Annotated in this window: 109 protein-coding genes, 1 tRNA gene, 1 other RNA gene and 4 riboswitches (2 of these 115 running past the window's edge); of the genes, 64 read left to right on the top strand and 47 right to left on the bottom strand. The window is 73.4% G+C overall.

From position 1 onward, the window contains the following. From E7Z53_RS20725 to tgt, 4 genes are all read left to right on the top strand, one after another. A protein-coding gene (locus E7Z53_RS20725; RefSeq protein WP_017833902.1) for a DUF418 domain-containing protein crosses the window boundary here: on the top strand, positions 1 to 1,159 show its 3' portion. It extends 95 nt beyond the left edge of the window; 1,159 of the gene's 1,254 nt are visible here — the last part of the coding sequence; its start codon lies beyond the left edge, outside the window; it ends in the stop codon at positions 1,157 to 1,159. A gap of 42 nt (positions 1,160 to 1,201) precedes the next feature. Continuing rightward, complete coding sequence (locus E7Z53_RS05675) at positions 1,202 to 2,515, top strand: glycoside hydrolase family 76 protein (RefSeq protein WP_176337362.1); 1,314 nt, start codon at positions 1,202 to 1,204, stop codon at positions 2,513 to 2,515. Between the two features lie 62 nt (positions 2,516 to 2,577). Then, the gene (locus E7Z53_RS05670; protein WP_017833900.1) at positions 2,578 to 3,120 is read left to right on the top strand and encodes an NUDIX hydrolase family protein; all 543 of its coding nucleotides are present in this window, start codon (positions 2,578 to 2,580) and stop codon (positions 3,118 to 3,120) included. A gap of 66 nt (positions 3,121 to 3,186) precedes the next feature. Then, positions 3,187 to 4,488: a tRNA guanosine(34) transglycosylase Tgt gene (gene tgt, locus E7Z53_RS05665; RefSeq protein WP_172604389.1), complete on the top strand. Its 1,302-nt coding sequence runs from the start codon at positions 3,187 to 3,189 to the stop codon at positions 4,486 to 4,488. Here tgt and E7Z53_RS05660 read toward each other — a convergent pair. From E7Z53_RS05660 to E7Z53_RS05650, 3 genes are all read right to left on the bottom strand, one after another. Beyond that, complete coding sequence (locus E7Z53_RS05660; RefSeq protein WP_035927799.1) at positions 4,470 to 4,937, bottom strand: universal stress protein; 468 nt, start codon at positions 4,935 to 4,937, stop codon at positions 4,470 to 4,472. The two genes, tgt and E7Z53_RS05660, sit on opposite strands and share 19 nt — an antisense overlap. 138 nt (positions 4,938 to 5,075) lie before the next feature. Continuing rightward, positions 5,076 to 5,567, bottom strand: coding sequence for a universal stress protein (locus E7Z53_RS05655; protein WP_095651286.1), 492 nt, complete (start codon positions 5,565 to 5,567; stop codon positions 5,076 to 5,078). Between the two features lie 67 nt (positions 5,568 to 5,634). Continuing rightward, a complete protein-coding gene (locus tag E7Z53_RS05650; protein WP_035927806.1) occupies positions 5,635 to 6,060 on the bottom strand; it encodes an Lrp/AsnC family transcriptional regulator in 426 nt (141 codons plus the stop codon). Between the two features lie 161 nt (positions 6,061 to 6,221). Here E7Z53_RS05650 and E7Z53_RS05645 point away from each other — a divergent pair, with 161 nt between their 5' ends. Further along, positions 6,222 to 6,413 carry a hypothetical protein gene (locus E7Z53_RS05645; protein WP_017833895.1) on the top strand — a complete coding sequence of 64 codons (192 nt, stop codon included), beginning with the start codon at positions 6,222 to 6,224 and terminating at the stop codon, positions 6,411 to 6,413. 212 nt (positions 6,414 to 6,625) lie between these two features. Continuing rightward, on the top strand, positions 6,626 to 8,179 hold the full coding sequence (locus tag E7Z53_RS05640; protein ID WP_043739146.1) for an alanine/glycine:cation symporter family protein: 1,554 nt from the start codon (positions 6,626 to 6,628) through the stop codon (positions 8,177 to 8,179). Positions 8,180 to 8,288: 109 nt separating this feature from the next. Here E7Z53_RS05640 and E7Z53_RS05635 read toward each other — a convergent pair whose 3' ends face one another. Then, on the bottom strand, positions 8,289 to 9,011 hold the full coding sequence (locus tag E7Z53_RS05635) for a TVP38/TMEM64 family protein (protein WP_160291643.1): 723 nt from the start codon (positions 9,009 to 9,011) through the stop codon (positions 8,289 to 8,291). Between the two features lie 61 nt (positions 9,012 to 9,072). On the opposite strand from E7Z53_RS05635, the gene E7Z53_RS05630 reads away from it, so the two are divergent. Together E7Z53_RS05630 and E7Z53_RS05625 are read left to right on the top strand one after the other, a co-directional pair. Then, on the top strand, positions 9,073 to 9,546 hold the full coding sequence (locus E7Z53_RS05630) for an SRPBCC family protein (protein WP_017833892.1): 474 nt from the start codon (positions 9,073 to 9,075) through the stop codon (positions 9,544 to 9,546). Positions 9,547 to 9,589: 43 nt separating this feature from the next. Then, entirely contained in the window at positions 9,590 to 10,399 is an 810-nt protein-coding gene (locus E7Z53_RS05625) for an MBL fold metallo-hydrolase (protein ID WP_035927815.1), read from the top strand. Here the strand turns inward: E7Z53_RS05625 and E7Z53_RS05620 are convergent. Beyond that, on the bottom strand, positions 10,384 to 11,043 hold the full coding sequence (locus tag E7Z53_RS05620; RefSeq protein ID WP_176337361.1) for a DUF4126 domain-containing protein: 660 nt from the start codon (positions 11,041 to 11,043) through the stop codon (positions 10,384 to 10,386). The two genes, E7Z53_RS05625 and E7Z53_RS05620, sit on opposite strands and share 16 nt — an antisense overlap. A 53-nt stretch (positions 11,044 to 11,096) precedes the next feature. Continuing rightward, entirely contained in the window at positions 11,097 to 11,807 is a 711-nt protein-coding gene (locus tag E7Z53_RS05615) for a queuosine precursor transporter (RefSeq protein ID WP_109221741.1), read from the bottom strand. 226 nt (positions 11,808 to 12,033) lie between these two features. Between E7Z53_RS05615 and E7Z53_RS05610 the strand changes: the two genes are divergently transcribed. Further along, positions 12,034 to 12,891, top strand: a complete 858-nt coding sequence (locus E7Z53_RS05610; RefSeq protein ID WP_017833888.1) for a hydroxymethylpyrimidine/phosphomethylpyrimidine kinase — start codon at positions 12,034 to 12,036, stop codon at positions 12,889 to 12,891. Between the two features lie 206 nt (positions 12,892 to 13,097). Then, positions 13,098 to 13,766: a TetR/AcrR family transcriptional regulator gene (locus E7Z53_RS05605; RefSeq protein ID WP_017833887.1), complete on the top strand. Its 669-nt coding sequence runs from the start codon at positions 13,098 to 13,100 to the stop codon at positions 13,764 to 13,766. Here E7Z53_RS05605 and E7Z53_RS05600 read toward each other — a convergent pair. Beyond that, positions 13,750 to 14,100, bottom strand: a complete 351-nt coding sequence (locus tag E7Z53_RS05600) for a type II toxin-antitoxin system VapB family antitoxin (protein WP_017833886.1) — start codon at positions 14,098 to 14,100, stop codon at positions 13,750 to 13,752. The genes E7Z53_RS05605 and E7Z53_RS05600 overlap by 17 nt on opposite strands. Positions 14,101 to 14,168: 68 nt before the next feature. Further along, on the bottom strand, positions 14,169 to 15,515 hold the full coding sequence (locus E7Z53_RS05595) for a hypothetical protein (RefSeq protein ID WP_176337360.1): 1,347 nt from the start codon (positions 15,513 to 15,515) through the stop codon (positions 14,169 to 14,171). A 202-nt stretch (positions 15,516 to 15,717) separates the two neighbouring features. On the opposite strand from E7Z53_RS05595, the gene E7Z53_RS05590 reads away from it, so the two are divergent. Further along, on the top strand, positions 15,718 to 16,503 hold the full coding sequence (locus E7Z53_RS05590; RefSeq protein WP_176337359.1) for a hypothetical protein: 786 nt from the start codon (positions 15,718 to 15,720) through the stop codon (positions 16,501 to 16,503). Positions 16,504 to 16,643: 140 nt separating this feature from the next. Here E7Z53_RS05590 and E7Z53_RS05585 read toward each other — a convergent pair. Then, a tRNA-Ser gene (locus E7Z53_RS05585) sits at positions 16,644 to 16,728 on the bottom strand. Between the two features lie 132 nt (positions 16,729 to 16,860). Here E7Z53_RS05585 and ffs point away from each other — a divergent pair. The 6 genes from ffs (at position 16,861) to E7Z53_RS05555 (ending at position 23,540) form a co-directional block, all read left to right on the top strand. After that, positions 16,861 to 16,957, top strand: an RNA gene (ffs, locus tag E7Z53_RS05580) — signal recognition particle sRNA small type. Between the two features lie 75 nt (positions 16,958 to 17,032). Beyond that, a complete protein-coding gene (locus E7Z53_RS05575) occupies positions 17,033 to 20,113 on the top strand; it encodes a DNA polymerase III subunit gamma and tau (protein ID WP_176337358.1) in 3,081 nt (1,026 codons plus the stop codon). A gap of 91 nt (positions 20,114 to 20,204) precedes the next feature. Beyond that, a complete protein-coding gene (gene recR / locus E7Z53_RS05570) occupies positions 20,205 to 20,801 on the top strand; it encodes a recombination mediator RecR (RefSeq protein ID WP_017833883.1) in 597 nt (198 codons plus the stop codon). 96 nt (positions 20,802 to 20,897) lie between these two features. Further along, positions 20,898 to 22,184 carry an aspartate kinase gene (locus tag E7Z53_RS05565; RefSeq protein WP_017833882.1) on the top strand — a complete coding sequence of 429 codons (1,287 nt, stop codon included), beginning with the start codon at positions 20,898 to 20,900 and terminating at the stop codon, positions 22,182 to 22,184. A 46-nt stretch (positions 22,185 to 22,230) separates the two neighbouring features. Next, positions 22,231 to 23,166 carry a 3-methyladenine DNA glycosylase gene (locus E7Z53_RS05560; RefSeq protein ID WP_109242954.1) on the top strand — a complete coding sequence of 312 codons (936 nt, stop codon included), beginning with the start codon at positions 22,231 to 22,233 and terminating at the stop codon, positions 23,164 to 23,166. After that, a complete protein-coding gene (locus tag E7Z53_RS05555) occupies positions 23,163 to 23,540 on the top strand; it encodes a Rieske 2Fe-2S domain-containing protein (RefSeq protein WP_176337357.1) in 378 nt (125 codons plus the stop codon). Before E7Z53_RS05560 ends, E7Z53_RS05555 begins: the two co-directional genes overlap by 4 nt. Positions 23,541 to 23,547: 7 nt before the next feature. On the opposite strand, the gene E7Z53_RS20970 is transcribed toward E7Z53_RS05555, so the two are convergent. Together E7Z53_RS20970 and E7Z53_RS05545 are read right to left on the bottom strand one after the other, a co-directional pair. Then, on the bottom strand, positions 23,548 to 24,162 hold the full coding sequence (locus E7Z53_RS20970; protein WP_419720421.1) for a helix-turn-helix domain-containing protein: 615 nt from the start codon (positions 24,160 to 24,162) through the stop codon (positions 23,548 to 23,550). Next, complete coding sequence (locus E7Z53_RS05545) at positions 24,159 to 24,707, bottom strand: hypothetical protein (RefSeq protein WP_176337356.1); 549 nt, start codon at positions 24,705 to 24,707, stop codon at positions 24,159 to 24,161. The genes E7Z53_RS20970 and E7Z53_RS05545 overlap by 4 nt, the downstream gene beginning before the upstream one ends. 188 nt (positions 24,708 to 24,895) lie before the next feature. Between E7Z53_RS05545 and purS the strand changes: the two genes are divergently transcribed. The 5 genes from purS to cls all read left to right on the top strand — a co-directional run bounded on the left by purS (position 24,896) and on the right by cls (position 30,408). Next, positions 24,896 to 25,159: a phosphoribosylformylglycinamidine synthase subunit PurS gene (purS, locus tag E7Z53_RS05540; RefSeq protein ID WP_031283211.1), complete on the top strand. Its 264-nt coding sequence runs from the start codon at positions 24,896 to 24,898 to the stop codon at positions 25,157 to 25,159. A gap of 2 nt (positions 25,160 to 25,161) precedes the next feature. Continuing rightward, complete coding sequence (gene purQ / locus E7Z53_RS05535; protein ID WP_095651875.1) at positions 25,162 to 25,956, top strand: phosphoribosylformylglycinamidine synthase subunit PurQ; 795 nt, start codon at positions 25,162 to 25,164, stop codon at positions 25,954 to 25,956. A gap of 17 nt (positions 25,957 to 25,973) precedes the next feature. Further along, a complete protein-coding gene (gene purL, locus E7Z53_RS05530) occupies positions 25,974 to 28,271 on the top strand; it encodes a phosphoribosylformylglycinamidine synthase subunit PurL (protein ID WP_176337355.1) in 2,298 nt (765 codons plus the stop codon). A gap of 93 nt (positions 28,272 to 28,364) precedes the next feature. Beyond that, positions 28,365 to 28,883: a GNAT family N-acetyltransferase gene (locus E7Z53_RS05525; RefSeq protein WP_017833874.1), complete on the top strand. Its 519-nt coding sequence runs from the start codon at positions 28,365 to 28,367 to the stop codon at positions 28,881 to 28,883. Positions 28,884 to 28,914: 31 nt separating this feature from the next. Continuing rightward, positions 28,915 to 30,408 (top strand): cardiolipin synthase, encoded by a 1,494-nt coding sequence (cls, locus tag E7Z53_RS05520; protein WP_176337354.1) that lies wholly within the window; start codon positions 28,915 to 28,917, stop codon positions 30,406 to 30,408. Positions 30,409 to 30,424: 16 nt separating this feature from the next. Here the strand turns inward: cls and E7Z53_RS05515 are convergent, their stop codons facing one another. The 4 genes from E7Z53_RS05515 to E7Z53_RS05500 form a co-directional block, all read right to left on the bottom strand. Beyond that, complete coding sequence (locus E7Z53_RS05515) at positions 30,425 to 31,258, bottom strand: anti-sigma factor (protein ID WP_176337353.1); 834 nt, start codon at positions 31,256 to 31,258, stop codon at positions 30,425 to 30,427. Next, positions 31,242 to 31,805, bottom strand: coding sequence for an RNA polymerase sigma factor (locus E7Z53_RS05510; RefSeq protein ID WP_035927855.1), 564 nt, complete (start codon positions 31,803 to 31,805; stop codon positions 31,242 to 31,244). The genes E7Z53_RS05515 and E7Z53_RS05510 overlap by 17 nt, the downstream gene beginning before the upstream one ends. Before the next feature lie 129 nt (positions 31,806 to 31,934). Beyond that, positions 31,935 to 32,621, bottom strand: coding sequence for a class F sortase (locus tag E7Z53_RS05505; RefSeq protein WP_052132985.1), 687 nt, complete (start codon positions 32,619 to 32,621; stop codon positions 31,935 to 31,937). Positions 32,622 to 32,722: 101 nt separating this feature from the next. Beyond that, on the bottom strand, positions 32,723 to 33,541 hold the full coding sequence (locus tag E7Z53_RS05500) for a DUF4397 domain-containing protein (protein ID WP_035927860.1): 819 nt from the start codon (positions 33,539 to 33,541) through the stop codon (positions 32,723 to 32,725). 81 nt (positions 33,542 to 33,622) lie between these two features. Here E7Z53_RS05500 and E7Z53_RS05495 point away from each other — a divergent pair, with 81 nt between their 5' ends. Continuing rightward, a complete protein-coding gene (locus E7Z53_RS05495) occupies positions 33,623 to 34,006 on the top strand; it encodes an SDR family oxidoreductase (RefSeq protein ID WP_081615795.1) in 384 nt (127 codons plus the stop codon). Between the two features lie 39 nt (positions 34,007 to 34,045). Here the strand turns inward: E7Z53_RS05495 and E7Z53_RS05490 are convergent, their stop codons facing one another. Continuing rightward, positions 34,046 to 34,264 carry a hypothetical protein gene (locus tag E7Z53_RS05490; RefSeq protein WP_017833866.1) on the bottom strand — a complete coding sequence of 73 codons (219 nt, stop codon included), beginning with the start codon at positions 34,262 to 34,264 and terminating at the stop codon, positions 34,046 to 34,048. Between the two features lie 160 nt (positions 34,265 to 34,424). Here E7Z53_RS05490 and E7Z53_RS05485 point away from each other — a divergent pair, with 160 nt between their 5' ends. After that, entirely contained in the window at positions 34,425 to 35,555 is a 1,131-nt protein-coding gene (locus tag E7Z53_RS05485) for a baeRF2 domain-containing protein (protein ID WP_035927864.1), read from the top strand. 93 nt (positions 35,556 to 35,648) lie between these two features. Here E7Z53_RS05485 and E7Z53_RS05480 read toward each other — a convergent pair whose 3' ends face one another. From E7Z53_RS05480 to E7Z53_RS05470, 3 genes are all read right to left on the bottom strand, one after another. Next, positions 35,649 to 37,067 carry an LLM class flavin-dependent oxidoreductase gene (locus E7Z53_RS05480; RefSeq protein WP_017833864.1) on the bottom strand — a complete coding sequence of 473 codons (1,419 nt, stop codon included), beginning with the start codon at positions 37,065 to 37,067 and terminating at the stop codon, positions 35,649 to 35,651. Positions 37,068 to 37,145: 78 nt separating this feature from the next. Continuing rightward, positions 37,146 to 37,260: riboswitch (SAM riboswitch) on the bottom strand. Positions 37,261 to 37,402: 142 nt separating this feature from the next. Further along, positions 37,403 to 37,867, bottom strand: coding sequence for a CoA-binding protein (locus E7Z53_RS05475; protein WP_017833863.1), 465 nt, complete (start codon positions 37,865 to 37,867; stop codon positions 37,403 to 37,405). Positions 37,868 to 37,952: 85 nt separating this feature from the next. Beyond that, positions 37,953 to 38,630, bottom strand: a complete 678-nt coding sequence (locus E7Z53_RS05470; RefSeq protein ID WP_017833862.1) for a maleylpyruvate isomerase N-terminal domain-containing protein — start codon at positions 38,628 to 38,630, stop codon at positions 37,953 to 37,955. Positions 38,631 to 38,737: 107 nt separating this feature from the next. Then, positions 38,738 to 38,842: riboswitch (SAM riboswitch) on the top strand. Between the two features lie 5 nt (positions 38,843 to 38,847). On the opposite strand from E7Z53_RS05470, the gene E7Z53_RS05465 reads away from it, so the two are divergent. From E7Z53_RS05465 to E7Z53_RS05435, 8 genes are all read left to right on the top strand, one after another. Continuing rightward, positions 38,848 to 39,681 (top strand): ABC transporter ATP-binding protein, encoded by an 834-nt coding sequence (locus E7Z53_RS05465; protein WP_017833861.1) that lies wholly within the window; start codon positions 38,848 to 38,850, stop codon positions 39,679 to 39,681. Positions 39,682 to 39,776: 95 nt separating this feature from the next. Further along, a complete protein-coding gene (locus tag E7Z53_RS05460; RefSeq protein WP_017833860.1) occupies positions 39,777 to 40,820 on the top strand; it encodes an aliphatic sulfonate ABC transporter substrate-binding protein in 1,044 nt (347 codons plus the stop codon). Continuing rightward, a complete protein-coding gene (locus E7Z53_RS05455; RefSeq protein WP_035927869.1) occupies positions 40,817 to 41,638 on the top strand; it encodes an ABC transporter permease in 822 nt (273 codons plus the stop codon). Before E7Z53_RS05460 ends, E7Z53_RS05455 begins: the two co-directional genes overlap by 4 nt. 59 nt (positions 41,639 to 41,697) lie before the next feature. After that, a complete protein-coding gene (locus E7Z53_RS05450; protein ID WP_035927873.1) occupies positions 41,698 to 43,824 on the top strand; it encodes an AMP-binding protein in 2,127 nt (708 codons plus the stop codon). Positions 43,825 to 44,062: 238 nt separating this feature from the next. After that, entirely contained in the window at positions 44,063 to 44,821 is a 759-nt protein-coding gene (locus E7Z53_RS05445) for a succinate dehydrogenase (RefSeq protein ID WP_217905470.1), read from the top strand. Between the two features lie 5 nt (positions 44,822 to 44,826). Then, positions 44,827 to 44,949 carry a hypothetical protein gene (locus E7Z53_RS20190; RefSeq protein ID WP_017833856.1) on the top strand — a complete coding sequence of 41 codons (123 nt, stop codon included), beginning with the start codon at positions 44,827 to 44,829 and terminating at the stop codon, positions 44,947 to 44,949. Further along, entirely contained in the window at positions 44,946 to 45,668 is a 723-nt protein-coding gene (locus tag E7Z53_RS05440; protein ID WP_017833855.1) for a 2Fe-2S iron-sulfur cluster-binding protein, read from the top strand. The genes E7Z53_RS20190 and E7Z53_RS05440 overlap by 4 nt, the downstream gene beginning before the upstream one ends. 79 nt (positions 45,669 to 45,747) lie before the next feature. Next, a complete protein-coding gene (locus E7Z53_RS05435; RefSeq protein ID WP_176337352.1) occupies positions 45,748 to 47,367 on the top strand; it encodes an SLC13 family permease in 1,620 nt (539 codons plus the stop codon). A 69-nt stretch (positions 47,368 to 47,436) separates the two neighbouring features. On the opposite strand, the gene E7Z53_RS05430 is transcribed toward E7Z53_RS05435, so the two are convergent. Further along, positions 47,437 to 48,504 carry a tartrate dehydrogenase gene (locus E7Z53_RS05430; protein ID WP_176337351.1) on the bottom strand — a complete coding sequence of 356 codons (1,068 nt, stop codon included), beginning with the start codon at positions 48,502 to 48,504 and terminating at the stop codon, positions 47,437 to 47,439. A gap of 333 nt (positions 48,505 to 48,837) precedes the next feature. Here E7Z53_RS05430 and E7Z53_RS05425 point away from each other — a divergent pair, with 333 nt between their 5' ends. Further along, positions 48,838 to 50,244: an O-acetylhomoserine aminocarboxypropyltransferase/cysteine synthase family protein gene (locus E7Z53_RS05425; protein ID WP_035927888.1), complete on the top strand. Its 1,407-nt coding sequence runs from the start codon at positions 48,838 to 48,840 to the stop codon at positions 50,242 to 50,244. Then, positions 50,241 to 50,735, top strand: coding sequence for a CoA-binding protein (locus E7Z53_RS05420; RefSeq protein WP_017833126.1), 495 nt, complete (start codon positions 50,241 to 50,243; stop codon positions 50,733 to 50,735). Before E7Z53_RS05425 ends, E7Z53_RS05420 begins: the two co-directional genes overlap by 4 nt. A gap of 66 nt (positions 50,736 to 50,801) precedes the next feature. Here the strand turns inward: E7Z53_RS05420 and E7Z53_RS05415 are convergent, their stop codons facing one another. From E7Z53_RS05415 to ilvD, 3 genes are all read right to left on the bottom strand, one after another. Beyond that, a complete protein-coding gene (locus E7Z53_RS05415) occupies positions 50,802 to 51,323 on the bottom strand; it encodes an OsmC family protein (protein WP_206539742.1) in 522 nt (173 codons plus the stop codon). Between the two features lie 71 nt (positions 51,324 to 51,394). Further along, positions 51,395 to 52,879 carry an alanine/glycine:cation symporter family protein gene (locus E7Z53_RS05410; protein WP_017833124.1) on the bottom strand — a complete coding sequence of 495 codons (1,485 nt, stop codon included), beginning with the start codon at positions 52,877 to 52,879 and terminating at the stop codon, positions 51,395 to 51,397. 157 nt (positions 52,880 to 53,036) lie between these two features. Further along, positions 53,037 to 54,869 carry a dihydroxy-acid dehydratase gene (gene ilvD, locus E7Z53_RS05405; RefSeq protein WP_176337350.1) on the bottom strand — a complete coding sequence of 611 codons (1,833 nt, stop codon included), beginning with the start codon at positions 54,867 to 54,869 and terminating at the stop codon, positions 53,037 to 53,039. Between the two features lie 217 nt (positions 54,870 to 55,086). On the opposite strand from ilvD, the gene E7Z53_RS05400 reads away from it, so the two are divergent. Further along, a complete protein-coding gene (locus tag E7Z53_RS05400; RefSeq protein WP_035927901.1) occupies positions 55,087 to 56,613 on the top strand; it encodes a gluconokinase in 1,527 nt (508 codons plus the stop codon). A gap of 212 nt (positions 56,614 to 56,825) precedes the next feature. Then, on the top strand, positions 56,826 to 57,119 hold the full coding sequence (locus E7Z53_RS05395) for a hypothetical protein (RefSeq protein WP_052132987.1): 294 nt from the start codon (positions 56,826 to 56,828) through the stop codon (positions 57,117 to 57,119). Between the two features lie 69 nt (positions 57,120 to 57,188). Here E7Z53_RS05395 and E7Z53_RS05390 read toward each other — a convergent pair whose 3' ends face one another. The 4 genes from E7Z53_RS05390 to E7Z53_RS05375 form a co-directional block, all read right to left on the bottom strand. Then, on the bottom strand, positions 57,189 to 58,556 hold the full coding sequence (locus tag E7Z53_RS05390) for a short-chain fatty acid transporter (RefSeq protein WP_176337349.1): 1,368 nt from the start codon (positions 58,554 to 58,556) through the stop codon (positions 57,189 to 57,191). Between the two features lie 116 nt (positions 58,557 to 58,672). Next, complete coding sequence (gene fahA / locus E7Z53_RS05385) at positions 58,673 to 59,893, bottom strand: fumarylacetoacetase (RefSeq protein ID WP_176337348.1); 1,221 nt, start codon at positions 59,891 to 59,893, stop codon at positions 58,673 to 58,675. Positions 59,894 to 59,978: 85 nt separating this feature from the next. Then, the gene (locus tag E7Z53_RS05380) at positions 59,979 to 60,851 is read right to left on the bottom strand and encodes a hypothetical protein (RefSeq protein ID WP_167590878.1); all 873 of its coding nucleotides are present in this window, start codon (positions 60,849 to 60,851) and stop codon (positions 59,979 to 59,981) included. After that, positions 60,848 to 62,074, bottom strand: coding sequence for a homogentisate 1,2-dioxygenase (locus E7Z53_RS05375; protein ID WP_176337347.1), 1,227 nt, complete (start codon positions 62,072 to 62,074; stop codon positions 60,848 to 60,850). The genes E7Z53_RS05380 and E7Z53_RS05375 overlap by 4 nt, the downstream gene beginning before the upstream one ends. A 97-nt stretch (positions 62,075 to 62,171) precedes the next feature. Between E7Z53_RS05375 and E7Z53_RS05370 the strand changes: the two genes are divergently transcribed. From E7Z53_RS05370 to E7Z53_RS05360, 3 genes are all read left to right on the top strand, one after another. Further along, entirely contained in the window at positions 62,172 to 62,759 is a 588-nt protein-coding gene (locus E7Z53_RS05370) for a MarR family winged helix-turn-helix transcriptional regulator (RefSeq protein WP_176337346.1), read from the top strand. A gap of 247 nt (positions 62,760 to 63,006) precedes the next feature. Then, positions 63,007 to 63,453: a type IV toxin-antitoxin system AbiEi family antitoxin domain-containing protein gene (locus tag E7Z53_RS20720; protein WP_176337345.1), complete on the top strand. Its 447-nt coding sequence runs from the start codon at positions 63,007 to 63,009 to the stop codon at positions 63,451 to 63,453. After that, positions 63,372 to 63,800: a hypothetical protein gene (locus E7Z53_RS05360; protein WP_176337246.1), complete on the top strand. Its 429-nt coding sequence runs from the start codon at positions 63,372 to 63,374 to the stop codon at positions 63,798 to 63,800. Before E7Z53_RS20720 ends, E7Z53_RS05360 begins: the two co-directional genes overlap by 82 nt. Positions 63,801 to 63,873: 73 nt before the next feature. Here the strand turns inward: E7Z53_RS05360 and E7Z53_RS05355 are convergent, their stop codons facing one another. Genes E7Z53_RS05355 through E7Z53_RS05345 form a run of 3 tightly spaced genes read right to left on the bottom strand, consistent with a single transcriptional unit; the run spans position 63,874 to position 66,496 of the window. After that, the gene (locus E7Z53_RS05355; RefSeq protein WP_176337344.1) at positions 63,874 to 65,064 is read right to left on the bottom strand and encodes an acetyl-CoA C-acetyltransferase; all 1,191 of its coding nucleotides are present in this window, start codon (positions 65,062 to 65,064) and stop codon (positions 63,874 to 63,876) included. Continuing rightward, on the bottom strand, positions 65,061 to 65,762 hold the full coding sequence (locus tag E7Z53_RS05350; RefSeq protein WP_115163072.1) for a CoA transferase subunit B: 702 nt from the start codon (positions 65,760 to 65,762) through the stop codon (positions 65,061 to 65,063). Before E7Z53_RS05350 ends, E7Z53_RS05355 begins: the two co-directional genes overlap by 4 nt. Beyond that, complete coding sequence (locus tag E7Z53_RS05345; protein ID WP_017833113.1) at positions 65,759 to 66,496, bottom strand: CoA transferase subunit A; 738 nt, start codon at positions 66,494 to 66,496, stop codon at positions 65,759 to 65,761. The genes E7Z53_RS05350 and E7Z53_RS05345 overlap by 4 nt, the downstream gene beginning before the upstream one ends. Before the next feature lie 142 nt (positions 66,497 to 66,638). Here E7Z53_RS05345 and E7Z53_RS05340 point away from each other — a divergent pair, with 142 nt between their 5' ends. Beyond that, a complete protein-coding gene (locus E7Z53_RS05340) occupies positions 66,639 to 67,418 on the top strand; it encodes an IclR family transcriptional regulator (RefSeq protein WP_035927930.1) in 780 nt (259 codons plus the stop codon). Positions 67,419 to 67,434: 16 nt separating this feature from the next. Here E7Z53_RS05340 and E7Z53_RS05335 read toward each other — a convergent pair whose 3' ends face one another. Beyond that, positions 67,435 to 68,199, bottom strand: a complete 765-nt coding sequence (locus E7Z53_RS05335; protein ID WP_035927934.1) for a 3-hydroxybutyrate dehydrogenase — start codon at positions 68,197 to 68,199, stop codon at positions 67,435 to 67,437. Positions 68,200 to 68,391: 192 nt separating this feature from the next. After that, a riboswitch (SAM riboswitch) is annotated at positions 68,392 to 68,495 on the top strand. A 13-nt stretch (positions 68,496 to 68,508) separates the two neighbouring features. Here E7Z53_RS05335 and E7Z53_RS05330 point away from each other — a divergent pair. From E7Z53_RS05330 to E7Z53_RS05315, 4 genes are all read left to right on the top strand, one after another. Continuing rightward, complete coding sequence (locus E7Z53_RS05330; RefSeq protein WP_017833110.1) at positions 68,509 to 69,711, top strand: cobalamin-independent methionine synthase II family protein; 1,203 nt, start codon at positions 68,509 to 68,511, stop codon at positions 69,709 to 69,711. A 40-nt stretch (positions 69,712 to 69,751) separates the two neighbouring features. Then, entirely contained in the window at positions 69,752 to 70,969 is a 1,218-nt protein-coding gene (locus tag E7Z53_RS05325) for a cobalamin-independent methionine synthase II family protein (protein WP_017833109.1), read from the top strand. Between the two features lie 246 nt (positions 70,970 to 71,215). Beyond that, positions 71,216 to 72,625, top strand: a complete 1,410-nt coding sequence (locus E7Z53_RS05320) for an MFS transporter (protein WP_176337343.1) — start codon at positions 71,216 to 71,218, stop codon at positions 72,623 to 72,625. Positions 72,626 to 72,762: 137 nt separating this feature from the next. Then, positions 72,763 to 74,427 carry a thiamine pyrophosphate-binding protein gene (locus E7Z53_RS05315; protein WP_176337342.1) on the top strand — a complete coding sequence of 555 codons (1,665 nt, stop codon included), beginning with the start codon at positions 72,763 to 72,765 and terminating at the stop codon, positions 74,425 to 74,427. A gap of 49 nt (positions 74,428 to 74,476) precedes the next feature. Here E7Z53_RS05315 and E7Z53_RS05310 read toward each other — a convergent pair whose 3' ends face one another. After that, positions 74,477 to 75,280: an alpha/beta fold hydrolase gene (locus E7Z53_RS05310; protein WP_109221906.1), complete on the bottom strand. Its 804-nt coding sequence runs from the start codon at positions 75,278 to 75,280 to the stop codon at positions 74,477 to 74,479. A gap of 86 nt (positions 75,281 to 75,366) precedes the next feature. Here E7Z53_RS05310 and E7Z53_RS05305 point away from each other — a divergent pair, with 86 nt between their 5' ends. Beyond that, positions 75,367 to 76,680: a condensation domain-containing protein gene (locus tag E7Z53_RS05305; RefSeq protein WP_176337341.1), complete on the top strand. Its 1,314-nt coding sequence runs from the start codon at positions 75,367 to 75,369 to the stop codon at positions 76,678 to 76,680. 103 nt (positions 76,681 to 76,783) lie between these two features. Beyond that, entirely contained in the window at positions 76,784 to 77,056 is a 273-nt protein-coding gene (locus E7Z53_RS05300; RefSeq protein ID WP_052132991.1) for a hypothetical protein, read from the top strand. A gap of 24 nt (positions 77,057 to 77,080) precedes the next feature. Here the strand turns inward: E7Z53_RS05300 and E7Z53_RS05295 are convergent, their stop codons facing one another. From E7Z53_RS05295 to E7Z53_RS05285, 3 genes are all read right to left on the bottom strand, one after another. Beyond that, a complete protein-coding gene (locus E7Z53_RS05295) occupies positions 77,081 to 77,461 on the bottom strand; it encodes a DUF1622 domain-containing protein (protein ID WP_035927946.1) in 381 nt (126 codons plus the stop codon). Between the two features lie 78 nt (positions 77,462 to 77,539). Then, positions 77,540 to 79,249, bottom strand: a complete 1,710-nt coding sequence (locus tag E7Z53_RS05290) for an FAD-dependent monooxygenase (protein ID WP_176337340.1) — start codon at positions 79,247 to 79,249, stop codon at positions 77,540 to 77,542. A gap of 43 nt (positions 79,250 to 79,292) precedes the next feature. Beyond that, entirely contained in the window at positions 79,293 to 80,261 is a 969-nt protein-coding gene (locus E7Z53_RS05285) for an MBL fold metallo-hydrolase (RefSeq protein ID WP_017833101.1), read from the bottom strand. A gap of 229 nt (positions 80,262 to 80,490) precedes the next feature. Here E7Z53_RS05285 and E7Z53_RS05280 point away from each other — a divergent pair, with 229 nt between their 5' ends. From E7Z53_RS05280 to E7Z53_RS05265, 4 genes are all read left to right on the top strand, one after another. Beyond that, a complete protein-coding gene (locus tag E7Z53_RS05280) occupies positions 80,491 to 81,699 on the top strand; it encodes a thiolase family protein (protein ID WP_176337339.1) in 1,209 nt (402 codons plus the stop codon). After that, positions 81,699 to 82,484: an enoyl-CoA hydratase/isomerase family protein gene (locus E7Z53_RS05275; RefSeq protein WP_115163076.1), complete on the top strand. Its 786-nt coding sequence runs from the start codon at positions 81,699 to 81,701 to the stop codon at positions 82,482 to 82,484. The genes E7Z53_RS05280 and E7Z53_RS05275 overlap by 1 nt, the downstream gene beginning before the upstream one ends. A 13-nt stretch (positions 82,485 to 82,497) precedes the next feature. Continuing rightward, positions 82,498 to 83,367 (top strand): 3-hydroxyacyl-CoA dehydrogenase family protein, encoded by an 870-nt coding sequence (locus E7Z53_RS05270; RefSeq protein WP_115163077.1) that lies wholly within the window; start codon positions 82,498 to 82,500, stop codon positions 83,365 to 83,367. Positions 83,368 to 83,446: 79 nt separating this feature from the next. Continuing rightward, on the top strand, positions 83,447 to 84,157 hold the full coding sequence (locus tag E7Z53_RS05265; RefSeq protein ID WP_095649812.1) for a tyrosine-protein phosphatase: 711 nt from the start codon (positions 83,447 to 83,449) through the stop codon (positions 84,155 to 84,157). Between the two features lie 59 nt (positions 84,158 to 84,216). On the opposite strand, the gene E7Z53_RS05260 is transcribed toward E7Z53_RS05265, so the two are convergent. Continuing rightward, positions 84,217 to 84,654: a hotdog fold thioesterase gene (locus tag E7Z53_RS05260; RefSeq protein ID WP_176337338.1), complete on the bottom strand. Its 438-nt coding sequence runs from the start codon at positions 84,652 to 84,654 to the stop codon at positions 84,217 to 84,219. Positions 84,655 to 84,757: 103 nt separating this feature from the next. Here E7Z53_RS05260 and paaZ point away from each other — a divergent pair, with 103 nt between their 5' ends. Next, positions 84,758 to 86,902, top strand: coding sequence for a phenylacetic acid degradation bifunctional protein PaaZ (paaZ, locus tag E7Z53_RS05255; RefSeq protein ID WP_440941480.1), 2,145 nt, complete (start codon positions 84,758 to 84,760; stop codon positions 86,900 to 86,902). A 145-nt stretch (positions 86,903 to 87,047) separates the two neighbouring features. On the opposite strand, the gene E7Z53_RS05250 is transcribed toward paaZ, so the two are convergent. The 3 genes from E7Z53_RS05250 to E7Z53_RS05240 all read right to left on the bottom strand — a co-directional run bounded on the left by E7Z53_RS05250 (position 87,048) and on the right by E7Z53_RS05240 (position 89,637). Beyond that, positions 87,048 to 87,671, bottom strand: coding sequence for a TetR/AcrR family transcriptional regulator (locus E7Z53_RS05250; protein WP_109221762.1), 624 nt, complete (start codon positions 87,669 to 87,671; stop codon positions 87,048 to 87,050). A 105-nt stretch (positions 87,672 to 87,776) separates the two neighbouring features. Further along, complete coding sequence (locus E7Z53_RS05245; RefSeq protein WP_176337336.1) at positions 87,777 to 89,120, bottom strand: phenylacetate--CoA ligase family protein; 1,344 nt, start codon at positions 89,118 to 89,120, stop codon at positions 87,777 to 87,779. A 1-nt stretch (position 89,121) separates the two neighbouring features. Further along, positions 89,122 to 89,637 (bottom strand): hotdog fold thioesterase, encoded by a 516-nt coding sequence (locus tag E7Z53_RS05240; RefSeq protein ID WP_126350413.1) that lies wholly within the window; start codon positions 89,635 to 89,637, stop codon positions 89,122 to 89,124. Between the two features lie 212 nt (positions 89,638 to 89,849). Between E7Z53_RS05240 and paaA the strand changes: the two genes are divergently transcribed. The 7 genes from paaA (at position 89,850) to E7Z53_RS05205 (ending at position 96,694) form a co-directional block, all read left to right on the top strand. After that, positions 89,850 to 90,866 (top strand): 1,2-phenylacetyl-CoA epoxidase subunit PaaA, encoded by a 1,017-nt coding sequence (gene paaA / locus E7Z53_RS05235; RefSeq protein WP_017833091.1) that lies wholly within the window; start codon positions 89,850 to 89,852, stop codon positions 90,864 to 90,866. A gap of 2 nt (positions 90,867 to 90,868) precedes the next feature. Continuing rightward, a complete protein-coding gene (gene paaB / locus E7Z53_RS05230; protein ID WP_126350414.1) occupies positions 90,869 to 91,186 on the top strand; it encodes a 1,2-phenylacetyl-CoA epoxidase subunit PaaB in 318 nt (105 codons plus the stop codon). Then, positions 91,183 to 92,010 (top strand): 1,2-phenylacetyl-CoA epoxidase subunit PaaC, encoded by an 828-nt coding sequence (paaC, locus tag E7Z53_RS05225; RefSeq protein WP_017833089.1) that lies wholly within the window; start codon positions 91,183 to 91,185, stop codon positions 92,008 to 92,010. The genes paaB and paaC overlap by 4 nt, the downstream gene beginning before the upstream one ends. A 7-nt stretch (positions 92,011 to 92,017) precedes the next feature. Further along, positions 92,018 to 92,563, top strand: coding sequence for a 1,2-phenylacetyl-CoA epoxidase subunit PaaD (gene paaD, locus E7Z53_RS05220; RefSeq protein ID WP_017833088.1), 546 nt, complete (start codon positions 92,018 to 92,020; stop codon positions 92,561 to 92,563). Then, positions 92,563 to 93,723 (top strand): 1,2-phenylacetyl-CoA epoxidase subunit PaaE, encoded by a 1,161-nt coding sequence (paaE, locus tag E7Z53_RS05215; RefSeq protein ID WP_176337335.1) that lies wholly within the window; start codon positions 92,563 to 92,565, stop codon positions 93,721 to 93,723. Before paaD ends, paaE begins: the two co-directional genes overlap by 1 nt. Positions 93,724 to 93,810: 87 nt before the next feature. Continuing rightward, entirely contained in the window at positions 93,811 to 94,587 is a 777-nt protein-coding gene (locus E7Z53_RS05210; protein WP_095649814.1) for an enoyl-CoA hydratase/isomerase family protein, read from the top strand. Positions 94,588 to 94,711: 124 nt separating this feature from the next. Then, positions 94,712 to 96,694: a M13 family metallopeptidase gene (locus tag E7Z53_RS05205; RefSeq protein WP_176337334.1), complete on the top strand. Its 1,983-nt coding sequence runs from the start codon at positions 94,712 to 94,714 to the stop codon at positions 96,692 to 96,694. A gap of 31 nt (positions 96,695 to 96,725) precedes the next feature. On the opposite strand, the gene E7Z53_RS05200 is transcribed toward E7Z53_RS05205, so the two are convergent. Together E7Z53_RS05200 and E7Z53_RS05195 are read right to left on the bottom strand one after the other, a co-directional pair. Continuing rightward, the gene (locus E7Z53_RS05200; protein ID WP_176337333.1) at positions 96,726 to 97,136 is read right to left on the bottom strand and encodes a DUF4190 domain-containing protein; all 411 of its coding nucleotides are present in this window, start codon (positions 97,134 to 97,136) and stop codon (positions 96,726 to 96,728) included. A 65-nt stretch (positions 97,137 to 97,201) separates the two neighbouring features. Then, a complete protein-coding gene (locus E7Z53_RS05195; RefSeq protein WP_176337332.1) occupies positions 97,202 to 98,008 on the bottom strand; it encodes a carbon-nitrogen hydrolase family protein in 807 nt (268 codons plus the stop codon). Positions 98,009 to 98,171: 163 nt separating this feature from the next. On the opposite strand from E7Z53_RS05195, the gene E7Z53_RS05190 reads away from it, so the two are divergent. Then, on the top strand, positions 98,172 to 98,558 hold the full coding sequence (locus tag E7Z53_RS05190; RefSeq protein ID WP_095649816.1) for a YidH family protein: 387 nt from the start codon (positions 98,172 to 98,174) through the stop codon (positions 98,556 to 98,558). Position 98,559: 1 nt separating this feature from the next. Then, on the top strand, positions 98,560 to 98,928 hold the full coding sequence (locus E7Z53_RS05185) for a DUF202 domain-containing protein (RefSeq protein ID WP_035927992.1): 369 nt from the start codon (positions 98,560 to 98,562) through the stop codon (positions 98,926 to 98,928). A gap of 55 nt (positions 98,929 to 98,983) precedes the next feature. Here the strand turns inward: E7Z53_RS05185 and E7Z53_RS05180 are convergent, their stop codons facing one another. Continuing rightward, on the bottom strand, positions 98,984 to 100,270 hold the full coding sequence (locus E7Z53_RS05180) for an adenylosuccinate synthase (protein WP_031282833.1): 1,287 nt from the start codon (positions 100,268 to 100,270) through the stop codon (positions 98,984 to 98,986). 235 nt (positions 100,271 to 100,505) lie between these two features. Here E7Z53_RS05180 and E7Z53_RS05175 point away from each other — a divergent pair, with 235 nt between their 5' ends. Beyond that, positions 100,506 to 101,915 (top strand): amino acid permease, encoded by a 1,410-nt coding sequence (locus tag E7Z53_RS05175; protein ID WP_176337331.1) that lies wholly within the window; start codon positions 100,506 to 100,508, stop codon positions 101,913 to 101,915. Between the two features lie 82 nt (positions 101,916 to 101,997). Here E7Z53_RS05175 and E7Z53_RS05170 read toward each other — a convergent pair whose 3' ends face one another. From E7Z53_RS05170 to E7Z53_RS05160, 3 genes are read right to left on the bottom strand one after another with little or no spacing between them, the layout of a single operon-like run. Further along, positions 101,998 to 102,414, bottom strand: coding sequence for a VOC family protein (locus E7Z53_RS05170; RefSeq protein WP_017833078.1), 417 nt, complete (start codon positions 102,412 to 102,414; stop codon positions 101,998 to 102,000). Positions 102,415 to 102,416: 2 nt separating this feature from the next. Further along, entirely contained in the window at positions 102,417 to 102,914 is a 498-nt protein-coding gene (locus tag E7Z53_RS05165; RefSeq protein ID WP_017833077.1) for an SRPBCC family protein, read from the bottom strand. Between the two features lie 3 nt (positions 102,915 to 102,917). Continuing rightward, positions 102,918 to 103,271, bottom strand: a complete 354-nt coding sequence (locus E7Z53_RS05160) for an ArsR/SmtB family transcription factor (protein WP_017833076.1) — start codon at positions 103,269 to 103,271, stop codon at positions 102,918 to 102,920. A 251-nt stretch (positions 103,272 to 103,522) separates the two neighbouring features. After that, a riboswitch (SAM riboswitch) is annotated at positions 103,523 to 103,629 on the top strand. A 70-nt stretch (positions 103,630 to 103,699) separates the two neighbouring features. On the opposite strand from E7Z53_RS05160, the gene E7Z53_RS05155 reads away from it, so the two are divergent. Together E7Z53_RS05155 and metE are read left to right on the top strand one after the other, a co-directional pair. Next, complete coding sequence (locus E7Z53_RS05155) at positions 103,700 to 104,626, top strand: methylenetetrahydrofolate reductase (RefSeq protein ID WP_035928003.1); 927 nt, start codon at positions 103,700 to 103,702, stop codon at positions 104,624 to 104,626. Between the two features lie 56 nt (positions 104,627 to 104,682). Then, a complete protein-coding gene (gene metE / locus E7Z53_RS05150; RefSeq protein ID WP_035928007.1) occupies positions 104,683 to 107,088 on the top strand; it encodes a 5-methyltetrahydropteroyltriglutamate--homocysteine S-methyltransferase in 2,406 nt (801 codons plus the stop codon). Between the two features lie 73 nt (positions 107,089 to 107,161). On the opposite strand, the gene E7Z53_RS05145 is transcribed toward metE, so the two are convergent. Next, positions 107,162 to 109,096, bottom strand: a complete 1,935-nt coding sequence (locus tag E7Z53_RS05145) for an ABC transporter ATP-binding protein (protein ID WP_255219440.1) — start codon at positions 109,094 to 109,096, stop codon at positions 107,162 to 107,164. 73 nt (positions 109,097 to 109,169) lie between these two features. Between E7Z53_RS05145 and E7Z53_RS05140 the strand changes: the two genes are divergently transcribed. Then, the gene (locus E7Z53_RS05140; protein ID WP_176337330.1) at positions 109,170 to 109,670 is read left to right on the top strand and encodes a MarR family winged helix-turn-helix transcriptional regulator; all 501 of its coding nucleotides are present in this window, start codon (positions 109,170 to 109,172) and stop codon (positions 109,668 to 109,670) included. A 25-nt stretch (positions 109,671 to 109,695) separates the two neighbouring features. On the opposite strand, the gene ald is transcribed toward E7Z53_RS05140, so the two are convergent. Then, positions 109,696 to 110,264: the 3' portion of an alanine dehydrogenase gene (gene ald, locus E7Z53_RS05135; protein ID WP_095649823.1), read on the bottom strand. Its footprint extends 526 nt past the window's final position; 569 of the gene's 1,095 nt are visible here — the last part of the coding sequence; the start codon falls outside the window, past its right edge; its stop codon occupies positions 109,696 to 109,698.

Here is a 110,264-nt window from a genome sequence, read left to right as displayed (position 1 = left end):
CACCGTCTGGATCTGGGCTGCCGGGCCCACGGACGGTCCCCGGGACCGGACGCTGGGCACCGGTGCGGGCACCGCGGCGTGGACGGCGGACGACGTCGCCAACATGGCCATGTCGATGCTCGTGGACGGCCGCGGCTTCCCCCTGTTCTCGTTCCTGGTCGGCTACGGCGTGGGCCAGATCGCCGCGCGGGAGGCCGCCCGCGGCACGCCGCCGCCCCTGGCGCGCCGGCTGCTGCTGCGCCGCTACGGGTGGCTGCTCCTCATCGGGGCCCTGCACGCGTGCCTGCTCTTCCCCGGGGACATCATCACCGCCTACGCGTTCGGCGGGCTCTTCCTCGCCGTGCTGATCGCCGAGAGCACGCGCACCCTCGTGATCCTCTCCGCCCTCGGCTCGGTGCTCATGGTGCTCTACGGTGCGGCGAGCTGGTCCGTGCGGACACCCGGCACGCCGCCCTTCCCCAGCCTGGTGGCGGACTCGATCCCGGAGCGGCTGGTCCTCGGGCTCGTGGAGGGGCTCGGGGTGGTGTCCTTCGCCCCGCTCCAGCTGCTCGGCCTGCTGCCCATGCTGCTGCTCGGGCTGGCCCTGAGCCGGTACCGCGTGCTCGAGGACCCCGGGCCCCGCCGCGGCCGGCTGCTGGTCACGGCCCTGGTCTGCATCGGGCTCGGGCTGCTCACGGGCGTGGGCACCGGACTCCTGACCACGGACCGGCTCGAGCCCTCGCCGACCGCCGGGTCCGTGCTCACCGGCCTGGACGCGGTGACCGGCGCCGCGCAGGGCATCGGCTACGCGCTGCTCGTGGCGCTGGTCTGCGACCGCGTGCTGGGCCCCCGGGCCGCGGCCCTCCGGGCGCGCGAGCATCCCGCGCTGTGGTCGCTGCAGGCCCTCGGCCGCCGGTCGATGAGCGGCTATCTCGCCCAGTCCGTGCTGTTCACCGTGCTGCTGCCCCCGTTCGCACTGGGGCTCGGCCGCTCTCTGACGCCCACCGCCGCGCTGCTACTCGGCTCCGCCGTGTGGCTGGTCACGCTGCTCGGCGCGGCCCTGCTGGAGCGGCGCGGCCTCCCCGGACCGGCCGAGACCCTGCACCGGCGGCTCTTCCTCGGCCCCGGCGGGAACCGCGCCGAGGACCGCGGCGGGCCGCCGGCCCCGGCGAGCGCCTAGGCTCGGCACCAGCACCCCTCCCCCGCCAGCACAGGAGTTCCCATGCCCCCGACGACCGGAGCGGGCGCCGCGCCCACCGCGGCGACCCCCGAGCCCACCGCACACCTCACGCCCACCGAGCACCCCGGCGCCGCCGCACCGGGCGCCGCGGCCGCGCTGCGTGCCGACAAGGCCGCCCACTCGGTCCGAGAGCTGTTCGCCGGACGGGCGCTGGGGGTGCCCGGCACGCTGCTCGGCGCCCCGGCGCACCCGCGTCCCACGTCCCCGAAGGCCCCGTGGCACTACTGGTGGCAGGCGCACCTGCTCGACGCCCTCGTGGACGCCGGGCTGCGGCACCTGGACGACCCGGCGCGGGCCCGGCGGTTCCGCCGGGAGGGGCACCGCCTGCTGCGGGGCATCACCCTGCGCAGCGGCGGCCGGGTGACCCACAACTCCTACTACGACGACATGGCGTGGCTGCTGCTGGCCGTGGGCCGTCTCGCCGAGCTGGACCGCGCCCTGACCGGCCGGCCGGACGTCGCGTGCCTGGACGCGGGCAGCGCCCTGCTCGCCCGGCTCGAACGGGGCCACACCGGGGACCTCGGGGGCGGGGTCTTCTGGAACACCCGCCACGACGTCAAGAACACGGCGTCCTCCGCGCCCACGGCCCTCGGCTTCGTGCGCACGCACCGCCGGGAACAGGCCGGCGCGGTGCTCGACTGGCTGCGGGCCACCCTCTGGGACCCGGAACGGAAGGTCTTCCACGACGGTCTGCAGCTGGTCGCCGCCGGGTCCGGCACCGAGGTGACGCGCCGGGACGAGAGGCTGTTCAGCTACAACTCCGGGCCGGTGCTCGGTCTGCTCCTCGAGCTCGCGGACGCCCCGGGCACGGGCGAGCAGGACCGGGCGGACCTGCTGCGCACGGCCGCCGACGTGGTGGCGGGCGCCGCGCAGGAGTACGGCCGCGACCTGGACGGACGCCCCGTCCTGCGCACCCACGGCGGCGGGGACGGCGGCCTGTTCAGCGGGATCCTGGCCCGCTACCTCTCCGATGCCGCCCTGCACCCGGGACTGCCCGCCGCGGCGCGCCGCACCGCGGCCGCGCTCGTGACCGGCACCGCCGACGCCCTGTGGGCCGGCCGGCGGGAGTTCGATCCCGCGGTGGACTTCAACGCGCCCCCCACCGCACCGGCGGCCGCCGGCGAGACGGTCGCGATCTTCTCCCCGGACCCGGCGCGGCACGCCGACGAGTCGCAGCGCCCCGGCGTGCCGGTCGAGCTGTCCACACAGGTGCAGGCGTGGACGGTCCTGGAGGCCGCCGCCCGGCTGGCCCGCCCGGGAGCGGTCCCCGGGGACACCGGCTCCGCTGAGCGCTGAACCGGCCGCCCCGGGCGGTGCGGGCCGTGGCCCCGCCCGGGGTCTTGGGATAGAACAGCAGTATGAACTTCCTCCGCACCCCCGATCCGAACCCCGGTTGGCTCAACGAGGACGACCTGCAGGAGGCCCGGCGCCGCCTGCCGATGGTCTACGTGCAGGCCCTGCCGGTCCGGCTCGATCCGCTGGGCTACCTCTCCGAGATCGGGCTGCTGCTGCAGGCGACCCCCGAGGGGAAGATGATGTACACCTTCGTCTCCGGCCGGGTGCTGTACCGGGAGACCATCCGGGCCGCGCTGCTGCGCCATCTGGAGAAGGACCTGGGGGCCATGGCGTTCCCGCAGCTGCCGGTCTCCACCACGCCCTTCGCCGTGGCCGAGTTCTTCCCCTCGCCGTCCGAGACGGGGCTCACCGACGACCGGCAGCACGCGGTGGCGCTGAGTTACATCGTGCCGGTGCGCGGGGAGTGCAGCCCCCGCCAGGACGCCCTGCAGCTGTCCTGGATGAGCCCCGAGGAGGCGCTCAGCCCCGAGGTGCAGGCGGAGTTCGCGGGCGGTCGCGGAGACCTGGTGCGCCAGGCCGTGGCCCACGCCGGCTGGGGCCGCTGAGCGGCGTCACCGGCGCACGGGCGCTCGCCGTCACCCGCCCCCGGGGCGGTGACGCACAATGGACGGGTGCCCGCTCCAGAAGAGACCCTGCTCCCCGCCGCCGCCCGCTCCGACTTCGGCTTCGCGGTGGAGCACCGGCTCGCCGAGACCGCCACGATCGCCGGCGGGCGCCTCGAGGCCAACGGCGGCCCGTTCCTGGGCCGCACCGGGACCATCACCACCCCGCACGGGACGATCCGCACCCCGGCGTTCGTCCCCGTCGGCACCGCCGCCACCGTCAAGGCGGTGCTGCCCGAGTCCATGGCGGAGCTCGGCGCGCAGGCCCTGCTCGCCAACGCCTACCACCTGTACCTCCAGCCCGGCGCGGACGTCCTGGACGCCGCGGGCGGGCTCGGGGCATTTATGAACTGGTCCGGCCCCACCTTCACGGACTCCGGGGGCTTCCAGGTCATGTCCCTGGGCTCGGGGTTCCGGAAGGTCATCGACATGTCCACGGTCGCGGCCTCGGCGGCGGGGGACGACGACGTCGCGACCGGCAAGGAGCGCATGGCGCGGGTCGACGACGACGGGGTCACGTTCACGTCCCACATCAACGGGGACGTCCACCGCTTCACCCCGGAGATCTCCATGCAGGTGCAGCACCGGCTGGGCGCGGACATCATGTTCGCGTTCGACGAGCTGACCACGCTGCACAACTCCCGCGGCTACCAGGAGACGTCCCTCGAGCGGACCCGCCGGTGGGCGCTGCGGTGCGTCGCCGAGCACGCCCGGCTCACCGAGGAGCGCGCCGACCGGCCCTACCAGGCCCTGTTCGGCGTGATCCAGGGCGCCCAGTACGAGGACCTGCGCCGGAAGGCGTGCCGGGACCTGGGCGCGATGGACTTCGACGGGTTCGGCATCGGCGGGGCCCTCGAGAAGGAGAACCTCGGCACGATCGTGCGCTGGTGCAACGAGGAGCTGCCTGAGGACCGGCCACGGCACCTGCTGGGGATCTCGGAGCCGGACGACATCTTCACGGCTCTCGAGAACGGCGCGGACACCTTCGACTGCGTCTCCCCCACCCGGGTGGCCCGCACCGGGGCCGTGTACGCCCCGGACGGACGCTTCACCGTCAGCAACGCCCGCTTCCGCACGGACCTCGCCCCGATCGACAGCGGCTGCGACTGCTACACGTGCGCCCACTACACCCGGGCGTACCTGCACCACCTGTTCAAGGCCAAGGAGCGCCTGTCCGCGACGCTCACGTCGATCCACAACGAGCGGTTCGTCGTGCGCATGGTGGACGGCGCCCGCGAGGCCATGGCCGACGGGACGTACTTCGAGTACCGGGACGAGGTCCTGGGCCGCTACTACGCGGGACGTTCCTGAGCCGGCCCCTCCGCCTCGGGGTGCTCGTGGATCACGAGCACCGGGCACTTCGCGTGGGCGACGCACGCGGCGCTGACGGAGCCCAGCAGCAGCCCGCGGAACCCGCCGTGGCCCCGGCGCCCGACGACGAGCATCGTGGCGTCCTCGCTCTCGTGCACCAGGACCTTCGACGGGTGGCCGAACACCACGGAGGTGGTGAGCCCGGCCGGCACGTCGTCGCCGAAGGCCTCCCGCACCGCCTGGTCCACCTGCTTCTGGGTGACCTCGTCGAAGTTGTCGCTGCCCAGCGGGACGTACCCGGCGTACTCGGGCGGGTAGTCCCACGCCCCGACCGCCCTGATGCCCGCGCCGAAGGACGGCGCGATCCGCGCCGCCCAGCGCAGCGCCTCGACGGACTGCTGGGAGCCGTCGACCCCGACGACGATCGCTGCTGCGGTTCCGTTGCTCATGCCGAATCCTTCGCTCACGTGATCACGCTGACGTGATCAGTATCACAGAGGCCGCGGCGCCGCGCGCACGATCGCGGGAGCATGTTGTGGGGACACGGCGGACGAGTCCCTCCGGTCCCGGGCGGGACGGGCGGCGCCTCAGCCGGCGGGCCCGGCCCCCTGCGCCTGCCCGGAGTCCTCCGCCCGCCCGGCATCGACCGTCTCGTCGGGGAGGACGAGCACCGGGCACGGGGCGTGGGCGACGCACGCGGAGCTCGTCGACCCCATCAGCAGCCCTTTGAAGCCGCCGTGGCCCCGGCGTCCCACGACCAGCAGCTCGGCCCCCTCGCAGTGGCGCATCAGCACCTTGGACGGGTGGCCGAACTCCACCACGGTGCTGAGCCCGGCCGGCACGTCCGCCCCGAACGCCTCCTGGACGGCACGCTCCACCCGCTCCCGGGCGAGCTCGTCGAACCGGTCGTCCTTGAAGTGGACGAAGCCGACGTACTCGGGCGGGTTCTCCCACGCCCCCACCACCTTGACGGTCGCCCCGTACGCGGGCGCGAGACGCGCGCCCCAGCGCAGCGCCTCCACGGACTGGGGGGATCCGTCGACCCCGACGACGACGACTGCTTCCGCTGCGTTCTCCATGACCGGTCCTCCGATGCGGTGACGAGGGTGCTGTGTGGCCAGTATTCCAGAGCCCGGCGGGCCGCGCTCAGAGGTGCGAGAGGATGACCGAGCTCCTCGTGTGGTTGATGCCCTTCCACTCCCTGATCCGGACCATGACGTCCTCCAGGTGGGTGGTGTTCTCGGCCCGGATGAGGAAGATGCCGTCCGCCTCGCCGGTCACCGTGTAGGCCGCGGTCACCTCGGCGATCTCGGCGGCCATGGTGCGCATCATCGACGGCGAGAGCCCGCCGTCGCAGTGCAGCTCCACGAACGCCTGGATGTTCCACCCCATGACCGACGGGTCGAGCTCCGCCGTGAAGCGCTTGATGGCCCCGGTCTGCTGCAGGACGTCGACCCGCCGCTTCACCGCGGGGGCCGACAGACCCACCTTCTGGCCGATGGCCGCGTAGCTCTCCCGGCTGTCCTGGACCAAGGACGCAACGATCTGCTGGTCAATCTCGTCAAGACGCAACGATTCACCTCTCTGGTGAGGGTTATCACATTGATTGATTCACTATCGGCCCGTTAGACTTCAGATGTCAACCGAGGCGTCGCTGCTCGCCGGACCACCCGGCCGCACGCCCTCGGACCCCAGGACCTCCTCGCACCACCCACAGAAAGTTGCCTGCTGCCATGGCTCTCCTCCTCGTCTTCGGCCTCCCCGCCCTCCTCTTCACCGCCATCGGCCGGGCTGCGGCACCGTCCCGCGCCACCTCGGTGGGCGGCGCCCTCCGCAGCGCCGGCAGCGACCTGGCCCGCGGCCTGCGCGTGTGCGCCATGACCGCCCCCCAGTTCCTGGCCGGCGGGACCCGCGCCGGTCGCTGACCCTGCGCCGGCGGCGTCAACGGTGACGCCGCCCCGGCACCGCCTACGGCCCGGCCACCGCGCGACGAGACGTCCTCGCGCGGAGGCCGGGCCGCTGCGTGTTAATTCTTTGTTGCCACGGCAAGATGGCTCTTTCGGCGACAAGCGTGTCTGTTGCCAACGGGCTGTCCACAGGGTGTAGTGGTGAGATGCAGATCACGCAGGCGTTACCCATGACTACCGTCACCGACGACGTCGGGTGGCTCGCAGCGATCGACAACGCCATCAACACCGCGTTCGCTCCGATCACCGAGGTCTTCTCGACCATCGTCTTCTACCCCATCACCATCGCGGGGGTGAGCTTCCCGTTCGTCGTGGCCTGGCTCATCGCGGCCGGCGTGATCTTCACGATCTACTTCGGGTTCATCCAGTTCCGCGGTCTGAAGGTCGCCGCCGACGTGGTGCGGGGCAAGTTCTCGACCAAGGACGACCCCGGCGAGGTGCCGCACTTCCAGGCCCTGACCTCCGCCCTGTCGGGGACCGTGGGACTGGGCAACATCGCCGGCGTCGGCGCGGCCATGGCCCTCGGCGGCCCCGGCGCGACGTTCTGGATGATCTGCGCCGGCCTGCTCGGCATGGCGACCAAGTTCGCCGAGTGCACCCTGGGCGTGAAGTACCGCGAGGTCCACGAGGACGGCACGGTCAGCGGCGGGCCCTTCCGCTACCTGCCCATCGCCTTCAGCAAGTTCGGCCGCATCCCCGCCAAGATCCTCACCGGCGTCTTCGCCGTGGCGATCCTGTTCTTCGGTGCGGCCGGCGGCAACATGTTCCAGGCCAACCAGACCTTCGCCCAGGTGCAGAACGTCACCGGCGGCGCCGACGGCTTCCTCGGCAGCGCCGGGGCGGCCCTGATCTTCGGCATCGTCCTCGCCCTGTTCGTGGGCCTGGTCATCATCGGCGGCATCAAGTCGATCGGCGCCACCACCAGCCGGCTCGTGCCGGCCATGGGCGCCGTCTACGTCACCGCCTGCCTGATCGTCATCCTCGCCAACCTCGACCACGTGCCGGGCGCGATCGCCGCGATCATCGACGGCGCGTTCTCCCCCGAGGGCATGGCCGGCGGCGTCCTGGGCGTCATGATCGTGGGCTTCCAGCGTGCCGCGTTCTCCAACGAGGCCGGTCTCGGCTCCGCCGCGATCGCCCACTCCGCCGTCAAGACCCGCCGCCCCGTGAGCGAGGGCTTCGTGGCCCTGTTCGAGCCGCTCGTCGACACCGTGCTGATCTGCACCATGACGGCCCTGGCCATCATCATCGCCGGCGCGCCGAGCCTGCAGGCCGGCATCGACCAGGTGCAGGCCGGCGGGGGCGCCCCCGACGGCGTCATCCTCACCTCGGACGCCTTCGCGACGGTCATCCCCTGGTTCCCGATCGTGCTGGCCGTCGCGGTGGTCCTGTTCGCCTTCTCCACCCTGATCACCTGGTTCTACTACGGGCTCAAGGCGTGGGAGTACCTGTTCGGGCGCAGCCGGCTCAGCGACAACATCTTCCGCGGCATCTACCTGTTCTTCACGATCGCGGGCTGCGTCCTGACCTTCAGCGAGGTCATCAGCTTCGCGGACGCGGCGCTGTTCGTCTGCGGGTTCGTGAACCTGCTGGGCGTCTACCTGCTGCTGCCCGTCATCAAGCGGGACATGAAGGAGTACCTCGCCGACCGCAGGAGCGGCAAGCTCCACCTCCTCGGCAACGAGCCGACCGACGGGTCCACCGCGGTCCGGCCCCAGGTCTAGGCCCGGGGACCGCACGGCCGCACCGGCCGGTCACCCCGAACGGCGTCCGCCCGGTCCTCGCCCCGAGGACCGGGCGTCGCCGTGCCGTGGACCCGCGGCGCGGCCGAGCCTAGTCGGCGCTCCCCACGCCGTCGGCCTCGGGGGCGCGCTCGGACTCGCCGCGGGAGCGCCGCCAGGCGAGCACGCCCACGACCACCACGACCGCCCAGGAGGCGGCGACCGCCGCGAGGGCCGGCCACGACGGCCGGGACGTGAAGGCCCCCACGGCGGCGAAGCTCACCTGGCCCGGCATCCCGCCGAGCAGGGTGGCGCCGAGGTAGTCGCGCTGCGGGATGCGCACGAGGCCCGCACCGTAGCTGAGGGTCCAGTTGGGCAGGACGGGCCGGAGCACGAGCACCGTGAGGAAGCCCTTGCCGACGAGCTTGCGCTCCACCAGCTCGACCCGGTTGCCCGCGAGCCGGTACAGGGCGTCGCGGCCGAGGAACCGCGCGAGCCAGTACCCCAGCCAGGCTCCCGCCGTGGTGGCCAGGACGCCGACCACGCTGCCCTGGGCCATGCCGAAGAGGAATCCCCCGGACACGGCCATGATCGTCACCGGGACCGGCGTGGCCGCCACGAGGACGAAGACCGCGGCGAAGACGACGGGCCCCCACGCACCGAAGCCCTCGACGAAGACCCGGACCTGCTCCACGGTGGGCAGCTCGTGGCCGATGAGGTACCAGACCGCCACGGCCAGCAGCAGCAGGAGCGCACCGCCCTTGAGCGCGGTGACCCAGGCCGGCCGCGTGCCGGGCTCGCGGGGCCCCGGCTCCGGCGCGGATTCGGTGCTCACGTGCGCCACTGTACCGACCGCCGCGCCCGGGGGCCGAGAGCGACCGGGGACAATGGGGGGCATGGACGTCACCGATCTGGACCCCGCGGAGGTCTTCTCCGTCTCCCACGCCCTCGCGCACCCCCCGGCCGCGGTCTTCGCCGCCTTCACGGAGCCGGACCGGCTCGCCGCCTGGTTCGGTCCGCCGGGCTGGAGCGTGCCCCGGGAGTCGGTGCTGCTCGAGGTCAGGCCCGGGGGCCGGCAGCGCTTCCGCATGGTCCACGACACCGACCCCGCCCAGGTGGCACCGGTGCACGGCACCTATCTGCGGGTCGAGCGGGACGCCCTGCTCGAGGGCCGCGAGGCGCTGCCCGGACCGGACGGCCGGCCCACCGCCGGCCACGTGCTGACGCGCACCGAGTTCGTCCCCACCCAGGAGGGGGGCACCCTGCTGGTGCTCACACAGGGGCCGCTGCCCCCCGCGGTGCACCCCGGGGCGGCTGCAGCGTGGCGCGGCTCCTTCGCCCGGCTCGAGGCCCTGCTGGCCGCGGGGTGAGCCGGGGCGCCGGTTCCCCGCCGGGCTCGGATAGTCTGCCCGCATGACCCAGGACGCCGGCACCCGCACCACCGCTCTGACCCGGCGGCTGACCGCCCCCAACCCGGGCCCCATGACCCTGGACGGCACCAACTCGTGGCTGGTCGGGGCGCCGGGGCAGCAGGACGTCGTCGTCGTGGACCCGGGGCCGGCCGACCGCGGACACCTCGCCGCCCTGGCCGCGGCGGGGCGGACCGTCCTGACGCTGATCACGCACCGCCACGCGGACCACACCGAGGCCGTCGACGACTTCCACGCGCTCACCGGCGCGCCCGTGCGCGCCGTCCTGCCGCAGTTCTGCCGCGACGCCGGACCGCTGCTCGACCGCGAGACGATCGAGGCCGCCGGGTGCCGCATCCGGGTGCTGCACACCCCCGGGCACACCTCCGACTCCGTGAGCTTCCACCTGCCCGACGACACCCCGGTCGCGGGCGCGGCCACCGCCGCCGCGGGGCGCACCTCGGGCTCGGTGCTCACGGGCGACACGGTCCTGGGGCGGGGGACCACGATGCTCGACCACCCGGACGGGAGCCTGGGCGACTACCTGCGCTCCCTGCAGCGCCTGGCGGTGCTGGGCGACGCCCTGGTCCTCCCGGCGCACGGGGACGTGCGGGAGGACGTGGAGGCGGTGTGCGAGGAGCTGCTCGAGCACCGGATGGAGCGTCTCGGCGAGGTCCGGGAGGCCCTGCGGGCCCTGGGCCGCGCCGCGACGCTCGAGGCCATCACGGCGCGGATCTACGCCGACGTCCCGGAGCACGTGCTGCCCGCCGCCCGGAGCTCGGTGGGCGCGCAGCTGGCCTATCTCGGCTTCTGAGCCGTGCCGGCGGCGCCCGGCCGGCCGGGGTCCGTCCCCGGCCGGCGGCGGCGCCGGAGCCCGCGGTAGAGGAAGAACAGCAGGACGGCGACGGCGGCCAGCAGCACGAGGACGAGCAGCGGCAGGAGGACGGCCACGAGGGACAGCGTGAGCGCGGAGACGTCCTCCACGGTCGAGACCACGGGCGCCGCGGCCCCGGCGCTCAGGGTGTTGACGGCCGGCCGCGAGACCGTCTTGGTCACGTGCACCACCAGGGCGATCACCGCCCCGGTGGCCACGGGGATCCAGGCGTGCGAGGAGAGGAACGCCTCCGGGTCCGTGACGGTCGCCGTCTGCCCGCCGAGGTCGATCCCGGCGATCTGGGCGGTGGCCGAGGAGCCGAAGACGATGCCCCCGGCGGTCGGGCGCACGAAGGTCTGCAGCAGGTCGTTGAAGGAGTCCACGACCGGGACCTTGTCCGCCACCACCTCCACGGCCAGCAGCACGGCCAGGACCGTCAGGACCCCCCCGTTCGACAGCCAGGCGAAGCCCGGGCCGAGGTCGACGACCTCGGTCCAGCGGTCCAGCAGGCCCAGCACCACGAGCGGGATGTAGGCGTTCAGTCCCGCCGAGGCCGCGAGTCCGGTGCCCGTGAGGAGATCCATGCGCTCATCGTAGGCCCGTGCACCGCCCCGGCCGGGCGGGGCGCCCGGGCCCGTCAGCGCTGGGGTGCGAGGGCCGCCCCCGGGACGGCGGTCTCGCCGTAGGTCGGCTCCCGGCGCTTGAGCCAGCCGATCACGGCGTAGGTCACCGGCATGACCAGCACCTCGACCAGGACCTTGTACACGTAGCCCACCACCACGTAGTTGAGGAAGTCGGCCGCGGTGGTGATGCCGATGACCGGGGCCGCGACGGTGCAGAAGATCACGGTGTCCACGAGCTCGCCCACGAGCGTCGAGCCGATGAGCCGGGCCCACAGGTGCTTCTCCCGCGTGCGCGCCTTGATCCGGACCATCACGAACGCGTTCAGCAGCTGCCCCGCGAGATAGCCCAGCAGGGAGCCGGCCACGATGAGCGGGACGGGGCCGAGCACGGACTCGAAGGCCGCCTGGCCCTCGTAGAACTCCGCCGGGGGCAGAGCGATGACCAGCCAGAACACGACCGAGGAGAACAGTCCCGCGGCGAAGGACGTGACGATGGCGCGGCGCGCGGCCCGGAAGCCGTAGACCTCCGCCACGACGTCGCCCAGGACGTAGGCGAGGGGGAAGAGGAAGAAGCCTCCGTCGGTGATGACGGGGCCGAACGCGACGCCCTTGGTCGCGGCGACGTTGGAGAGCACCAGGACCACGCAGTACGCCGCGACCACCAGGTCGAAGTACGTGCGGGGACGGCGGGCGAACCCGGCGGGGGCAGGAGCGGAGGAGGACACGGTCGGTCACCAATCTGTCGTGACGCGGCGCCGGCCCGCGCGGGGCGGACGCCGAGGGTCGATCTGTGCGGTGTGCTGGACGGACCCGGGGCGCCCGCCTGCCACCCGGGAGCCCCTTTCCGGCCGCCGCGGGCCCCTGCGGGGACCGCGTGCCGGCCGGAGACCGTCCGACAGTCTAGCCCCGGCGGTTGGCCCCGGCACCGCGCGGGGGCGCAGAATGGCTCCCATGACCGACACCAGCACCGTTCCCACGCCCGCCGCGGCGGGCCCCGCCGACCAGCCGTCCGTCGCCCTGACGATCGCCGGCTCCGAGGCCACCGGCGGCGCCGGCGCGCAGGCGGACCTCAAGACCTTCCAGGAGCTCGGGGTCTTCGGCTCCCTCGCGCTGACCTGCATCGTGTCCTTCGACCCGTCCGCCGACTGGGGCCACCGCCTGTTCCCCGTGCCGCAGGACGTCCTGCGCGAGCAGCTCGAGGCGATCACGGCCGCCCACGCGCTCGACGCCGTGAAGATCGGCATGCTGGGCAGCCCCGAGACCATCGCCACCACCGCCGAGGTGCTCACCGCGCTGGCCCCGCGTCACCTCGTCCTGGACCCGGTCCTCATCTGCAAGGGCCAGGAGCCCGGCGCGGCCCTGGACACGGACGAGGCGCTGAAGGCGAAGATCCTGCCGCTGGCCACGTTCGTGACCCCGAACCACTTCGAGTCCCTCTCCCTGGCCGGCATGGACGAGATCAGCACGGTCGAGGACCTCGAGGAGGCCGCCCGGCGGATCCACGAGACGTCCGGCGCCGTGGTCCTCGCCAAGGGCGGGGTCCGCCTCGCGGGCCCCGACGCCGTCGACGTCTTCTACGACGGGACCACCCTCGAGGTGCTCTCCGAGCCCAAGGTCGGCGAGGTCCCGGTGGCCGGGGCCGGCTGCACGCTGGCCGCCGCGGTCGCCGCGGAGCTGGCGAAGGGGGCCGCGCCCCTCGAGGCGGCCCGCACCGCGAAGGCCTTCGTCTCCGCCGGCATCCGGCGCCGGATCACCTCGCGCGCCCCGTTCGACTCCCTCTGGCAGGGCGGCTCGGCCGCCGAACGGTGAGCGGGCGGCGGGCCCGGCCGCCGGATCGGCACCCGGGCCCGCCGTGCCTCACCCCGCCCGTGCTGGGGGTTTCCTGGACGTTTCCCCAGACTGTCTGCGCGAAGGAGTCCGAACGCGGGAAACGGTGGTGTCATAGTCAGACACACCGTCACCAAGGCCCAGAAAAGTGTGCATAATTTGGTGACACGGACAGATAAGGTGTCATCATGCCTCGTATTTCTGCGGCCACCAACGCCGCGCAGCGGGAGAACACCAAACGAGCGATCCTCGACTCCTTCGGCCAGCTGCTCTACCAGCAGGGCCTCACCGGTCTGACCATGACGCACGTGGCCAAGAACGCCGGCGTGGGCCGCACCGCGGTCTACAACTACTTCGCGGACATGGGCGAGCTCCTCGTGGCCTACGCCCTGGACGAGACCGAGCGGTTCATGACCGACCTGCGCCGCGACCTCGAGGGCGTCGCCAACCCGGTCGACCGGCTCGCCGTCTACATCCGCGCCCAGATCGAGGACCTCACCCGGCGCCACCTGCCCCCGGGCCCCACCATGCGCACCGTCCTCTCCCCGGAGGACTACCAGAAGCTGGGCGAGCACGTGGGCGAGCTGCAGGGCCTGCTGGCCGCGATCCTGCGGGACGCGATCGGCCGGGCCTACCTGCCGGAGGGCGACATCTCGGAGCTCGCCGCCCTGGTCCACGGGTCCCTGACCGCCGCGGCGGACCGCGGCCAGAACTCCGACCAGGACCGGGCGGCGCGGGAGCAGCACATCCGCTCCACCGTCCGCTTCATCCAGCAGGGCCTGGGGGCGCAGTTCGACGCCGGGGGCCACCCCGTGCCGCTCGCGTCCGAGCGGCCACCCCTCAGCGCGGCGTCCTGACCGCGCCCCGCTCGCTCCCCGCCCGCGTGCCCGGCGCCGGGGCGAGCTCCAGCACGCGCGCGTGCAGCACGGTGCGGTGGTGCAGCGCGGTGCGCAGGGCCCGGTGCAGCCCGTCCTCCAGGTAGAGGTCGCCTCCCCACCGCACCACGTGCGGGAAGAGGTCGCCGTAGAAGGTGGAGTCCGCGTCCAGCAGGGTCGCCAGGTCCAGGGTGGTCTTCGTGGTGACCAGCTCGTCCAGCCGGACCTGCCGCGGCGCGATGCCGGACCAGTCGGTCGGCGTGACGAGGCCGTGGTCCGGGTACGGGCGGGAGTCGCCCACGGCCTTGAAGATCATGCGTTCATCCTAGGGGCGGGCCCCGCAGGAGGCACCTGCGGGGCCCGCCGGCCGGCGCCTGCCCGGGGTCAGCCGCGGGTCACGGTGACGGCCCGGGTGGTGGCGTTCCACTCGATCCGCCCACCGGTGTAGTTCTGGGCCGCGCCGCCCGGGGTGCTGTACTCGTCGGTGGTCGGATAGCCCAGGCCCCGCTCGTGGCCCAGCGCCGCCCACTTCCGGCCGATGGCCCCGTACTCCTTGACCGCCCTCGAGCCGGTGCGCGCGGACCACAGGATCTTGGTCCGCTTCCCGGACGCGTCGAAGAGCTGGTAGGCGCCGCCGTCGGCGGCACGCTGCTCGTCGGTCCGCGGCGGGCCGTAGCTGCCCGCGTAGCCGCCGGCCGCGAACTTCCGGCCGATGGACCCGCCGTAGTCGACCACCCGGGTCCCGGTGGTCGCGGACCAGTAGAGGGCCTTGTCCCGTCCGTCGGCGCCGGCGAAGCGCTGGTAGACGGAGCCGTGCCCGGAGGCGTACTCCGCGCTGACCGGGGTGGCCCACGCGGTGCCGCCCAGCGCCGCCCACGTGCGCCCGATCGCACCGGTGAGCTGGTAGCCGTCGACCACGTCGTTGCCCGTCGGCGCGACGGTCTCGGGCCTCGGGGCGGCTCCGGCGTAGAGGCGGTCGACGTCGTCGCCGACCAGGTCGGCCAGGTCGTAGTTGGTGTGGTGCAGCCCGGGCATCACCACGCGGTCGGCCTTCGTGAACCCGGCCTTCTGGTACGCGGCGGCGCCCTTGCCGGCCGCTTCCAGCGCGGACCAGGTGGACGGCTGGGTGGCGCCGTAGCTGTCGAGGGAGCCGACGTACCAGGTCGGGTCCGTGGCCCGGAGCGCGGCGTCGGGAGTGCTCTCGAGCCTGCCGTTGTAGACGCCGCCGCCGCCGATGAGGGTCGACCCGCCGCCGCGGATCCAGCCGGCCCGGTCGGAGAGCACCTCGGTGGAGATGAACTCGGCGCCGCCGGAGTACCCGGCCAGGTGGATGCGGGTCGCGTCGACGCGCTGCTCGGCGACGACCTTGGCCGCCAGGGCGCGGAACCAGTCCCCGACCGCCTCGCTGTTGGAGGTCCAGGACCGGTTGGCCGGGGCGACCGGCACCACGAGGATCATGTTCCGGGCCGCGGCCCGGGCGGCCATACTCTTGAGCATCGACGTGGTGGGGCGCTGGGCGTAGTACTGTCCGTCGCCGTCGAAGTAGAAGACCACGCCCACGGTCTTCGAGCGGTCCACCCCGGCGTCGTAGAGGTGGTACTGCGAGGAGATGCCGGCGGCGGTGTGGACCGTGTTGGTCGTCGAGGCGTGGGCCGGGGCGGCCGCGCCGGCCATCGTCCCGGCGAGCATCGCGCCGGCCAGCAGAGCGGCGGGCAGAGCGGTCGAGGGCATGGGGAATGAAGGCAGCTTCATGAGGACCTCTTGGGGGGAGAGAGGACGGGGGGCGCGCAGCCGGGGGGCAGCTGCGAGTGCGGCGGAACAGCCCGTTCCGCCACATCAGCAGGGTATTGCATTAGTGAACGCAGGGAACGGAACGACGTAAAGTTACGGTGTGCTCCTGTCCCGCCCGCTTCCCCCCGGAGAGACCGCCCCCATGACCCTTCGCCCCCTGGCGCTGGCCGCCCTGCTCCTGCTCGCCCCCGTGCCGGGAGCGGCCCACGCCGCCGAGACCGCGCTACCCCCCGCGACGGGCGCGGACTCCCCCGCCGGAGTTCCGTCCCCCGCGCCCCCGTCCGACGACGAGCCGGCCGACCCCCGACCGGGAACCGGTCCCGCCGAGGCCCCCGACACCACGCCCGAGCCCGGCGGCGCCCCCGCCCCGGAGCCCGGCGGCACGGCGCCGGGCGCGCGCCCCTCCCCCGCTCCCGGGGGGCACGCGGCACCGGAGCCCGGCGGAGTCCGCGCCGAGGACGGCCGTGCCGGAGACGCCCGCGCAGAGGACGGCGGCGCGGGGAACGACCGTGCAGGAGGTGACCGCGCAGGGGATGCCCGCCCGGAGGCGGCCCCCGGCACGCCCTCGGGTGCGGACTCGAACCCCGGCTCGGACCCGGACCCGGACCGGGACCCGGACCCGGGGGAGCTCTCCGCCCTGGAGCGCGCCTCCTTCGTCGGGCCCGGCCCCGCCGTGGCCCACCGTCCCGGCTCCGGAGCGCTGGTCCGGGACGGGGCCGCGCTGCGGGCGCAGGTCCTGGCGGGGCAGCAGCAGGTGACGCCCGGGACGCTCACGCGCATCTCGGTGGGTACCGTGACCCGGGTTCCCGCGCAGGACGCGACCGGGGACTCCTCCACCGCGTGGTGGGTCGGTGGGCTCGCGGCACTGGGCGCCGCGGCGGCCGGCGGCGTCGTCGCCCGCGGCTCCCGCGCGCGCCGCCCGCACTGAGGGGCGGCCGCCGGGGCGCCGCGGCGGCCGGAGCCGCGGGCCGGCGACCCTCGGGCCGGTGGGCCGCGAGCCGGCGGAGGAACGAGAAAGAGCCCCGCACCGGGATGAACGTCTCCGGTACGGGGCTCTTGCTGCAAGTGCGGAGGATGGGGGATTTGAACCCCCGAGGGCGTGAACCCAACACGCGTTCCAGGCGTGCGCCATAGGCCGCTAGGCGAATCCTCCAGGCACGCACGACCGGCGGCCTGACGGTGCCGGAACATGCGGGGTCCAGCATAACCGAACCGCCGGGCAATGCCGAATCCACGGCGCCGGGGCCGGGTTTCGACCCGGCCCGCCGCATCCGCTAGACTTGTCGACAGCCCCTCGCGTGGCGTCATCCTGTTGAACTCCCCCAGGACCGGAAGGTAGCAAGGGTAAATGGGCTCTGGCGGGTGCGCGAGGGGTCTTCTCGTCCCCGCGGCGGCCCGCGTCCCCAGCGCCGATCCGCCCGGCCCGCCTGTCGGATTCCGTCGCTAAGGTGTCATCTGTGACTACCGCCCTGTACCGCCGCTACCGCCCGGAGACCTTCGAGGACGTCATCGGTCAGGAGCACGTGACCGAGCCGCTGATGACGGCGCTGCGCAAGGACAGGGTCAGCCACGCCTACCTCTTCTCCGGCCCGCGCGGCTGCGGCAAGACCACCTCCGCCCGCATCCTGGCCCGCTGCCTCAACTGCGCGGAGGGCCCCACCGCCACCCCGTGCGGCCGCTGCGACAGCTGCCGCGACCTGGCCCGGGACGGCGCCGGCTCCCTCGACGTGATCGAGATGGACGCGGCCAGCCACGGCGGCGTGGACCACGCCCGCGACCTGCGGGAGCGCGCCACGTTCGCGCCCGTCCGGGACCGGTACAAGATCTTCATCATCGACGAGGCGCACATGGTCACGCGCGAGGGCTTCAACGCCCTGCTCAAGATCGTCGAGGAGCCGCCGGAGCACATCAAGTTCATCTTCGCGACCACCGAGCCGAGCAAGGTGCTCACCACCATCCGGTCCCGCACCCACCACTACCCCTTCCGGCTGGTCCCCACCGAGCCGCTCATGCACTACCTGGAGCAGCTCTGCGCCGAGGAGCACGTGCAGGTGGCCCCGGGGGTGCTCTCCCTCGTGGTCCGCGCGGGCGCCGGATCCGTCCGCGACACCCTCTCCGTGCTCGACCAGCTCATGGCCGGCTCCGACGAGCAGGGCATCGGCTACGACCTCGCCGTGGCCCTGCTGGGCTACACGCACGGCGCCCTGCTCGACGACGTGGTCGACGCCTTCGCGTCCGGGGACGGCACCACGGTGTTCCGCGCGGTGGACCGGGTGGTGCAGACGGGCCAGGACCCGCGCCGCTTCGTGGAGGACCTGCTCGAGCGGTTCCGAGACCTGATCATCGTCAACGCGGTCCCGGAGTCCGCGGGCAACATCCTGCACGGCATGCCCCAGGACCAGATCGCCCGGCTGCGCAACCAGGCGTCCCAGCTCGGAGCGGCGGAGCTCTCCCGCGCCGCCGACATCACGAACACGGCCCTCACCGAGATGACGGGGGCCACCTCGCCCCAGCTGCACCTCGAGCTGCTGTGCGCGCGCATCCTCCTGCCGTCCTCGGAGGACACCACGCGCGGCGTCACGGCCCGCGTCGACCGGCTGGAACGGCGCCTGAGCATCGGGCGGGGCGCCGCCGCGGCCGGTCCGGACGAGACCCCCGACGCCCCCGCGGCCTCCCCCGCGGCCTCCTCCTCCGCGCCGACCGCGCCGGCGGGTCCGGGCGCCCCGCCCGGGGGCCGGAGCCACTCGCAGCCCGCCTCGCAGTCTGCCCCGGCGCCGGAGCGACCGGCACCGCCCGCGCCCGGCGGGGACGCGCAGCAGGCGGTCCCGGCGGTCCCGCGGGGGACGGATCCGCGCGAGCGGACCGCCCAGGGCGCTGGACAGGGCTTTGGACAGGAACCCGGGCACGCCGCGGCGGCTCCCGAGCGCCCGTCCGCCCGGGAGGACAGCGGACCGGAGCGGCCCACCGGACGGGAGGCGCCCGCCGCAGCGGAGCGTCCTGACGCGCCGCGGCAGGACGCCGCGGCGCAGGCGCCCCGCCAGGACACGCCCCGGGCGGGCGAGCAGGGCGGCAACGAGATCGACCTGCTGCGGGCCTCCTGGCCGGAGATCGTCAACGCCCTCGCGGACATCCGCCGCGTCGCGTGGTTCACGGTCCAGCGCGGCACCCCGCAGTCCTTCGACGGCAAGGTGCTGCGCATCATGTTCGACGCCGAGGGCGACCTCATGAACTTCCCGCGCTTCGAGGACGACCTGCGGCAGGCGGTCCAGCAGATCCTCGGCATCGACTGCCGTGCGGAGGCCGTCCCGCCGGGCGGCGGCGGGCACGGCCGGGGCGGTGGCGGCGGCGGAGCCCCGCGCGGCCCGGAGCCGTCGACGCGCCCGCCCGGGCGCCCGGCCGAACCGGGGCCCGGGACCGACGGGGAGCGCCCCGAGCGGCGCGCCCCCGAGGACCGGTCCCGGGGCGGCCAGGACCGGCCGGGCGCACCGCGCGGCCGGGAGCAGCAGCCGACCCCGCCCCGGGCCGCGAGCACGCCCCCGGACGGCGCACCGGGCACCGCGACGGACTCCGCGCCGGAGCCGCCCGCGGGCGCGCCGTCCCCGGACGGGGACGGCGGCGGCCAGGACCCCTGGGACGCCCACGGCCGACCCGCCACGGACGCGCCGGCGGAGTGGACCGACCCCGCCTGGGCCCAGGAGCCCGTGCACAGCTGGTCCGTGGCCGCCATTCCCCAGGGCGGCGCCCCGGCCGGGCCCCCGGCCGCACCCGCACCCCGGGCTCCGGCGCAGCCCGAGGCCCGGCCGCCGGGACCGGCCCGGACGGCGGAGGACCCCGCCGGCGCCCAGCCCGCCGACCGGCCGGCACCGCAGCCCGGGACGCAGCCCGGAGCACCGTCCGACCCCGGTCGGACCGGGCGCCCGGGCCCCGCCTTCCCCGGCGAGGCCCCGGGGGCACGGGACCGGGACGTCCCCCCGTCGGACGACGACGTCCCGCCGCCCGAGGAGCCCCCGTACCCGGACGAGCCCCCCTACCCCGACGACCTGGACGCGGCGCCCCCGGAGCAGTGGCGGCCCGCGGCCCCCGCACGGCAGAGCCCTGCGTCCGCTCCCCGTTCCGGGGGCGGACCCGGCAACCGGTCGACCGGCAGCGCCACGCCCCCCACCGCCCACCCGGCCGCCCGCCCGGAGGATCCCCGGACCGCGACGGGCGCCTCTGCCCCGGCTCCGACGGCGAACCCGGCGGCCCCAGCGGCCCCGGCCGCCCCGCAGCAGGACGCCCCGTCGGCGGCACCGGCCGGCGCCGACCGGAACGCACGGCTGAGCTTCCGGGAGCGCCACGCCGCGGCCATCGCCGCGGGGCGCAAGGCACCCGCCTCCGCCGCGGCCCCGCAGGACAGCGGCGTAGAATGGGACGACTCCTTCGTGCCCAGCTCGGACGACGAGGCGCTCGAGGACTCCACCCTCTACGGCCGCGCCGCGGTCGAGCGGATCCTCGGGGGGATGCTGATCGAGGAGCGGGACCTCCACACCGGGGAGTGAGCCGGGACCGCCCCGCGCACCGGCACCCCGGTGACGTCGTGGCCGAGGACGATCAGGAGGGCCGTGCACCGGCCCGGAAATCGAGGGAAACGTGTACGAAGGCGCTGTTCAGGATCTGATCGACGAGCTGGGCCGGTTGCCCGGCGTCGGGCCGAAGTCCGCGCAGCGGATCGCGTTCCACCTCCTCGACGCCGACAAGGAGGACGTCCGGCGGCTGGCCGACGCCATGACGGCGGTCAAGGACAAGGTGAAGTTCTGCCGGATCTGCGGGAACGTGTCCGAGCTGGACGAGTGCGCCATCTGCCGCGACGCCCGCCGGGACGACAGCGTCATCTGCGTGGTCGAGGAGTCGAAGGACGTCATGGCCATCGAGCGCACCCGCAGCTTCCGCGGCCGGTACCACGTCCTGGGCGGGGCGATCAGCCCCATCCAGGGCATCGGCCCCGACCAGCTGCGCATCCGGGAGCTCATGACGCGGCTCTCCGGGGACACCGTGCAGGAGGTCGTGCTCGCCACCGACCCGAACCTGGAGGGCGAGGCCACCGCCACCTACCTCTCCCGCATGCTCAAGACCCTCGGGATCCGCGTGACCCGCCTGGCCTCCGGGCTGCCCGTGGGCGGCGATCTCGAGTACGCCGACGAGGTGACCCTCGGCCGCGCGTTCGAGGGCCGGACGGTCGTCGCCTGACGCACTCGCGTAGGATGTCCTGGTGCCCTGCCGCGGGGAGCGGGCGCACGGCCCGGCCCAGACCGCCGGCCGCCCTCGAGCACAGGAGTTGAACCCATGAGCCTGATCGTGCAGAAGTTCGGTGGATCCTCCGTCGCGGACGCCGACGGCATCCGCCGCGTTGCACGGCGGATCGTCGAGACGCGCAACAGGGGCCACGACGTCGTCGTCGTCGTCTCCGCGATGGGCGACACCACGGACGAGCTCCTGGACCTCGCCCACGAGGTCACCCGCAAGCCCCCGGCCCGCGAGCTCGACATGCTGCTCACCGCCGGCGAGCGGATCTCCATGGCGCTGCTGGCCATGGCGGTGTCCGGGATGGGCGCTCCCGCCCAGTCCTTCACCGGGTCGCAGGCGGGGATGGTCACCGACGGCGCGCACGGCGCCGCCCTCCTCGTGGAGGTCAATCCGCTGCGAGTGCGCGAGTCCCTGGACCAGGGCAACATCGCGATCATCGCCGGGTTCCAGGGCGTGCACCGCCAGACCAAGGACATCACCACCCTGGGCCGCGGCGGCTCGGACACCACGGCCGTGGCGCTGGCCGCGGCCCTCGACGCCGACGTCTGCGAAATCTACTCCGACGTCGACGGCGTGTTCACCGCCGACCCCCGCATCGCGCCCAGGGCCCGCAAGCTGGACGTGGTCAGCAGCGAGGAGATGCTCGAGCTCGCCGCGAACGGCGCGAAGATCCTGCACCTGCGCTGCGTCGAGTACGCCCGCCGCTTCGGCGTGAAGCTGCACGTCCGCTCGTCCTTCTCCCACAACGAGGGCACCTGGGTCATCCCGGGCCCCGAAGACGCCGTCACCTCCCCGAAGGAGATCCCGTTGGAACAGCCGCTCATCTCCGGCATCGCCCACGACCGCACGCAGGCGAAGGTCACCGTCGTCGGAGTGCCGGACAAGCCCGGCATCGCCGCCCGGATCTTCCGGCTGCTCGCGGAGGCGAAGGTCAACGTGGACATGATCGTGCAGAACATCTCCACCGGCGACGACCCGCTGACGGACCTCTCCTTCACGGTGGACGAGTCCCAGGGCGATCTGGCCATGAGCCTGCTGCGCGCCGCCGAGGAGAAGATCGGCTACGCGGGCCTGGAGTACGACGACGAGGTCGGCAAGCTCTCCCTCGTGGGCGCCGGCATGAAGTCGAACCCCGGGGTGACCTTCACGTTCTTCGAGGCGCTCGCGGCCGCGAACATCAACATCGACATGATCTCGACCTCCGAGGTCCGGATCTCGGTGGTCACGGCCGCCGACCGGCTCGACGAGGCCGTGCGCGTGGTGCACAGCGCCTTCGGCCTGGACTCCGACGAGGAGGCCACGGTCCACGCGGGGACCGGCCGCTGATCCCCGTGCCGCGCTCCACCGGTCCGTCGACGACGGGGCGGGTCCCGTGACCCGCCCCGTCGTCGTCCTGTCCCGCGCGGAGTGGGCGCCGCGGTCGCACGCCCACGAGCAGCGCGCGGCGCGCCGCGCGGACCCGTTCGTGGCCCGCCGCCACCGCGGGCACAAGCACCCGGTCGAGGACTTCCTGTTCACCTACTACACCCTCAAGCCCGCGCAGCTGAAGCGCTGGCACCCCGGGGCGGGCACCGTGCTGCTGGACGCCGCGGACCGCGCCGGGGAGAAGTTCTACCGCGCGCTCACCGGCGCCGAGCTCACGGCCCTGGGGCTCAGCGCCCGGGACGGGGCCGTGACCGTCGACGACGACGCCCTCCGGGACCGGCGGGCCCCCGCGATCGACTTCGCCCGGGCGGTGCTGGGCGCGCACGCGGGCAACCCGGGCTTCTTCGGCTGCTTCGGCCTGCACGAGTGGGCGATGGCCTACCGCTCGGAGGACAACGACCTCCGCCACGAGCAGCTCGAGCTGCGGCTCGGGGCCGCGGGCACCGACGCCGTGGTGGAGTCCGCCCGGATCCGGTGCACCCACTTCGACGCGTTCCGGTTCTTCCAGCCGCAGGCCGTGCCGCTCAACGAGCTGCGGCCCACCCGGGAGTCCCAGCGCCGGATGGAGCAGCCGGGCTGCCTGCACGCCACCATGGACCTCTACAAGTGGGCGTACAAGCTCGTCCCGGGGATCCCCTCCGAGCTGCTGATGGACTGCTTCGAGCTGGCGTGGGACGTGCGGGAGACGGACATGCGGGCCGCCCCCTACGACCTCTCCGGCTGGGGCTACGAGCCCGTGCGGATCGAGACGCCGGAGGGCAAGGCCGAGTACGTGCGCCGGCAGCGGGAGTTCGCCCGGCGCGCCGAGCCGCTGCGTCGCCGGCTCGGCGTGGCCCTCGAGGTCCTCGACCCGGCCCGCGCCACCGACGGGGCGGCGGCGTGAGCGCGCCCGGGGAGCCCGCCGGCGACTGGGAGCGGATCGTGGCGGTCTCCGCCGTGCCGGACCCGCTCGACTTCGTGACGGCGCCCTCCAGCACGGGGCCGGTCCTCGTCACCCGTGACGCCGGGGGCGCGCTGCACGTGCTGCGCAACACCTGCACCCACCAGCAGGCCACCGTGTGCCGGGAGTCCGCCGGGCGCGCCGAGACGTTCGAGTGCCCCAACCACTTCTGGGTCTTCGCCGCCGACGGGCGGTTCGTGGGGTCCCGCCTGGCCCTGGCGGCCGGCCGGGAGGCACCGCCGGACCCCGCCAAGGACCTCCTGCGGGCGGCGGCGGTCGACGTGGTCGAGGGCTGGGTCGTGGCCCGCTTCGGCTGAGGCGGGGTCAGTGCGGCGCGGGCGCGCCGTCGTCGTCGCGCCGCTGCCGCCCCGCGAGCCAGGTCTGGACGTCCGAGCGCCGGATGCGGCGGTGGCTGCCCCGGTACTGCACGGGCAGGGCGCCCTCGGTGGTGAGGTTGCGCAGATAGGTGGCCGAGATCCCGGCGAGGGCGGCCGCCTGCGAGGTGGTCAGCAGGTCCTCCGGGGAGTCGGGGGCGGCCCCGTCCTCGCCGTGGCGGGCGAGCCAGGCCTGGACGTCCGCGCGCCGGATCCGGCGGTGGCTGCCCCGGTACTGCACGGGGAGGACGCCCTCCGTGGTGAGGTTGCGCAGATAGGTGGCCGAGATGCCGGCGAGCGCGGCCGCCTGCGAGGTGGTCAGCAGGTCCCCGGGGTCCGCCGGCGGCTCCGCGGCGGAGGTCACCGCGGCGGACGTCACCGTGACGGTCTCCCCGCGGGTCATCCGGGAGAGAAGGTCCACGACGGCGTCGCGCGCCCCCTCCGGCAGGCGCAGGGAGGTGCCGTCCACGAAGACCGTCACGTCCCGGGCCTCGAGGGCGTCCGCGAGCCGCTCGGCCTCACGGCCGCTGAGTCCGGGGGTGGTCGTCGCTGGGTGCTGGGTCATGGGCCCATTGTTCCAGCACCGCCCCGTTCCCCTCCGCCGGCGGCGGACCGGGCTCGGTCCGTCCCGCGCCGCCAGCGGAGGACGGCGAGCCACAGCAGCACTCCCGCCAGGCCCATCGTGCCGGGCACGAGCACGGGGGACGGCCCGACGGCCCCGCTGGTGGCCGCCCACAGCCGGGCCGCGCCCGACATCGCGTCCCAGGCCTCGGCGTACCGCGGGTGCAGCGGTCCGGCCCGCAGGTTCGCCAGGACGTGCTCGTAGACGCCGTAGGCGCTGCCGAGCACGGAGACGACCGCGGCGACCCGCACGGTGCGGGCCGTCCCGGTGGTGCGCCGCACCAGCCACGCCACGGCCCCGAGCAGCAGCACGGCCAGCACCGCCCAAGGCACCAGCTGGGCGGGTCCCTGCCAGTGCCGCAGCATCGCCAGCTCGGTCAGGGCGCCGAGAACCGTGCCGATCCCCAGCAGGGTCAGGACCCGGCGGTAGACCGAGACCAGGCGTGCGTCGTCGGTGCGGGCCCCTGCGGTCTGCGGTGCGGTGCTCATGGCACCACGGTCTACCGGACACGCCTTGGAGAATCCCGGGGGCCCACCGCCCGGGCGGCCTGCCGGCGGGTGACCCCTACCACACCCGGCGGGCGGTCCGGGCCCGGCACGACCGGCGTGCCCGAGCCGATAGAATGGCTGACGTTCGCCGGATCCCGGCCCGCTGCTCGACCCTCAGGAGTTCCCCGATGGCCCGCATTGTTGTCGACGTCATGCCCAAGCCCGAGATCCTCGACCCGCAGGGGAAGGCGATCGCCAACGAACTGCCCCGCATCGGCCTGGACGGCTTCGCCGGTGTCCGGCAGGGCAAGCGCTTCGAGCTGACCGTCGACGGCGAGGCCACCGAGGACGCGCTGGCCCAGGCCCGCGAGGCCGCGGAGAAGCTGCTCTCCAACCCCGTCATCGAGGACGTCGTGCGCGTGGCCGTGCTCGACGAGACCGAGGAGAACTGAGCATGGCCGGTCTCGAGACCCCCCTCATCGCGGACCTCTCCGGCCCCGCGCCGGACACTGGGCTCGCCGGCGCGCGCGTCGGCGTCGTGACCTTCCCCGGCACCCTCGACGACCGCGACGCGGCGCGCGCCGTGACGCTGGCCGGCGGCACCCCCGTCCCCCTCTGGTACGCCGACGAGGACCTGCAGGGCGTCGACGCCGTGATCCTGCCCGGCGGCTTCTCCTACGGCGACTACCTGCGCGCCGGGGCCATCGCCCGGTTCGCCCCCATCATGGCGCCGATCATCGACGGCGCGAACGCCGCGGGCACCTCCGGGTCCGCCCCGCTGCCGGTCCTCGGGATCTGCAACGGCTTCCAGATGCTCACCGAGTCGCACCTGCTGCCGGGTTCCATGATCAAGAACGAGCGCCTGAAGTTCCTGTGCCGGGACCAGCGCCTGCGCGTGGAGAACAGCACGACCGTGTGGACCACCGAGTTCGAGCAGGGCCAGGAGATCGTGGTCCCGCTCAAGAACCAGGACGGCCAGTACGTGGCGGACGAGCGGACCCTCGACGCCCTCGAGGCCGAGGGCCGCGTGGTCTTCCGCTACGTCGGGGGCAACCCCAACGGGTCCCGGCGGGACATCGCCGGGATCTGCAACGCCGGCGGCAACGTGGTGGGCCTCATGCCGCACCCCGAGCACGCGGTCGAGCCGGGCTTCGGCGCGGACTCCTCGGCCTCCGGCGAGGTCGGCATGCGCGACGGCACGGACGGGCTGGGCCTGTTCGTCTCCGCCCTCAAGGCACTGGTCAAGTAAGGGACACCGAGCACTCCATGAGCGACAAGCACTTCAACCTGGACACCGTCGAGCACGCGACGGCCACCCCCGACACCGAGCTGCCCTGGGCCGAGCTGGGCCTCAAGGACAACGAGTTCGAGGAGATCAAGAAGATCCTCGGCCGCCGGCCCACCGCCGCGGAGCTCGCCATGTACTCGGTCATGTGGTCCGAGCACTGCTCCTACAAGTCCTCCAAGGTCCACCTGCGCCAGTTCGGCGAGAAGGTCACCGAGGAGATGAAGAAGGACCTGCTGGTGGGCATCGGCGAGAACGCCGGCGTCACCGACCTCGGGGACGGCTGGGCCGTGACCTTCAAGATCGAGTCCCACAACCACCCGTCCTACGTGGAGCCCTACCAGGGCGCCGCCACGGGCGTCGGCGGGATCGTGCGCGACATCATCTCGATGGGCGCCCGGCCCGTGGCCGTCATGGACCCGCTGCGCTTCGGGGCGATCGACCACCCGGACACCGCGCGCGTGGTGCACGGCGTGGTGGCGGGCGTGGGCGGCTACGGCAACTCCCTGGGCCTGCCCAACGTGGGCGGGGAGGTCGTCTTCGACTCCTGCTACCAAGGCAACCCGCTCGTCAACGCGCTCGCCGTGGGCGTGATGCGCCACGAGGACATCCGCCTTGCCAACGCCTCCGGCGTGGGCAACAAGGTGGTGCTGTTCGGCGCCCGCACCGGCGGCGACGGCATCGGGGGCGCCTCCGTGCTCGCCTCGGAGTCCTTCGACGACGCCAAGCCGTCCAAGCGGCCGGCCGTCCAGGTGGGCGACCCGTTCGCGGAGAAGGTGCTCATCGAGTGCTGCCTCGAGCTGTTCAAGGGCTCCCTCGTGGAGGGCATCCAGGACCTGGGGGCCGCGGGCATCTCGTGCGCCACCTCGGAGCTGGCCTCCAACGGGGAGGGCGGCATGCACGTGGACCTGACCCAGGTGCTCCTGCGCGACCCCACCCTGACCCCGGGCGAGATCCTCATGTCGGAGTCCCAGGAGCGCATGATGGCGGTCGTGACCCCCGAGAAGGTCGCCGCCTTCGAGGCCGTGATGGACAAGTGGGACGTCGAGCACTCCTGGATCGGCGAGGTCACCGGCACCGGCCGGCTCGTGATCGAGTGGGACGACGAGGTCATCGTCGACGTCGACCCCCGCACCGTCGCCCACGAGGGCCCCGTCTACGACCGGCCGTACACCCGGCCCGTGGACCAGGACCGGCTCCAGGCCGACCGCTTCGCCGGATCCCCGGCCGACGCCGGGCGACCCTCGGGCGCGGAGCTCAAGCACGCCGTCCTCGAGCTCATGGCCTCCCCGAACCTCTGCGCCAAGGACTGGGTCACCGACCAGTACGACCGCTACGTGCAGGGCAACACCGCCATGGCGATGCCCGACGACGCCGGGGTGGTCCGCGTGGACGAGGAGACCGGCCTCGGCGTGGCCCTGTCCACCGACTGCAACGGCCGCTACGCCTACCTGGACCCGTACGCCGGCGCGCAGCTGGCCCTGGCCGAGGCCTACCGCAACGTGGCCACCGCCGGCGCCCGCCCCGCGGCCGTCTCCGACTGCCTGAACTTCGGCTCCCCCGAGGACCCGGAGACCATGTGGCAGTTCGCCGAGGCCGTGCGCGGGCTCGCCGACGGCTGCCAGCAGCTGGGGGTGCCCGTGACGGGCGGCAACGTCTCCCTCTACAACCAGACCGGCGGCGTGGCCATCCACCCGACGCCCGTGGTGGCGATGCTGGGCGTGCTCGACGACGTCCGGCGGCGCACGCCGTCGGGCTGGCGCGAGGACGGCCAGGCGATCTACCTGCTCGGGACCACCCGGGACGAGCTGGACGGCTCCGAGTGGGCGAACCTGCGCGGGCACCTCGGCGGGCTCCCCCCGGCCGTGGACCTCGCCCAGGAGAAGCTGCTCGGCGACCTGCTGATCAACATGTCCCGCGACGGTATGATCGACGCCGCGCACGACGTCGCCGAGGGCGGCCTCGCGGCGACCCTCGCCGAGATGGCGCTGCGCTTCGACACCGGTGCGCGCATCGGGCTGGGCGAGGTGTGCGAGCGCGACGGCGTGGACCTGTTCACCATGCTCTTCTCCGAGACCCAGGGACGGGCCGTGGTGGCCGTGCCGCGCAGCGAGGAAGTACGGTTCAAGGACATGTGCACCATGCGCGCCTATCCGCACACGCGGATCGGCGTGGTGGACACCGAGAACCGCGCGCTGGACGTGCAGAGCGAGTTCGGCATCGGCCTGGACGAGCTCCGCACCGCGCACGAGGGCACGCTGCCGAAGCACTTCGGCTGATCCGCCGGGGGCGGATCCCCGCCCCCGGCACCCCGCTCCACGGATCCACCCAGTCCACCCTCGGCACCCGGACCCGCAGAAAGCAGCACCAGCATGACTGAGGACCTCGAGGCCCAGCGCCCCGCACCCGTCCTGGAGACGGAACGGCTCCTGCTCCGCCCCTTCACCGCCGAGGAGCTCGACGCCGTGGCGGCCGGCGAGCACGGCGCCCACTTCGCCCACGGCTTCCCGACCGCCGAGGACATGGACTTCGCCCGCGAGTCCCTCATGGCCGGGGGCTACTTCTTCACGGAGTCCGTGTACGCGCGGATGGCCGTCGTGGAGAAGTCGACCGGCGAGATCGTCGGCACGGCCGGCTTCGTGGGCCCGCCGATCGACGACGAGCTCGAGATCGTGGGCTCCCTCGCCGCGGACCGCCGGAACCTGGGCTACGCGCAGGAGGGCATCACCGCGCTGCTCGGCGTCGCGTTCGCGGACCCCGCGGTCACCGGGGTGCGCGCCAGCGTGCCCGGGGACAACGCGCCGGCCGCGCAGGTGCTCGTCGCCGCGGGCTTCGTTCACCGCGAGACCCCCGGTCCGGAGACCGACTACGTCCTGCCGCGCCCCGCGTAGACCGCGCGGCGCCGGAACCTAGACTGGCGAGGTGATCCCGGCCCTGTTCCCCTTCAGCGGCATCCCCGCGCACCTCCTCCCGGAGACCGCGACGATCGTCGTGCTGGTGCTGGGGCTGCTCATCAACCTGGTGGCCCTGGGCTGGATCCCGCACAACCGGCGGCCCTCCGTGGCCCTGGCCTGGCTGCTCGCGATCTTCCTGCTGCCCTACGTGGGGATCCTGCTGTTCCTGGCCATCGGCTCCGCCAAGCTGCCGAAGAAGCGGATGGCGATGCAGGCGAAGATGAACGACGTCATCCGCGAGAACACCCCGGACCTCCACATCCTGGGCAACACGGACGAGGAGCTGCCCGAGTGGGTGGCCTCCACCGCGGCCCTGAACTACAAGCTCGGCGCCCTGCCCATGGTCGGCGGCAACTCCTTCGAGATCCTCACCGACAACCACGAGGCGATGCGGATCATGGCGGACGCCGTGGACCGGGCCCGGGACTATGTCCACTTCGAGTTCTACATCGTGGCCATCGACGACGCCTCGCGTCCCCTCCTGGAGTCCTTGGTACGCGCCCACCGGCGGGGGGTGCGGGTGCGGGTGCTCATCGACCACCTCGGCTCCGTGGGCTACCCGGGGTACCGGGGGATGATCAAGCGCTTCGACGAGGCCGGGCTGCCGTGGCAGCGCATGCTGCCCGTCCGGCCGTGGAAGGGCGAGTGGCAGCGGCCCGACCTGCGCAACCACCGCAAGATCCTCGTGGTCGACGGCTCCCTGGCCTACACGGGTTCGCAGAACATCATCCACCGCTCCTACAACAAGCGCCGGAACCGCCGGAAGGGGCTCGAGTGGAAGGACCTGATGCTCGAGTGCACCGGTCCCGTGGTCGCCGAGCTCAACGCCCTGTTCACGAGCGACTGGTACTCCGAGACCGGCGACCTCCTGCTCGACGAGGCCGCCCGCGACCTCCCGGACACCCAGGGGCCGGTCTTCGCCCAGGTCGTGCCCTCCGGCCCCGGGTTCGAGACGGAGAACAACCTGCGCCTGTTCAACCACCTGATCTACAACGCCAACGAGCAGATCGTCATCGCCAGCCCGTACTTCGTCCCGGACGAGTCGCTGATGCACGCGCTGACCACCGAGGCGCAGTCCGGGGTGGACGTGCGGCTGTTCGTGGGCGAGACCTCGGACCACTTCCTGGCCTACCACGCCCAGAACTCCTACTACCAGGAGCTCGTCGAGGCCGGCGTGAAGATCTACCGGTACCGCTCCCCCACCGTGCTGCACGCCAAGTTCGTGCTCGTGGACGACTACGTCTCCGTGATCGGCTCGTCCAACATGGACGAGCGCTCGTTCGCCCTGGACCTCGAGATCTCCGTGTTCATCGCGGACCGGGACTTCCGGCGGCGGATGGATGCGGTGGTCGCCGAGTTCCTCGAGGCCAGCACCCTGCTGGACTTCGACGCGTGGAACCGTCGGCCGCTGTGGCACAAGTACGCCGACAACGTGGCCCGGCTGACCTCGGCCCTGCTCTGAGGGGCCGAGCCCCCGCTCAGACCTCCAGGACGCCGCGCACGATCGAGTCCCCCGAGTGCGTCGGGTCGCCGTCGATCGGCTCGTTCGAGACGTCCACGACCGGGAACTCGCCGACGTCCAGGTTCTCGGGCAGCACGAACACGGCCTCGTCCCCTGCCATCACGCCGAGGCTGACCATCCGCTGCGCGTCGGGGGCGAGCAGCCAGACCTCCTTGAACCCGTCCACGTCGGCGGGGTCGGTCCGCACCACCAGCTGACGGGTCCCGTCCGAGCGCTCGTCCACCTCCGCCGAGCCGCGGGCGGTGTAGCCGGCGAGGGGCTCGAGCTCCGCCGTGGCCAGCACCGTGGGGTCCGGCTCAAGGCCCAGGCGCTGCGCGCCCCAGACCGAGACGCCGCCCACGAGCAGCGCCGCGGCGGCCGCGGCGGCGGCCAAGGGGTACGGCACCCCGCGCCGGGGCCTGCGCCGGCGGGCGTCGAGGTCGACGACGGTCGCCCCGCCGCGCCCTGCGCCGTCGTCGCCCCGCGGGCCGGCCGCGGAGCCCGTGGGGGCGCCGACGGTGCCGGCGCTGTCCTCGGCGGCGGTGTCGCCGCGGGCGCTGTCCCGGGTGCCGGCGAACGGATCCGCCGCGACCTCGTCGGAGAGGCCCAGCTCGGCGTGGATCGCGGCCCAGACCCCGGGGCCGGGCGCCGTCACGGCGGGCGCCTCGGCCCGGCCGGCGTGCACGACGCGCTGCAGGGACGCGAGCTCGGCCGTGCAGTCCGCGCAGGAGGCGACGTGCTCCCGGCTCTGGGGGTCGAGGGCCTCACCCAGAGCCAGGAGCGTCAGCGACTCCTCACTCAGGTGTGCCATGACCGTCTCCCAATCGTGTTCGTAGGTTCGTGAGGCCGCGCCTCAGATGACTCTTGACCGTGCCGAGGGGCAGGTCCAGGTGCTGTGCGATCTGCTGGTGCGTGAGCTCCTCGTAGAACGCCAGCGCCATGATCGTCGACTTCGGGGGCCCGAGCCGCTCGACCTCCGCCCGCACCACGAGCCGGTCCACCAGCAGGTCCGACTCCTCGTGCCGCGGCTCCCGGTCGGTGCGCACCGCGTCCGCCTGGCGCCGCTCCGCCTCGCGGCCGGCGGTCCTCGCGGCGTCGGCGATGCAGTTGCGCGCGATCCCGATGAGCCAGGCGGGGGCCGAGGAGTGCTCGGGGCGGTAGCCGGACCGGTACTTCCACGCCCGGATGAAGACCTCCTGCACCACGTCGTCGGCACCCGCGTCGTCGCGCAGCGCCCGGAGGGCGAGACCCCGGATGACCCCGGCGCAGTGCCGGTACGCGGCACTCAGCGCCTGCTCGTCCCCCGCGGCGAACGCGGCGTCGAGCTCGGGTCCCCAGTCCGGGGGCGGCGGCGGCATCGTGGAAGGGCTCCTCGTGGGGCGGAGGTCGTGGTCGCGGGCGGCCGGGCGGTGCCCGGGCGCACGAGTCGTGCCCAGCCTAGTGGACACCGGCCATCCGGTCATGCGCCTCTCGCCTCCCTCCGCCGCTCAGGGCACCGGGACCGCCCGCAGCACCACGTTGTCCTCGTAGTCCCCGATCTCCTCGAGCCACTCCCCGCCGCACGTCACGAGGTGGAGCACCGGCTCGCCGGTCCGGCGGAACAGGTCCGCCTCCGCGAGGGACTTCTTGTGCACGTGCTGGACGGACTCGGTGCGGTAGCGCTGGACGCTCCCGTCCGCGCGCTCCACGCGGACCTCCGCCCCGACCGGCACGTCCTTGAGCTGCGCCATCGGCGTGACCTCGGTGAGGGTGTCGACGTGGCCGGCGACGACCGCGGCGCCCTCGTCCGCCCCGGGGGACGGACCGTACCGGTACCAGCCCAGCTCCACGTGGTTGTCCGGGATGGTCATGGCCCCGTTGTCCTCGACCCCCACCGGGACCACCGGCATGTCGATCGGGGAGCCGTCCACGACCACCCGCACGGGGGCGGGTACCTTCTCGGCGGGCGCCTGGGTGGCGGGAGCGACCGGGATCTCCGCGGGTGCCGCGGCGGACTGCGCCGGGGCCTCCGCGGAGACCGGACGGTCGAGGCCGGCAATTGCCGGCACCGCCTCCTCGCCCTGGTACGGTCCCGCCGCCAGGGAGTTCGCGGGCGGCACGGCCCCGCTCTCCGGGAGAGCGGTGACGGCCGCTGCCGCGAGCAGGGACACCGAGGCGACCGCCCCGGCACCCACCGCCGCCAGACGACGACGACGGGTGCCGGGAGTTGTCGGTCCGGGCGCGCGGTGGGCCGCAGCCTGCCGCGCACCCGGACCGTGCCTGTCAGGACCGCTCACTACCGGCGGTTCCCCGCGAGCACCCGGCGGGCACCGTACGCCGCGCCGATCAGCCCGAGCGCACCGGCGGCCGCGAGGCCGGCGGTCAGCATCGTGCGCTGCTCCTGGGCCGCGAGGCCGGACTGGCCGCCCGGCACGGCCTCGGGCGCCTGCTCCATGCCCTCCAGGGTCTGGACGGCGAGGTCCAGGTTCCCGGCCTCGAGGGAGCCCCACGCGTACACGATGTTGTGGGTGCCCTCGGCGAGCTCGAGATCGGCGGGGCCGATGACGGGCTCGGTGGTGCCCGCGGCGGCCACGGACGCCGAGACCGTGCCGGCGTCGACCGGGAGGGTCTCCTCGTTCGGGTTCTCGAGCCCGGTGATGATCGCCTGGTCGCCCGCGAGGACGTCCACGGCCGGGGCCGCGGCCACGTGCCGGACGGTCAGGTGCGACTTTCCGGCCTCGATCTCGGACATGTCGTTGGTGAACAGCGCGGCCGTGGGGTTGCCCTCGGCGTCGAGGTGGGCCGCGGCCGTGTAGCTCATCCCGGTCTGCAGATCGGCGGTGACGGGACCGATGATCGGCTCCGAGGCGTCGGCGGCGTCGGGGGCCGTGATGGCCAGGTCGTAGCTGCCGGCGGGCAGCTCCAGCGGGCCGGCCAGGGTGCCCGGCTCGAAGTCGTCGAGGGTGAGTTCACCGTTGACGTAGACGTCCACGACGGTGTCGGGGACGCCGTGGAGCACGGAGAGCTCGGCGTGCTCGGCGGCGAACGCCGGGCTCATGCTGAGGGCACCGGCACCGAGGCCGAGGACTGCTGCGGCGGAAAGGGTCTTGCGCATGGTAACTGCTCCTTGAACGGGCTCCCTGGCGGAAGCGGAATCGACCTTGCACCCGTACTACCGCCGTGGACCCCTCCGTGGATGCAGCAGGTCACATTTTTTCCGGGAAGTTTTTCCGGGCCCGTTCCGCACCACCATGAAGAGGGCGGCGCCGTGGCCCGCGCGGCGATCCCGCTGCTCCGGGCCTCCGGACGGGGAGCGATCGTCAACGTGGCCTCCGAGGCGGCCCTGCGCGGCTCCGCCGCGGGCGCGGCCTACACCGCCTCCGAGCACGCCGTGGCCGGGCTGACGAAGAGCACCGCCCTCACGCACGCCGCGGACGGCATCCGCACCAACGCGGTCGCCCCCGGTGCCACGGCCACGGCAGAGCAGGTCGCCGCCGTCATCGCCTTCCTCGCGAGCGACGACGCCTCCAACGTCAACGGCGTGATCATGCCCTCGGACGGCGGCTGGTCCGCGGTGTGACGCACCGCGCGGGGTCCTTGCCCCCGCGCGGTGCGCGGCTCACTCCTCCTCGAGCGTGGAGACCTCCTGCGGCTCGTCGAGGACGACCTCCTGGTCCTGCTCCACGAGGTCGTCGGGGTTCGCCTCGAGGGAGGACGCCTCCGAGCGGTCGGGCGCGTGCACCGGAGCCTCCTCGTCCTGGTCGTCGAGATCCTGCTGATCGGCGTCGATCGACTGCTCGAGCCGGTCGGCCTCGTCGTACTCGGGTACGTCGCTCATGACTGCCTCCTGCGTCGTGGGACCTGCGGGACCACCGGCCGTGGGGCCGGTCGTGTGCCTCCGACCCTACTCGTCGGGTCGTCTGTTCCCAGCCCCCTGGTGGTCGGATAACGTGGTCTGCACCACAGGAAGCACCGCTCACCAGCAGGAGTTGTCGATCATGACGAGCCGATTCCACCGCTACGCCGAACTGTTCAAGAGCAAGGGCCCCTGGTGCACCGTGTACACGGACATCAGCACCGGCACCGTCGACTCGCTGCACGCCATCGACGTGCTTCCGGAGAACATCTGCCGAGAGCTGGAGCGCCAGGGTGCGAGCAAGGCCGACCTCGCCGCGGTGGAGGCCGCCGTGCGCCCGGCCGAGGGCGTGCCGGACCCGGTGTGCCGGTACCTGCTGGTGCGCGGAGGCACCGTGGAGATCGACGAGGTCCTCCCCGGGCCCCGGGCCGGCAGCGGTGTCGTCCAGGTGGAGGACGTCCCCGATCTCACTCCCCTGTTCCGGCACCGCCCGGACGACTTCCCGTACGTGGTCGCCGAGGTGGGCCGGGACGGCGGCGAGATCTGCCTCCAGCACGCCAGCCGCGTCCGGGCCGCGGACGAGCAGCAGATCGAGGGCGAGACCGAGCACCTGAAGAAGTTCCCCGGGGGCGGCTGGTCGCAGGGGCGCTGGCAGCGGCACACGGAGGACGTGTGGCGGCGCAACACCGAGCAGGTGGCCGAGCAGATCGACAAGGTCGTGGCCGAGAGCGGGGCCCAGCTCGTCGTCCTGGCCGGGGACCTGCGGGCCCGGGGCCTGGTCGAGGAGCAGCTGTCCAAGGCGAGCCGGGGGATGCTGAGCGTCGTGGACGCCAACACCCGGGCGGAGGGCAGCAAGTCCGCCGACTTCGACCACCAGGTCGAGGAGCGCGTGGCGGAGGTCGTGGCGCACCGCCAGCAGTCGCTGCTCGAGCGGCTCGCCGAGCAGCAGGGACGCGCGGACCCCACCGCCGTCTCGGGGATGGCGCCCGTGGTCTCCGCCCTGCAGCAGGCCCAGGCGGAGACGCTGCTGATCGACGACACCCACCTGGACACGGAGCAGCAGCTCATCGCCCTGGACGCCGAGCCGTGGATCGCCCTGGAGGAGTCGGAGGCCGTGGGCGCCGGCGTGCTGGGCCGGGTCTCCGCCGACGCCGCGCTGGTGCGCGCCGCGGTGCTGACCGACGGCCGCCCCGTCTTCGTGCCGCCGGGGGCGCTGCCCCACGGCACGGACGTCGCGGCCCTGCTGCGCTGGAGCGCCGCACCGGCGTCCTGACCCGGCACGGACGAGGGGCCCCCGCACGCGGGGGCCCCTCGTCCGTGCCCTGCCCCGTGCTCTCGGCGGAGCCGCGGGGTCAGGGGACGGGGGTCAGAGGGCCAGCTGGCGGGCGGGGGTGTCCGCGGCGGAGGGCCTGCCCGCGTAGGCGCCCCGGAACGCGGCGGCGGGGTGGGTGCCGAGCACCTTGGTCTGCCCCTTGCCGTAGAGGTTCTCGCGCAGCGTGGTGCCCTCGTAGCCGGTGCGGTAGCGACCGCGCTTCTGCAGCTCCGGCACGACCCACTCCACGAAGTCCTCGAACGAGCCCGGGGACACGTGGTAGGCGAGGTTGATGCCGTCCAGCCCGCCCTCGTCGATCCACCGCTCGAGCTCGTCGGCCACGGTCTGCGGGGACCCGACGATCGGCACGCCCATGCCGCCCATCGAGATGTGCTTGGCGACCTCCTTGATCGTCCACTTCTTGTGCGGGTCGGCCGTGGTGAAGGGGGTCAGGAAGGACTGGATCGAGTCGGTCTTGATGTACTCCAGGACGTCGTTCTCGTCGTAGCGGCCCAGGTCCAGCCCGGACCAGCCGCCCACGAGGCCCAGCGCGCCGTCGGTGTCCGCGTACCGCTCGTAGTCGCGGCGCTTCTGCTCGGCCTTCGCGTCGGTCTCGTCGACGATCACGTGCAGCATGGCGAAGATCTTGAGGTCGTCCCGGTTCCGCCCGCCGGCCTCCGCCTCGTCGCGCAGCTTGTCGGTCACCACCCGGGTCAGGTCCGGGCGGATGCCGCCCACGAACACCGCCTCCGCGTGGCGGCCGGCGAACGCCCGCCCGCGGGAGGAGGCCCCGGCCTGGAAGATCAGCGGCGTGCGCTGCGGGGACGGCTCGGTCAGCCCGATGCCGGGGACGTCGAAGTACCTGCCGTGGTGCTGGATCGGGTGGACGAGCGCCGGGTCGGCGAAGACCCCGTTGACCCGGTCGCGCCGGACCGCGCCGTCCTCCCAGGAGCCCTCCCAGAGCTTGTAGCAGACCTCCATGAACTCCTCGGCGATCTCGTAGCGCTCGTCGTGGGAGATCTGCTCCGTCAGCCCGTGGTTCTCGGCGGCCGACTTCAGGTAGGACGTCACCACGTTGAAGCCCATCCGGCCCTTCGTGAGGTGGTCGAGGGTCGCGAACTTCCGGGCGAGCGGGTACGGCTGCTCGTAGGTGATCGCGCTCGTCACGCCGAAGCCGAGGTGCTTCGTCACGGCCGCCATCGCGGAGATCTGCATGAAGGGGTCGTTGACCGGGATCTGGGTGGCGTCCCGGATCACCGGGGCCGCGGAGTTCTGGTAGACGTCGTAGTACCCGACGACGTCCGCGAGGAACAGCGCGTCGAAGAGCCCCTTCTCCAGGACCTGGGCGACGTCCGTCCAGTACTCGATCGTGTTGTACTCGTCCGCCCGGGAGCGGGGGTGCTTCCACAGACCGGGGGCCTGGTGGCCCACGCAGGTCATGTCGAAGGCGTTCAGGGCGATGCGCTTGCTCATGGGGTGTTCCTCCCGGGTCGATACCGACCCGCGCCCGTGCGTCGTGGAGACCTGCCCGCGGGTCCGACGCACTGGTGGGCGCCGTACTTGCCGCGGAGCACGTGCACCGCGGCCCGATGTTCATCTGGGGCACCCCGCTACGGGAGAGGGTTGCCGCCCGACCAGCCAGAGCTTCGTGTCGGGACTCGTCATCGTCGTCGGGGGACAGCTTAGCGGGTGGCCCCTGACCGGGTGCAACCCCTGTGCGGTCCCGCCGCACGGGGACGGTCCCGGCCCGCATCGGGCCTGCGCCCACCCGGTTCGGGCGGCTCCGCCGGGTCGCTCAGCCGGGTCTTTCAGCCGGGCGGGGCGAGCGGCGGGGTCCGGCCCGGGTCCAGGGTCCAGCCCCGCCGGAGCAGGGACCGGAGCTCGATCAGGGGGCAGGTGTCCATGACCACGTCGAGGCCGGCCCGCTCCGCCCGGGCGGCGGCGTCCTCGTCGACGACGCCCAGCTGCAGCCACACCGCGGCGGCGCCCACGGCGATGGCCTGGTCCACCACCGCGCCGACGCGGCGGGAGTTCACGAAGCAGTCCACCACGTCGATCGGCCCCGGGACCTCGGCGAGCGTGCGGTGGCCGGGCTCGCCGTGCACTGGCTCGCCCTTCGGGTTGACCGGGACGATCGTCATGCCGAGGTCGTCCCGGATCCGCTTCGCCACCGAGTGCGCCGGACGGGCCGTGTTGCCGGTCAGCCCCACCACGGCCCACCGGCCGGGCCGTGTCATGAGGCGGTCGATGACGGCGGGGTCGTTGCGGCTCATGCCCCCAGCCTGGCACGGAACCCGTTCCCCCTCCTTCTTCCTCCGCGGGATTGCACGTGTCGGCGACCTCGCGGAGGGGGGAGGGTCAGGAGAAGAGCGGCAGGAGGTCCGCGTGCGCGCCCAGCTCCGCACGCTCCTGGGCGGTCAGCTCCGCCCGGCCGGTTCCCACGCGGGCGAAGTGCTCGTCGCTCCAGTGCTCGAGCGGTTCCCGCTCCCACAGGTCGGTGAGGACCCGGCGGACCTCGGCGAGCCCGTCCACGGCGGGACCCGGGGAGCCGTCCAGGTGCTGGATCAGGTCCAGGTGGTGGACCGTGGCCTCCACCGCGAGGGTGCTCAGCAGGTCCTCGACGCGCAGCACGTGCCCCTGGGTGCGGACCGCGCCGTCGCCGCAGTGCTGCGCGGCGTGCACGAGCGCCCGGGTGGTCTCGCGGTGGAGGGCGCGCACCGGCTCCCAGTCCAGGACCATGGACGCGGCCACGCGGGTGTGGCGCCGGGCCTCGGCGGCCCCCGCGGGATCGCCGCCCCAGTCGGTCCAGTAGGTCGCGGCGTCCCGGTCGGGGCGGGCGGTGGTGGGCGTGTGCAGCGCGACCAGCCCCCGCAGGGCGTCCATCGCGCAGTGGTGGGTGAGGTCCCGGACCGACCACCCCGGGCAGCCAGTGGCGGCCCAGGAGTCGTCGTCGCCGAGCCCGTCGAGGACCGCGCCGAACGCCGCGCAGGCGTCGCGTACCAGGTCCGCCCGGGCCGGGCTTCTGCGGCTCGTCATGGGTCCATGGTGGGGCACGGAGGGCTCCCGTGCCAGCGATGTGTCGCGATCACCACGGATGCGACGGATTTGCCAGGGAACACGCCGAGGACGTTCAATTGGTGGTGTAACCATCCGGAGCGGCTGAGAGACCTGGCTCGTCGACGTCGCAGCAACCGGCACGGATCCGTCTGATCCTCCGTGCGAGGTGCTAATGCCAGGACCGATGGAGTTGATCATGAGCACTTCCCTGCTGGGCTCTGCGCCGGCCACCGCACCGGGCACCGCGAAGCGCGCCTTCTCCGTGGCCTTCGAGCACGTCGGCAAAGCCTTCCCGTCCGGCCGCGAGACCCACCACGTCCTGCAGGACGTCGACGTCACGGCCCGGCCCGGCGAGGTCCTGGCGGTCCTGGGGCCCTCGGGGTGCGGCAAGTCCACGCTGCTGCGGGCCGCGGCGGGGCTCGACACCGCCTCGGCCGGACGGGTGCTCATCGACGGCACCCCCGTGTCCGGCATCGACCCGCGCTGCGCGGTCGCCTTCCAGGAGCCCCGCCTGCTGCCGTGGCGCTCGGTGCGCGAGAACGTCCGCCTGGGCCTGCCCCGCGGACTCCCCCGGGACGAGGGGGACGCCGTGATCGACGACCTGCTGCGCCTGGTGGGGCTCACCGCGCACGCCGGCCACCGTCCCCGCGCGGTCTCCGGCGGCATGGCCCAGCGCGCGTCCCTGGCCCGGGCCCTGGCCCGCAATCCCGGGGTCCTGCTGCTCGACGAGCCCTTCGGCGCGCTCGACGCCCTGACCCGCCTGAAGATGCAGGACCTGCTGCTCACGATCCACGCGGCCCAGCCCACCACCGTCCTGCTCGTCACCCACGACGTCGACGAGGCGCTGCAGCTCGCGGACCGGATCGTGGTCCTGGGCCGGACCGGGCCCACCGCCCCGGCCTCGATCAGCACGATCCTCGCCGTCCCCGGCGAGCGCCCCCGGGACCGGGCCTCCGAGGTCCTCGCCGAGCTGCGCGTGCAGCTCCTCGGCCACCTCGGCGTCGACACCCACCACCCCGCGACCCGCTGACGCGGCCCACCCCCACCCCGACTCCCCTCCCCGGACCAGCGGCGGCACCCGCCCGCGCCGCCCGGCACCGTCCGTCCACCACGAAAGGCTCCGCCATGCCCCTGCCCCAGCGCTCCGTCCGCACCGTCCCCGCACTCGCCGCCGTCCTGGCCCTCGGCCTGACCGGGTGCATGGCCGGTGAGGGCTCCGGTGAGCCGCCCGCGGAGGCCGCCGGGGACGGCACCGTCCGCGTTGACTGGGCCACCTACAACCCGCTCTCCGTGGTGATCAAGGAGAAGGGCTGGCTCGAGACCGCGTTCGCCGAGGAGGGCATCGAGGTGGAGTGGGTGCAGTCCGCCGGGTCGAACAAGGCCAACGAGGCGCTGCGTGCGGAGGCGGTGGACATCGGCTCCACCGCGGGCTCCGCGGCGCTGCTGGCCCGCAGCAACGGCACCCCGATCCGGGTGATCGACCTCTACTCGCAGCCGGAGTGGTCCGCCCTGGTCACCACCGCCGGCAGCGAGGTGCAGGAGGTCGCGGACCTCGAGGGCCGCACCGTGGCCGCGACCAAGGGCACCGACCCGTACTTCTTCCTGCTCCAGGCCCTCGACGAGGCCGGTGTGGACGCCGGGGACGTCACGATCCAGAACCTGCAGCACGCCGACGGCCGCGCCGCCCTGGAGAACGGCCAGGTGGACGCCTGGTCCGGGCTCGACCCGATCATGGCCGCCGCGGAGGAGAACGGCGCGGAGCTGTTCTACCGCAACGTCGACTTCAACACCTACGGCTTCCTCAACGCCCACGAGAGCTTCCTCGAGGAGCAGCCCGAGGCCGCCCAGACCGTGGTGGACGTCTACGCCTACGCCCGGCAGTGGGCGCAGGAGAACACGGAGGAGACCGCGCAGCTGCTCGCCGAGGCGGCCGGGATCGAGCTGTCCGTGGCCGAGAAGGTGCTCGAGCGCACCAACCTGGACATCGACCACGTGCCGGGCGATGAGCAGCTGGCGGTCCTCGAGAAGGTCGGGCCGATCTTCGTGGAGTCCGACGACGTGGCCGGCCAGGAGCAGATCGACGAGGCGCTCGGGAGCATCGTGGAGAGCTCCTACGCCGAGAACGCCGACGCCTCCCGCGCGGCCGAACTGGTCGGGGCCGGGCAGTGACGCAGCCCCTGGCCCCCGCCGAGGAGGCGCAGCGTCTCGAGGACGCCCCCGCCGCGGCCCCCCGGCGGCGGCCGCTGCTGCGCACCGGGCTGGGCCTGATGCTGCCCGCCGCGCTGCTGGTGCTGTGGCACGTGCTGTCCACCGCCGGCGTCTTCAGCGCCGTGCAGCTGCCGGCCCCGCTCGCGGTGCTCGAGGCCGGGATCGGCCTGCTGGCCGGCGGGGACCTGTGGACCCACGTGGGCATCTCGACCCAGCGCGTGCTGATCGGCTTCCTGATCGGCGCCGGGCTCGGCCTCGTGGCCGGGTCCTTCATCGGCCTCTCCCGCTGGGGCTCCACGCTGGTGGGCCCCACGATCGGGGCGTTCCGGGCGGTGCCGTCCCTGGCGTGGGTGCCGCTGCTGCTGCTGTGGATCGGCCTCGGCGAGGACTCCAAGGTCACGCTGGTGGCCATCGGCGCGTTCTTCCCGGTCTACACCACCGTCTCCGCGGCCCTGCAGCACGTGGACCGCAACCTCATCGAGGCGGCGCGGGCGTTCGGGCTGCACGGGCTGCGCCTGCTCACCACGGTGCAGCTGCCGGCCGTCATGCCGTCGGTCATCTCGGGGCTGCGCCTGGCCCTGGCCCAGGCCTGGCTGTTCCTCGTGGCCGCCGAGCTGCTGGGCGCCTCCATGGGCCTGGGCTGGCTGCTCACCGACTCGCAGAACAACGGCCGCACCGACCGCCTGCTCCTCGCCATCGTGCTGCTCGCGGTGCTCGGCAAGGCGACGGACGCGCTGCTGGGGGTCTTCGAGAAGTGGGCCGCCAAGAAATGGGCCTGACACGTGCGCCTGGCACAGTGGAACCGTCGTCCGTGCCGGCCGGAAAGGACAGCAGCACCGTGAGCTTCAGCTGGAGCGACCCCTCCTCCCCCACCCCCAATCCCGCCCTGGTCTCGGAAGAGGCCCGGATCGCCTTCTGGGAGGCGCAGGCGTCGCGCCTCGACTGGGCGCGGCCGTGGACCACCGCGCACCGCTTCGAGGCCCCGCGGCGGCTCGGGACGGACGAGCAGGGCGGCCCCACCTGGTCGGTCCCGGAGATCGCGTGGTTCGAGGGCGGCAGGCTCAACGTGGCCCACAACTGCGTGGACCGCCACGTCGAGGCCGGCCGCGGCGCCCACGTGGCCCTGTACTTCGAGGGAGAGCCCGGGGACCGGCTGGTCTACACCTACGCCGACCTGCAGCGGGAGGTCTCCCGCGCCGCCAACGCCCTGCTCGCCCTGGGCGTGGAGCAGGGCGACCGGGTGGTGATCTACCTCCCCGTCATCCCGGAGACCGTCATCATCACGCTGGCCTGCGCCCGCATCGGCGCGGTGCACTCCCTGGTCTTCGGCGGGTTCTCCGCCGAGGCGCTGCGCTTCCGCGTCGAGGACACCGGCGCCAAGGTCCTCGTGACCACGGACGGGCAGCACCGGCGCGGCGCCGTGGTGCCCGTGAAGGCCGTGGCCGACGAGGCCTGCAGCGGTGACAACGCGGTCGAGCACGTCGTCGTCGTGCGCCGCACCTCCCGGCCCGGGCGCACGGACCTGCCGCGGGGCACCCGGGGGACGCACTCCAAGGAGGAGGACGCGGTCCCGTGGACGCGCGGGCGGGATGTGTGGTGGCACGAGCTGGTCGCCGAGCAGTCCGACGTGCACGTGCCCGAGGCGTTCGACGCCGAGACGCCGCTGTTCATCATCTACACCTCCGGGACCACCGGACGGCCCAAGGGCCTGGTGCACACGATGGGCGGCTATCTCGTGCAGACCGCCTACACCCACGCGCTGCTGTTCGACCTGCTGCCCGACGTCGAGGACGAGGACGGCGCACTGCGCCCGGACGAGCTGGCCACCGTCAACGACCCCGCGAAGGTGGACTCGACCGTCCACTGGTGCACTGCGGACCTCGCGTGGGTCACCGCGCACACCTACGAGATCTACGGGCCGCTGGTCAACGGCGTGTCCGAGGTAATCTACGAGGGCACCCCGAACACCCCGCACTGGGGCCGGCACTTCGAGGTGATCGAGCGCTACGGGGTCACCGCCTACTACACGGCGCCCACGCTGATCCGCTCCCTGATGGGCGCGTTCCCCAAGGGCGTCCCGCCGCTCTACAACCTCAACTCGATCCGGCTGCTCGGCTCCGTGGGCGAGTCGATCAACCCCGAGGCCTGGCGCTGGCTGCGCGCGCAGCTGGGCAGGGACGAGGTGCCGTTCGTGGACACGTGGTGGCAGTCCGAGACCGGCGCCACCGTGATGTCCCCAAGGCCGCACGACCCCCAGTTCGCGCCCCCGGGGACGTTCGACGACGGAGCCCCGCGCACCGCGCTCAAGCCCGGCTGCGCGACCCGGGCGGTCCCGGGGATCTCCACCCGCGTGGTCGACGAGGCCGGGGAGACGGTCCCGCCCGGGGTGCAGGGCTTCGTGGTGGTGGACCGGACCGGTCCCTCGATGGCCCGCACCGTGTGGGGCGACCCGCAGCGCTACCTCTCCTCCTACTGGCAGGCCTACGCCGAGCAGGGCTGGTTCCTGGCCGGGGACGGCGCCCGCTACGACGAGGAGGGGGACATCTACATCCTGGGGCGGGTCGACGACGTCATCAACGTCTCCGGGCACCGGCTGTCCACCATCGAGATCGAGTCGGCGCTCGTCACCCACCCGTGGGTGGTGGAGGCCGGCGCGGCGCCGGTGCGCGACGAGCTGACCGGGCACGCGGTGCTCGCCTACGTGGTGCTGACCCCCGAGGCCGCCCGGGTCCCGGCGGAGGAGCTGACCGCGGCCCTGCGCGAGCACGTGGCGCACGAGATCGGGCCGATCGCCAAGCCGCGGGCGGTCGTGGCGGTCCCCGACCTGCCGAAGACCCGGTCCGGGAAGATCACCCGGCGGCTGCTCGCGCAGCTGTGGGAGGGCGCCCCGCTCGGCGACCGGTCCTCGCTGCAGAACGAGGAGTCCCTCGAGCGCATCGCCGGCGTCCTGGCCGCACGGCGCTAGCCCCCGCCGCGAGGGGTCGCTTCCGGCGCCCCTCCGGCCGCGAGGGGTCGCTTCCGGTCGGAATGAGCTGCTCACACCGGCGGAAAACGACCCCTCGCGCCGCCGCGGAGACGGGAAAAGACCCCTCGCGCCGCCGCGGAGACGGGAAACGACCCCTCGGCGCGGCTCCGTGACGGTCCGCGACCCCCTCCGCAAGGACGTTGAGACTTGTGACGTCTCAGCCCGCACCGCCCCTAGGATGAATGCCGTGAACGACTCCCCCCGCCCCGCAGGCACGGCCCGCTCCGCGCCGGACGGGCTGCTGCCCGCCCTGCCGAACACCGACCTCAAGCTCGCGATGGCCGCCTCCGGCGCCCTGTTCTCGGGCTACGTGCTGGTGCACATGCTGGGGAACCTGAAGGTCTACCAGGGCGCGCAGAAGTTCGACGCCTACGCCGAGCTCCTCCGCACGGCGGGCGCCCCCGTGCTGCCGCGCGGCACGGTGCTCTGGGCGGCCCGCGGCGTGCTCGCAACCGGCCTCGTGGTCCACACGGGCGCCGCCGCGGTGCTCACCGCGCGGTCCTGGGCGGCAAACGGGACGCTGCTGCCGCGCACCGGCCGGCGTCCGCGGGGCCGTCGTCGCTCCCCGTGGACGGTGGCGAAGCGCTCGATGCGCAGCACGGGCGGCGTGCTCGGGCTGTTCACCCTCTTCCACGTGCTCGACCTGACCCTGGGCGCCCGGCCCGCCGCGGCCCGGGGCTTCGAGCACGGCAGCGCCCACGCCAACCTCGTGGCCAGCCTCTCCCGCCCGCCGGTGGCCGCCGCCTACGCCCTGTCCATGGCGGCACTGGCCGCCCACCTGGTGCACGGCATCCCGGAGATCGCCAATGACGTGGGCGTGGGCGGTGACCGGCGCTTCCAGCGGCGGCTGCGGATCGCCGCGAACGCGTTCGGCGCCGCGGTGGCCGCCGGCAACACCACGATCCCGGTGGCCGTGCTGACCCGCGCGGTGCGCTGAGCCCCGTGGCCGCCCTTCCCCGCCTGCGGGACGACCTCCCGCGGGACGCCCTGCTGCGGGACGACGTCCTGCAGGACGACCTTCTTCGAGACGACTTTCTTCGAGACGACAAGGACCCGAGCGAGTGAGCACCTTCTCCCTGACCGTGGACGTGTGGCGCCAGCCCTCCCCGGAGGAGCCCGGGGACTTCACGGCCTACGACGTCCCGGACGCGAGCCCGGACATGACCGTGCTCGAGCTGCTCGACCGGATCAACGCGCAGCTGGAGGCCGCCGGCGAGGACCCGGTGGTCTTCGACGACGGGTGCCGCGAAGGGGTCTGCGGCAAGTGCGGGGTGACGGTCGACGGCGTGGCGCACGGCCCCGAGCGCAACGCCGCGAGCTGCATGCAGCACCTGGGGGCCTACCGGGACGGGGACCGCGTGCGCATCGAGCCGCTGCGGGCGGCGTCCTTCCCGGTCAAGCGGGACCTCTCCGTGGACAAGAAGGCGCTGCGCCTCGTGGCGAAGGCGGGCAAGTTCCCGGTGGCGATGAAGGCCCTGGCCAACGGCGGCTGCATCAGCTGCGGGGCGTGCGTGGCGTCCTGCCCCAACGGGTCCGGCCAGCTGTTCGTGGGCACGATGCTGCGGGAGCTGCCGCCGCTGGCCAAGGACGACGCCGAGCGCCGGGAGCGTTCCGCCCGGGTGATCGACGCCTCCGAGGAGCAGTTCGGGCCCTGCTCCCTGCTCGGCGACTGCGTGGAGGTCTGCCCGGCAGGGCTGCCGATCGAGAACCTCTCCGCGGTGGCGCAGGAGAACCTGCGCAACCGTTTCCCGCGCCGGAGCAGGGACGCCCCGGACCCCGGATGACCCGGCGCGGCGCGCCTTGCCGCCCGGTGACGTGACTGCTACCTTTCGGGCACGCCCCCGAGACCATGAGGTGGATCACATGAGCGAGCGCCCCGGAAAGATCGTCCCCGAACAGGGCGAGTTCGACTACGAGCCCGACGACCGCGAACCTGCCCGCCCGGCGGCGAAGACCTGGCTCTTCCGCGGCCTCGGCCTGCTGCTGGCCTTCCTAGTCTGGTTCCTGCTCGGCGGCGCGGACGTCTCGGCCGACGCCCGGGTGGTGGGTGCGGTCGCCACGCTGATGGCGGTCTGGTGGATGACCGAGGCGGTGCCGCTGTCCATCACCTCGCTGCTGCCCATCGTGCTCTTCCCGGTGCTCACGGCGCTCACCGTGGCCGAGACGACCGCACCCTACGCCAACCCGATCGTGTTCCTGTTCCTCGGCGGCTTCCTGATCGCGATCGCCATGCAGAAGTGGAACCTGCACCGCCGGATCGCGCTGCTGACCCTGCGCCGGGTGGGCACCCACCCGCGGCAGATCATCCTCGGCCTGATGATCTCCACGGCCTTCCTCTCCATGTGGGTCTCCAACACCGCGACCACGCTGATGATGCTGCCGATCGGGCTGTCCGTGCTGACCCTGGTGGTCGAGAACAGCCGCAACGCCGGCACCCGGGCCGAGACCGAGGCCATGGGCGAGGACATCCGCGGCGGCAAGGCCATCAGCGACGTCATCGACGATCGCGACGTGCGCCTGTTCGGCGTGTCCCTGGTCCTGGCGATCGCCTGGGCCGCCACCATCGGCGGCCTCGGCACCCTGCTGGGATCCCCGCCCAACGCCATCGTGGCCGGCTACATCAGCGACGAGCTGGACCGGACCGTGGGCTTCGCGCAGTGGATGATGCTCGGCGTGCCGATCGTGGTGGTCTTCATCGGTCTCGCCTGGATGCTCATCACCCGCGTCATCTTCCGCTTCAACCTGGCGGAGGTGCCCGGCGGCAAGGAGCTGATCAACGAGGAGATCGCCGCCCTGGGGCCCATGAGCAAGGGCGAGAAGACCGTGCTGGCCGTGTTCGTCATTGCCGCGTTCTTCTGGATCGTCCCGGGGCTGCTGTCCGGCATCGGCACCATCGGCGAGCAGCTGCCCTGGCTGGACCTCTTCGACGACACGGTGGTCGCCATCGGCGCCGGCGTGCTGCTCTTCCTGCTCCCCGGGGACAAGCAGGGCAACATGACCCTGGAGTGGAAGGACGCCGAGGAGGGCCTCCCGTGGGGCGTGCTCCTGCTCTTCGGCGGCGGTCTGTCGCTGGCCGCCGCCGTGGCCGGCACGGGCCTGGACGCCTGGTTCGGCGCGCAGGTCTCCGGGCTCGGCGCGCTGCCGATCGTCCTGCTGCTCGCGGCGGTGGTCACGATCGTCCTGCTCCTGACCGAGATCACGTCCAACACCGCCACGGCGGCCACCTTCATCCCGATCCTGGGCGGCGTCGCCGTCGGCATCGGGGTGGACCCCATGACGCTGCTCATCCCGGCGGCGCTGGCGGCCACGTGCGCGTTCATGCTCCCCGTGGGCACCCCGCCCAACGCCATCGTCTTCGCCACCGGCCAGGTCAAGATCGCCGAGATGGTGCGCGGCGGCATCGTCCTCAACATCGTGGGCGTCATCCTGATCACGATCTTCACCGTGCTCATCGGGCCCTTCGCCCTGGGCCTGGTGATCTAGCCCGTCCTCGTCCCGGCACAGGGGGGCCCGTGGGTGTCCACGGGCCCCCCTGTCGTGCCACCTCCTGCGTCAGGGGGCGTCGGTGCACCGGGCCAGCACGGCCTGCGTGAACTGCTCCGTGCTCGCCGTCCCGCCGAGGTCCCCGGTCAGGGTGCCGCCGGCCATGGTCTGCTCGAAGGCGGACTCCAGGTGCCGGGCCGCCGCGGTCTCCCCGAGGTGGTCCAGCATCATGGCTGCCGCCCACATCGTGCCCACGGGGTTGGCGATGCCCTGTCCGGCGATGTCGGGGGCGGAGCCGTGCACCGGCTCGAACATGGACGGGTGGGTCTTCTCCGGGTTCAGGTTGGCGCTGGGGGCGACACCGATCGAGCCGGCGGCCCCGGCGGCGAGGTCGGAGAGGATGTCGCCGAAGAGGTTGGAGGCGACGATCACATCGACGCTCCGCGGCTTGAGGACCATCCGGGCGGCCAGCGCGTCGATGAGGACCTTCTCGACCGTCACGCCCGGGTACTCGGCGACCGTGGCCTCCACGACCTCGTCCCAGAACGGCATGGTGTGGATGATGCCGTTGGACTTCGTGGCCGAGACCAGCCGGCCTGTGCGGCGCTGGGCCAGCTCGGCGGCGTAGCGGGCGATCCGGGTGACGCCGGCGCGGGTGAACACGGACTCCTGGACGGCCATCTCCTCGGGCCGGCCGCGGTAGAGCCGGCCGCCGACCTCGGAGTACTCGCCCTCGATGTTCTCGCGGACGACGACGAGGTCCAGCTCGTCGAGCCCGCGCAGGGGCGAGGTCACGCCCGGGAGGATCCGGATCGGCCGGAGATTGACGTACTGGTGGAACTCGCGGCGGATGGGGATCAGCAGGCCCCACAGGGTGACGTCGTCGGGGATGTCCGGGGCGCCCACCGCCCCGAGCAGGACGCCGTCGCCGGAGGCGAGCTGCTCGATGCCGTCGACGGGCATCATCCGGGAGTGGGCCCGGTAGTGGTCGGAGCCCCACCCCCGCTCGCGCCAGTCGACGGTGAAGCCGTGCGCCTGCGCCAGCGCGTCGACGCAGCGCAGCGCGGACGGCATGACCTCCTGGCCGATGCCGTCACCGGCGATCACGTCGATGGTGTAGTGCCGTGTCCTCGTCACCAGGTCCTCCGCAGCGTCGTGGGCGCGGGAAAGGCGGGCGCCTTCCGCGCATGGCGCAGAGCATAGCGCCCCGGCCGCCCCGCCCGGGGTGCGGGCGGCGCCGCCCCGGGCCGGCGGTTGGCGCGGGGCGGCCCCGGGCAGCACAATGGGAGGCAGCCATCCCGAGCGGCCGAGGGACCTGGACCGACGACGCCGCAGCAACCGTGGTCGACGTCGCAGACCGCACGGTGCTACCGCCAGGACCGATGGGGCACCGCACCCCCGGCACCCCCGCCGGGACCCTCCTGACGCCCGGGACCGTCCAGCGGCACCACTCGCACGAGGAGCTTCCCCATGGCCGACCACCAGTTCGGGTTCCGCACCCGCGCCCTGCACGCCGGGGGCACCCCCGACGCCGAGCACGGCGCCCGCGCGGTCCCGATCTACCAGACCACCTCGTTCGTCTTCAAGGACGCCGACGACGCCGCCAACCTGTTCGCCCTGCAGAAGTACGGCAACATCTACTCCCGCATCGGCAACCCGACCGTCGCGGCGTTCGAGGAGCGCATCGCGTCCCTCGAGGGCGGCATCGGCGCCGTGGCCACCGCCTCCGGCATGTCCGCCGAGTTCCTCGTGTTCGCCGCGCTCGCCCAGGCCGGGGACCACATCGTGGCCTCCGCCCAGCTCTACGGGGGCACGGTCACCCAGCTGGACGTCACCCTGCGCCGTTTCGGGATCGAGACCACGTTCGTCCCCGGCACCGACCCCGCCGACTACCGGGCGGCGGTGCGCCCGGGCACCAAGGCCGTCTACACGGAGGTCGTGGCCAACCCCTCCGGCGACGTCGCGGACCTGGAGGGCCTGGCGGCGGTCGCGCACGAGGCCGGCGTGCCGCTGGTCGTCGACTCGACCATGACCCCGCCGTACCTGGTCCGCCCGATCGAGCACGGGGCGGACATCGTCATCCACTCGGCCACCAAGTTCCTGGGCGGGCACGGCACCACGCTGGGCGGTATCGTCGTCGAGTCCGGCCGCTTCGACTGGGCGAACGGCAACTTCCCGTCCATGACGGAGCCGGTGCCCACGTACAACGACGTCACCTGGTGGGGGAACTTCGGGGAGTACGGATTCCTGACCCGGCTGCGCACCGAGCAGCTGCGGGACATCGGCCCCGCCCTGGCGCCCCAGTCCGCCTGGAACCTGCTCCAGGGCGTGGAGACGCTGCCGCAGCGCATGGACGCGCACCTGGCCAACGCGCGGGCCGTCGCGCGGTGGCTGGAGGAGGACCCCCGGGTCTCCTACGTCAACTGGGCCGGGCTGCCGAGCCACCCCCATCACGAGCGGGCCCGGCGGTACCTGCCCCTCGGCCCGGGCTCCGTGTTCGCGTTCGGGGTCTCCCCCACGGAGCGGCTCGGAGGGCGGGAGGTCGGGGCGCGCTTCATCGAGAACCTGCAGCTGGCCAGCCACCTCGCCAACATCGGGGACGCCCGCACCCTCGTCCTGCACCCCGCCTCCACCACGCACCAACAGCTGAGCGCCGAGCAGCTGGTCGGCGCGGGGGTGCGGGAGGACCTCATCCGCCTGTCGGTGGGCCTCGAGGACGTCGAGGACATCCTCTGGGACCTCGACCAGGCCCTCACGGCGGCCACCGGCCTGCCCCGGGAGACCCCCGGCCGCGCGGCCGGCGCCCCGGCCGGCGCCACCGCCGACGACACCGCTGCTGCCGACGCCGACGTCACGACCGAAGGAGCGCTCCGATGACCGCCGAGACCCGCACGTGGACTGGGCCGAGCGCGCCCGAGCGGCTGAGCATCCTGCACGGCACCGAGTCGATCGCCGTCGTGGGCGCGTCCGACAAGCCGTCCCGCGCCTCCTACTTCGTCTCGACCTACCTGCTGTCCTCCTCGCCGTACCGGGTGTACTTCGTCAACCCGGCGCTGCGGGAGATCATGGGCCGGCCCGTCTACCCGTCCCTCGCGGACCTGCCGGAGACGCCCGACGTCGTCGACGCGTTCCGGCGCCACGACGACCTCCCCGGCGTGGCCCACGAGGCCGTGGCCGTCGGGGCGAGGACCCTGTGGCTGCAGCTGGGGTCCTGGCACGAGGAGGCCGCCCGGATCGCCGAGGAGGGCGGGCTCTCCGTGGTCATGGACCGCTGCCTGAAGATCGAGCACGCCCGCTTCCACGGCGGGCTCCACCTGGCCGGCTTCAACACCGGGGTCATCTCGTCGAAGCGCCAGGTCCTGTCCTGAACGCGGAACGGCTCCGTGCGCCCTGAGGCGCACGGAGCCGTACCGCGACCGGCGAGGGTGCGGCCGCTACACGCGCTCGACGACGAACGCCACGTCCGTGTTCAGGCTCTGGCTGACCACGCAGTACCGCTCGGTCGACTTGGCCAGCCGCTGGAGGGTGGCGTCGTCGGCGTCGGTGTCGAGGCGGACAGTGAGGACGACGTCCTGGACCCCCACGGCCACGGACCGGTCCAGGCCCAGCGTCCCCCGGGCGTCGAACATGCCCTCCGCGCGGAGCTCGGCCGACCGGATCGGCACGCCCATGGCCGTCGCCACGCTGCGCAGGGTCACGCCCGCGCAGGCCGCGAGCGCGTCGAGGAGCATGTCCCCGGAGCAGGCGTCGCTGCCGTCACCGCCGGTGGCGGCGTGCAGGCCGGCCCGCACCGGCCCGGCCCACGAGTCGACGGTGGTCGTGAGCCCGGGATCGCGGAAGTCGCCGCGGGCGTGCAGGGGTGTGCGGGCCTCCTCGGGGTGCTCCCGGTAGCGTTCCTTGAGGGGGGCCTGCAGCTGCCGCAGGGCCGAGGCGTCGATGTCCGTACGAGATTCCATGACCTCACTGTAGAGGGGCCGGGGCCGGGGCCGCCACGCGGTCCCGGCCCCGGCCTGCTGCTCCGTGCCCGTCAGCGGGTCCTCGTGGGCTTCTGCGCCAGCTCGTCCCAGTAGCCGCGGGTGGTCACCACGTCGGTGCCGTCCCACGCGCCGAGCCCGGACAGGCCCGGGACGTCGCCGCTGTGGAAGATCGGCTCGAGCCCCTGCTTGCGCTGGGCCTCGTAGTTCCGGAGCACCCGGACGGCCACGCCGGCGAGCAGCACCAGGGCCACCAGGTTGATGGTGGCCATGACCGCCATGAACAGGTCGGCCAGGGACCAGACGAGGTCCAGGGCCAGCACGGCGCCGCCGAAGACGAACACCAGCACGAGCACGCGGTAGGCGGTCATCGCCGCGGGCGAGCCCGTGAGGAAGCGGACGTTGGACTCGCCGTAGTAGTAGTTGCCGATCACGGAGGTGAACGCGAACAGGAAGATCGCCACGGTCAGGAAGTGCACCGCCCAGTTGCCCAGCTGCAGGGCCAGCGCGGACTGGGTCAGGGACGCGCCCTCCCGGCCGCCGAACTCGGGGTTGGAGAGGAGCACGATGAACGCGGTGATCGAGCAGATCAGCCAGGTGTCGAAGTACACGCCGAGCGCCTGCAGGAAGCCCTGCTTCGCCGGGTGGGACACGGACGCGGTGGCGCCGGCGTTGGGGGCCGACCCCATGCCGGCCTCGTTGGAGAACAGGCCGCGCTTCATGCCCTGGATGATGACGCCGATCAGCCCGCCGGTGACGAACTCGCGGATGCCGAAGGCTCCCTCGAGGATCTGGCCGAGCACGGCGGGGACCTCGCCGAGGTTCAGGAAGACCACGAGCAGGCCCAGCAGGAGGTAGAGCACCGCCATGATCGGGACGACGATCTCGGAGACCGCGGAGATCCGGCGGATGCCGCCGAAGATGATCGCGGCGGTCAGCCCCACGAGCACGGCGCCGACCAGGATCCGGAACCACAGGGCCTCCGCCGCCGCGATGTCCACGCCCAGGGAGCCGCCGAGCGCGTCCACGATCGAGTTGGACTGCACGGAGTTGAACACGAACCCGTAGGTAAAGGTGATGACGACCGCGAAGAGCAGCCCCATCCAGCGGGCGCCGAGGCCGCGCTCCATGTAGTAGGCGGGCCCGCCCACGTAGCCGGTGGGCGCCTTGATCTTGTAGAGCTGGCCCAGCAGGGACTCCGTGAACGCGCTGGCCGCGCCGATGCCGGCGATCACCCACATCCAGAACACGGCGCCCGGCCCGCCCAGGCTGATGGCGATCGCGACGCCGGCGATGTTGCCGGTGCCCACCCGGGACGCGGCGGAGACGGTGAAGGCCCGGAACGCGGAGATGCCCTTCTGGCCGTCCTCGGCCAGACCGGGCTTGTCGTTGAGCACCCGGAACATCTCCGGGACCAGCCGCAGCTGCACGACGCCGGTGCGGACGGTCAGGTAGAGGCCCACCCCGATGAGGATGGCGAAGACCACGTTCCACACCCAGCCGCCGAGGGTGCCCACGAGATCGGTGACGAGTTCCATTGCAGCTCCGAACTGTGACGGACGCGGGTCCCCGGCGTGGGGTCTGCGGGGCCCGCGTGAAAGACCGGGCGCAGCGGTTGCGCGCCCCGACGGAACTCTAGTGGAAGTGACCCGCGTCTCGGTGCCCTGCGGGCGCCGGAATCACGGCCGGAGGGGGTCAGATCACGCGCACGGCGCCCTTGTCCGCGGAGGTGACCATCGAGGCGTAGGCGCGCAGGGCCTTGGAGACCTGGCGCTCGCGCGGCTTCGTGGGGTACCACGGGGCCGGCCCCCTGGCCTGCCGCCGGGCGGCCAGCGTCACGTCGTCCACGTTCACGCGCAGCACGCGCCGGGCGACGTCGATCTCGATCTCGTCGCCGGTCTCGATGAGGCCCACGGCGCCGCCGGCGGCGGCCTCCGGGGAGATGTGCCCGATCGAGAGGCCGGAGGTGCCGCCGGAGAAGCGGCCGTCGGTGATGAGCGCGCACTCCCGGCCGAGGCCGAGACCCTTGAGGTAGGAGGTCGGGTAGAGCATCTCCTGCATGCCCGGACCGCCCCTGGGGCCCTCGTGGGTGATGACCACGATGTCGCCGGGCTCCACGTTCTTGGACAGGATCTCGAAGACGGCCTCGTCCTGGGACTCGACCACGAAGGCCCTGCCCACGAAGTGGAACAGCTCCTCGTCGATGCCGGCGGTCTTGATGACCGCCCCGTCCTCGGCGATGTTGCCGTAGAGGATCGCCAGGCCGCCGTCCCGCGTGTAGGCGTGCTCCACCGAGCGGATGCAGCCGTCCTCGCCGTCGAGGTCCAGGGACTCGAACGTGTTGGCCGTGGAGAACGCCTGCGTGGTGCGCACGCCGCCGGGCGCGGCGTGGAAGAGCGCCCGGGCGCGCTCCGAGGACCGCCCGCTGCGGACGTCCCACTCGTCCAGCCAGGTGGCCAGGTCCGGGGCGTGCACCGCGTGCACGTCCTCGTTGAGCAGGCCTGCGCGGCGCAGCTCGCCGAGGAGCGCGGGGATCCCGCCGGCGCGGTGCACGTGCTCGATGTGGAACCGCGTGGAGTTCGGCGCGACCTTGCACAGGCAGGGCACCCGGCGGGACAGGGCGTCGATGTCCGGGAGGGTGAAGTCGACCTCGCCCTCCTGGGCCGCGGCGAGGATGTGCAGGATCGTGTTGGTGGACCCGCCCATGGCGATGTCCAGGGCCATGGCGTTCTCGAACGCGGCCTTGGTGGCGATGTTGCGCGGGAGCACGGACTCGTCGTCCTGCTCGTAGTACCGGCAGCACAGGTCCACCACCCGGCGGCCGGCCTCGAGGAAGAGCTCCTTGCGGGCCACCTGGGTGGCCAGCGTGGTGCCGTTGCCGGGCAGGGACAGGCCGAGGGCCTCGGTGAGGCAGTTCATGGAGTTGGCGGTGAACATGCCCGAGCAGGACCCGCAGGTGGGGCAGGCGTTGCGCTCGATCTGGCCCAGCTGCTCGTCGGTGACGGACTCGTCGACGGCCATGGACATCGCGTCCACGAGGTCCAGGCGGTGCTCCACGACGCCCTCGACGGCCTCGCCGGACTCCATGGGCCCGCCGGAGACGAAGACCACCGGGATGTTCAGCCGCAGCGCGGCCAGCAGCATGCCCGGCGTGATCTTGTCGCAGTTGGAGATGCAGACCAGGGCGTCGGCCCGGTGGGCGTTGACCATGTACTCCACGGAGTCCGCGATGATGTCGCGGGAGGGCAGGGAGTAGAGCATCCCGTCGTGGCCCATCGCGATGCCGTCGTCGACCGCGATGGTGTTGAACTCCTTGGCCACGCCCCCCGCCTCCCGGATCGCGGAGGCCACGAGGTCACCCATGTCCTTGAGGTGCACGTGGCCCGGCACGAACTGCGTGTAGGAGTTCGCGATCGCGACGATCGGCTTCCCGAAGTCGTCGTCGCCCATGCCGGTGGCGCGCCACAGGGCGCGGGCGCCGGCCATGTTGCGGCCGTGGGTCGAGGTGCGGGAGCGGAGGTGGGGCATGGCGGAGCTGGGTCTCCTCGGTCGGGGATGTCCGGTGGCGGGGCGGGCGGCGCACGGGCCGTGGGGCACCCGGGCCGGCCGCCGGCGGTCCGCCGTCCAGAATACGCTTTTCGACCGCAACGTCCTGGTGGGCGGACCCGCGTCTCACGATGTGACCGTCGCTCCGCGCCGCCTCCTACACTGGGGCCAGCCGCGCAGCCCCCAGGAGGAGCCGACCATGAGCCACCACCCGACGCCCCCACGGCCGGACGACGGCGCCGCGTTCAGCGTGGACCTGCGCGAGGCCCTCGATCCGCTGGTGATGGCCCTGGACGTCGGCTCCACGGGCAGCCGGGGCGGTCTGCACGACGCCACGGGGACCCCCGTGCGGGGCTACCGGCACAAGATCGAGCACGAGTTCACCACCGCGGCGGACGGGACCTCCGTGATCGACCCCGACCAGGTGACGGAGGAGCTCGCGGCGGTCCTCGACCTCGTCCTGGCCGACCCCGCACTGGCCGGCCGGGTCGCGGGCGTCGCCCTGGACACCTTCGCGTCCTCGCTGGTCGGCGTCGGGGCCGACGGCGCCGCGGTCACCACGTGCTTCACCTACGCCGACTCCCGGTGCGCCGAGCAGCTGGCCGGGCTGCGCGGCGAGCTCGACGAGCCCGCCGCCCTGCAGCGCACGGGTGCCCGCCTGCACACCTCGTACCTGGCCCCGCGGCTGCGGTGGCTCCGGGAGACGGACCCGGAGGCGTGGGGGCGGGCCCGGCGGTGGATGTCCCTGGGCGAGTACGTGCACCTGCGCCTGCTGGGCACCGCGCGCGCCGGGACCGCCACGGCCGCGTGGACCGGGATGCTGGACCGCCGCACGGGCCGGTGGGACGAGCCCCTGCTCCTGGCCTGCGGGCTGGACGCGGAGCAGTTCAACCCGCTCGCCGACCCGCACGAGCCGATCCCGGACGTCGCCGCGTCCGTGGCCGAGCGCTGGCCGGTCCTCGAGGGCGCGGCGTGGTTCGCGCCGGTGGCCGACGGGCTGAGCGCGAACCTCGGCACGGGCGGCACCGACGCCTCGACGATGGTCGTCTCCACCGCCACCTCGGGGGCCGCGCGCGTGCTGCTGCACCGGATCCCCGAGCGGGTGCCGCCGGGGCTGTGGTGCTACCGCGTGGACGGGGCACGGTGCCTGCTGGGCGGCGCCCTCAACGACGTCGGCCGGGCGCTCGCCTGGCTCGAGCGCACGGTGACCCTGCCGGAGAGCACCACGCTCGCGGACGTCGCCGCCGCGGACGTGTCCGGAACCACCCCCGTGGTCCTGCCGTTCTTCACGGGCGAGCGCTCGACGGGCTGGGCCGGCGGCGCCCGGGCGGTGTTCGCCGGCGTCTCGGCCTCCAGCACCGGGGCCGACCTGGCCCGCGGGGTGCTCGAGGGCGTCGCGGTCTCGTACGCCCGGGTGGCCGAGCAGCTCGAGGACGCCGCCGGCGGCGTGGACCGCGTGGTGGCCTCCGGCAGCGCGTCGCAGGACGTGCCGGAGCTGCTGCAGCTGCTCGCCGACGCCCTCGGCAAGCCGGTGGCGCGGGCCGAGTTCAAGCGGGCGACCCTGCGCGGCACCGCCCTGCTCGCCCTCGAGAGCCTCGCCCCGGACGTGGAGCGGGCCTCCCCGCCCTGCGGGCCGGAGCACCGGCCGGTGCCCGGACGCGCGGAGCACTACCGCACCGCGCGCGCCCGCTTCGAGGAGCTCTACGGGGCGGTCGTCGGCTCCTGACCCGGCCGGGCGGCTCGGCGTCGCCTGGGTGCCGACCGGGTGTTCCCTCACACTCGGACACAATGGTGTACCTCCGCTAATACCGTGGTCCCGGCACGGCCGCTTTCCTACCGTGGAGCCTGTGGGTGCGGGTGCGCGCTTCCTCCGGAGTTCGAGCACCCTGCTTCCGCACCCCCTACCCCCGCACCCCGCACCGCACGGAAGGAACCACGATGGAGGACTCCCTGGGCCGGGAACAAGCCGTCGGACTGCACCAGGCGCTCGAGCGGGCGTCGATCGGGCACCGCCGGCTCTGGGTCCGCTACCTGTACCTGGGCGGGACGGCCGACGAGCTCGAGGTCAGCGCGTACCTGCACCAGTGCCTGGACCTGCCGGTCCGCGAGCGGGACCTGCTGAGCTGGGCGGCCAACACCCTCCTCGACCGCCGGTACCACCCGCGCGTGCCCTCGAGCGCCGACTTCCTGCGCCACGGCACCGGCCGCGGCGCCCCGGAGCGCACCGCCTGAGCACACGCTCCCCGGCCGCCGCGGCACGGATCCAGCGGCGCGGAGCCGGCGGCGCGGGCCGAGGCCCGTTCAGCCCGCGCCGACGAGCAGCAGGGTCGCCCCGAACACCAGGCCCGAGACCACGAGCACCACGGTGGTGTAGCCCAGGATGTCGCGGATCTTGAGCCCGGCGATGGCCAGCAGCGGCAGCGCCCAGAACGGCTGGATCATGTTGGTCCACTGGTCGCCGTAGGAGATCGCCATGATCACCACGGCCGGGTCCACGTCGAGGCGGGCGCCGGCGTCCAGCAGGATCGGGGCCTGCACGGCCACCTGCCCGCCGCCGGAGGGGACGAAGAAGTTCACGAGCCCCGCCGAGAGGAAGGCGAGCAGCCCCAGCGTCTGGGGCGTGGCGACGGCCACGACCGAGTCGGAGAGCACCTGGATCAGGCCGGTCGCCGCCATCATCCCCATGATCCCGGCGTAGAGCGGGAACTGCAGGAGGATGTCGCCCACGTTCGCGGCGGCGTTCTTGATCAGCGCCATGACCTCGAAGGCGTTGCGCGCGAGCAGGAAGATCAGGCCCAGGAACATCCAGTTCACGACGTCGAGCGTCACCGTCCCGCCCTCGGCGAAGTGCAGCACCATGTAGCCGGCGAGCGCCAGTCCCACGACCAGGGTGGGGACGCGGCTGGCGTCGAGCCGGTCGGCGGGGGTGACGACCTCCTCCTCGGTGACCGTCTGCTCCGAGGCGGCGAGGGCGGCTGCGGTCATCCGGTGGGCGGGGTCCACGGCCCGGGGCGCGATGAGCCACAGGGCCAGCGCGACGAGGACCACGGTGGCGACGACGGCGGTGAGGTTCCAGGCGGAGAACGTGGTCTCGGTGATGGGCACGGTGCGTCCGAGCTGCTCTTCGATGAAGGAGCCGGGGGTGGCCGCGGTGAGCGGCCCGGACCCGGAGTAGCCCATGTGCCAGACCACGAACCCGGAGAAGCCGGAGGCCACGAGCATCGGGAAGCTCAGCTCCAGGCCGCGTCGGTCCCCCGCGGCGGCGACGTCGCGGGCGAGCAGGGCGCCGACGACGAGGCCGAGCCCCCACGTGATGAGGGAGGCGACCGCCGCCACCAGGAACACGAACACGTACGCCTGGAGGGGCGTCCGGGGCACCTGCGCCAGGGCGCCGAGCAGCCGGCGCACGGGACGGGTGTTGGCGAGGGCGTGGCCCAGCAGCAGGATCAGCGCCATCTGCGTCATGAACGCGAGCAGCCCGGCGAGCCCCTCGCCCCAGCCGCGCAGCACGTCGGCGGGTCCGGCGTCGGTGAGCAGCAGGGCCATGAGCCCGACGGCGACGCTCAGCAGGATGGCGAAGTTGAGCGCCGACGGGATGTACTTCTCGACGACCGAGTTGACGGGCCGCATCGCCCGGGCGATCGCGGGTTCACGGGTGCCGGTGCTCATGGCGGGGACTCCTGCTGTCGGCGGACGCGCGGACGGCCACGCCCTCCCCCGCCGGCCGCGGCGCGGCGGGGTCGGCGGGGGTGATCGTGGTCACCGGCGGGGGACGGGACCAGTATTCAGGTGGCGGGCAGGATCGTGGCGGTGCACTCGCCGAAGTCGATGACGGAGCCGCCGGGGCCGGGCGCGGTGCCGGTGAGGGTCACGCTCTGGCCGTCGGCCAGGAACGTCATCTCGGTGCCCCCGGGCAGGGCGAACGGCTCCTTGCCGCCCCAGGAGAGCTCCAGGAAGGACCCGCGCTGGTCCTTCTCCGGGCCGGAGACGGTGCCGGAGCCGAAGAAGTCCCCCGGGCGCAGGGACGCGCCGTTGACGCTCATGTGCGCGACCATCTGGGGTGCGGTCCAGTACAGGGTGGACGCCGGGGGGTGCGAGACGGTCCGGCCGTCCACGCTCACGCCCAGGGTGATGTCCAGTCCCCACGGCTCCTTGCCCTCGTCGTCGAGGTAGGGGGCGAGCTCGTGCTCGCGCGCCGGGGGCGCCACGCGGGCCGCGGTCAGGGCCTGCCAGGGCACGACCCACAGCGAGATCGAGGACGCGAAGGACTTGCCCAGGTAGGGGCCCAGGGGGACGTACTCGTAGGCCTGGATGTCGCGGGCGGACCAGTCGTTGAACAGCACCACCCCGAAGAGGTGCTCTGCCGCCGCCTGCTCCAGGGAGACCTCCCCGGCCGGGGCCGCCCCGCCGAGGACGAAGCCGAGCTCCGCCTCGATGTCCAGGCGGCGGGAAGGGCCGAAGCTGGGCGGCCCGTCCTGCTCGGGGCGCAGGCCCTTGGGCCGGGGGAAGTCCTTGCCGGAGGGGATCACGGTGCCGGCGCGGCCGTGGTAGCCCACGGGCAGGTGCTTCCAGTTGGGCAGCAGCGGGGCCTGGTCCGGACGGAACATCTTCCCCACGTTGGAGGCGTGGTGCTCGGAGGCGTAGTAGTCGACGTAGTCGGCCACCGTGAACGGCATGTGCAGGGTGATCCCGTCCACCGGGTGGGAGGCCTGCTCCACCGTGTCCGCGAGCCCGTCGGCGGTCACGACCTCCACCAGCCAGGCCCGCAGCGCGGTCCAGGTCCCGTGGCCGGCCGCGAGCAGCGCGTCCAGGTTCGGGGCCGACACCGCCGTGCGCGCGGCGTCGTCGAGCCCCTCCACCGTGGCGGCCAGGGCGGCGACGTCGATCGCCCGGTCCCCCAGGCGCACCCCCAGGCGCGGGTCCCCGCCGGTGGGCGAGAAGGAGGCGTAGGGCAGGTTCTCGGGGCCGAAGCCCTCGGCGGCGAAGCGGTCGGCGGCGGTGCTCACGGGGTGGATCTCCTTGGACGTGGGGGGACGGTGGCGACGGCGGCGCCCTCCCGCCCCGGTGGTCCCGGGGCGGGAGGGCGCCGTGTCAGGTGAGGCCGTGCGGGAAGAGGCCGAGGCGCTCGAGGCTCGCGGCGGGCTCGCCCACGCTGCACGTCCCGAAGGACGTGAAGGACCTGCGCCAGGACCCGTCGGAGGCCCGGGCGAGCTCGACGAGCGGTGCCGGGTCTGTCTCGGTGAGCAGCCGGGCCACCCGCTCGGCGGGCTCGTGGGCGCGGGCGGCCTCGGTGGCCATCGCGATGTTGAGGAAGCCGTGGTGGGTGAACCCCGTGGCGGGGTTCGTGTACCGCACGGCCTCGTGCAGGCCGGCGGTGAGCTTGAACGGGATCCGGGCGGCCACGGCCTCGGTGAGCACCGCGGCCAGCTGCTCGGGGCTGGGGAACAGGTGCGCCTCGATCCCGCCGGTGCGGTGCTTGAGGCGCAGCCCGGTGCCCTCCAGCAGCTCCAGCGCCCCGCCGCGGACCTGGTCCGCGGTCAGCTCCACGTAGACCGGGACGTCCTGCACCCGGGCCGCCTCGGTGATCTGCGCCTGCCAGGCGTCGGTGTCCGACGGGTCGGTCCTGAGCTCGACCGAGACGACCCGCAGCTCGGGCCCGGTCTGCTCGACGGCGTCCAGTGCGGCCTGCAGCTGCCCGGTTGGCGTCACGACGGAGACCTCGACCGCCCGGCCGCCGCGGTCCAGACCGGCGGCGATGCGCCGGGCCTCCGGCAGGTCGTCGAGCTTCAGCACGGCCGGACCCACGGCGGCGACGAGCGGGTCCGCCCACCGCGCCACGTGGTCCGTGACCGCCTTCTCCAGCGGGGCGAGTCCCGGCGGGAAGGTCGCGGCGTCGTCGAAGAACGCAACGAACTGGGCCGGGACGCGCCGCTCGGCGGTCTCCGTGGTCGGGGCGGCGCTCACGAGTTCGACCAGAGCCCGCCGGTCCACTCCCGGCCGGGGGTCCAGGACGTGACGTACTTGCCGTCGTCGCCGGCCAGGCCGGCCTCGCCCAGCTCCAGCGGGGCGAAGGTGTCGACCATGACGGCGGTCTCGTCGAAGTACTCCACGCCCAGGGACTTCTCGATCGCCCCGGGCTGCGGGCCGTGCGGGTGCCCGCCCGGGTGCAGGGAGATCGAGCCCCTGCCGATGCCCGAGCCCTTGCGCGCCTCGTAGTCCCCGTCCACGTAGAACATGACCTCGTCCGAGTCCACGTTCGAGTGGTAGTAGGGCACCGGGACGGCCAGCTCGTGGTAGTCGACCTTCCGCGGCACGAAGTTGCAGATCACGAAGTTGCGCCCCTCGAAGACCTGGTGCACGGGCGGCGGCTGGTGCACCTTGCCGGTGATCGGCATGTAGTCCTTGATGTTGAAGGTGTACGAGTAGAGGCACCCGTCCCAGCCCACCACGTCGAAGGGGTGCTGCGGCAGGACGTGGACCGTCCCGTCCAGGCCGGAGGGGCCGCGGCCGCGGTGCTTGACGTAGACGTCCACGTCGGTCTCGTCCCGCAGGAGCACGCCGGAGGGACCGTGCAGGTCTCGCTCGCAGTAGGGGGCGTGCTCGAGCAGCTGCCCGTACCTGGAGAGGTAGCGGTGCGGCGGGGTGATGTGGGAGTTCGCCTCCACGAAGTAGAGCCGGGCCGTCTCGCCCTCCCGCAGCACCCAGCGGTGGATCGTGGCGCGCGGGATCATGACGTAGTCGCCCTCGACGGCCTCGAGCGGGCCGAACTGGGTCTCCACCAGGGCGGAGCCGCGCTCCACGTAGACGCACTCGTCGCCCACGGCGTTCTTGTACAGCGGGGAGGTCTTCCCCACCCAGGCGTAGGAGAGCCGCACGTCCGCGTTGCCCATCACCAGCCGGCGGCCGGTCACCGCGTCGGTCCCGGCGGCCTGCTCCTCGGTGAACAGCTCGTGCAGCTTCAGGTGCCGCGGCAGCAGGGGGTCGTTGGGGGTCAGGGTCTGGTCGGGCAGCTCCCAGCCGCGGGTCCCGACGATCGCCGAGGGGATGTGCCGGTGGTAGAGCAGCGACGAGTCGGAGGAGAAGCCCTCCTCGCCCATGAGCTCCTCGTAGAGGATCCTGCCCTCGTCGTCCTTGAACAGGGTGTGACGCTGCCGGGGCACCGGGCCCAGCTGCCGGTAGTAGGCCATGGCCGTCTCCTTGCGTGTGGCGGTCTGTGATCCAGCTCTCCCCCAGATAGTAAAGCGTTGTACTATATGGGGCAACCCCTCCCCTAGAATCGACGCCATGCCCCTCGCCGACCGCACCGAGCCCCCAGCGACGCCCACCCGGGCGTCCACCGAGGCGTCCACCGCCGCCGCGCTGCCCGACTACTGGTCCTTCGTCCAGGCCGCCCAGCGCCGGATCTCCGAGGAGTTCCCCGACGCCGACCTCGCGGCCAACCGGGTGTTCCTCTCGCTCAACCGGTCCTCGTCCACCGCGGTCTACGACTTCGAGTCGTCGATCCACCGCCCCGCCGGCGGAACCTGGTCGAGCTTCCGGCTGCTCCTGGCCCTCTGGGTGGCCGGTCCCCTCAACCCCCACGAGGCCGCCCGCCTCACGGGGATGAGCCGCGCGGCGGTCTCCAACCTGACGGGCACGCTGGTCGGCAAGGACCTGCTCCGGCGCGAGGCCTCTGCCGCCGACGGCCGGTCCGTGACCCTGCACCTCACCGAGGCCGGGCAGGAGAAGATCCGCACGGCGTTCCGGGCCCAGAACGACCGGGAGAGCCAGTGGGCCGAGGCCCTCACCGAGGAGGAGCAGCACACGCTCGTGACGCTGCTGGAGAAGCTCATGGAGCAGCGCGAGCGGATCGGCGCCCGCGCCCGCAAGTAGCCCCGCGGGCGGAGCACCGCCGGGACCGCAGATCACCCCCTCGCCGGATGACCCGCTGGGGCCCGGGTGACCACGATTTTTCGTGGTCACCCGGGCCCCGGCGGGTCATCGGGTCATTCCGGGGTCAGGCGCGTCGAGCTCCGTCCGCACTGCACGCCGGGCGCTCACGCATCCCCCTCCCGGGCACCGTCCCCGTGCCTGGCCGGACCTCGGACGGGCGGGCCCCGCCGCGGTGAGCCTGACCCCCATGACCACGCTGCCCGGCCGGCTCCTGACCCTTGAAGCGCTGCAGGACCTCGGCCTCTCGCCGTCCACCGTCACCCGGGCCGTCCGCCGGGGCGACCTCCTCCGGATCCGGCAGGGGGTGTACGCGACACCGTCCTGGTGGCGGGACCTGGGAGCGGAGGGACGGCTGCGGCAGATGCACGCCGCCCTGGCCCTGCGCGCCGCCAGTGCCCCGGTGTTCGGGCACTGGCGGCCCTGCTCCACGGCCTGGACCTGCTGCACCGACCGGCGGCACCGCACGTCGTCTCTCCGCCCGGCCGCGGTTCCCGGAACAACCGGACCTGCGTCCACCACTGGGCCGAGCTGCCGCCGGAGCACGTCGTCCGAGTGGGCGGGCTGCTGGCCACGTCCGTGCCCCGCACCGTGCTGGACTGCGCGTCCACCCTGCCCCTCCGCGAGGCGGTGGTGACCGCCGACCACGCCCTCCGCCGGGGCACCGAGCGCGCGGAACTCCTCGCCCTGCTCGAGCGCCGCGCCGGCGCGCCGGGGTGCCGCCGGGCCCGGCGGGTGCTCGACCTCGCCGACGGTCGCTCCGAGTCGCCCGGCGAGACGCTGACCCGGCTGGTGCTGCTTCGCGCGCGACTGCCCCGGCCGGAGCTGCAGGTGCGCATCCGGACGCCGCGCGGCCTGTATCGCGGGGACTTCGGGTGGCGGATCCTGCGGACGGACTGGGCCACCGTGGTGCACCGGCCGGACGACCTGGTGGCTCTCGTGCGCCGGGAGCTCGCCGCGCGTGACCTCAGGATCATCGACTGACCCGCGGGGGCCCGGGTGACCACGATTTTTCGTGGTCACCCGGGCCCCCGCGGGTCAGCGGACGGGACGCGGGTCAGTCGCGGTAGAGCAGCAGCGCCTCGCCCTGGCCTCCGCCGCCGCACAGCGACACCGCGGCCCGGCCGGAGCCCCGGCGGGAGAGCTCGAACGCCGCGTGCAGCGCCAGCCGGGCCCCGGAGGCGCCGATCGGGTGCCCGACGGCCACGGCGCCGCCGTGGATGTTGGCCTGCTCCTGCGGGTAGTCGAGGTCGCGCAGCGACTGGATCAGCACGGACGCGAACGCCTCGTTGATCTCGATGAAGTCCAGGTCCTGCACGGACCAGCCGGCCCGCTCGAGCGCGGCCTCGATCGCCCGGGACGGCTGGGAGTGCAGCGAGGTGTCGGGCCCGGCCACCTGGCCCGGGGCACCGACCACGGCCAGGTACTCGAGGCCGTGGCGCTCGGCGTACTCCCGGCTGGTCAGGACCACGGCGGCCGCGCCGTCCGAGAGCGGCGAGGAGTTGCCGGCGGTGATCGTGCCGTCCTTCGCGAACGCGGGGCGCAGCCTCGCCATGGACTCCGCGCTGGAGTCGGGGCGCACGCCCTGGTCGGTGTCGACGACGAGCGGGTCGCCCTTGCGCTGCGGGACGGACACGGGGGCGATCTCGTCGCGGAAGACGCCCTCCTCCGCGGCGCGGGCCGCGCGCTGGTGGCTCAGGGCGGCGACCTGGTCCTGCTCCTCGCGGGAGATCGAGCGCTCGCTGTTGCCGGACTCGGTGAGCGAGCCCATGGACACGCACGCGGCGACGTCGACGAGCCCGTCCTTGGCCACCGCGTCCTCGAGCTTGAGGTCGCCGTAGCTCTTGCCCTGCCGCACGCCCATCGCGAGGTGCGGGGCGTTGGTCATGGACTCCTGGCCGCCGGCCACGACGATCTCGGCCTCGCCCGCGCGGATCATCCGGGCGGCGTTGGTGATGGCCACGAGCCCGGAGAGGCAGACCTTGTTGACGGTCTCGGCGGGCACGCTCAGCGGGATGCCCGCGGTGACGGCCGCCTGGCGGGCCGGGTTCTGCCCGGCGCCGGCCTGCAGGACGTGGCCCATGAGCACGCAGTCCACCTGCTCGGGGGCGATCCCGCCGCGCTCGAGCGCGGCCCGGATGGCGTGGGCGCCCAGCTCGGCCGCGGTGAAGGACGCCAGGTGGCCCAGGATCTTGCCCTGGGGCGTGCGGGCGCCGGACAGGACGACGACGTCGGTGGCGGTGCTCATCGGTTCTCCTCAGCGCCGCCGGCGGCGGCGGTCTCGGTGGGGACGGTGTCGGGGGTGACGTCCTGCAGGTCCGTGCGGAAGGACGCCTCGGTCTTCTCGCGGATCTCGTCCTCGGTGACCCCGGGGGCGAGGCTGCGCAGCACGAGCCCGCCGTCCTCGACGTCGAACACGCACAGGTCCGTGACGATGCGGTCGACCACGCGCACCCCGGTGAGCGGGAGATCGCACTCGGTCTTGATCTTGGCGGAGCCGTCCTTGGTGACGTGCTCGGTCAGCACGACGACGCGCGGGGTGCCGGCCACCAGGTCCATGGCGCCGCCCATCCCCTTGACCATCTTGCCGGGGATCATCCAGTTGGCGAGGTCGCCGGTGCCGGAGACCTGCATGGCGCCGAGGATCGCGATCTTGACGTGGCCGCCGCGGATCATCCCGAAGGACGTGGCGGAGTCGAAGATGGAGGCCCCGGGCAGCAGTGTGATGGTCTGCTTGCCGGCGTTGATGAGGTCCGGGTCCTCGTCGCCCTCGTAGGGGAACGGGCCCATGCCGAGCACGCCGTTCTCGGACTGCAGCACCACGTCGACGCCCTCGGGCAGGTTGTTGGCCACGAGGGTGGGGATGCCGATGCCGAGGTTGACGTAGTCGCCGTCGGAGAGCTCGACGGCGGCGATCGCCGCCATCTCGTCGCGGGTCCAGCTCATGCCTGGTCTCCGTTCTGCTGGGCGGCCCGCCCGGCGGGGCGCGGGCGGACGGTGCGCTGCTCGATGTCCTTGGGCGCGCCGCTGTACTGCGCGACGTGCTGGACGTAGACGCCCGGGGTCACGATGTGGTCGGGGTGGATCTCGCCGACCGCCACGACGTGCTCGACCTCGGCGAAGGTGACCTTCCCGGCGGTCGCGACGATCGGGTTGAAGTTGCGCGCGGTGTAGCGGTAGACGAGGTTGCCGTCGGCGTCCCCGGTGTGGGCGTGGACCAGGGCGATGTCGGCGACGATGCCGCGCTCCTGCACGTAGGTCTCGCCGTCGAACTCGGCGTGCGGCTTGCCCTCGGCCACGAGGGTGCCGACCCCGGTCTTCGTGTAGAAGGCGGGGATGCCCGCGCCGCCGGCCCGGAGCCGCTCGGCGAGGGTGCCCTGGGGGTTGAACTCGACCTCGAGCTCGCCGTCCAGGTACTGCTGGGCGAACAGCTTGTTCTCGCCCACGTAGGAGGCGAGGACCTTCTTCACCTGGCGGTTCTCGAGCAGGACCCCGAGGCCCTTGCCGTCCACGCCCATGTTGTTGGAGACCACCGTGAGGTCCGTGACCCCGGAGTCCCGCACCGCGTCGATGAGATCCCGGGGGATCCCGCTCAGCCCGAACCCGCCCACGGCGAGCGTCATGCCGTCCCGCAGGCTCTCCGCCAGCAGCTCGGCGGCGTTGTCTCTGACCTTGGACACCCTTGTCCCTTCCTCTCGTCGGACTGTGACCCAGCACTCAATCTAGGGAGCCTCCACATGCCGATCAACAGATCCGGCGGCACGACGGCGCGTCTCCTCAGCATCCGGCCATTCGTCCCCTGACTGTCCATATAGTGGAGTCATGGGACAGGAGCGGACGACGGGCCAGGGGACCCAGGTGGTCCACCGGGTGGGGCAGCTGCTGCGGGCCGTCGCGGGGCGGGAACGGGGCAGCACGGTGGCGGAGCTCGCCGCCGAGACCGGGCTGACCCGCCCCACTGTGCACCGGTTGCTCACGGGACTGGCCGAGGAGGGCCTCGTGGACCGCGACGCCGGGACCGGGGCCTGGCAGCTGGGCCCCGAGCTGTACGTGCTGGGCGCGGTGGCGGCCCACCGCTATCCGATCCGGGAGCTGGCCGGGCCCTCGCTGCGCCGGCTCGCGGAGGCCACCGGCGAGAGTGCGTTCCTCTCGGTCCGCCGCGGGCTGGAGACGGTCTGCCTGGCGCGCGTGGAGGGCGCCTTCCCCATCCGCTCCCACGTCCTCTACGAGGGGCTGCGGCTGCCGCTCGGCGTGGCCTCGGCGGGGCTGGCGGTCCTGGCCCACCTCCCGGACGCGGAGGTGGACCGGGTCCTCGCGGCCACGGCCGGGGCCCGCGCCGAGTGGGGCCCGCTGCACACGCCCGAGCGGATCCGGGAGCTGCTCGCGGACGTCCGGCGGGAGGGCTTCGCCGTGAACCCGGGGCTGATCGTCGAGGGCAGCTGGGGCATGGCCGCCGCGGTCTTCGACGCGACGGGCGCGCCGGTCTACGCGCTGAGCCTCACGGGCATCGAGCCCCGGTTCAGCGGCGAGCGCCGGCAGCTCCTGGGCCGGGCCCTGCTCACGGAGGCCCACCGGCTCTCCCGGGAGCTGGGTCACCGCTGAGCGGCCCGGGGCGGGCTCAGCGCGCCGTCCAGCCGCCGTCCATCGTGTAGGAGGCCCCGGTGACCATGGACGCGTGCGGTCCGGCCAGCCACGCGACCAGGCTGCCGACGTCCTCCGGGTCCACGAGCTTCTTGATCGGCGTCTCGCCGAGCATGATCCGCTCCACCACCTCGGACTCGGGGATCCCGTGCACCCTCGCCTGGTCGGCGATCTGCTTCTCGACGAGCGGGGTGCGCACGTAGCCGGGGTTGATGCAGTTGCTCGTCACCCCGTGGGCCGCGCCCTCCACCGCGACGGTCTTGGACAGCCCCTCCAGGCCGTGCTTCGCCGAGACGTAGGCGCTCTTGTAGGGGGACGCCCGCAGCCCGTGCACGGAGGAGACGTTGATGACGCGCCCCCAGCCCCGCTCGTACATGTGCGGCAGCGCGGCGCGCACCAGCAGGAACGGGGACTCCAGCATCAGCACCAGGATCCGGTGGAAGTCCGCGGGGTCGAACTCCTGGAGGGGGGCGACCTTCTGGATGCCGGCGTTGTTGACCAGCACGTCGACCTCGAGGCTCAGCTCGGCGAGCGCCGCGGTGTCGAGCAGGTCGACGGCCCACGCGCGGCCGCCGAGCTCGTCCGCGACGCGCTGCGCCCCGGCCTCGTCGACGTCGGCCACGACCACGTGCGCGCCGGAGCCGGCGAGGGCCCGGGCGGCGGCCAGGCCGATGCCGCTCGCGCCACCGGTGACGAGCGCCGTGCGGCCCTCGAGGTCCTGCTGCTGGGGCGTCTGGGACATGGGGGTCCTTCCTCTGGTCCGTCGTGCCCGCGGGGTGAGGGGCACGGATCACCGCCACGGTATGTGATCCAGGCCATGTTCGCGAAGGACAGCTCCGCCCGGGAGTGCGCGCCGGGTCGCGTCACACGGCGTCATGTCCGTCATCCGGGCGCCGAATGGCGCAGCGCGCACGGGTGCGCTTGGATGACAGGGTCACCATCCAGAGCGGCCGAGAGATCTGGCTCGACGACGCCGCAGCAACCCGGGCGACGGCATCCCCGTCCCGCCTCCGGTGCTACCGCCAGGACCGATGGAAAGGACGCACGACCCATGCTGCGAAGCGCCGACCGCATCCGCACGACCCACGCCGGGTCCCTCCCGCGCACCCCGGCGCTGCTCGAGGCCAACCGGGCGAAGGGGGCCGTCCCGGAGGCGGAGTACGACCGGCTCCTGCAGGACTCGGTGGTCGACGTGGTCCGCCGACAGCGCGAGCTCGGGATCGACGTGGTCAACGACGGCGAGTACGGCCACGTCATGGCCGCGGAGGTCGACTACGGCGCGTGGTGGCACTACGTCTTCGCCCGGATCTCGGGCCTCACCCCCGGCGACGTGGACCTGTGGGAGCAGGAGCCGCAGCGCTCCTCGCCCGGCAGGGTGGTCCTGACGAGCTTCGGGGACCGCCGGGACCGCCGGCTCTTCCACGAGGCGTACACGGACCCCTCCTCGGGCATCACCACGGGCAAGCAGGCGCCGTTCCCGAAGATCACCGGGAAGCTGGAGTACACGGGCCACGCGGCGCTGGAGGCGGACATCCGCAACCTCAAGGCCGGGCTGCAGGCCACGGGCGCGAGCGAGGGCTACCTCGCCGCGCTGTCCCCGGGCTCGTGCGCGCGGCTGGAGAACACCCACTACGCGGACGAGGACGAGGTGCTGACCGCCTGCGCCGAGGTGATGCGCGAGGAGTACCGGGCGATCACCGACGCCGGGCTGATCGTGCAGATCGACGACCCGTCCATCGCGGAGAACTGGGACCAGGTCAATCCCGAGCCCGGCGTGGAGGACTACCTCGCGTTCACCCGCAAGCGGGTCGAGGCCCTCAACTACGCCCTCGAGGGCATCCCGGAGGAGCAGGTGCGCTTCCACCTGTGCTGGGGCTCCTGGCACGGCCCGCACACCACGGACCTCGGGTTCGAGCACCTGGTGGAGCTCATGCTCTCCATCAGGGCCGGCGGCTACAGCTTCGAGGCCGCCAACGCCCGGCACGAGCACGAGTGGAAGGTCTGGCAGGACCACGAGCTGCCCGAGGGCAAGATCATCATCCCGGGGATCGTCTCCCACGCCACCAACGTGGTGGAGCACCCGGAGCTGGTGGCCGACCGGATCGAGCGCTTCGCCCGCCAGGTGGGCCGCGAGAACGTGATCGCCTCGACCGACTGCGGCCTGGGCGGGCGGATCCACCCGCAGATCGCCGCGGCGAAGCTCGAGACCCTCGCCCGCGGGGCCGAGCTCGCCTCCCGCCGGCTCTGGTCCTGACCGGCCCCCGACCTTCCCGCAGACCCTCAGGAGGACACGCATGACCATGCAGAACACCGACCACGTGCAGACCACCCACGTGGGCTCCCTGCCGCGGACCCCGCGGCTGCTCGAGGCCAACCAGCGGCACGCCGAGGGCGCCATCACGTTCGAGCAGCTCACCGACGAGCTCGCCGTGGGCGTCGAGGACGTGGTGCGCCGGCAGCGCGAGATCGGCGTGGACGTGGTCAACGACGGCGAGTACGGGCACACGATGTCCAGCGCGGTCGACTACGGCGCGTGGTGGAACTACTCCTTCTCCCGCCTCGGCGGGCTCACCCCGACCGACGAGGACCGGTGGGCATCCACGGAGAAGAGGCGCTCCTCGCCCGGCCACATCGTGCTCACGAGCTTCCCGGACCGCCGGGACCGCGAGCGCTTCCGGGAGGCGTACGAGGACCCGGCGTCGGGCATCCTCACCGGGCGCTCCTCGACCACGCAGCCCAAGATCACCGGGCCGCTGACCTACACGGGACAGGAGGCCGTGGCCTCGGACGTCCGCAACCTCCGGGCGGCCATGGCGGCCACCGGGGCGCAGACCGGGTTCGTGGCCGCCCTCTCCCCCGGCTCCGCCGCGCGCGTGACGAACGAGTACTACAGGACCGACGAGGAGCTCGTCTACGCGTGCGCCGACGCGATGCGCGAGGAGTACCTGGCGATCACGGACGCCGGGCTGACCGTGCAGATCGACGACCCGTCCATCGCGGAGTCCTGGGACCAGATCAACCCCGAGCCCACGGTCGAGGACTACCTGGCGTTCACGCGGCTGCGCGTCGAGGCGCTCAACCACGCGCTGCGGGGGATCCCCGAGGAGCAGGTCCGCTTCCACCTGTGCTGGGGCTCCTGGCACGGCCCGCACACCACGGACCTCGAGCTGAAGCACCTCGTGGACCTGATGTTGACCATCAGCGCCGGCGGCTACACCTTCGAGGGCGCCTCCGCCCGGCACGCCCACGAGTGGAAGGTCTGGAAGGACCACGCGCTGCCCGAGGGCCGCGTGATCATCCCGGGCGTGGTCTCCCACTCGACGAACGTGGTGGAGCACCCGGAGCTGGTGGCCGACCGGATCGAGCAGTTCGCCTCGGTCGTGGGCCGCGAGAACGTCGTCGCGTCGACCGACTGCGGTCTGGGCGGGCGCCTGCACCCGCAGATCGCCTGGGCCAAGCTCGAGTCCCTCGTCGAGGGAGCGCGCCTGGCCACGGAGCGGCTCTACCGCTGAGCCGCATCCCGGCGTCCCCGACGCCCCTGCCGCGCCGCCGGGCCCGGTCCTCCTGCGAGGGCCGGGCCCGGCGGTTTCCATCCCCGGTGGTCTGTGTCACATTAGTGATACATGGTTTGATTATTCCGTCCGGAGGGTGACAGGCGTCACTTCCGCCCGTAGTATCGCAATGCAATACCGAACGTTCGGTCATGATGCGTTCGGTTCCGCCGCGGACGTCGCCGTCCCCGATTCCCTGGAGATCCCATGGCGCACCCATCCTCCGTCCCGGCCGGGCGGCACGAGATGTCGCGCGAGGAGCGCAAGGTCCTCGCCGGCACCCTCGTGGGCACCACCATCGAGTGGTACGACTTCTTCATCTACGCCCAGGCCGCGGCCTTCGTCCTGGCGCCGCTGTACTTCGCGCCGCTGTCCGAGGAGAACGCCGGCCTCGCCCAGGTGGTCGCGTGGGCCTCCCTGGGCATCAGCTTCCTCTTCCGCCCGCTGGGCGCGGTGGTCGCCGGCCACCTCGGCGACAAGTACGGCCGCAAGATCGTCCTGGTCCTCACCCTGGTGGGCATGGGTGCCGCGACGATGCTGATCGGCATGCTCCCCACCTACGCGACGATCGGCATCTGGGCCCCGATCTTCCTGGTGCTCCTGCGCATCATGCAGGGCTTCTCGGCCGGCGGCGAGTGGGGCGGCGCGGCCCTGATGTCCGTGGAGCACGCCCCGCGGAACAAGCGCGGGCTCTTCGGCGCCTACCCGCAGATCGGCGTGCCGCTGGGCATGCTGCTCGCCACGTCCTTCATGTTCGCCCTCACCTCGATGATGTCCCCCGAGGACTTCCAGGCCTGGGGCTGGCGCATCCCGTTCCTGTCCTCCGTGGTGCTGATCGTGGTCGGCTACCTGATCCGCAAGACCGTCGACGAGTCCCCGGTCTTCAAGGAGATGCAGCTGCGCAAGAAGGAGTCCTCCGCTCCCCTGGGCCAGCTGTTCAAGCACCACAAGAAGCCGGTCACCCTCGCGGCCCTGATCTTCGCCGCCAACAACGCCGCCGGCTACCTGGTGATCGCGTTCTTCGCCTCCTACGGCTCCAACGTGCTGGGCATGCCGCGCTCGCAGACCCTCATCGCCTCCCTGATCGGCGGCGTGGGCTGGCTCGTCTTCACGATGTTCGGCGGCTGGATCTCGGACCGGATCGGGCGCGTGCGCACCTTCCAGATCGGCTACGCCATCATCATCCTGTGGGCCGTGCCGATGTGGTTCCTGCTGGACACCGCGTCCCTGCCGCTGTTCGCCCTGGCGATCGTGATCCTCACCGTGGGACTCGGCCCGTCCTACGGCCCGCAGTCGGCGCTCTACGCCGAGATGTTCCCGGCCCGCGTGCGCTACTCGGGCGTCTCGATCGGCTACGCGTTCGGCTCCATCATCGGCGGCGCGTTCGCCCCGATGATCGCGCAGCTGCTGCTCAACAAGACCGGGATGTCCTGGACGATCGGCGTCTACATCGCCGGCATCGCGATCGTCTCCTTCATCGCCGTCTCGATGGTGCCGAAGGACATCCAGGAGATCGACCTGCACGTCGAGGAGGTGCACGAGGACTACGTCGCCGAGCACCCCGAGGCCGCCGAGATCCTCGCGGCCGCCCAGGCCGCCGAGAAGCAGCGCGACTGAGCGCCGCCCCGGCCGAGGACCGAGCCGCCCGCCGGCACCCACGGGTGCCGGCGGGCGGCTCCGCTCGTGCGGGCACCCCGAGCACACCCCGCTCCCACCCCGGGCTCCCACCGGAGCCCCGCCGAAAGGACTCCTCCATGACCACCGACCTCCTGCTCCCCACGGTCTCGACGGCCGTTGCCGACGTGCTCGCCGAGCGCACCGACCACCTGTTCGGCCTGATGGGCAACGGCAACGCGCACCTGATCAGCTCGCTGACCTCCCGCGGCTTCGGCTTCACCTCCGCCCGGCACGAGTCCGCCACCGTTGCCATGGCCGACGCCTACCACCGGGCCACCGGGCGGACCGGGGCCGCCACGACCACCTACGGTGCCGGGTTCACCAACACCTACACCGCCCTGGCCGAGGCGCGGCTGGCCCGGATCCCCCTGGTCCTGGTCGTCGGCGACGCCCCGACCACCGGGCGGCGGGCCTTCGACGTCGACCAGACCACCGCGGCCGCCGCCGCCGGGGTCACCACCCTGGTCGCGGCCCCGGACAACGCGACCGCGATCACCCACCGGGCCTTCGACCTCGCCGCCCAGACCGTCCAGCCGGTGGTGCTGGCCCTCCCCTACGACCACGCCACCGCCCCCCTCACCGAGCAGACCGTCCTGGAGCCGCTGCCGGTCAAGCCCGCCTTCACCGCCTCCACCGAGGACCTCGACCGCATCGCCGGGCTGCTGCGCGCGGCGACCAGGCCCCTGATCCTCGCCGGGCGCGGAGTGCTCCTGGCCGGGGCCACCACCCCGCTCACCGAGATCGGGGACCGGCTCGGGGCGCTGTTCATGACCTCCGCCATGGCCACCGGGGTCTTCGGCTCCCCGTGGGACCTGGGCATCGCCGGGGGCTTCACCCGCGCCCACCGTCTGGAGCTCGCCCGGCAGGCCGACGTCGTGCTGGTCGCCGGGGCATCGCTGAACGCCTTCCAGCTGCGCTACGGCACGCTCTTCGCCGAGGGCACCCGGGTGATCCGCATCGACAACGAGCCCGAGGACCGCACGCCCCCGGTCACCGACTACGTGCGCGCGGACCTGGGACCGTTCCTCCAGGGACTCACCGGCCGGATCTCCGCCGCCGCCCCGGAGAACACCTGGCGGGCGGCCGCCCCGGAGGTCGCCACCGACGCCTTCCGCGGCTCCGCCCCGGTCGAGGACCCGGCCGAGTTCGGCCCGGACGGCCGGCTCAACCCCCGCGCCGTCGTCGCCGCCCTCGAGCACGTCCTCCCCGCCGAGCGCTCCGTGGTGATGGACGGCGGCCACTTCATCGGCTGGGCCCCGATGTACCTGACCGTGCCGGACCCGCAGGCCATGGTCCTGGTCGGCACCGCCTTCCAGTCCATCGGCCTCGGCTTCGGCTCCGCCTCCGGGGTCTCGGTGGCCCGCCCCGACCGCACCACCGTGTTCGTCACCGGCGACGGCGGCGGGCTGATGGGCCTGGCCGACCTCGAGACGTTCCTGCGCGCCACGAAGCGCGGGGTGATCGTGGTGCTCAACGACTCCGCCTACGGCGCCGAGCTGCACCAGTACGCGTCCAAGGGCCTGGACCCCACCGCGATGCTCATCGACGAGGTCGACTTCGCCGCCGTGGGCCGGGCGATGGGCGCGGCCGGGGCCAAGGCGCACACCCTGGCCGACCTCACCGCGCTCACCGACTGGCTGGCCACCCACGACGAGGGCGTCTTCGTCCTCGACGTGGCCATCTCCCAGCAGGTCGTCGCCGAGTTCATGTCCGCCTCCCTCACCGCTGGCCGCCGGCTCTGACCCGCCGGCCCCGGCGAGGCCCCGGCGGACCCCTGCGGACCTTCGCGGATCAGCCGGGCGAACCGGCCCCCCGGTCCGCCTCCACCGCCCGGACGAAGTCCGCGCACCGGCGCGGCCACTCGGCCAGCTCGGCGGGCGTGCCGGCCACGTGCAGGGCGTCGCCGGGCAGGGCCGCGCGCAGCGCCTCGGCCGTGGACAGCGGGTGGGTGGCGTCCTCGGACCAGGCCAGCACCAGGCTCGGCACGCCGATCCGCGACAGCTCCTCGACCGGCGGGAGGTCGGTGCCGGCCGCGCCGCGCAGCACGGCGGGCAGCAGGCCGGGGTCGACGCGCGGCGGGTGCACCGGCCGGTCCGCCACGGCGGGCGGCCGGGTCGCGGCGCGGCCGGCCCGGAGGTAGGCCTCGAGGCCGTGGCGCTCCACCAGGTCCGCGCCCTGCCGGTACGTCCCCGCCTGGCCGCGGCGCGAGGCCCAGGCCGTGGAGGGCACGCAGAGCGTCAGCGAGCGGAACCGCCCGGGCTCGGCGAGGGCGGCGTGCAGTAGCGTGGCCGCCCCCATGGACGGGCCGATCCCGTGGACCGGCTCACCGGGCGCCACGGCGTCCAGCAGGCGCAGCAGGTCCTCGGCCAGCCGGGGCCAGGTCCAGTCCGCGGCCACGGGCTCCGCGGCGGAGCCGCCGTGGCCCCGGGCGTCGTAGCGCACCGTCCGGTGCCCGCTCAGCCCGGCCGCCAGGTCCAGACCGCCCGCGGTGTTGGCGGCCCGGTCGGACAGCAGCCCGTGCAGCTGGACGGCAGGCGGGCCGGAGCCGGTCACGTCGTAGGTCAGGCGGCAGCGGGGGAGCTCGAGCGTCGGCATGCCGCCACGGTACGCGTAGATTGTGACCACCGGCGGACCGGACGCGTCCTCGGCGGCCGGACCCTAGGCCCGACCAGGAGGTGCGCATGCGGCTGACCAGCATCACGCACGCCCGGCTGCCCGAGGGCCGCCTGTCCAGCTGCACCGTCCCCGCCGAGGGCGCCGGCCGGCCGCTGCCGGTGTCCTTCGACCAGGGCATGCACGTCGGAGCCGGTCCCCGCCCGGGGTCCTGGATGGCCGTGGCCGTGGAGCTTCCCGCGCCGGTGGACGCCGCGCACCTGGGCGAGGCCTGGGCGGGTGTCGTGCGGCGGCACCACACGCTGCGCACCGTCTTCTCCGCCGACGACGACGGCCGCGTCCGGCTGCACGAGATCGCCGACGCCGTGCGGCCCGTGTGGACCCGGCACGAGGTCGGCGCCGCCGGGACGCGGGCGGCCCTGCAGGCGGTGGCCGACGCCGCCTGCTCCCCGCTGGCCCGGCCCTCGCACCGGCTGTGCCTGATCGAGCCCGCGGCCGGGCCCGCCGTCGTCGTGCTCGCCGCCGACCACGCGCACGTGGACGCCTGGTCCCTGCCCCTGCTCGCCCGGGACCTGCTCGACGGTCTGGACGATCTCCGCGCCGGCCGCCCGGCCGGCGCGGGCCGGGCGCCCGCGGCGTCCTTCGCCGAGCACACGCGGGAGCTCGCCGCCCGCCCCCCGGCACCGCCGCACGTGGTGCGGCGCTGGGCGCGGATCCTCGCGGACGGCAACGGCGCCCTGCCCGTCTTCCCCCTGCCGCTGGGGGAGCCCCGCGCCCCGGCACCCGAGACGGTGACCACGCACGACGTCCTCGACGCCGAGGGCCTGGCCCGCCTGGAGGCGCGCGCCGACGGGCTGCACGTCCGGCTGCTGGTCCTGGTGGTCTCGGTGCTGACCCGGGCGACCGCCGAGCTGGCCGGCCGGCCCCTGCGCGCGGTCCTGCCCGTGCACAGCCGCACCGAGCCGCACTGGCGCGACGCCGTGGGCTGGTTCATCACCAACTCGGTGCTCGAGTGCTCGGACCCCGATCCGCAGGCCTGCCGCGCTGCCGTGCGCGAGACGCTGGAGCTGGGCTCGCACGCCCTGGAGCCGATCCTGCGGCCCCACGGCGGCATGCCCGTCCCGCCGGGGATGTTCATGCTGTCCTACCTCGACTACCGGCGGCTGCCCGCCACCCTGGCCCCGGAGCTGCGGGCGCAGCACATCTCCGCGTCGGCGCCGACCACCGGGGTGCAGGTGTGGTTCGTGGTGGGCGAGGGCGGCCTGCACCTGCGGGCGCGCTACCCGGGCACCGGGCAGGCCCGCTCGTCGGTGGAGGCGTGGCTGGGCGCCGTCGGCGCGGGGCTGCGCGCGCAGGCGCGCCCGGAACCGGACCGCGGATAGCCGCGGGCCCGGACGCCCCCGAGGGCCCGGTCCGGGTACCCGTGCGCCCTGCCCCCGCCCCGGTCCGCCGACTATCCTGGTGGCAGCGGGCAGAAGGGGTCAGATGGACGACCGGACGATCGCCAGGACGCAGGCCAGGTTGATCCGCACCGCGCTGACGAGCACCGGGCTGGGTGCGCGCGACCTGTGGCTGCGGTACGTCCACCTGGGCGGAGAGGTCGGGGAGCTGGAGCTCGACGCCTACCTGCACCACGCCCTGTACCTGCCGCCCCGGCACCGGGACAGCCTGGCGCGGGCCGCCAACCAGCTGGTGCCCGGCCACCGGGTCCCGTGCAGCCGGGACCTGCGCCCGGAGGAGTACCCGCCCGAGGCCTGAGCGCCCGGCCGGGGGCCGGCGGGCCTACGCGGCGCGCTCGGGCAGGGGCGCCGCCTCGTCCTGCTTCTTCTGCCACGGCCACCGCCCGCTGATCTCGAGCTCGAGGGACCAGCTGAGGAAGGTCCGCACGACCACGATGAGCGCCAGCACCCCCACCGACTCGAACGTGGGGGTGATGGCGACGGTCTTGATGATGTCCGCGGCCACGAGCAGCTCCAGGCCCAGCAGGATCGAACGGCCGAGCCGCTGCCGGTAGCTCTCGTAGGTGTCGCGCTCCCCGCTCCCCCGCCCCAGCAGGTCCCGCCCGGCCAGGAGGGTCGCCACCACCGTCCCGACGACGATGGCGACCACGCCGGCGACGTCGACGGCCTCCCCGACCAGCTCCATGGACTCCTGGAACGACATCCTGCACCTCCGGTGACCCCGGCGGGACGCGCCGGCTCGAGTCTGCGATGAGGACGCCAGGATCTCACGGGTCCGCCGTCAGCCGGCGGCGGCGACCTCCTGGGGCACGGTCTCCGGCGCGGAGCCCCGCCGCCTGGGGGGACCGGGCGGCCGCTCGCGCTCGGCGAGGACCCGGGCCGCCTCCGAACCGGGGGCGGCGACGGTGTTCTGCAGGGCCCGGCTCAGCGCCCGGGGGTCCGTGCCGTCCACCACGGCCGCGATGTGCGAGTCGGGGCGGATCACCCACACGTCGGTCGGCTCCGGCTTCAGCGCCTCGGCGAGCTTGCCGGTGGTGTCGATGTCCGCGATGGCGTGCAGGCGCAGCGGGGACCGGATGGCGGCGAGCGCGGTCCCGCGCACGAGCTCCTGGTCGACCGCCGGACCGGTGAGGAGCAGGATCCCGAAGCGGGCGAGCTCGCGGACGCGGTCGGCGGCGATGCCCGGGACGGCGACCGGGACGTCCGGCAGCAGCACGCCGGGGACGGGGTCGGGGACCTCCCCCTTGGGCGGGCGCCCGGCGAAGGTCCGGGTGGGGTGCGGGGTGGTGAGCGGGGAGTCGACGTACCAGAAGGGCTCGGCCAGGCGCCCGGAGTCCACGTAGGTTGACGCGGCCGGGTCGCCGATCGCCCGCTCGAGCTTGGCGAGCCGCTCGGCCAGCTGCTCCTCGGTGCGGGGCACCAGGAAGTCCATGGTGGCCTCGGTGACCTCGAGGTTCTCGACGGCGGCGGCGCGGCGCTCGACGTCGTAGGACTCCAGCAGCGCCGGATCGGCGTTGCCGCGCAGCACCGAGGTCAGCTTCCAGGCGGCGTTCTCGGCGTCGCCCACGCCCGAGTTGAGCCCGCGGGCGCCGAACGGGGAGACGATGTGCGCGCAGTCCCCGGCCAGCAGCACCCGGCCCACCCGCATCCGCGAGGCCAGCCGGGCGTGGAAGCGGTAGACGGACTTCCAGACGATCTCGTAGTCCGTGTCCCCGATGATCTGGCGGATCCTCGCGTCGAGGGCCCCGGAGGCCTCCTCGGCGTCGAGGTCGTAGTCGCCGGGCACCTGCCAGTCGATCCGGAAGGTCGAGTCCGGGCACGGGTGGATGAGCACCTGCCGGCCGGGGTTCCACTCGGGGTCGAAGTAGAAGCGGCGCTCGGTGGCCCAGCCGGGGATGTCGGCCCGGATGTCGCAGATCAGGAACTTGTCCTCGAACGAGCGGCCGTCGAAGCTCACCCCGAGCTGGTCGCGCAGCCACCGCGCCTTCGAGCCGAGCGCGGCGATCGCGTAGTCGGCCACGATCTCGGCCCGGCCCCCGTCGCGGCAGGAGCACACCACGGTCACGGAGCGCTCGTCCTGGGTGATCGAGACGATCTCGTGGCCCCAGACCTCCTCGATCAGCGGCTCGGCGGCGATCTTCTGCGCGAGCAGCTCCTCGGTGCGGGTCTGGGAGATGTTCACGAACGGGGGGAACGGGGACTGCCCCCTGTCCCGGAAGGGCTGGGCGAACAGCTCCTTCTCCCGGTAGAAGGTGCGCGCGGTGTCCCACGTGACGCCCTCGGCGGCCACCTGCCGGCCCACGCCCACGGCCTCCCAGACCTCCAGGACGTCGCGCTGCTGGCAGATCGCCTTGGACCCGATGGGGTCCCGCTCGGCGCGGGCGTCCAGGACCGTGACGGGGATGCCCCACCGCGCCAGCAGCAGCGCCGCGGTCTGGCCCACGGGCCCGTTGCCGAGCACCAGCACCTTGCCGGAGTTGAATCGTCTCACTGTCGCCCTCCTCGTTCTCGTGTCGCTGCTCGTGGGGACCGGGTCAGCCGTTCTGGAGCTGGTCCCAGACCTCGCGGTCGCGCTCGGCGGTCCAGATGACGGGCCGCTCGATGCCCGAGAGCTCGTCCCACAGCCGGGAGACGTCGAAGGGCAGGCAGTGCTCGAAGATCGGCCAGTGGCCGAAGTCGTCGTAGAGGGCGGTGTGCACGGCCTCGAAGGCGTCCTTGAGCGTCCCGCCGTTCTTCTGGACGGTGCCGACCTCCTCGATCATGACGTCCAGGAAGCGGCGGGTCTGCTCGATCGCCGCGTCCACGGCCTCCCGGCCCCTCGAGACCGCCCCGCGCCCGCCCACGAGCTGCTCCGCACCCAGCGCCTTGACGGCGTCGAGGGTGTGGCTCGCCCAGTCGCGGTGGAAGGCGTCCCCGGTGTAGAGGGCGGCCTCGGCCTCGACCAGGTCCCCGGCGAAGAGGATCTTCTGCTGGGGCAGCCAGGCGACGATGTCGCCCTCGGTGTGGCCGCGGCCGAAGTGCTGGAGCACGAGGTCCCCGCGGTCCCCGCCGAGGTCGATGGTCAGCTTGTCCCGGAAGGTCACCGTGGGCCAGGTCAGGCCCGGGACGGTGTCCGCGCCCTTGGCCAGGCGCGGCATGCGGCCGAACTCGGAGGCCCAGTCCTCCTTGCCGCGCTCCACGATGAGGTCGTAGGTGTTCTCGTGGGCGACGATCGTCTCGGCGTGGAAGGCCGAGGCGCCGAGCACGCGCACCGCGTGGTAGTGGGAGAGCACCAGGTAGCGGATCGGCTTGTCGGTGTGCTTCCGCAGCTCCGCCAGCCACTCGGCGGCCACCACGGGGGTGGCCAGGGCCTCGAAGCAGACCAGGAAGTCCTCCCCCTCGATCGCCCCGATGTTCGGGTCCCCCTCGGCCGTGAGGGCGTAGACGCCCTCGGCCAGGATCTCGAGGGTCTTCTGCTTCTCGCCGAGGTCCGCCGAGGACGCGAACGACTTGGTGGTGCCCATGTGCCGTCTCCTTCGTGGGGCCGCGCAGGGCCCGGGATAGTCAAATGCTGTATTAGTTCCACGGTAGCCCCCGGACCTTGATTTGTGAAGCAGGCCACAGCCGATCGCGGCCGCGGCGCTGTTGACCCCGCGGGCGCACGCGTGGGAAGGTTTGATGAACGATCGGTCGGTAAATTCGGGCGACGATGCCCGGATGCCGGCCGCACCCCGTCGCGACAGGAGCCCACCCATGCCCGCAACCCCTCAGGCCCTCCTCATCGGCGGGGCCCGCACCCCGGTGGGCCGCTACGGCGGCGCGCTGGCGAGCGTGCGCCCCGACGACCTCGCCGCCCTCGTGGTCAGGCACGCGGTGACCGACGCCGGGATCGACCCGCACGACGTCGACGAGGTGATCCTCGGCAACGCCAACGGCGCCGGCGAGGAGAACCGCAACGTCGCCCGCATGGCCTGGCTGCTCGCCGGCTTCCCCGACACCGTCCCCGGCATCACCGTCAACCGGCTCTGCGCCTCCGGGCTCTCGGCCATCATCATGGCCTCCCACATGATCAAGGCCGGCGCCGCCGACATCGTCGTCGCCGGCGGCGTGGAGTCCATGTCCCGCGCCCCCTGGGTGATGGAGAAGCCGGCCAAGGCGTTCGCGAAGCCCGGCGACGTCTTCGACACCTCCATCGGCTGGCGCTTCACCAACCCCGAGTTCAAGAAGCAGGACAAGATGACCTACTCGATGCCGGAGACGGCCGAGGAGGTCGCGATCGTCGACGGGATCTCGCGCGAGGACGCCGACGCCTTCGCCGTGGCCTCCCACGAGAAGGCGATCGCCGCGATCGACGCCGGGCGCTTCGCCCCCGAGATCGTCCCGGTGACCGTCACGGGCCGCAAGGGTGCGACGACCGTCGTCGACACGGACGAGGGCCCCCGCCCGGGCACCACGATGGACGCCCTCGCGAAGCTGCGCCCCGTGGTGGACCACGGGACGGTCGTCACCGCCGGCAACGCCTCCTCCCTCAACGACGGCGCCTCGGCGATCCTCGTGGTCTCCGAGCGCGCGGCCGAGAAGTACGGGCTGGCCGCCCGGGCCCGGATCGTCGACGGCGCCTCCGCCGGCGTGGCCCCGGAGATCATGGGCATCGGCCCCGTCCCCGCCACCCAGAAGGTGCTCCAGCGCACCGGATGGGGCATCGGCGACCTCGGGGCGGTCGAGCTCAACGAGGCCTTCGCATCCCAGTCCCTGGCCTGCATCCGCCGCCTCGGCCTCGACGCCGGCACCGTCAACAACGACGGCGGGGCGATCGCGCTCGGCCACCCGCTGGGCTCCTCCGGCTCCCGGCTCGTGGTGACGCTGCTGGGCCGGATGGAGCGCGAGGGCGCCGACCGCGGCCTGGCCACCATGTGCGTGGGCGTGGGCCAGGGCACCGCGATGCTCGTGGAGAAGCTCTGATGGTCGGGCCCAGCGAGATCCTCGGCGCGGAGTTCACCGCCCTGCGGCTCGAGGAGCGCGAGGACCGCCTGCACGTGGTCCTGGACCGCCCCGACGTGCGCAACGCCATCGACGCGACCATGGTCGAGGAGCTGCACACCGTGTGCGGCCACCTCGAGCGGCACCCGAAGATCCTGATCCTCTCCGGCACCGAGGTGAACGGCCGGGGGATCTTCGCCTCCGGCGCCGACATCGCCCAGCTGCGGGAACGCCGCCGCGACGACGCCCTGGCCGGGATCAACTCCCGGATCTTCGACCGCATCCACAGGCTGCCCATGCCGGTGATCGCCGCGATCGACGGCTACGCCCTGGGCGGCGGCGCGGAGCTGGCCTACGCCGCGGACTTCCGCATCGCCACCCCGCACCTCACGATCGGCCAGCCGGAGACGAACCTGGGCATCATCGCCGCCGCCGGCGGGCTGTGGCGGCTCAAGGAGCTGGTCGGCGAGGCGGTCGCCCTGGACATCCTGCTCGCCGGCCGGCTCCTCGGCGCGGACGAGGCCCTGGCCCTGCACCTCGTCACCGAGCTGCACGAGCCCGCGGAGCTCGTCGGCGCCGCGCACGCGCTCGCCGACCGGATCAGCGCCCAGGACCCCCTGGCCGTGCGGATCTCCAAGCGGGTCTTCGCGGCACCCCCGTCCGCCCACCCGCACATCGACGAGCTGGCCCAGGCCGTGCTCTTCGAGTCGGAGGCGAAGTTCGACCGCATGCAGACCTTCCTGGACCGCAAGAAGAACAAGAAGTAGGAGCACCCCGACCATGACCGAGAAGCACGCACTGGCCGTTCCCGCCGTCGTCGGCGTCCTGGGCGGAGGCCGCATGGGCGCGGGCATCGCCCACGCCTTCCTGCTCGCCGGGGCGAGGGTGACCGTGGTGGAGCGGGACGGGCAGGCAGCGGAGGCCGCCCGCGAGCGGATCGAGCGGGACCTCGCCAAGTCCCTGGAGCGCGGGGGCGTGGACGGCAACCTGGACGAGTGGGCCGAGAACCTGACCGTCTCCCTCGACCACGCCGACTTCGCGGACTGCGAGCTCGTCGTCGAGGCCGTCCCCGAGGCGTGGGACCTGAAGGTCGCGGCCCTGCAGGAGGTCGAGCGCCACCTCCCCGAGACCGCGTGGCTGGCCACCAACACCTCCTCGCTGTCCGTGGACGGGCTGGCCGAGCAGCTGGGACGCCCCGAGCGGTTCTGCGGGCTGCACTTCTTCAACCCCGTGCCGGCCTCGAAGCTCGTGGAGGTCGTGAACTCGAAGCACACCGGCGAGGAGCTCAGACGGCTCTCGGTGCAGTGGGTCGAGGGCCTCGGCAAGACCCCGGTGGTCGTCAACGACGCCCCCGGCTTCGCCTCGTCGCGGCTGGGCGTGGCGATCGCCCTCGAGGCCATCCGGATGGTCGAGGAGGGCGTGGCCTCTCCCGCCGACATCGACAACGCCATGGTCCTGGGCTACAGGTTCCCGGTCGGCCCCCTGGCCCTGACGGACATCGTGGGCCTGGACGTGCGCCTGGGCATCGCCGAGTACCTCGAGTCGCAGCTCGGCCCGCGCTTCGCCCCCCCGCAGCTGATGCGGGACATGGTGGCCCGCGGCGAGCTCGGCCGCAAGACCGGCAAGGGCTTCTTCGACTACGACCAGTAGCACCCGCCCCCTGCCGTCCCGCCCTCCCGGGCGCGGGCGGGCGGGACGCGCCGTCGGACGCGGGTCCTAGGGTGGGGGCATGCACGCACAGCCCGGGACCCCCGCCGCGTGGGACGGCGCGCTCAACGCCCGGCGCCTGGCCGGCGACGTGTGGCGGATGGGCCGCTCCGAGCGGCTGAGCCCCTCGGGGTGGCGCGCCGCCGCGGCGGACGGGGTGCGCACGGTCGTGGACCTGCGCAACGCGGACGAGCGGCGGCGCCGGCCCACGGACCCCGCGGACGACCCGGCCGCCCGCGCCGGCATCACGGTCCTGCACCGCCCCACCGAGGACCCCGCCCATCCGCAGTTCCCGCTGGTGGGCACGCCCTACCTCCACCACCCGCGCGGCTACCGCGACTACCTGCGGCTGTTCCCGGCCTTCCTGGCCGAGGCGGTGCGGGCGGTGGCGACCGCCGAGGGCGCCGTGGTGGTGCACTGCTCGGCCGGCCGCGACCGCACCGGGGTGCTCGCGCTGCTGCTCCTGGGGCTGGCCGGAGCGCCCCCGGAGCGCCTCGTCGCGGAGGACGAGGCCGCCGCGCGCGGGATCAACGAGTGGCACCGCGTCTCGCCCGTCCCCCACCCGGTCGAGCGCCACCACCCCGAGCACGAGCTCGCCCCGCTGCTCGCGGGGCGTCGCGCGGCCCTCGAGGAGCTGCTGGACGGGTTCGACGCCGAGCGCTGGCTCGTGGACGCCGGGCTGTCGCCCGAGGAGCTGGCCGCCCTGCGCCGGCGGCTCCACGGCCCGTCCTGATCCGCTCCCGTCCGGCGTCCTGACCCGCCGGCGGGCGGACCCCGGGCCTGGTTCCCGGTCTAGCCCTCGGCGGGGTTCGTGGCCTGCTGCGGCTTGTCCTTGAGGAAGTTGGTGATCCGCACGGTGCACAGCCGGGCGCCGTCCTCGTGCTCGAGGACCACCTCGTGGCACGTGAGGGAGCGTCCGAGTTGCAGGGCGGTGGCCGTGGCGGTCACGGTGCCCGTGCGGGACGACCGGTGGTGGGTGGCGTTGACGTCCACGCCCACGGCGTCCTTGCCCATCGTGGAGGCGTGGATCACCGCGGCCCAGGAACCGACGGCCTCGCCGAGGGCCACCATGGCGCCGCCGTGGAGCAGGCCCAGCGACTGGCGGTTGCCCTCGACGGGCATGGAGGCGACCACGCGCTCCGCCGACTCCTCGAGGACGGTGACGCCCATCTTCTCGTCGAGCTCGCCCAGGACGATGCGCCAGGGCTCGTGGGTCTCGGTCGTGGTCATGGCACTCCTCGGGCGCTCGGCGACGGGGCAGGACCACCGTGGGGCAGTGGTCCCGGGGTGTGACGTAGGTTATCGTGGTCATAATACCGAACGATCGGTCAGGATGCGGGCGACGGACCGGCCGCCCGCGCGCACCCGAGCGAAAGGACCACGCACCGTGGCAGCACAGACCCAGACCATCCTCCCCAGCTACCTGAGGGGCCGGTGGTGGTCGCCGGAGAACCCGCAGAAGGTGACGGAGGTGGCCGACGCCTCGACCGGCGAGGTCGTGGCGCGCGTGTCCACGGACGGCATCGACATCGCCTCCGCCGTGGACTACGGCCGGACCGTGGGGCAGCGCTCCCTCCGGGAGCTCACCATCCACGAGCGGGCGCTCAAGCTCAAGGAGCTCGCCCAGTACCTCACCGAGCACAAGCAGGAGCTCTACGACGTCTCCTACTCGACCGGGGCCACGCTGAAGGACCACTTCTTCGACGTGGACGGCGGCATCGGCACCCTCTTCACGTTCTCCTCCAAGGGCCGGCGCGAGCTGCCCAACGCCAACGTCGTCGTGGACGGGGCGGTGGAGCAGCTCTCCAAGGACGGGTCCTTCCTGGGCGAGCACATCTACACCCGCATGCCCGGCGTCGCCGTGCAGATCAACGCGTTCAACTTCCCGGTGTGGGGCATGCTCGAGAAGTTCGCCCCCGCCTTCATCGCCGGCATGCCGACCCTGGTGAAGCCGGCCACGCCGACCGGCTACGTCACGGCCGCCTGCGTGCGCCTGATGATCGACTCCGGCATCCTGCCGGAGGGCTCCCTGCAGCTGGTCTCCGGCTCCGCCCGGGACCTGCTCGACCACCTGGACTACCGCGACCACGTGGCCTTCACCGGCTCCGCCGGCACCGCGCAGTCGCTGCGCCACCACGAGAACGTCATCGACGGCGGAGTGCGCTTCACCGCCGAGACGGACTCCCTCAACGCCGCGATCCTCGGCCCCGACGCCACCCCGGAGACCCCGGAGTTCGACGCCTTCGTGAAGGCGGTGTTCGTCGAGATCACCTCCAAGGCCGGGCAGAAGTGCACGGCCATCCGGCGCGTCATCGTCCCGCAGGACCGCGTGGAGGACGTCGTGGCCGCCGTCGCCGAGCGCGTGCAGCAGCGCGTGGTCATCGGCGACCCCCGCACCGAGGGCGTCACCATGGGCGCCCTGGCATCCAAGGAGCAGCAGGGCGAGGTCCGCAAGGCCGTGGAGCGCCTGGTCGCCGCCGGCGGCACCGTCCGCCTGGGCGGCCCGGACGCCTCCGTCGGCGACGCCGACACCGGGGCGGGCGCCTTCTTCCCCGTCACGGTGCTGTCCTTCGACGACCCGGACACCCCGGAGGTGCACTTCGTCGAGGCCTTCGGCCCCGTCACCTCCGTGCTCGGCTACACCGACGTCGACGACGCCGTGCGGCTCGCCGCGCTCGGCGGCGGCTCGCTCGTGGCGACCGTGTGCACGAACGACGGCGCGACCGCCGCCCGGTTCACCGCGGGCATCGGCTCGCACCACGGGCGCGTGCACTTCCTCAACCGCCAGGACGCGAAGACCTCCACCGGCCACGGCTCCCCCATGCCGCACCTGGTCCACGGCGGCCCCGGCCGCGCCGGCGGCGGCGAGGAGCTGGGCGGCGTGCGCGGCGTCAAGCACTACATGCAGCGCACCGCGATCCAGGGACCCCCGGACATCCTCACGGCGGTGACCGGGGTCTGGCACCGGGGCGCCGCGGCGAACACCGTGACCCGCGAGGCGGTCGAGAACGGCACCGGCGAGCACCCGTTCCGCAAGTCCCTGGAGACGCTGCGGATCGGCGACCAGTTCGCCTCCGAGCTGCGCACCGTGACCCTCGAGGACATCACCGAGTTCGCCGAGAAGACCGGCGACACCTTCTACGCGCACACCGACGAGGAGGCCGCCACGGCCAACCCGTTCTTCCCGCGCCGGGTGGCCCACGGCTACCTGCTGGTCTCCTGGGCCGCCGGGCTGTTCGTGGAGCCCGCCCCCGGTCCCGTCCTGGCGAACTACGGCCTGGAGAACCTGCGCTTCATCACGCCGGTGACCTACGACGACGCCATCCGGGTGACCCTCACCGCCAAGCAGATCACCCCGCGGGTCACCGACGAGTACGGCGAGGTCTGCTGGGACGCGATCCTGCACAACCAGCACGACGAGATCGTGGCGACCTACGACGTGCTGACCCTGGTCGCGAAGACCTGGCCCACCGCCTGACCCGGGCGAGACCCGCCCGGACTGTCGGGTCCCCACGAAGCACGCGATCCCTCACGCACCGGGCGTGGGGGATCGCGTGCTTCGGGGGGACCCGGCGGCGAGCGGCCTCCGCGGTCGGGGCTCGGCGGAGCGACCGGGCGAGGGCTCAGGAGGCCCGCAGCCCCGAGAAGGCGAGCGCGACCACGGTGTCGGCCAGTCCGTCGTCGCCCTTGTCCGGGTCCGGCCGGTACCAGTCGACGATCGAGTTGATCATGCCCAGGAGCAGCCGCGAGGCGGACCGGCCGCTGAGGTCGCGGCGCAGGTCGCCCTCCGCCTGCGCCTGCTCGATGAGCGCGCCGACCCGGCGGGTCACCGTGCGGCGGCGCTCGAGGGCCCGCGTCTCGACCTCCGAGTTGCCCCGCAGCCGCAGCAGCAGGGTCACGTACGGCATCTGCTCCACGAGCACGTGCACGGTCCCGCGGATCACCTGCTCGAGCCGCTCGACCGCCGGGGCCTCCGTCCGCTCGGCGGCGGCCAGGACCTCCTCGAGCGCGTCGAGGGCCCGGCCCAGCGCCTGCTCGAGGATCTCCTCCTTGGACTCCACGTGGTGGTAGATCGCGGACTTGGAGATCCCCAGGTGCTTGGACAGCGTGCCCATCGACGTGGCGTCGTAGCCGTGCACGTTGAAGACCTCCACGCACACGCCGAGCAGCGTCTCGCGGTCGTAGCCGGGCCGGCCCCGGCGCGGGGCCGCGCCGTCCGGAGGGGCGGGCGCCGGTGCGTGCGTCATGGGGACCTCGATCTCGGTGGGGACGGGCAGGACAACGATCTTATGCCGCGGCGGGCCCCCGAGCCGCCCCAGGGGCCCGCCGCGGCGCGGGTCGGCGCCGGGGCGTCACGCGTCCTTGCGGTGGTCGTAGACGCGGCGCAGCTTGCCGGAGGACCGGGCGAGGGTCCCCGGCTCGGCGATCCGGATCGAGGCCGAGGAGCCGATCTTCGTCTTGATGGCGTGCAGGAGCTTCTGGCCGCCCGCCTCGGCGGCCTCGACCGTCACCTGCTCGCGCCGCTCGATGTTGATGGTCATCTGGTCCATCCGGTGCGGGCGGGTGATCTCGAGCGTGAAGTGCGGGCTCAGCTCCGGCACCTGCAGGGCGAGCTCCTCGATCTGGGAGGGGAACAGGTTGACCCCGCGCAGGATGATCATGTCGTCGGAACGGCCCGTGATCCGGCCCATCCGCCGGTGCCCGGGCCGGTCCGTGCCGGGCAGCAGGCGGGTCAGGTCGTGGGTGCGGTAGCGGATGATCGGGAGGGCCTCCTTGGTGAGCGCCGTGAACACGAGCTCGCCGGGCCGGCCGGTGTCCTGGACCTCGTCCGTGAACGGGTCGATGATCTCGGGGCGGAAGTGGTCCTCCCAGATGTGCGAGCCGTCCTTGGACGCGGCGGACTCGCCGGCCACGCCGGGGCCCATGACCTCGGAGAGGCCGTAGATGTCGCACGCGTCGACGTCGAAGGCCGTCTCGATCTCCCGGCGCATCTCCTCGGTCCAGGGCTCCGCCCCGAGCACCGCGGTGCGCAGCGACGTCTCCCGCGGGTCCAGGCCGAGCTTCCTGAAGCCGTCGGCGATGGTCAGCAGGTAGGTGGGGGTCGAGAGGATGGCCTCGGGCTGGAAGTCCCGGATCATCTGGACCTGCTTCTCGGTCTGCCCGCCGGACATCGGGATGACGGCGCAGCCCAGGCGCTCGGCGCCGTAGTGGGCACCGAGCCCGCCCGTGAACAGACCGTAGCCGTAGGCGTTGTGCACCTTGTCCCCGGGGCGCACGCCCGAGAGCCGGAAGCAGCGGGCCACGAGGCCCGCCCAGGTGTCGATGTCGTTCTGCGTGTAGGCCACCACGGTGGGCTGCCCGGTGGTGCCGGAGGAGGCGTGGATCCGCCGGACCTCGGACATCGGCACCGCGAGGGACTTGAACGGATACGCCTTCCGCAGGAACTCCTTGTCCGTGTACGGGAAGAGCCGGAGGTCCTCGAGCTCCTTGAAGTCGCCGGGGTGCACGCCGTGCCCGTCGAAGAGCTCCGTGTAGGCGGCGACGTTCTCGTAGGCGTGGTGCAGGGTCCAGCGCAGCCGCTCGACCTGCAGGGACTCGATCTGGTCCCGGCTCATCGTCTCCTCGGGGTCCGGCCGCGACCGGTCCGCCGGGGCGGGGGCGGGGGTGTAGGGGTTCGGGACGGAGCACTCGGTCATGTCAGACTTCCTCGGGCTGCGGGGCGGACGGCTGGGCGGACTGCAGGACGGGCTGCGCGGCCGGGTCCCCGGCAGGGTCCTCGGCAGGGCGCTCCGCGGGCTTCGCCGCGCGGAGGGCGGGGTTGGGGATGGTGCGGCTGCGGCCCCGGAACTCGGCGATGAGCCGGCCGTCGGCCAGGACCTGGATGTCGTAGACGCCGCTGCGCCCCGCCTGGGCGCGCACGGTCCCCACGGCGGTGAGCTCCTGCCCGCGGTAGGCCGAGGCGAGGAAGTTGATGTCCACTCCCGCGGCCACCGTGATGGTGGTGCCGTCCCCGGCGGGGTCGTTGCAGGCGAGGGCGAAGCAGGTGTCCGCGAAGGCGAAGACCATGCCGCCGTGGGCGATGCCGAACCCGTTGAGCATCTCCTCCCGCAGGGTCATGCGGATCTGGGCGTGGCCGTACTCGGCACGGTCCACGGTGATGCCCATCCAGCGCGAGGTGTGGTCCCCCGCGAGGATCGGATGGCCCTGGGACATGTAACTCTCCTCACAGTTCACGACCGAATGTTCAGTAGACAATCCCACTCCGCCGCCCGTGTCAACCCGCACCGCCCCGGAGGAGCGTGGGGGCACGCCATCGGCGTCACCTGTTGACGCCACCCCCGGGGGCTTATATTCTGAACGAACGGTCAGTTAGTCGCGTGCGGCCCTCCCGCCCCGCGGCGCCATCTCGTCGGAAGAGGGACACCATGACTACGCAGAACACGGGGCTCCACGCCGTGCCCGCCGCGGACGCGGCCGAGCAGGCGGAGCTGGACCGCGCGGGCGAGGAGCACTTCGACCGCATCATCGCCGAGGACTCCCGGATCGAGCCGCGCGACTGGATGCCCGCCGCCTACCGCAAGACCCTGGTCCGCCAGGTCTCGCAGCACGCCCACTCCGAAATCATCGGCATGCAGCCGGAGGGCAACTGGATCTCCCGGGCGCCGTCCCTCAAGCGCAAGGCCATCCTCATGGCCAAGGTGCAGGACGAGGCCGGCCACGGGCTGTACCTCTACTCCGCCGCCGAGACCCTGGGCACCCCCCGCTCCGAGCTCAACCAGCAGCTGCTGGACGGCCGGGCCAAGTACTCCTCGATCTTCAACTACCCCGCGCGCACCTGGGCCGACATGGGCGCCATCGGCTGGCTCGTGGACGGCGCGGCGATCGCCAACCAGGTTCCGCTGTGCCGGGCCTCCTACGGCCCCTACGGCCGGGCCATGGTCCGCATCTGCAAGGAGGAGTCCTTCCACCAGCGCCAGGGCTGGGAGATCCTCTACGAGCTCTCCCACGGCACGCCCGCCCAGAAGCAGATGGCCCAGGACGCCGTGAACCGCTTCTACGGCCCCTCGCTGCAGATGTTCGGCCCCCCGGACGACGACTCGCCCAACTCGAAGCAGTCCATGGCGTGGAACATCAAGCGCTTCTCCAACGACGAGCTGCGCCAGCGCTTCGTGGACATGATCGTGGAGCAGGCCGCGGCACTGGACCTGACCCTGCCGGACCCGGACCTCAAGTGGAACGAGGAGCGCGGCCACTACGACTACGGACCGCTGGACTGGGACGAGTTCAAGGCCGTCGTCGGCGGCCGGGGCCCGTGCAACCTCCAGCGCATGCAGCGCCGCCGCACGGCGCACGAGGACGGCGCCTGGGTCCGCGAGGCCGCCGCCGCCTACGCCCGCAAGACCGCCGCGGAGCGCGCCTCCGCCGAACTCATCGGAGCCTGAGCATGAGCGATAACACCGTGAGCCCGATCGGCGCGCCCTCGGACGAGTGGCCCCTGTGGGAGGTGTTCGTGCGGTCCTCGCGCGGGCTCTCCCACGTCCACGCCGGATCCCTGCACGCCCCGGACGCCACGATGGCCGTGCGCAACGCCCGGGACCTCTACACCCGCCGCAACGAGGGGACCTCCGTGTGGGTGGTGCCCTCCGCGGCCATCACCGCCTCGGACCCCGACTCCAAGGGCGGGTTCTTCGAGTCCGCCCAGGGCAAGAGCTACCGCCACGCCACGTACTACACCAAGAGCGAAGGGGTGAAGCACCTGTGAGCTTCGCATCCCACGAGTCCGCGACCCGGCAGAGCGCGGGCGACGCCATCACCGCGGAGGACATCCGGGCCGGCGGCGCGAAGGCCCCCGAGGACGTGGCCCGCTACGCCCTGTACCTGGGCGACGACGCCCTGATGCTCGCCCAGCGCCTCGGCTGGTGGATCGCCCGGGCCCCGGAGCTCGAGGAGGACATCGCGCTGGCCAACATCGCCCTGGACCTGCTCGGGCACGCCCGCTTCCTGCTCACCTACGCGGGCACCGCGTGGGGGAAGACCGAGGACGACCTCGCCTACTTCCGCGACGAGGAGGAGTTCCGCTCCTGCCGCCTCGTGGAGCAGGAGAACGGCGACTTCGGGCAGACCATCGCCCGGCAGCTGATCTTCTCCTACTACCAGTACGAGCTCTACCGCCGCCTCGTCCGCTCCACCGACCCGACGCTCGCGGCCATCGCGGACAAGGCGCTCAAGGAGGTCGAGTACCACCAGGACCACGCGAGCCAGTGGATCCTGCGCCTGGGCCTCGGCACGGAGGAGTCCAAGCGCCGCGTCCAGGCCGGCCTCACCTACATGTGGCCCTACGTGGACGAGCTGTTCCACGACGACGAGCTCGTCGAGTCCCTCGGGGACGTCGCCGTGCTCCCGTCCTCCCTGCGCGCCGACTTCGACCGCCGGATCACCGCGATCCTCGACGAGGCGGGGCTGTCCGTCCCCGAGGTCCTGGGTGCCTGGGGCGGCGACCGCTCGGGGCAGTTCAGCGAGCAGCGCGGCCACATCCTCGCCGAGATGCAGGTGCTGGCCCGCCGGCATCCCGGCGCCACCTGGTGAGGAGGCGATGACGATGACCGGCTCCGAGCAGACGGGCGCCACGCAGGTGACCGGCCGCGAGCTGCGCCCCCGGGACGAGGCCGCCGGCCGCGTCTGGGACATCGCCGCCACGGTGAACGACCCCGAGGTCCCCGTGCTCTCCATCGCCGACCTCGGCATCCTGCGGGACGCCCGGCTGGAGGGCGCGCGCGCCGTCGTCGTCATCACCCCGACCTACTCCGGGTGCCCCGCGATGGAGACCATCACCACGGACGTCACCCGGGCGCTCAACGCCGAGGGCTACGACGACGTGCGGGTCGACCTCGTGCTGCAGCCGGCGTGGACCACGGACTGGATGAGCGACGAGGGCAGGCGCAAGCTCGACGAGTACGGCATCGCCCCGCCCAGCGGCCGGGCCGCCGCCGGCCCCGTCCGGCTGGGGCTCACCGTCAAGTGCCCGCGCTGCCACTCCCTGAACACCCGCGAGCTGACCCGCTTCGGGTCCACCGCCTGCAAGGCGCTCCACGTCTGCAACGAGTGCCTGGAACCCTTCGACTACTTCAAGGTGCACTGATGACCGAGATCACCACCCCCGCCCGGCGCCGGGCCACGTTCAACACCCTCGAGGTCTCCCAGGTCCGCAAGCTCACCGCGGACTCCGTCGAGGTGGCCTTCACGGTGCCCCCGGAGCTCGTGGACGACTACGACTACCTGCCCGGGCAGTACGTGGCGCTGCGCGCCCACATCGACGGGCAGGAGGTCCGCCGGTCCTACTCGATCTGCGCGGAGCCGCGGCCGGGCGAGATCCGGGTGGCGATCAAGCAGGACATCGGCGGGGTCTTCTCCACCTGGGCCAACAGCTCCCTGCGGGCCGGCGACACGCTCGACGTCATGAACCCGCAGGGCGCGTTCATCTCCAAGCTCGGGCTCACCAGCATGAACGACCCCGAGCGGCTCGCCGCCGAGGAGGTCGCCAAGAACGCGTCCGTCCACCTCGTGGCCTTCGCCGCGGGCTCCGGGATCACCCCGATCATGGCGATCGCCAAGGCCGTGCTGCGCGCCTCGGAGTCCTCCACGTTCGACCTCGTCTACGCGAACCGCTCCGCGATGGAGGTCATGTTCGCCGAGGAGCTCGGGGACCTCAAGGACAAGTACCCGTCCCGCCTGGCGGTCCACCACGTGCTCTCCCGCGAGCAGCGGATCAGCCCGCTGATGTCCGGGCGGATCGACGCCGACAAGCTCCAGGACATCCTGGACGAGGTGCTCCAGGTGGACCGGACGGACGAGTGGTTCCTGTGCGGGCCGTTCGAGCTCGTCCAGCTGTGCCGGGACACCCTCGCGGAGCGCGGCGTGCCGGAGGAGAAGATCCGCTTCGAGCTGTTCAGCACCGGCCGTCCCGAGACCCCCCAGGGGCAGCAGGGACGCGTGGTCCCGGCGGACCCGTCGGGCGAGAAGTACGACATCACCTTCACCCTGGACGGGCTCTCCTCCTCGATCGAGTCCCCCAAGAACGCCCAGGAGACCGTCCTCAACGCCGCCCTGCGGGTCCGCCCCGACGTCCCGTTCGCGTGCGCCGGCGGGGTGTGCGGCACGTGCCGCGCGAAGGTCGTCTCCGGGGAGTTCGTGATGGAGGAGAACTACGCCCTCGAGAAGGACGAGATCGAGAAGGGCTACGTGCTCACCTGCCAGACGCGTCCCACCTCCGAGCAGCTCACCGTCGACTTCGACGCCTGAGCCGCTCGCTCCGGGGGCCCGGCACCGTGCAGGTGCCGGGCCCCCGGGCCGTCCCGCCCCCAGTCCCGACCTCACCGAGGAGCAGCAGTGATCGACCTGACCATCGACGGATCCGTGGCCGAAGTGGTGCTGAACGCACCCGGCAGGATGAACGCCCTGGACGAGGCCGCGCTCACCGAGCTCGGCGACGCCTACGCCGAGGCGGCGCAGGCGGGCGTCCGCGCCCTCGTGCTGCGCGGCGAGGGCCGCGGCTTCTGCGCCGGCCGGGACATCTCCGCCGTGGACCCCGCGAGCGACGACGCCCACGGCTACCTGGCCGGGAAGGTCACCCCGCTGCTGCGCGCCATGACCCGGTTCCCCGCCCCGACGTTCGCCGCCGTGCAGGGCCCGTGCCTGGGTGTGGGGCTCGGCCTGGCGATCGCCACGGACGTGGTCTACGTCGCGGACAGCGCCAAGATCGGCTCCCCGTTCGCGAACCTCGGGGCGACCCTCGACTCGGGCGGGCACGCCCTGTTCACCGAGCGGCTCGGCGCCCACCGGACCCTGGACCTCATCTACACGGCCGAGCTGATGAGCGGCCAGGAGGCCGTGCGCTCCGGGCTGTTCAGCCGTTCGGTGCCCGCCGACGAGCTGCTCGAGCTCACCCGGGCCAAGGCGGCGGCCGTGGCCGAGGGCGCGACCGGCGCGTTCCTCGCCTCCCGCGAGCTCGTGGCCCAGATCCGCGACGAGCGCCTGGGGCTGTGGGAGTCCGTGGAGAACGAGAACCGGGTGCAGGGCGAGCTGTGCCGCAGCGCCGACTACGCCGAGGGCTTCGCCGCGTTCCAGCAGAAGCGCCCGCCGCGGTTCACCGGCGGCCGGTCCTGACCCGGGAGGACGGTCCCGCCGGGTCCGGCCCCGGGGCGCACGCGGGCCGGACCCGGGACGAACCGGGTTAAGCGGTCGGGGAACAGCCCGCCCGCTCCGCCGGGAGCCGGTTAACGTGGTGGGCATGACATCCACGGTGACCTCTTCGGTGTTCGACCTCTCCGGCTTCGACCGCTCCGTCCGCCCCCAGGACGACCTCTACCGCCACGTCAACGGCACCTGGCAGCGCCGGACCGAGATCCCCGACGACAAGCCGTCCGTGGGCGCGTTCATCGAGCTGCGGGACCAGGCGGAGGCCGCCGTGCGCGAGCTCATCACCCGTGCCCGCGCCGGGGACCCGGAGGCCGTGGAGTCCAAGATCGCGAACCTCTACGCGTCCTTCATGGACGAGGAGCGGATCGAGGCGCTCGGCGCCTCCCCCCTCGCCCCGGATCTCGCGGAGGTCGACGCCGTGGCGGACGTGCCCGGCCTGGTGCGCCACCTGGGCCGGATGATCCGCCGCGGTGCGGGCGGCCTGGTCGGCGTGGACGTCGACGCCGACCCGGGCGACCCCGAGCGCCAGCTCGTGTTCGTGGGGCAGTCGGGGCTGGGCCTGCCCGACGAGGAGTACTACCGGGACGACCAGCACGCCGCGATCCGCGGGAAGTACCTGGAGCACGTGCGGACCATGCTGTCCCTGGCCGGGGTCGAGGACGCCGAGGAGCAGGCCCGCGCCGTGGTGGACCTCGAGACGCGGATCGCCGCCCACCACTGGGACAAGGTCACGGTCCGCGACCTCACCAAGATGTACAACCCCATGGGCTTCGAGGAGCTCGCGGCCTCCGCCGCGGTCCTCGACTGGCGGCTCCTGGCCGAGGGCGCGGAGCTGCCCGCGACGGCGCTGCGCACCGTGGTCAACGCCCAGCCGAGCTTCTTCACCGGGGTCGAGGAGCTGCTCGTCGACGAGCTGCTGCCGGCCTGGCGGTCCTGGGCCCGCTGGCACCTGGTCTCCGCGCGCGCCTCCTACCTGTCCTCCGCGTTCGTCGAGGAGGACTTCGCCTTCTACGGCACCGTGCTCTCGGGGACCCCGCGGCTCAAGGACCGCTGGAAGCGCGGGGTCGAGCTCGTCAACGGGGTCCTCGGCGAGGCCGTGGGCGAGCTCTACGTCGCCGCGCACTTCTCCCCCACCGCCAAGGAGCGGATGGACGAGCTCGTGGCCAACCTCCTGGAGGCCTACCGCGTCTCGATCACGGGCCTGGACTGGATGACCGAGGAGACCCGCCAGGAGGCGCTGAAGAAGCTCTCCCAGTTCACCCCGAAGATCGGCTACCCGGAGCAGTGGAAGGACTACTCCTCCCTGCGGATCGACCCCGAGGACCTCGTGGGCAACCGGATCCGCACCACGGAGTTCCGGCTCGCCGAGCTCGTCCGCAAGGCGGGCCAACCGGTGGAGAAGCACGAGTGGCTCATGACCCCGCAGACGGTCAACGCCTACTACCACCCGCTGCGCAACGAGATCGTCTTCCCGGCCGCGATCCTGCAGCCCCCGTTCTTCGACGAGGACGCCGACGACGCCGTGAACTACGGCGCGATCGGCTCCGTGATCGGCCACGAGATCGGCCACGGCTTCGACGACAAGGGCTCGACCTGCGACGGCGACGGCCGGCTGCGCAACTGGTGGACCGACGCCGACCGGCAGGCCTTCGAGGAGCGCACGGCGGAGCTGGTGCGCCAGTACGACCGCCTGGTCCCGGAGCAGCTCGCGGAGGAGGGCACGCACGTCAACGGCGAGCTCACCCTCGGGGAGAACATCGGGGACCTGGGCGGGCTCACGATCGCCCACCAGGCGTGGCGGATGTCCCGGGAGACCGGCAGCGCCTTCGGCCCCGGGGAGCTGATCGACGGCTACAGCCCCGAGCAGCGACTCTTCCTGTCCTGGGCCTACGTGTGGCAGCAGAAGTCCCGCGACGAGGCGCTGCGCCACCGCATCGCCACCGACCCGCACTCCCCCAACGAGTTCCGGGCGAACCAGACGGTCCGCAACGTCCCCGCGTTCTACGAGGCGTTCGGGGTGCGGGAGACGGACGCGCTGTGGCTGCCCGAGGTGGAGCGCGTGCGCATCTGGTGACCGGGGGCCGGGATCCGTCCCGGCCCCCGGCTCAGCCGCCGGAGCTGACCAGGAACACGACGGCGACCAGCCACAGGACGAGGAACAGCACCAGGATGCCGAGCAGGACGGTGCCGACCCAGCCGAGCACCCGCCCGGGAACGGCGGGGGTGCCGAGCTTCTCGGCCTCGCGCGCCTGCCAGATCGCGAAGGGACCCAGCAGAGGCAGCACCACCACGCTCAGGATGCCGAGGATCAGCGCGGTGTCGGCGTGGCTGCGGCCCACGGCGAAGCGCTCCGCCTGCCACGGCGGGGGCGGGCCCCACGGGGTCGTCGGGCCCCACGGGGTCGTCGGGCCGCCCGGGGTCGTCAGGCCGCCCGGGGTCGTCGGGCCGCCGCCGGCGTGCCCGGACCCGCCGGGGCCGTCCGGGCGCGGCGGGGCATCGGAGCGGTCGTCGTCCACGGGGTCCTCCAGGGCTCGTCGGTGCGGTCGGTCAGGCCGGTCGGTCGGTCGGGGCGGCGGCCGCCTCAGCCCTCGTCGGAGGGCAGCAGCTCCGCCGGGCCGAACCGGCGGTTCGCGATCACGGGCACGGTCTCGCGCACCTCGGCGATGCGCTCCCGCGTGACGTCGGCGGTCAGCACGGTCTCGTCCTCCCCGGCCTCGGCGACCACCACGCCGAGCGGGTCGAGCACCGCAGAGCGGCCCACCGTGTGCTCGGAGCAGGTGTCCGCGGCCGCGACCCAGACGGTGTTCTCGATCGCGCGGGCCTTGAGCAGCGCCTGCCAGTGGTCCACCTTGTGCTCGCCGGCGAACCAGGCCGCGGGCACGGTGAGCAGCTCCGCCCCGGCGTCGACCACGGCACGGCAGATCTCGGGGAAGCGCAGGTCGTAGCAGGTGATCATGCCGACCGCGAGCTCCCCGATCCGCACCACCGTGACGCCCTTGTCCCCCGGGCGGATCCGGTCGGACTCCCGGTGGCTGAAGGCGTCGTAGAGGTGGAGCTTGCGGTACGTGCCGAGGATCGCGCCCTGCGCGTCCACGGCCACGAGCGTGTTGTAGGGTCGCCCGTCCGCGGAGCCCTCGTAGCCGCCCGCGATCACGGCGACGCCGGTCTGCGCGGCCAGGAAGGACAGCTGCTGGACGAACCCGGACCAGCCGCGCAGGACCAGCTCCTCGAAGTCCTCCCCGAGGAGCCGCTCGGAGAACATGGCCTCCTCCGGGAACACCACCAGTTGCGCCCCGCCGGCCGCGGCCCGCTCAGCGAGCCGGCGCATGGTCCGCAGGTTCTCGGCCGTGTCGGCGGTGGGTGCGAACTGTCCGACGGCGATCTTCACGGGTGTCCTCCTCGGGGGTCGCGGCTGGAGCTCCCACTGTATCCGCGACCGGTGCCTCCGCGACCGGCCCGTGCCCCCGACTGTGCCCCCGCCCCTGGCACAGCTCGCGGCACGGCCCGTGGCAGGATGGGGCCGACACGACCGCGCGAGCGAAGGGCAGGCGATGGGCGAGCAGTCCGAGACCCCGGGGCGACGCCGGCTGTCCGAGCGCGTGCTCGGCGGCGGCACCGCACCCGACCCCCGGTTCACGCTGGCCAACGAGCGCACGTTCCTCGCCTGGATCCGGACCGCGCTCGCGTTCCTGGCCGGCGGGATCGCCATCGAGGCGTTCACCGCGGACCTGTTCGACGACGGCGTGCGGAAGTTCCTCGCAATCGTGCTGCTGGTGCTGAGCATGCTCCTCAGCGCGGGCGCCACGTTCCGCTGGATCGGGGTGGAGCGGAGCATGCGGCGCCAGGCCCCGCTGCCCCTGCCCCTGATCGCACCGGTGCTCGCGGTGGGCGGGGCGATCGCGGCGGGAGTGCTCGTCGTCGTCGTCCTGCAGGGCTGAGATGCCCCGCCCGCAGCTCCGCCGCCCTCCGGGGCCCCCGGACCCCCCGCGGCCGCCGCACGGGGACCCCGGGCTGCAGCCGGAGCGCACCACGATGGCCTGGGGCCGGACCCTGATGTCCTTCGTGGTGGTCTCGGCGATCTTCCTGCGCTGGCTGCCGCACCACGGGCCGTTCGTGCTGGTGCTGTTCGGCCTGGCGGTCCTCACGGCGGCGGCGATCTACGTCACGCAGCGCCCCCGCTACGTCCGCAGCGCCCGCGGCATCGTCGAGGAGGGCACCGAGCCGGAGGTCGGGGCCGTGCTGGCGACCTCGGCCGCGATGCTCGCCCTCGGCGCCCTCGGCATCTGGGTGGTGCTGGTCCTCGTCTGAGCGTTCCCCTGCCCCGCCCACGAGGTCGCCGGCACGTGCGACCTCGGGGACGGGATCAGTTGATGAGGTCGCGCACCACGATGGTGTCGTCGCGGTCCGGGCCCACGCCGATCGCGGACATCCGGGTGCCGCTCATCGACTCGAGCGCCTCGACGTAGGCCCGGGCGTTCGCCGGCAGGTCCTCCAGGGTGCGGCAGCCGGTGATGTTCTCCTCCCACCCGGCGAAGTGCTCGAAGATCGGCTTCGCGTGGTGGAACTCGGTCTGGGTCATCGGCATCTCGTCGTGCCGGACGCCGTCGACGTCGTAGGCCACGCACACCGGGATCTGCTCGATGCCGGTGAGGACGTCGAGCTTGGTGAGGAAGTAGTCGGTGAAGCCGTTGATCCGGGAGGCGTGGCGGGCCATCACGGCGTCGTACCAGCCGGTGCGGCGGGGACGGCCCGTGTTGACGCCGAACTCGCCGCCGGTGGTGCGCAGCTGCTCGCCCATCTCGTCGAAGAGCTCGGTGGGGAACGGCCCGGCGCCCACGCGGGTGGTGTAGGCCTTGATGATGCCGATCGCCCGGGTGATGCGGGTCGGCCCGATGCCCGAGCCCACGGACGCGCCGCCCGCTGTGGGGTTGGAGGACGTCACGAACGGGTAGGTGCCGTGGTCGACGTCGAGGAAGGTCGCCTGGCCGCCCTCCATGAGCACCACCTTGTCCTCGTCGAGGGCCTGGTTGAGCAGGTAGGTCGAGTCCACGATCATCGGGGCGAGCCGGTCGGCGTAGCCCAGGAAGTACTGCACGACCTCCTCGACGTCGATGTCCCGGCGGTTGTAGAGCTTCACGAGCAGCTCGTTCTTCTGCCGCAGCGCGCCCTCGATCTTCTGCCGCAGGATCGACTCGTCCAGGACGTCCTGGACGCGGATGCCGAGCCGGCCGACCTTGTCCATGTAGGCGGGTCCGATGCCGCGGCCCGTGGTGCCGATCGCCCGCTTGCCGAGGAAGCGCTCCGAGACCTGGTCCATCGTCTGGTGGTACGGGGCCACCAGGTGGGCGTTCGCGGAGACGCGCAGCCGGGAGGTGTCCGCCCCGCGCGCCTCAAGGCCGTCGATCTCCTCGAAGAGGGCCTGGGGATTGACGACGACGCCGTTGCCGATCACGGGGACGGCGTTGGGGCTCAGGATGCCCGCCGGCAGGAGCTTGAGCTCGAACTTGTCGCCGCCCACCACCACGGTGTGCCCCGCGTTGTTGCCGCCGTTGGGCTTGACCACGTAGTCCACGCGGCCTCCCAGCAGGTCGGTGGCCTTGCCCTTGCCCTCGTCGCCCCACTGGGCGCCGACGATCACGATTGCTGGCATTGAACGACTCTCCTGCCTGGATGGAACGGGACTTCTCCCGCGGGCCCCGGCGGAGGCGCGCACCGGCCGGGCACGACAACGCCCGTGCGTCGGCCCGCTCCCACCCGCGCGACCGGGACGGCGCGACGCCGGCAGGAGGAGACCCAGGGGCTCGTACCGTGCAAGTCTAGCGGGCCGTGACCCGGGACCGACATCCGCCGCCCCGTCCGGCGGCCGCCGCGGTCCGATACCCTCGATGCTCATGAGTTCCCCTTCCACGTGGACCCCGGGCGGGTCCCCGTCCTCCGCGCCCGCGGCCGCCCCGGGCACCCACCTCAAGGCCCGGCACCTCGTGATGATGGCCCTGGGCAGCGCGATCGGCACCGGCCTGTTCATCGGCACGGGCGCCGCGATCCGCACCGCCGGGCCGGCGGTGCTGCTGTCCTTCCTGGTGGCGTGCGTGCTGCTCGTGCTCGTGATGCGGGCGCTGGGCGAGATGGCCGCCGCGGACCCGTCCCCCGGCGCGTTCTCCACCTACGCCGAGAAGGCCATGGGCCGCACCGTGGGACGCACCCTCGGCTGGCTGTGGTGGGCGCAGATCGTGGTGGTGGTCGCGGCGGAGGCCACGGCCGCGGCCCAGCTGCTCGCGGAGCTGTGGCCGGTGGCCGAGCAGTGGGTGCTGGCGCTGCTGTTCATGGTGGTGTTCACGGCGATCAACCTGGTGCGGGTGCGCACGCTCGGGGAGACCGAGTTCTGGTTCGCGCTGATGAAGGTGCTCGCGGTGCTGGCCTTCCTCGCGGTCGGGATCGCCGTGCTCCTGGGCCTGACCGAGGAGCCCTCCCCGGGGCTCGCGAACCTCACCGCCCACGGCGGCTTCCTGCCCCACGGCCCCACCGGGGTGGCCGCCGCGCTGCTCGTGGTGGTCTTCGCGTTCGGCGGCACGGAGCTCGTGACCATCGCCGCCGCGGAGACCGAGGACCCGCAGCGCAACGTGGCCCGCGCCGTGCGCACCATCCTGGTCCGGATCCTCGTCTTCTACGTGGGCGCCGTGACCGTCATGGTCCTGGTGCTGCCGTGGAACGACGAGCAGCTCTCGGTCAGCCCGTTCGTGGCCGTGCTGGAGACCGCCGGGGTGCCCGGCGCGGACGTGCTGATGGCCGTGGTCATCATCCTGGCGCTGCTCTCGGCCCTCAACGCGAACATCTACGGCGCGTCCCGGATGCTCTGGTCGCTGGCCCGCCGCGGCTCGGCGCCGCGGGCCTTCGCCGACGTCTCCGACCGCGGGGTCCCCCGGAGCGCGGTGGTCGTCTCCGTGCTCTTCGGCTTCGCCGCCGTGGTGCTCAACTACCTGTGGCCCGAGACCGTGCTGCTGTGGATGCTCAACACCGTGGGCGCGACCTGCCTGGTCGTCTGGGGGCTCGCGCTGGTCTCGCAGATCGTCCTGCGCCGCCGCGCGGACCGGGACGGCACCGAGCTGCCCCTGCGGATGTGGGCCTTCCCGTGGCTGTCGTACCTGGCGCTGGCGCTCCTCGCCGGGATCGTCCTGCTCGGGCTGCTCGACGGCGCCGTGCGGGGCCAGCTCCTGCTCACGGCCGGGCTGGTGGCGCTCATCGCCCTGGCCTCGAAGGTGCTCGGCCGCCGGGCCGAGCAGGCCCCGCAGGACTGATCCGGCGGAGCCGCGGCCCCGCCGGGGCCACGGGCACAGGACATGCCGCGGTGCGCGGCCGTCACCGGCGCCGGTGACGGTGTCAGAGGCGGTGCTCCGGCGGGATCAGCGGGCGCTCGGCGCGGACCCGCAGCTCCTGGACCGCCCACGAGTTGCCGTCGGGGTCGCTGAAGCCGAAGACGGTGCCGCCGTCCCGCTCGTCGAGCACCGTGATCCCGCTCACCTCCACGCCCCGGGACAGCAGCTCCTCGCGGGCCGCCCGGGCGTCCGCGACCACCAGCTGGAGCCCGCGCAGGGACCCGGGGGCCATCTCCCGGTGGGCGGGGAGGTTGCCCACCACGATCGAGCAGCCGGACCCGGGCGGGGTCAGCTGGGCGATGTCCATCTGCTCGGTGGTGGTGTGGTGGTCGAGGTGGAAGCCGACCTGGTCCCGGTAGAACTCCACGGCCCGGTCGACGTCGCGCACCGGCACCAGCACCACCTCGAGCGTCCAGTCCACGGTCAGGCCCCGCCCTGCGCGGTCCGCCCGCCCAGCAGCTCCTCGAGCCGCTCGTAGCCCTCGGCCACGCCCTTCTCCATGCCGGATCCGACCATCCCGTCGCGGGCCTCCTGGGACGCGTGGACGGTGTGCCCGCGCAGCCGGCACCGGCCGTCGCCCAGGTCCTCGAAATGCAGGTACTCCAGGTCCACGGCGTCGGGCCAGCCCTCGTACTCGAAGGTCTGGACCACGAGCTCGTTCTCGCGCACCGTGTGGAAGACGCCGCGGAAGGCGTACTCCTCGGTGCTGTCCTCGCCGCGCTGGACGAACCGGTAGGCGCCGCCGGGGCGGAACTCGAAGCCGTCGATCCGGGTCCGCAGCCCGCGCGGCCCGATCCACTGCCGGAACAGCTCGGGGTCGGCGTGGGCGCGGAAGACGTCGGCCACGGGGTGGTCGAACTCGCGCTCGAAGTCGATGAAGGGCAGGCCGTCGGGGACGGTCAGGTGCAGGGCGTGTCCCATGGTTCAGTCCTGGGTGTGCTCGCCGCGGTCCGCGGCTCGGGTGTCGAGCACGGCGTCGAGGCGGCGGAACTGCTCCTCCCGGACCAGCCGGTACCGGTCGATCCACGCGGTGAGCGCCTCGAGCCGTGCGGGGTCCAGGTGGACGGGCCGGCGCTGAGCGTCACGGGTGCGCGTGACGAGCTGCGCCTGCTCGAGGACCTGGATGTGCTTCGAGACCGCCTGGAGGGAGATCGCGAAGGGTTCCGCCAGTTCGGTGACCGTGGCCGGGCCGCGGCTGAGCCGGGCGACGATGCGGCGGCGGACCGGGTCGGCCAGGGCCAGGAAGGCCCTGTCGAGCTCGTCGTCGCCGGGATCCACGGTGTTCGTCAACTGATTCCTTGATCAACCTGTTGGTTGTCAAAGACTAGGCCGCCCGCCCCGGCCCGGCAAGACCCGAGACCGGATCGTGACGGCCCCGGACCTGCGCTCCTCATGGGCCTCGCCGCCGGTGCGTCGTCGCGCGTCCGTGTTGCGTCCTGTGACGCCGCGGTCGTCACAGTCGGCGCACCGGCGTCTTCTGGGCGCCCGCACTTGGCAGCGCGGCGGGGCAGCCGCTGGAATGGGTCCTGCATCTATCCAGAGCGGCCGAGAGACCTGGCTCGTCGACGCCGCAGCAACCATCCGCGCCCCCGCCACGGGGTGCGCGGAACGGTGCTCCCGCCAGGACCGATGGAGCTGTCGCAGCCTCCCGGGTCCACTCCGGGACGGCTGCTGCCCTCCCTCGGGGTGACCCTTGGAGGAAGAACGTGACACCACGCCCGACCGCCCGGCCGGCGCCGCCGTCCCTGTCCTACGAGCTCTATCCGCCGCGCAGCGCGGCGAGCGCCGACACGCTGCTGCGGACCATCGAGGAGCTCGAGCCCACCCGTCCCGACCACGTCTCGGTGACGTACAGCGGGGACGAGCAGCGCCGGGACAGCTCGCTCGCCCTGCTCGACCACCTCCTGGCGCGCACGAGCCTGCGGCCCCTGGCCCACCTGACGTGCGTCGGCAGCACCCGGGCCGAGCTGGAGCAGACCGTGGCCGCACTGGTCCGCCGCGGCGTCCGGGGCGTCCTGGCCCTGCGCGGCGACCTCGACCCGGGGGCCGAGCCGGGCGAGCTGCGGCACGCCGGCGAGCTCGTGGAGCTCGTGCGCGAGGTCGAGCAGCGCCACACCGCGGCCCTGGCGGCCGGCCGGCTCGCCGTGGGCGTGGCCGCCTACCCGACCCGGCACCCGGAGTCGCCGTCCTTCCGGCACGACGTCGAGGTGCTGCTGGCCAAGCAGCGCTCCGGGGCGGACTTCGCGATCACGCAGGTCTACTTCCGCCCGCAGCGCTACGAGCGCCTGGTCGCGGCGGCGCGGGCGGCCGGGGTGACGATCCCGATCGTCCCGGGGATCATGCCGGTCACCGACCCGCGGCGGCTCCGGACGCTGTGCCGGCTGGCGGGCCTGGCGCCCCACCCGGGCCTGGCCGCCGCGCTGGAGGACGCGCCCGGTCCTGCCGAGCGGCACCGCGCCGGCGTGGCCTTCGCGGCGCGGCTGGCCCGCGCCGCCCTGGACGCCGGCGCCCCCGGGCTGCACCTCTACACCTTCAACGAGCACCGGGCCGCGCTCGACCTGCTGGAGCACGTGGACCTCCCGCGCGTCCCGCACGTGCCCGTCGCGCTCGAGGACCTCCTGCTCCCCGCCTGAGCACGCGCCCACCCACCGTTCCGCACGACCCCTCGACACCTCTTCAGGAGACCACCATGACCACTGTCCCGTTCCCCGCCGCCACCATCACCGGCTACCCCCGGATCGGCCGCCGCCGCGAGCTTAAGAAGGCCCTGGAGGACTACTGGGCCGGGCGCTCGACCCGCGAGGAGCTCGAGTCGGCGGCCGCCGACCTGCAGCTGGCGACCCACCGCCGGCTCGTGGAGCTGGGCCTCGGCGCCCGGGACTCGTCCCTGCCCGCGGCGTTCCCCCTCTACGACCAGGTCCTGGACACCACCGTGGCCCTCGGGGCGGTGCCGGCCCGCTTCGCCGACCTCGCCGACGCCGAGGGCCGGCTCGGCCTCGACGCGAGCTTCGTGCTGGCCCGCGGCGACGCCGGGCGCGCTCCCCTCGAGCTGACCAAGTGGTTCGACACCAACTACCACTACCTCGTGCCCGAGATCGGCCCGGAGACCCCGCTCCGCGCCACCGCCGACCGGCTCGTGGCCGACGTCCGCCGCGCCGCCGCGCACGGCTTCACCGTCCGCCCGGTCCTCGTGGGCCCGGTGTCCTTCCTCCTCCTCGCCAAGGCCGACGACGACGCCCCCGCGGGCTTCGACCCGCTGCAGCGGCTCCCCGAGCTGCTGCCCGTGTACGCGCGGCTGCTCCAGGAGCTCGCCGCCGCCGGCGCGGACTGGGTGCAGCTGGAGGAGCCGGCCCTCGTGGCGGACCAGGACGTCCCCGGCGAGCAGCTCGCCTCGTCCGTGTGGGACGCCTACACGGGCCTGACCGCCGTGACCGGGCGCCCGCAGCTGTTCGTCACCACGTCCTACGGCTCCCCCGGGCCGCTGCTGCACCCGCTGGCCTGCTCCGGGGTGGAGGCCCTGCACCTCGACCTCGTCAAGGGCGCCGCCCCCACCGCCGAGGAGCTGGAGCTCTTCCGGGGCGAGGACTCCGCCGTGCTCGTGGCCGGCGCCGTGGACGGGCACAACGTGTGGCGGGCCGACCTGGCCGGCCGGCTCGACCAGCTCGCGGAGCTGGCCCGCGGGGGCGCCCAGGTGTCCGTGGCCTCCTCCACGTCCCTGTTCCACGTCCCGCACGACGTGGCCGAGGAGACCCGGCTGGACCCGCAGCTGCGGAGCTGGCTCGCCTTCGCCGACCAGAAGGTCGGCGAGATCGTCACCCTGGCCCGCGGTCTCGCCGCCGGGACGGAGGCGGTCGCGCCGGAGCTGGCCGAGGCCGCCGAGGCCCGCCGCACCCGGCAGGACGCCGCAGGGGTCCGGGACGCGGCCGTGCGCGAGCGCGCCGGGTCGCTGACCGCCGCGGACATCGGACGGTCGGCCGCGGAGGTCCGCCGGAGCGCCCAGGAGGGCCGGGCCTTCACGGCCTCCGGCCCCCTGCCTCCGCTGCCCACCACCACGATCGGATCCTTCCCCCAGACCGCGGAGGTCCGTGCCGCCCGCGCCCGGCACCGCGCCGGCGCCCTGACGGACGCGCAGTACGACGCCTTCCTGCGGGAGGAGATCGAGCGGGTCGTGCGGCTGCAGGAGGAGCTGGGCCTGGACGTGCTGGTGCACGGCGAGCCGGAGCGCAACGACATGGTCCAGTACTTCGCCGAGCACCTCGACGGCTTCGCGACCACCGTCCACGGCTGGGTCCAGTCCTACGGCTCCCGCTGTACCCGCCCGTCGATCCTGTGGGGCGACGTCAGCCGGGAGGGTCCGGGCCTGCGCGGCGAGGCGTTCACGGTGCCGTGGATCGGCCACGCCCAGTCCCTCACCGACAAGCCGGTCAAGGGCATGCTGACGGGCCCGGTGACGATCCTCGCGTGGTCCTTCGTGCGCGACGACCAGCCGCTCGGCGAGACGGCGAACCAGGTGGCGCTCGCGCTGCGGGACGAGGTCGCGGACCTCGAGGCCGCCGGGATCGGGATCATCCAGGTGGACGAGCCGGCGCTGCGGGAGCTGCTGCCGCTGCGCCGCGCGGACCAGCCCGCCTACCTCGGCTGGTCGGTGGACGCGTTCCGCCTGGCCACCTCGGGGGTGCGGGACGAGACCCAGATCCACACCCACCTGTGCTACTCGGAGTTCGGCGAGGTGGTGGGGGCGATCGACGGCCTGGACGCCGACGTCACGAGCATCGAGGCGGCCCGGTCCCGGATGGAGGTGCTGACCGACCTCGAGGCCGCCGGCTTCTCCCGGGGCATCGGGCCGGGCGTGTGGGACATCCACTCCCCGCGCGTGCCCTCCCAGGAGGAGATCGAGCAGCTGCTCGAGCGGGCCCTCGAGCACGTCCCGGCGCGGACCCTGTGGGTCAACCCGGACTGCGGCCTGAAGACCCGCGGCTACGAGGAGACGAGGGCGTCGCTGGAGCACCTCGTGGCGGCGGCCCGGACGGCGCGCGAGCGGGTGGCGCAGCCCGCCGGCCGGCCGCTGATCGTCCAGCACGGCACCCGCGGCTGACCCCGGGCGCACCGGCCGACCCGCGGGAGCCCGCGTGACCACGAACGTCCGTGGTCACGCGGGCTCCCGCGGGTCAGGAGGCGGCGCCGGGGCGCGGGCCGGCGCCGCCGGCCGGGCCGGTCCGGGCGGCCAGCCGGGCGAACGGGCCGCCGGCCGCGCGCAGCTCCCGCGGCGCGCCCCGCTCGACGATGCGTCCGCCCTCGAGCACCACGACCTGGTCGGCGTTCTCGACCGTGGAGAGCCGGTGCGCGATGGTCAGGGTCGTGCGGCCGGCGGCCAGCCGGTCGAGGGCCTCCTGGACCTGCGCCTCGGTGGTGTTGTCCAGCGCGCTGGTGGCCTCGTCGAGGACCAGCACGGGCGGGTTGCGCAGCACGGTCCGGGCGATGGCCAGGCGCTGCTGCTCCCCGCCGGAGAAGCGGTGGCCGCGCGCGCCGACCACGGTGTCCAGCCCATCCGGCAGCCCGGCGACGGTGTCGGCGACGCGCGCGGCGCCCAGGGCGGCCCACAGCTCGGCGTCGGAGGCGTCCGGATCGGCCAGCAGCAGGTTCGCGCGCACCGTGGCGTGCACCAGGTAGGTCTCCTGGGAGACGACGCCCACGATCCGGGCGAGGTCCGCCGGATCGATCTCCCGCACGTCGACGCCGTCGATCGTCACCCTGCCGCGGGCGACGTCGTTGAGCCGCGGCAGCAGGGAGCCGAGGGTGCTCTTGCCCGAGCCGGTGGGTCCGACCACCGCCGTGGTGGTGCCCGCCGGCAGCACCAGGTCGAGCTCGTGCAGGACGTCGGCCCCGTCGTCGTAGGCGTGGCGCACGCCCTCGAACCGGACCTCGCCGCGCACGGCGGCCGGGTCCAGCCGGACGGGCGCGGCGGGCGGGACGATCTGCGGCTCGAGGTCGAGGTACTCGAAGATCCTGCTGAAGAAGGCCAGCGCGGACACCCACTGCACGCCGATGTTCAGCAGACCCATGACGGGCCGGAAGATGGTCCCCTGCAGGGCGGTGAACGCCACGAGGGTGCCGATGGTCATGCCGCCGCTGGTGGCCGGGAAGCCGGCGGCCAGGTAGATCACGGCGGGGATGGCGGCGAAGACGATCTGCATGGTGGCCATCCGCCAGCGCCCGGCCAGCTGGCTGCGCAGCTCCAGGCCCACGAGCCGGTCGGAGCGCTCGGTGAAGCGCTCCGCGTCCCGCGCGGTGGTGCCCAGGGTCTTGGCCAGGCGGACCCCCGAGACGGACAGCCCCTCCTCCACCTGGGTGTGGAGCGCGGCGAGCTCCCGCTGGCGCTCGTCGGTGACGTCCCGGCGGATCAGGGCCACGCGGCGGGAGAGCCAGATCGCCGGCGGCAGCACCACCAGGGAGACGAGGCTCATCGCCGGGGACAGCGCCACCATGGCCACGGCCGTCGCCACGGCGGTGGTGAGGTTGGACGCCACGCCCGTGGCGGAGCTGGTGACCACGGACTGCATCCCCGCGATGTCGTGCGTGAGCCGCGACTGCACCTCCCCGCCCCGGGTCCGGGTGAAGAACCCCAGCGACTGGGCCTGCAGGTGGGTGAAGAGCTGCACGCGCAGCGCGTGCATCACCTGCTGGCCCATGGCGGTGGCCTTCCAGGTCTGGACCACGCCGATCACGGAGGTGAGCGCCGCGACCCCGACCATCGAGGCGGTCAGCACCACCAGCAGGCGGGTGTCGCCGCTCGGCAGGGCGTCGTCGATCACGCCGCGGACCAGGAACGGCTGGGCGAGGTTGACGACCGAGGACGCGGTGATGAGCACGACGACGAGCGCGATCGTGCCCCGGTGCGGGGCGAACAGCGCCGCGATCCGGCGCGGGCTGACGGGGTGCCGGGCGAGCTGCGTCCGGTCCGCGGGGTTCCGGCGCGCAGGCCGACCTCCGCCCCCGCCGCCTCCGGGGCCGGCGCCGGGCAGGACGCCCGGGCTGTCGGCCGGGGTGCCTCCGCCGTCGTGCGCCGGGGTGCGGACGCGCGCGGGGTGCTGGGTCGTCGCCATGGGATCCTCCTCGGGAACTATCAAGGAGGTTACCTCTCTATGAGGTAACCCGCAACGGGGATAGGATGACGCCATGCCCTACGACGCTCCCGATCCGGCCCGCCTGGGGGACCTGCTGCACGCCGTCTTCCGCCGGCTGCGCCGCCGGTGGGCCGAGCAGCTGGCCCCCTTCGGACTGACCCCGCACCAGTTCCGGGCGCTCGACGCCCTCGCCGGATGTGCCGGTGAGCCGGGGCACCGGCAAGGCCCGGCCGGGACCTGCCGCCACGGCGGCGGGTCCGCCAGCCTGCGGGTGAAGGACCTCGCCGAGGCCCTGCGCATCGCCCCGCGGTCCGCCACGGAGGTGGTGGACCTGCTCGAGCAGAAGGGGCTCGTGGAACGGGTCCCGGACCCGTCCGACCGGCGGGCCACACTGGTGGCGCTGACGCCCCGGGGCACCGGCCTGCGCGAGCGGGTCCGGGAGGACCGGCGCCGGGAGTCCGAGGAGTACTTCTCGCGGCTGGCCCCGGAGGACCGGGTCGAGCTGGAGCGGCTGCTCCGCCTGCTCACGGCGGACGGCCCGGCGCCGGACTGAGCCCCGGCGGGACGTCCGCCGGGACTCAGTCCAGCTGCGCGGGCAGGTCCGCGAAGGCCTCCGCCACCCCGGCGTGCCGGATCCGCCCGGCGGCCGTGTTGAGCCCGGCCGCGAACTCCGGATCGGCGGCCAGGGCCTGCTCCGGGCCGCGGGCCAGGCGCCGCAGATAGGGCGTGGTGGCGTTGGCGAGGGCCCGGGTCGCGGTGCGCGGCACGGCGCCGGGCATGTTCGCCACGCAGTAGTGGGTGATGCCGTCCACCTCGAACGTCGGGTCGTCGTAGGTGGTCGGGTGGGAGGTCTCGAAGCACCCGCCCTGGTCGATGGCGACGTCCACGAGCAGGGCGTGGTCGTGCAGCACCGCGAGGTGCTCGCGGCGCACGAGCTTGGGCGCCGCCGCCCCCGGGACGAGCACCGCCCCGATCACCACGTCCGCCCCGGAGATCTCCTCCTCGAGCACGTGCTCGTCGCTCATCAGCACGCGGGCCCGGTGCCCGAGCAGGTCGGTGAGCTCGCGGATCCGCACGCCGTTGGCGTCGAGCACCGTGACGTCGGCCATCAGCCCCGAGGCCATCAGGGCGGCCTGCGTGCCCACGA

Source organism: Kocuria salina (assembly GCF_013368965.1).
Lineage (GTDB): Bacteria > Actinomycetota > Actinomycetes > Actinomycetales > Micrococcaceae > Kocuria > Kocuria rosea.
Note: the sequence above shows the minus strand (reverse complement) of the source record. Positions and strands in the feature narration are given on the sequence as shown.

Bases quoted from the DNA above. Each gene is read 5' to 3' on its own strand.
- E7Z53_RS05350 (WP_115163072.1), bottom strand. From the start codon at position 65,762: ATGAGCTGGACCCGCGACGAGATGGCGGCGATCGCCGCCGTCGAGCTC.
- paaA (WP_017833091.1), top strand. From the start codon at position 89,850: ATGACTACGCAGAACACGGGGCTCCACGCCGTGCCCGCCGCGGACGCG.
- E7Z53_RS05310 (WP_109221906.1), bottom strand. From the start codon at position 75,280: ATGCCGACGCTCGAGCTCCCCCGCTGCCGCCTGACCTACGACGTGACC.
- E7Z53_RS05265 (WP_095649812.1), top strand. From the start codon at position 83,447: ATGCACGCACAGCCCGGGACCCCCGCCGCGTGGGACGGCGCGCTCAAC.
- E7Z53_RS05645 (WP_017833895.1), top strand. From the start codon at position 6,222: ATGGCTCTCCTCCTCGTCTTCGGCCTCCCCGCCCTCCTCTTCACCGCC.
- E7Z53_RS05640 (WP_043739146.1), top strand. From the start codon at position 6,626: ATGACTACCGTCACCGACGACGTCGGGTGGCTCGCAGCGATCGACAAC.
- purS (WP_031283211.1), top strand. From the start codon at position 24,896: ATGGCCCGCATTGTTGTCGACGTCATGCCCAAGCCCGAGATCCTCGAC.
- E7Z53_RS05445 (WP_217905470.1), top strand. From the start codon at position 44,063: ATGAATGCCGTGAACGACTCCCCCCGCCCCGCAGGCACGGCCCGCTCC.
- E7Z53_RS05470 (WP_017833862.1), bottom strand. From the start codon at position 38,630: ATGACGAGCCGCAGAAGCCCGGCCCGGGCGGACCTGGTACGCGACGCC.
- paaZ (WP_440941480.1), top strand. From the start codon at position 84,758: ATGCGGGCGACGGACCGGCCGCCCGCGCGCACCCGAGCGAAAGGACCA.
- E7Z53_RS05425 (WP_035927888.1), top strand. From the start codon at position 48,838: ATGGCCGACCACCAGTTCGGGTTCCGCACCCGCGCCCTGCACGCCGGG.
- E7Z53_RS05490 (WP_017833866.1), bottom strand. From the start codon at position 34,264: ATGAGCGACGTACCCGAGTACGACGAGGCCGACCGGCTCGAGCAGTCG.
- E7Z53_RS05315 (WP_176337342.1), top strand. From the start codon at position 72,763: ATGACCACCGACCTCCTGCTCCCCACGGTCTCGACGGCCGTTGCCGAC.
- E7Z53_RS05370 (WP_176337346.1), top strand. From the start codon at position 62,172: ATGCCCCTCGCCGACCGCACCGAGCCCCCAGCGACGCCCACCCGGGCG.
- E7Z53_RS05270 (WP_115163077.1), top strand. From the start codon at position 82,498: ATGACCGAGAAGCACGCACTGGCCGTTCCCGCCGTCGTCGGCGTCCTG.
- E7Z53_RS05375 (WP_176337347.1), bottom strand. From the start codon at position 62,074: ATGGCCTACTACCGGCAGCTGGGCCCGGTGCCCCGGCAGCGTCACACC.
- E7Z53_RS05600 (WP_017833886.1), bottom strand. From the start codon at position 14,100: ATGATCTTCAAGGCCGTGGGCGACTCCCGCCCGTACCCGGACCACGGC.
- E7Z53_RS05415 (WP_206539742.1), bottom strand. From the start codon at position 51,323: ATGGAATCTCGTACGGACATCGACGCCTCGGCCCTGCGGCAGCTGCAG.
- E7Z53_RS05295 (WP_035927946.1), bottom strand. From the start codon at position 77,461: ATGTCGTTCCAGGAGTCCATGGAGCTGGTCGGGGAGGCCGTCGACGTC.
- E7Z53_RS05420 (WP_017833126.1), top strand. From the start codon at position 50,241: ATGACCGCCGAGACCCGCACGTGGACTGGGCCGAGCGCGCCCGAGCGG.
- E7Z53_RS05280 (WP_176337339.1), top strand. From the start codon at position 80,491: ATGCCCGCAACCCCTCAGGCCCTCCTCATCGGCGGGGCCCGCACCCCG.
- E7Z53_RS05320 (WP_176337343.1), top strand. From the start codon at position 71,216: ATGGCGCACCCATCCTCCGTCCCGGCCGGGCGGCACGAGATGTCGCGC.
- E7Z53_RS05165 (WP_017833077.1), bottom strand. From the start codon at position 102,914: ATGGGACACGCCCTGCACCTGACCGTCCCCGACGGCCTGCCCTTCATC.
- E7Z53_RS05335 (WP_035927934.1), bottom strand. From the start codon at position 68,199: ATGTCCCAGACGCCCCAGCAGCAGGACCTCGAGGGCCGCACGGCGCTC.
- E7Z53_RS05260 (WP_176337338.1), bottom strand. From the start codon at position 84,654: ATGACCACGACCGAGACCCACGAGCCCTGGCGCATCGTCCTGGGCGAG.
- E7Z53_RS05595 (WP_176337360.1), bottom strand. From the start codon at position 15,515: ATGCCCTCGACCGCTCTGCCCGCCGCTCTGCTGGCCGGCGCGATGCTC.
- E7Z53_RS05675 (WP_176337362.1), top strand. From the start codon at position 1,202: ATGCCCCCGACGACCGGAGCGGGCGCCGCGCCCACCGCGGCGACCCCC.
- E7Z53_RS05355 (WP_176337344.1), bottom strand. From the start codon at position 65,064: ATGAGCACCGCCACCGACGTCGTCGTCCTGTCCGGCGCCCGCACGCCC.
- ilvD (WP_176337350.1), bottom strand. From the start codon at position 54,869: ATGCCCCACCTCCGCTCCCGCACCTCGACCCACGGCCGCAACATGGCC.
- E7Z53_RS05655 (WP_095651286.1), bottom strand. From the start codon at position 5,567: ATGGAGAACGCAGCGGAAGCAGTCGTCGTCGTCGGGGTCGACGGATCC.
- E7Z53_RS05205 (WP_176337334.1), top strand. From the start codon at position 94,712: ATGACATCCACGGTGACCTCTTCGGTGTTCGACCTCTCCGGCTTCGAC.
- E7Z53_RS05400 (WP_035927901.1), top strand. From the start codon at position 55,087: ATGAGCCACCACCCGACGCCCCCACGGCCGGACGACGGCGCCGCGTTC.
- E7Z53_RS05660 (WP_035927799.1), bottom strand. From the start codon at position 4,937: ATGAGCAACGGAACCGCAGCAGCGATCGTCGTCGGGGTCGACGGCTCC.
- purL (WP_176337355.1), top strand. From the start codon at position 25,974: ATGAGCGACAAGCACTTCAACCTGGACACCGTCGAGCACGCGACGGCC.
- E7Z53_RS05305 (WP_176337341.1), top strand. From the start codon at position 75,367: ATGCGGCTGACCAGCATCACGCACGCCCGGCTGCCCGAGGGCCGCCTG.
- E7Z53_RS05300 (WP_052132991.1), top strand. From the start codon at position 76,784: ATGGACGACCGGACGATCGCCAGGACGCAGGCCAGGTTGATCCGCACC.
- E7Z53_RS05340 (WP_035927930.1), top strand. From the start codon at position 66,639: ATGGGACAGGAGCGGACGACGGGCCAGGGGACCCAGGTGGTCCACCGG.
- E7Z53_RS20970 (WP_419720421.1), bottom strand. From the start codon at position 24,162: ATGACCCAGCACCCAGCGACGACCACCCCCGGACTCAGCGGCCGTGAG.
- E7Z53_RS05395 (WP_052132987.1), top strand. From the start codon at position 56,826: ATGGAGGACTCCCTGGGCCGGGAACAAGCCGTCGGACTGCACCAGGCG.
- E7Z53_RS05590 (WP_176337359.1), top strand. From the start codon at position 15,718: ATGACCCTTCGCCCCCTGGCGCTGGCCGCCCTGCTCCTGCTCGCCCCC.
- E7Z53_RS05620 (WP_176337361.1), bottom strand. From the start codon at position 11,043: ATGGATCTCCTCACGGGCACCGGACTCGCGGCCTCGGCGGGACTGAAC.
- E7Z53_RS05545 (WP_176337356.1), bottom strand. From the start codon at position 24,707: ATGAGCACCGCACCGCAGACCGCAGGGGCCCGCACCGACGACGCACGC.
- E7Z53_RS05525 (WP_017833874.1), top strand. From the start codon at position 28,365: ATGACTGAGGACCTCGAGGCCCAGCGCCCCGCACCCGTCCTGGAGACG.
- E7Z53_RS05625 (WP_035927815.1), top strand. From the start codon at position 9,590: ATGACCCAGGACGCCGGCACCCGCACCACCGCTCTGACCCGGCGGCTG.
- E7Z53_RS05465 (WP_017833861.1), top strand. From the start codon at position 38,848: ATGAGCACTTCCCTGCTGGGCTCTGCGCCGGCCACCGCACCGGGCACC.
- E7Z53_RS05185 (WP_035927992.1), top strand. From the start codon at position 98,560: ATGCCCCGCCCGCAGCTCCGCCGCCCTCCGGGGCCCCCGGACCCCCCG.
- E7Z53_RS05460 (WP_017833860.1), top strand. From the start codon at position 39,777: ATGCCCCTGCCCCAGCGCTCCGTCCGCACCGTCCCCGCACTCGCCGCC.
- E7Z53_RS05515 (WP_176337353.1), bottom strand. From the start codon at position 31,258: ATGGCACACCTGAGTGAGGAGTCGCTGACGCTCCTGGCTCTGGGTGAG.
- E7Z53_RS05175 (WP_176337331.1), top strand. From the start codon at position 100,506: ATGCTCATGAGTTCCCCTTCCACGTGGACCCCGGGCGGGTCCCCGTCC.
- E7Z53_RS05475 (WP_017833863.1), bottom strand. From the start codon at position 37,867: ATGAGCCGCAACGACCCCGCCGTCATCGACCGCCTCATGACACGGCCC.
- E7Z53_RS05245 (WP_176337336.1), bottom strand. From the start codon at position 89,120: ATGACCGAGTGCTCCGTCCCGAACCCCTACACCCCCGCCCCCGCCCCG.
- E7Z53_RS05145 (WP_255219440.1), bottom strand. From the start codon at position 109,096: ATGGCGACGACCCAGCACCCCGCGCGCGTCCGCACCCCGGCGCACGAC.
- E7Z53_RS05495 (WP_081615795.1), top strand. From the start codon at position 33,623: ATGCAGCAGGTCACATTTTTTCCGGGAAGTTTTTCCGGGCCCGTTCCG.
- E7Z53_RS05565 (WP_017833882.1), top strand. From the start codon at position 20,898: ATGAGCCTGATCGTGCAGAAGTTCGGTGGATCCTCCGTCGCGGACGCC.
- E7Z53_RS05180 (WP_031282833.1), bottom strand. From the start codon at position 100,270: ATGCCAGCAATCGTGATCGTCGGCGCCCAGTGGGGCGACGAGGGCAAG.
- metE (WP_035928007.1), top strand. From the start codon at position 104,683: ATGACCACTGTCCCGTTCCCCGCCGCCACCATCACCGGCTACCCCCGG.
- E7Z53_RS05510 (WP_035927855.1), bottom strand. From the start codon at position 31,805: ATGCCGCCGCCGCCCCCGGACTGGGGACCCGAGCTCGACGCCGCGTTC.
- E7Z53_RS05605 (WP_017833887.1), top strand. From the start codon at position 13,098: ATGCCTCGTATTTCTGCGGCCACCAACGCCGCGCAGCGGGAGAACACC.
- paaB (WP_126350414.1), top strand. From the start codon at position 90,869: ATGAGCGATAACACCGTGAGCCCGATCGGCGCGCCCTCGGACGAGTGG.
- E7Z53_RS05485 (WP_035927864.1), top strand. From the start codon at position 34,425: ATGACGAGCCGATTCCACCGCTACGCCGAACTGTTCAAGAGCAAGGGC.
- E7Z53_RS05250 (WP_109221762.1), bottom strand. From the start codon at position 87,671: ATGACGCACGCACCGGCGCCCGCCCCTCCGGACGGCGCGGCCCCGCGC.
- E7Z53_RS05275 (WP_115163076.1), top strand. From the start codon at position 81,699: ATGGTCGGGCCCAGCGAGATCCTCGGCGCGGAGTTCACCGCCCTGCGG.
- E7Z53_RS05500 (WP_035927860.1), bottom strand. From the start codon at position 33,541: ATGCGCAAGACCCTTTCCGCCGCAGCAGTCCTCGGCCTCGGTGCCGGT.
- E7Z53_RS05480 (WP_017833864.1), bottom strand. From the start codon at position 37,067: ATGAGCAAGCGCATCGCCCTGAACGCCTTCGACATGACCTGCGTGGGC.
- E7Z53_RS05390 (WP_176337349.1), bottom strand. From the start codon at position 58,556: ATGAGCACCGGCACCCGTGAACCCGCGATCGCCCGGGCGATGCGGCCC.
- E7Z53_RS05670 (WP_017833900.1), top strand. From the start codon at position 2,578: ATGAACTTCCTCCGCACCCCCGATCCGAACCCCGGTTGGCTCAACGAG.
- E7Z53_RS05325 (WP_017833109.1), top strand. From the start codon at position 69,752: ATGACCATGCAGAACACCGACCACGTGCAGACCACCCACGTGGGCTCC.
- paaE (WP_176337335.1), top strand. From the start codon at position 92,563: ATGACCGAGATCACCACCCCCGCCCGGCGCCGGGCCACGTTCAACACC.
- purQ (WP_095651875.1), top strand. From the start codon at position 25,162: ATGGCCGGTCTCGAGACCCCCCTCATCGCGGACCTCTCCGGCCCCGCG.
- E7Z53_RS05435 (WP_176337352.1), top strand. From the start codon at position 45,748: ATGAGCGAGCGCCCCGGAAAGATCGTCCCCGAACAGGGCGAGTTCGAC.
- E7Z53_RS05190 (WP_095649816.1), top strand. From the start codon at position 98,172: ATGGGCGAGCAGTCCGAGACCCCGGGGCGACGCCGGCTGTCCGAGCGC.
- E7Z53_RS05140 (WP_176337330.1), top strand. From the start codon at position 109,170: ATGCCCTACGACGCTCCCGATCCGGCCCGCCTGGGGGACCTGCTGCAC.
- E7Z53_RS05330 (WP_017833110.1), top strand. From the start codon at position 68,509: ATGCTGCGAAGCGCCGACCGCATCCGCACGACCCACGCCGGGTCCCTC.
- E7Z53_RS05630 (WP_017833892.1), top strand. From the start codon at position 9,073: ATGGACGTCACCGATCTGGACCCCGCGGAGGTCTTCTCCGTCTCCCAC.
- E7Z53_RS05240 (WP_126350413.1), bottom strand. From the start codon at position 89,637: ATGTCCCAGGGCCATCCGATCCTCGCGGGGGACCACACCTCGCGCTGG.
- E7Z53_RS05285 (WP_017833101.1), bottom strand. From the start codon at position 80,261: ATGGGCACCACCAAGTCGTTCGCGTCCTCGGCGGACCTCGGCGAGAAG.
- E7Z53_RS05410 (WP_017833124.1), bottom strand. From the start codon at position 52,879: ATGGAACTCGTCACCGATCTCGTGGGCACCCTCGGCGGCTGGGTGTGG.
- E7Z53_RS20720 (WP_176337345.1), top strand. From the start codon at position 63,007: ATGACCACGCTGCCCGGCCGGCTCCTGACCCTTGAAGCGCTGCAGGAC.
- paaD (WP_017833088.1), top strand. From the start codon at position 92,018: ATGACGATGACCGGCTCCGAGCAGACGGGCGCCACGCAGGTGACCGGC.
- E7Z53_RS05610 (WP_017833888.1), top strand. From the start codon at position 12,034: ATGACCGACACCAGCACCGTTCCCACGCCCGCCGCGGCGGGCCCCGCC.